Source organism: Terrabacter sp. Root181 (assembly GCF_001428505.1).
Classification (GTDB): Bacteria; Actinomycetota; Actinomycetes; order Actinomycetales; family Dermatophilaceae; genus Terrabacter.
The window spans coordinates 167,948-283,290 of record NZ_LMHU01000010.1 but is presented as its reverse complement, the minus strand read 5'-3'; the positions used below and the strand labels follow the sequence as shown (position 1 = coordinate 283,290).

General features: G+C 72.1%; 97 protein-coding genes and 1 pseudogene (2 of these 98 running past the window's edge). 55 read left to right on the top strand and 43 right to left on the bottom strand.

Translation table 11 applies throughout. From position 1 onward, the window contains the following. Positions 1–973: the 3' portion of an LCP family protein gene (locus tag ASD90_RS21285; protein WP_056760951.1), read on the top strand. 131 nt of this gene lie to the left of the window's left edge; only the last 973 of its 1,104 coding nucleotides appear in the window; its start codon lies beyond the left edge, outside the window; it ends in the stop codon at positions 971–973. Positions 974–1,018: 45 nt separating this feature from the next. On the opposite strand, the gene ASD90_RS21280 is transcribed toward ASD90_RS21285, so the two are convergent. The 5 genes from ASD90_RS21280 to ASD90_RS21260 all read right to left on the bottom strand — a co-directional run bounded on the left by ASD90_RS21280 (position 1,019) and on the right by ASD90_RS21260 (position 5,583). Further along, positions 1,019–1,957: a hypothetical protein gene (locus tag ASD90_RS21280; RefSeq protein ID WP_157623245.1), complete on the bottom strand. Its 939-nt coding sequence runs from the start codon at positions 1,955–1,957 to the stop codon at positions 1,019–1,021. Between the two features lie 95 nt (positions 1,958–2,052). Then, positions 2,053–2,676 (bottom strand): hypothetical protein, encoded by a 624-nt coding sequence (locus tag ASD90_RS21275; protein ID WP_162260233.1) that lies wholly within the window; start codon positions 2,674–2,676, stop codon positions 2,053–2,055. Beyond that, positions 2,673–3,278, bottom strand: coding sequence for a dTDP-4-dehydrorhamnose 3,5-epimerase family protein (locus tag ASD90_RS21270; RefSeq protein ID WP_056760940.1), 606 nt, complete (start codon positions 3,276–3,278; stop codon positions 2,673–2,675). Before ASD90_RS21270 ends, ASD90_RS21275 begins: the two co-directional genes overlap by 4 nt. 13 nt (positions 3,279–3,291) lie before the next feature. Further along, positions 3,292–4,170: a glucose-1-phosphate thymidylyltransferase RfbA gene (rfbA, locus tag ASD90_RS21265; RefSeq protein WP_056760937.1), complete on the bottom strand. Its 879-nt coding sequence runs from the start codon at positions 4,168–4,170 to the stop codon at positions 3,292–3,294. 69 nt (positions 4,171–4,239) lie between these two features. Next, the gene (locus ASD90_RS21260) at positions 4,240–5,583 is read right to left on the bottom strand and encodes a UDP-glucose/GDP-mannose dehydrogenase family protein (protein WP_056761187.1); all 1,344 of its coding nucleotides are present in this window, start codon (positions 5,581–5,583) and stop codon (positions 4,240–4,242) included. Between the two features lie 73 nt (positions 5,584–5,656). On the opposite strand from ASD90_RS21260, the gene rfbB reads away from it, so the two are divergent. The 8 genes from rfbB (at position 5,657) to ASD90_RS21220 (ending at position 14,094) form a co-directional block, all read left to right on the top strand. Further along, positions 5,657–6,670 (top strand): dTDP-glucose 4,6-dehydratase, encoded by a 1,014-nt coding sequence (gene rfbB / locus ASD90_RS21255; protein ID WP_056760934.1) that lies wholly within the window; start codon positions 5,657–5,659, stop codon positions 6,668–6,670. Further along, positions 6,667–7,524, top strand: coding sequence for a dTDP-4-dehydrorhamnose reductase (rfbD, locus tag ASD90_RS21250; RefSeq protein WP_056760931.1), 858 nt, complete (start codon positions 6,667–6,669; stop codon positions 7,522–7,524). Before rfbB ends, rfbD begins: the two co-directional genes overlap by 4 nt. A gap of 140 nt (positions 7,525–7,664) precedes the next feature. Beyond that, a complete protein-coding gene (locus ASD90_RS21245) occupies positions 7,665–9,401 on the top strand; it encodes a hypothetical protein (protein WP_056760929.1) in 1,737 nt (578 codons plus the stop codon). A 118-nt stretch (positions 9,402–9,519) separates the two neighbouring features. Beyond that, positions 9,520–10,362: an aquaporin Z gene (gene aqpZ, locus ASD90_RS21240; protein ID WP_056760927.1), complete on the top strand. Its 843-nt coding sequence runs from the start codon at positions 9,520–9,522 to the stop codon at positions 10,360–10,362. Positions 10,363–10,383: 21 nt separating this feature from the next. Next, on the top strand, positions 10,384–11,034 hold the full coding sequence (locus ASD90_RS21235; RefSeq protein ID WP_235506852.1) for a SatD family protein: 651 nt from the start codon (positions 10,384–10,386) through the stop codon (positions 11,032–11,034). Continuing rightward, positions 11,031–11,876: a hypothetical protein gene (locus ASD90_RS21230; RefSeq protein ID WP_056760922.1), complete on the top strand. Its 846-nt coding sequence runs from the start codon at positions 11,031–11,033 to the stop codon at positions 11,874–11,876. The genes ASD90_RS21235 and ASD90_RS21230 overlap by 4 nt, the downstream gene beginning before the upstream one ends. A gap of 33 nt (positions 11,877–11,909) precedes the next feature. Next, positions 11,910–12,932, top strand: a complete 1,023-nt coding sequence (locus ASD90_RS21225; protein WP_056760920.1) for a rhamnan synthesis F family protein — start codon at positions 11,910–11,912, stop codon at positions 12,930–12,932. 172 nt (positions 12,933–13,104) lie between these two features. Beyond that, positions 13,105–14,094 (top strand): malate dehydrogenase, encoded by a 990-nt coding sequence (locus ASD90_RS21220; protein WP_056760917.1) that lies wholly within the window; start codon positions 13,105–13,107, stop codon positions 14,092–14,094. Positions 14,095–14,164: 70 nt separating this feature from the next. On the opposite strand, the gene ASD90_RS21215 is transcribed toward ASD90_RS21220, so the two are convergent. The 8 genes from ASD90_RS21215 to ASD90_RS21180 form a co-directional block, all read right to left on the bottom strand. Next, on the bottom strand, positions 14,165–15,103 hold the full coding sequence (locus tag ASD90_RS21215; RefSeq protein WP_056760914.1) for a glycosyltransferase: 939 nt from the start codon (positions 15,101–15,103) through the stop codon (positions 14,165–14,167). Positions 15,104–15,107: 4 nt separating this feature from the next. Continuing rightward, complete coding sequence (locus ASD90_RS21210; protein WP_056760912.1) at positions 15,108–15,428, bottom strand: DUF3017 domain-containing protein; 321 nt, start codon at positions 15,426–15,428, stop codon at positions 15,108–15,110. Between the two features lie 9 nt (positions 15,429–15,437). After that, entirely contained in the window at positions 15,438–16,292 is an 855-nt protein-coding gene (locus ASD90_RS21205; RefSeq protein ID WP_056761185.1) for a bifunctional methylenetetrahydrofolate dehydrogenase/methenyltetrahydrofolate cyclohydrolase, read from the bottom strand. 34 nt (positions 16,293–16,326) lie between these two features. Then, positions 16,327–17,586 (bottom strand): NAD(P)/FAD-dependent oxidoreductase, encoded by a 1,260-nt coding sequence (locus ASD90_RS21200; protein ID WP_056761182.1) that lies wholly within the window; start codon positions 17,584–17,586, stop codon positions 16,327–16,329. A 142-nt stretch (positions 17,587–17,728) separates the two neighbouring features. Next, positions 17,729–19,738 (bottom strand): ABC transporter ATP-binding protein, encoded by a 2,010-nt coding sequence (locus tag ASD90_RS21195; RefSeq protein WP_082588939.1) that lies wholly within the window; start codon positions 19,736–19,738, stop codon positions 17,729–17,731. Beyond that, entirely contained in the window at positions 19,735–21,633 is a 1,899-nt protein-coding gene (locus tag ASD90_RS21190) for an ABC transporter ATP-binding protein (protein ID WP_056760909.1), read from the bottom strand. The genes ASD90_RS21195 and ASD90_RS21190 overlap by 4 nt, the downstream gene beginning before the upstream one ends. A 139-nt stretch (positions 21,634–21,772) precedes the next feature. Then, positions 21,773–24,757, bottom strand: a complete 2,985-nt coding sequence (locus ASD90_RS21185; RefSeq protein WP_056760906.1) for a DUF1116 domain-containing protein — start codon at positions 24,755–24,757, stop codon at positions 21,773–21,775. Next, entirely contained in the window at positions 24,750–25,679 is a 930-nt protein-coding gene (locus tag ASD90_RS21180) for a DUF2877 domain-containing protein (RefSeq protein ID WP_056760903.1), read from the bottom strand. Before ASD90_RS21180 ends, ASD90_RS21185 begins: the two co-directional genes overlap by 8 nt. 121 nt (positions 25,680–25,800) lie before the next feature. Between ASD90_RS21180 and ASD90_RS21175 the strand changes: the two genes are divergently transcribed. From ASD90_RS21175 to ASD90_RS21140, 8 genes are all read left to right on the top strand, one after another. After that, a complete protein-coding gene (locus tag ASD90_RS21175; RefSeq protein WP_235506851.1) occupies positions 25,801–27,525 on the top strand; it encodes a helix-turn-helix domain-containing protein in 1,725 nt (574 codons plus the stop codon). Positions 27,526–27,928: 403 nt separating this feature from the next. Continuing rightward, a complete protein-coding gene (locus tag ASD90_RS21170; protein ID WP_056760899.1) occupies positions 27,929–28,186 on the top strand; it encodes a hypothetical protein in 258 nt (85 codons plus the stop codon). A 199-nt stretch (positions 28,187–28,385) separates the two neighbouring features. After that, complete coding sequence (locus ASD90_RS21165; RefSeq protein ID WP_082588938.1) at positions 28,386–29,873, top strand: uracil-xanthine permease family protein; 1,488 nt, start codon at positions 28,386–28,388, stop codon at positions 29,871–29,873. A gap of 145 nt (positions 29,874–30,018) precedes the next feature. Beyond that, entirely contained in the window at positions 30,019–30,900 is an 882-nt protein-coding gene (locus ASD90_RS21160) for a xanthine dehydrogenase family protein subunit M (protein WP_056760893.1), read from the top strand. Next, positions 30,897–31,451 (top strand): (2Fe-2S)-binding protein, encoded by a 555-nt coding sequence (locus ASD90_RS21155; RefSeq protein WP_056760889.1) that lies wholly within the window; start codon positions 30,897–30,899, stop codon positions 31,449–31,451. Before ASD90_RS21160 ends, ASD90_RS21155 begins: the two co-directional genes overlap by 4 nt. Beyond that, positions 31,448–33,898 carry an aerobic carbon-monoxide dehydrogenase large subunit gene (gene cutA, locus ASD90_RS21150; RefSeq protein ID WP_056760886.1) on the top strand — a complete coding sequence of 817 codons (2,451 nt, stop codon included), beginning with the start codon at positions 31,448–31,450 and terminating at the stop codon, positions 33,896–33,898. Before ASD90_RS21155 ends, cutA begins: the two co-directional genes overlap by 4 nt. Beyond that, positions 33,895–34,551, top strand: coding sequence for a carbon monoxide dehydrogenase subunit G (locus tag ASD90_RS21145; protein ID WP_056760883.1), 657 nt, complete (start codon positions 33,895–33,897; stop codon positions 34,549–34,551). The genes cutA and ASD90_RS21145 overlap by 4 nt, the downstream gene beginning before the upstream one ends. 2 nt (positions 34,552–34,553) lie before the next feature. Further along, the gene (locus ASD90_RS21140) at positions 34,554–35,477 is read left to right on the top strand and encodes a carbon-nitrogen hydrolase family protein (protein WP_056760880.1); all 924 of its coding nucleotides are present in this window, start codon (positions 34,554–34,556) and stop codon (positions 35,475–35,477) included. 119 nt (positions 35,478–35,596) lie between these two features. Here the strand turns inward: ASD90_RS21140 and ASD90_RS21135 are convergent, their stop codons facing one another. Further along, a complete protein-coding gene (locus ASD90_RS21135) occupies positions 35,597–36,154 on the bottom strand; it encodes an RDD family protein (RefSeq protein WP_082588937.1) in 558 nt (185 codons plus the stop codon). On the opposite strand from ASD90_RS21135, the gene ASD90_RS24790 reads away from it, so the two are divergent. Then, the gene (locus ASD90_RS24790; RefSeq protein ID WP_162260235.1) at positions 36,063–37,364 is read left to right on the top strand and encodes a DUF4573 domain-containing protein; all 1,302 of its coding nucleotides are present in this window, start codon (positions 36,063–36,065) and stop codon (positions 37,362–37,364) included. The two genes, ASD90_RS21135 and ASD90_RS24790, sit on opposite strands and share 92 nt — an antisense overlap. A 35-nt stretch (positions 37,365–37,399) precedes the next feature. On the opposite strand, the gene ASD90_RS21125 is transcribed toward ASD90_RS24790, so the two are convergent. The 3 genes and pseudogenes from ASD90_RS21125 to ASD90_RS21120 all read right to left on the bottom strand — a co-directional run bounded on the left by ASD90_RS21125 (position 37,400) and on the right by ASD90_RS21120 (position 39,057). Continuing rightward, the gene (locus ASD90_RS21125) at positions 37,400–38,353 is read right to left on the bottom strand and encodes an RNA polymerase sigma factor (protein WP_369793644.1); all 954 of its coding nucleotides are present in this window, start codon (positions 38,351–38,353) and stop codon (positions 37,400–37,402) included. Between the two features lie 51 nt (positions 38,354–38,404). Then, positions 38,405–38,590 (bottom strand): annotated as a pseudogene (locus ASD90_RS24785) (sigma factor); the annotation flags it as partial. Positions 38,591–38,616: 26 nt separating this feature from the next. After that, positions 38,617–39,057, bottom strand: coding sequence for a YciI family protein (locus ASD90_RS21120; RefSeq protein ID WP_056760874.1), 441 nt, complete (start codon positions 39,055–39,057; stop codon positions 38,617–38,619). Positions 39,058–39,241: 184 nt separating this feature from the next. On the opposite strand from ASD90_RS21120, the gene ASD90_RS21115 reads away from it, so the two are divergent. The 8 genes from ASD90_RS21115 (at position 39,242) to ASD90_RS21080 (ending at position 50,643) form a co-directional block, all read left to right on the top strand. Further along, positions 39,242–41,371, top strand: a complete 2,130-nt coding sequence (locus tag ASD90_RS21115) for a hydantoinase/oxoprolinase family protein (RefSeq protein WP_056760871.1) — start codon at positions 39,242–39,244, stop codon at positions 41,369–41,371. A gap of 1 nt (position 41,372) precedes the next feature. Next, positions 41,373–43,403, top strand: a complete 2,031-nt coding sequence (locus ASD90_RS21110) for a hydantoinase B/oxoprolinase family protein (protein ID WP_200958671.1) — start codon at positions 41,373–41,375, stop codon at positions 43,401–43,403. A 2-nt stretch (positions 43,404–43,405) separates the two neighbouring features. Next, on the top strand, positions 43,406–44,239 hold the full coding sequence (locus tag ASD90_RS21105) for an NmrA family NAD(P)-binding protein (protein ID WP_056760869.1): 834 nt from the start codon (positions 43,406–43,408) through the stop codon (positions 44,237–44,239). Positions 44,240–44,492: 253 nt separating this feature from the next. After that, a complete protein-coding gene (locus ASD90_RS21100; RefSeq protein ID WP_056760866.1) occupies positions 44,493–45,512 on the top strand; it encodes a BMP family protein in 1,020 nt (339 codons plus the stop codon). Positions 45,513–45,522: 10 nt separating this feature from the next. Then, on the top strand, positions 45,523–47,115 hold the full coding sequence (locus ASD90_RS21095; RefSeq protein ID WP_056760863.1) for an ABC transporter ATP-binding protein: 1,593 nt from the start codon (positions 45,523–45,525) through the stop codon (positions 47,113–47,115). Beyond that, entirely contained in the window at positions 47,112–48,197 is a 1,086-nt protein-coding gene (locus ASD90_RS21090) for an ABC transporter permease (protein WP_082588936.1), read from the top strand. The genes ASD90_RS21095 and ASD90_RS21090 overlap by 4 nt, the downstream gene beginning before the upstream one ends. Beyond that, positions 48,194–49,126, top strand: coding sequence for an ABC transporter permease (locus ASD90_RS21085; protein WP_056760861.1), 933 nt, complete (start codon positions 48,194–48,196; stop codon positions 49,124–49,126). Before ASD90_RS21090 ends, ASD90_RS21085 begins: the two co-directional genes overlap by 4 nt. 14 nt (positions 49,127–49,140) lie before the next feature. After that, positions 49,141–50,643, top strand: coding sequence for a carboxyl transferase domain-containing protein (locus ASD90_RS21080; RefSeq protein WP_056760858.1), 1,503 nt, complete (start codon positions 49,141–49,143; stop codon positions 50,641–50,643). Positions 50,644–50,700: 57 nt separating this feature from the next. On the opposite strand, the gene ASD90_RS21075 is transcribed toward ASD90_RS21080, so the two are convergent. Then, complete coding sequence (locus ASD90_RS21075) at positions 50,701–50,946, bottom strand: hypothetical protein (RefSeq protein WP_056760856.1); 246 nt, start codon at positions 50,944–50,946, stop codon at positions 50,701–50,703. Between the two features lie 251 nt (positions 50,947–51,197). Between ASD90_RS21075 and ASD90_RS21070 the strand changes: the two genes are divergently transcribed. The 4 genes from ASD90_RS21070 to ASD90_RS21055 all read left to right on the top strand — a co-directional run bounded on the left by ASD90_RS21070 (position 51,198) and on the right by ASD90_RS21055 (position 54,438). Beyond that, entirely contained in the window at positions 51,198–52,145 is a 948-nt protein-coding gene (locus tag ASD90_RS21070; RefSeq protein WP_056760854.1) for a carbamate kinase, read from the top strand. A 5-nt stretch (positions 52,146–52,150) separates the two neighbouring features. After that, positions 52,151–53,287 carry a ring-opening amidohydrolase gene (locus ASD90_RS21065; protein ID WP_056760851.1) on the top strand — a complete coding sequence of 379 codons (1,137 nt, stop codon included), beginning with the start codon at positions 52,151–52,153 and terminating at the stop codon, positions 53,285–53,287. A gap of 183 nt (positions 53,288–53,470) precedes the next feature. Next, the gene (locus ASD90_RS21060) at positions 53,471–53,824 is read left to right on the top strand and encodes a PadR family transcriptional regulator (protein WP_056760849.1); all 354 of its coding nucleotides are present in this window, start codon (positions 53,471–53,473) and stop codon (positions 53,822–53,824) included. Then, on the top strand, positions 53,821–54,438 hold the full coding sequence (locus ASD90_RS21055; RefSeq protein ID WP_056760845.1) for a hypothetical protein: 618 nt from the start codon (positions 53,821–53,823) through the stop codon (positions 54,436–54,438). Before ASD90_RS21060 ends, ASD90_RS21055 begins: the two co-directional genes overlap by 4 nt. Before the next feature lie 150 nt (positions 54,439–54,588). On the opposite strand, the gene purH is transcribed toward ASD90_RS21055, so the two are convergent. Next, the gene (gene purH / locus ASD90_RS21050) at positions 54,589–56,220 is read right to left on the bottom strand and encodes a bifunctional phosphoribosylaminoimidazolecarboxamide formyltransferase/IMP cyclohydrolase (RefSeq protein ID WP_056760843.1); all 1,632 of its coding nucleotides are present in this window, start codon (positions 56,218–56,220) and stop codon (positions 54,589–54,591) included. A gap of 164 nt (positions 56,221–56,384) precedes the next feature. Continuing rightward, positions 56,385–57,029 carry a phosphoribosylglycinamide formyltransferase gene (gene purN, locus ASD90_RS21045; protein WP_369793641.1) on the bottom strand — a complete coding sequence of 215 codons (645 nt, stop codon included), beginning with the start codon at positions 57,027–57,029 and terminating at the stop codon, positions 56,385–56,387. Between the two features lie 65 nt (positions 57,030–57,094). On the opposite strand from purN, the gene ASD90_RS21040 reads away from it, so the two are divergent. After that, entirely contained in the window at positions 57,095–57,487 is a 393-nt protein-coding gene (locus tag ASD90_RS21040; RefSeq protein ID WP_056760840.1) for a hypothetical protein, read from the top strand. Positions 57,488–57,528: 41 nt separating this feature from the next. Here ASD90_RS21040 and ASD90_RS21035 read toward each other — a convergent pair whose 3' ends face one another. Beyond that, positions 57,529–58,650, bottom strand: coding sequence for a DUF6350 family protein (locus tag ASD90_RS21035; RefSeq protein ID WP_200958670.1), 1,122 nt, complete (start codon positions 58,648–58,650; stop codon positions 57,529–57,531). Between ASD90_RS21035 and ASD90_RS24070 the strand changes: the two genes are divergently transcribed. Continuing rightward, on the top strand, positions 58,631–59,044 hold the full coding sequence (locus tag ASD90_RS24070) for a hypothetical protein (protein ID WP_200958669.1): 414 nt from the start codon (positions 58,631–58,633) through the stop codon (positions 59,042–59,044). The two genes, ASD90_RS21035 and ASD90_RS24070, sit on opposite strands and share 20 nt — an antisense overlap. A 56-nt stretch (positions 59,045–59,100) precedes the next feature. On the opposite strand, the gene sucD is transcribed toward ASD90_RS24070, so the two are convergent. The 4 genes from sucD to ASD90_RS21015 form a co-directional block, all read right to left on the bottom strand. After that, positions 59,101–59,994: a succinate--CoA ligase subunit alpha gene (gene sucD / locus ASD90_RS21030; RefSeq protein WP_056760838.1), complete on the bottom strand. Its 894-nt coding sequence runs from the start codon at positions 59,992–59,994 to the stop codon at positions 59,101–59,103. A 30-nt stretch (positions 59,995–60,024) separates the two neighbouring features. After that, positions 60,025–61,212, bottom strand: coding sequence for an ADP-forming succinate--CoA ligase subunit beta (gene sucC / locus ASD90_RS21025; RefSeq protein WP_056760835.1), 1,188 nt, complete (start codon positions 61,210–61,212; stop codon positions 60,025–60,027). A gap of 230 nt (positions 61,213–61,442) precedes the next feature. After that, the gene (locus tag ASD90_RS21020; protein WP_056760832.1) at positions 61,443–62,000 is read right to left on the bottom strand and encodes a hypothetical protein; all 558 of its coding nucleotides are present in this window, start codon (positions 61,998–62,000) and stop codon (positions 61,443–61,445) included. Next, on the bottom strand, positions 62,000–62,536 hold the full coding sequence (locus tag ASD90_RS21015) for a superoxide dismutase family protein (RefSeq protein WP_082588935.1): 537 nt from the start codon (positions 62,534–62,536) through the stop codon (positions 62,000–62,002). Before ASD90_RS21015 ends, ASD90_RS21020 begins: the two co-directional genes overlap by 1 nt. 141 nt (positions 62,537–62,677) lie before the next feature. Between ASD90_RS21015 and ASD90_RS21010 the strand changes: the two genes are divergently transcribed. Continuing rightward, positions 62,678–63,214, top strand: a complete 537-nt coding sequence (locus tag ASD90_RS21010; protein ID WP_082588934.1) for an RNA polymerase sigma factor — start codon at positions 62,678–62,680, stop codon at positions 63,212–63,214. Next, positions 63,211–63,849, top strand: coding sequence for a hypothetical protein (locus ASD90_RS21005; protein WP_056760828.1), 639 nt, complete (start codon positions 63,211–63,213; stop codon positions 63,847–63,849). Before ASD90_RS21010 ends, ASD90_RS21005 begins: the two co-directional genes overlap by 4 nt. A gap of 2 nt (positions 63,850–63,851) precedes the next feature. On the opposite strand, the gene ASD90_RS21000 is transcribed toward ASD90_RS21005, so the two are convergent. Beyond that, positions 63,852–64,328 (bottom strand): cobalamin B12-binding domain-containing protein, encoded by a 477-nt coding sequence (locus ASD90_RS21000; RefSeq protein ID WP_369793640.1) that lies wholly within the window; start codon positions 64,326–64,328, stop codon positions 63,852–63,854. Positions 64,329–64,407: 79 nt separating this feature from the next. Between ASD90_RS21000 and ASD90_RS20995 the strand changes: the two genes are divergently transcribed. Together ASD90_RS20995 and ASD90_RS20990 are read left to right on the top strand one after the other, a co-directional pair. Next, positions 64,408–65,400, top strand: a complete 993-nt coding sequence (locus ASD90_RS20995) for a triacylglycerol lipase (protein ID WP_235506849.1) — start codon at positions 64,408–64,410, stop codon at positions 65,398–65,400. Between the two features lie 212 nt (positions 65,401–65,612). Further along, the gene (locus ASD90_RS20990; protein ID WP_056760823.1) at positions 65,613–66,449 is read left to right on the top strand and encodes a M23 family metallopeptidase; all 837 of its coding nucleotides are present in this window, start codon (positions 65,613–65,615) and stop codon (positions 66,447–66,449) included. 211 nt (positions 66,450–66,660) lie between these two features. Here the strand turns inward: ASD90_RS20990 and pcrA are convergent, their stop codons facing one another. Next, on the bottom strand, positions 66,661–69,150 hold the full coding sequence (gene pcrA, locus ASD90_RS20985) for a DNA helicase PcrA (protein ID WP_056760820.1): 2,490 nt from the start codon (positions 69,148–69,150) through the stop codon (positions 66,661–66,663). Between the two features lie 79 nt (positions 69,151–69,229). Between pcrA and ASD90_RS20980 the strand changes: the two genes are divergently transcribed. Genes ASD90_RS20980 through ASD90_RS20965 form a run of 4 tightly spaced genes read left to right on the top strand, consistent with a single transcriptional unit; the run spans position 69,230 to position 73,732 of the window. Beyond that, complete coding sequence (locus ASD90_RS20980; protein WP_056761158.1) at positions 69,230–69,718, top strand: GNAT family N-acetyltransferase; 489 nt, start codon at positions 69,230–69,232, stop codon at positions 69,716–69,718. Continuing rightward, positions 69,719–71,173: a wax ester/triacylglycerol synthase family O-acyltransferase gene (locus ASD90_RS20975; protein ID WP_157623244.1), complete on the top strand. Its 1,455-nt coding sequence runs from the start codon at positions 69,719–69,721 to the stop codon at positions 71,171–71,173. A gap of 10 nt (positions 71,174–71,183) precedes the next feature. Beyond that, positions 71,184–72,167 (top strand): quinone oxidoreductase, encoded by a 984-nt coding sequence (locus ASD90_RS20970; protein WP_056761155.1) that lies wholly within the window; start codon positions 71,184–71,186, stop codon positions 72,165–72,167. Then, positions 72,164–73,732: an amidohydrolase gene (locus ASD90_RS20965; protein WP_056760811.1), complete on the top strand. Its 1,569-nt coding sequence runs from the start codon at positions 72,164–72,166 to the stop codon at positions 73,730–73,732. Before ASD90_RS20970 ends, ASD90_RS20965 begins: the two co-directional genes overlap by 4 nt. A 107-nt stretch (positions 73,733–73,839) precedes the next feature. Here ASD90_RS20965 and ASD90_RS24065 read toward each other — a convergent pair whose 3' ends face one another. The 5 genes from ASD90_RS24065 to ASD90_RS20935 form a co-directional block, all read right to left on the bottom strand. Continuing rightward, on the bottom strand, positions 73,840–74,418 hold the full coding sequence (locus tag ASD90_RS24065; RefSeq protein ID WP_056760808.1) for a hypothetical protein: 579 nt from the start codon (positions 74,416–74,418) through the stop codon (positions 73,840–73,842). A 540-nt stretch (positions 74,419–74,958) separates the two neighbouring features. Further along, a complete protein-coding gene (locus tag ASD90_RS20950; RefSeq protein ID WP_056760803.1) occupies positions 74,959–75,168 on the bottom strand; it encodes a hypothetical protein in 210 nt (69 codons plus the stop codon). A gap of 30 nt (positions 75,169–75,198) precedes the next feature. Next, positions 75,199–75,552: a hypothetical protein gene (locus ASD90_RS20945; RefSeq protein ID WP_056760800.1), complete on the bottom strand. Its 354-nt coding sequence runs from the start codon at positions 75,550–75,552 to the stop codon at positions 75,199–75,201. 50 nt (positions 75,553–75,602) lie between these two features. After that, positions 75,603–76,313 (bottom strand): NUDIX hydrolase, encoded by a 711-nt coding sequence (locus ASD90_RS20940; protein WP_056760797.1) that lies wholly within the window; start codon positions 76,311–76,313, stop codon positions 75,603–75,605. Continuing rightward, on the bottom strand, positions 76,310–77,434 hold the full coding sequence (locus ASD90_RS20935; protein WP_056760794.1) for a glycosyltransferase family 4 protein: 1,125 nt from the start codon (positions 77,432–77,434) through the stop codon (positions 76,310–76,312). The genes ASD90_RS20940 and ASD90_RS20935 overlap by 4 nt, the downstream gene beginning before the upstream one ends. Before the next feature lie 35 nt (positions 77,435–77,469). Between ASD90_RS20935 and ASD90_RS20930 the strand changes: the two genes are divergently transcribed. From ASD90_RS20930 to ASD90_RS20920, 3 genes are all read left to right on the top strand, one after another. Beyond that, positions 77,470–78,291 (top strand): PIG-L deacetylase family protein, encoded by an 822-nt coding sequence (locus tag ASD90_RS20930; protein WP_056760791.1) that lies wholly within the window; start codon positions 77,470–77,472, stop codon positions 78,289–78,291. A gap of 141 nt (positions 78,292–78,432) precedes the next feature. Next, positions 78,433–80,772, top strand: a complete 2,340-nt coding sequence (locus tag ASD90_RS20925) for a heavy metal translocating P-type ATPase (protein WP_056760788.1) — start codon at positions 78,433–78,435, stop codon at positions 80,770–80,772. A gap of 120 nt (positions 80,773–80,892) precedes the next feature. Continuing rightward, entirely contained in the window at positions 80,893–82,569 is a 1,677-nt protein-coding gene (locus tag ASD90_RS20920) for a long-chain-fatty-acid--CoA ligase (protein ID WP_056760785.1), read from the top strand. A gap of 40 nt (positions 82,570–82,609) precedes the next feature. Here ASD90_RS20920 and ASD90_RS20915 read toward each other — a convergent pair whose 3' ends face one another. Then, entirely contained in the window at positions 82,610–85,276 is a 2,667-nt protein-coding gene (locus ASD90_RS20915; RefSeq protein WP_056760783.1) for an asparagine synthase-related protein, read from the bottom strand. 164 nt (positions 85,277–85,440) lie between these two features. Here ASD90_RS20915 and ASD90_RS20910 point away from each other — a divergent pair, with 164 nt between their 5' ends. After that, positions 85,441–85,917, top strand: coding sequence for a hypothetical protein (locus tag ASD90_RS20910; protein ID WP_056760779.1), 477 nt, complete (start codon positions 85,441–85,443; stop codon positions 85,915–85,917). Between the two features lie 128 nt (positions 85,918–86,045). Here the strand turns inward: ASD90_RS20910 and guaA are convergent, their stop codons facing one another. Genes guaA through ASD90_RS20895 form a run of 3 tightly spaced genes read right to left on the bottom strand, consistent with a single transcriptional unit; the run spans position 86,046 to position 88,804 of the window. Next, complete coding sequence (guaA, locus tag ASD90_RS20905) at positions 86,046–87,635, bottom strand: glutamine-hydrolyzing GMP synthase (RefSeq protein WP_056760775.1); 1,590 nt, start codon at positions 87,633–87,635, stop codon at positions 86,046–86,048. Between the two features lie 9 nt (positions 87,636–87,644). Then, on the bottom strand, positions 87,645–88,040 hold the full coding sequence (locus ASD90_RS20900) for a DUF3817 domain-containing protein (RefSeq protein ID WP_056760771.1): 396 nt from the start codon (positions 88,038–88,040) through the stop codon (positions 87,645–87,647). After that, entirely contained in the window at positions 88,037–88,804 is a 768-nt protein-coding gene (locus ASD90_RS20895; protein WP_235506846.1) for an SURF1 family protein, read from the bottom strand. Before ASD90_RS20895 ends, ASD90_RS20900 begins: the two co-directional genes overlap by 4 nt. Positions 88,805–88,905: 101 nt before the next feature. Here ASD90_RS20895 and ASD90_RS20890 point away from each other — a divergent pair, with 101 nt between their 5' ends. From ASD90_RS20890 to ASD90_RS20845, 10 genes are all read left to right on the top strand, one after another. After that, complete coding sequence (locus tag ASD90_RS20890) at positions 88,906–89,547, top strand: hypothetical protein (RefSeq protein WP_056760766.1); 642 nt, start codon at positions 88,906–88,908, stop codon at positions 89,545–89,547. 218 nt (positions 89,548–89,765) lie between these two features. Next, a complete protein-coding gene (locus ASD90_RS20885; protein ID WP_056760763.1) occupies positions 89,766–92,243 on the top strand; it encodes an immune inhibitor A domain-containing protein in 2,478 nt (825 codons plus the stop codon). 200 nt (positions 92,244–92,443) lie between these two features. Next, entirely contained in the window at positions 92,444–95,317 is a 2,874-nt protein-coding gene (locus ASD90_RS20880) for a Na+/H+ antiporter subunit A (protein ID WP_056760759.1), read from the top strand. Beyond that, positions 95,314–95,799, top strand: a complete 486-nt coding sequence (locus ASD90_RS20875; protein ID WP_056760756.1) for a Na(+)/H(+) antiporter subunit C — start codon at positions 95,314–95,316, stop codon at positions 95,797–95,799. Before ASD90_RS20880 ends, ASD90_RS20875 begins: the two co-directional genes overlap by 4 nt. After that, on the top strand, positions 95,796–97,433 hold the full coding sequence (locus ASD90_RS20870) for a Na+/H+ antiporter subunit D (RefSeq protein WP_056760754.1): 1,638 nt from the start codon (positions 95,796–95,798) through the stop codon (positions 97,431–97,433). The genes ASD90_RS20875 and ASD90_RS20870 overlap by 4 nt, the downstream gene beginning before the upstream one ends. Beyond that, positions 97,430–98,143 carry a Na+/H+ antiporter subunit E gene (locus tag ASD90_RS20865; protein WP_082588931.1) on the top strand — a complete coding sequence of 238 codons (714 nt, stop codon included), beginning with the start codon at positions 97,430–97,432 and terminating at the stop codon, positions 98,141–98,143. Before ASD90_RS20870 ends, ASD90_RS20865 begins: the two co-directional genes overlap by 4 nt. Beyond that, positions 98,140–98,466, top strand: a complete 327-nt coding sequence (locus tag ASD90_RS20860) for a monovalent cation/H+ antiporter complex subunit F (RefSeq protein ID WP_056760752.1) — start codon at positions 98,140–98,142, stop codon at positions 98,464–98,466. Before ASD90_RS20865 ends, ASD90_RS20860 begins: the two co-directional genes overlap by 4 nt. After that, positions 98,463–98,828: a monovalent cation/H(+) antiporter subunit G gene (gene mnhG / locus ASD90_RS20855; protein WP_056760750.1), complete on the top strand. Its 366-nt coding sequence runs from the start codon at positions 98,463–98,465 to the stop codon at positions 98,826–98,828. Before ASD90_RS20860 ends, mnhG begins: the two co-directional genes overlap by 4 nt. Before the next feature lie 86 nt (positions 98,829–98,914). Continuing rightward, entirely contained in the window at positions 98,915–100,663 is a 1,749-nt protein-coding gene (locus ASD90_RS20850) for an ABC transporter ATP-binding protein (RefSeq protein ID WP_235506844.1), read from the top strand. Continuing rightward, entirely contained in the window at positions 100,663–102,438 is a 1,776-nt protein-coding gene (locus tag ASD90_RS20845) for an ABC transporter ATP-binding protein (protein WP_056760743.1), read from the top strand. The genes ASD90_RS20850 and ASD90_RS20845 overlap by 1 nt, the downstream gene beginning before the upstream one ends. 277 nt (positions 102,439–102,715) lie before the next feature. Here the strand turns inward: ASD90_RS20845 and ASD90_RS20840 are convergent, their stop codons facing one another. Next, entirely contained in the window at positions 102,716–104,383 is a 1,668-nt protein-coding gene (locus ASD90_RS20840; protein WP_056760740.1) for a GMC oxidoreductase, read from the bottom strand. A 61-nt stretch (positions 104,384–104,444) separates the two neighbouring features. Then, positions 104,445–106,589 (bottom strand): acyltransferase family protein, encoded by a 2,145-nt coding sequence (locus ASD90_RS20835; protein WP_157610648.1) that lies wholly within the window; start codon positions 106,587–106,589, stop codon positions 104,445–104,447. A 189-nt stretch (positions 106,590–106,778) separates the two neighbouring features. Between ASD90_RS20835 and ASD90_RS20830 the strand changes: the two genes are divergently transcribed. Then, the gene (locus tag ASD90_RS20830) at positions 106,779–108,350 is read left to right on the top strand and encodes a glycosyltransferase family 2 protein (protein ID WP_056760734.1); all 1,572 of its coding nucleotides are present in this window, start codon (positions 106,779–106,781) and stop codon (positions 108,348–108,350) included. Between the two features lie 12 nt (positions 108,351–108,362). On the opposite strand, the gene ASD90_RS20825 is transcribed toward ASD90_RS20830, so the two are convergent. The 5 genes from ASD90_RS20825 to shbA all read right to left on the bottom strand — a co-directional run. Next, entirely contained in the window at positions 108,363–110,996 is a 2,634-nt protein-coding gene (locus tag ASD90_RS20825; RefSeq protein WP_056760731.1) for a CDP-glycerol glycerophosphotransferase family protein, read from the bottom strand. Positions 110,997–111,193: 197 nt separating this feature from the next. Further along, positions 111,194–112,315 carry a GuaB3 family IMP dehydrogenase-related protein gene (locus ASD90_RS20820; RefSeq protein WP_056760729.1) on the bottom strand — a complete coding sequence of 374 codons (1,122 nt, stop codon included), beginning with the start codon at positions 112,313–112,315 and terminating at the stop codon, positions 111,194–111,196. Positions 112,316–112,421: 106 nt separating this feature from the next. Then, positions 112,422–113,939 carry an IMP dehydrogenase gene (guaB, locus tag ASD90_RS20815; RefSeq protein WP_056760727.1) on the bottom strand — a complete coding sequence of 506 codons (1,518 nt, stop codon included), beginning with the start codon at positions 113,937–113,939 and terminating at the stop codon, positions 112,422–112,424. Between the two features lie 42 nt (positions 113,940–113,981). Next, the gene (locus ASD90_RS20810) at positions 113,982–115,100 is read right to left on the bottom strand and encodes a hypothetical protein (RefSeq protein WP_056760724.1); all 1,119 of its coding nucleotides are present in this window, start codon (positions 115,098–115,100) and stop codon (positions 113,982–113,984) included. Beyond that, positions 115,097–115,343: the 3' end of an RNA polymerase sigma factor ShbA gene (gene shbA / locus ASD90_RS20805; protein WP_056760721.1), read on the bottom strand. It continues 320 nt past the right edge of the window; the window shows 247 of its 567 coding nt (coding positions 321–567); the start codon falls outside the window, past its right edge; its stop codon occupies positions 115,097–115,099. Before shbA ends, ASD90_RS20810 begins: the two co-directional genes overlap by 4 nt.

The following is a 115,343-nucleotide window of genomic DNA, read 5'->3' as shown; positions in this document are numbered from 1 at the left end:
GGGCCGCCGCGAGAAGAAGCGCAACCGCAAGGTGCTCGTGGCCGCGCTCGTGCTGCTGCTCGTGCCCGTGCTCGCCGTGGGCGGCTACCTCGCGTGGCTCAACCACATCGTCACCAACAACGTGAAGCAGGAGCTGCTCCTGCCCGACGACGGGTCGGCGGGCAGCCAGCCGACCGACCAGAACGGCAACGTGGTCGTGCAGCCGGCGGGCAACGGGACCAACTACCTCGTCATCGGCAGCGATGCCGGTCCGGGCCGCGTGGGCGGTCGCTCGGACGTCATGGTCCTCGTGCACGTGCCGGCCGACCACTCCGCCGTCACCCTGATCCACTTCCCGCGCGACCTCTACGTCTCCATCCCGGGCAAGGGCAAGAACAAGCTCAACGCCGCCTACGCGTTCGGTGGTCCCCCGCTGCTCGTCGAGACGATGCAGAACATGCTCGGCGTGCGCATCGACCACGTGGCGCTCGTCGGGTTCGAGGGGTTCCAGGCGATGACCGATGCCGTCGGCGGCGTCGACGTCAACGTCGAGGAGTCGAGCAACCAGCCGCCCTACGTCTTCACCAAGGGCACCCAGCACATGGACGGTGCGATGGCCCTGGCCTTCGTCCGCGAGCGCAAGCAGCTGAGCGAGGGCGACATCTCCCGTGGTCGACGCCAGCTCGCCTTCATCAAGTCCCTCATGCTCAAGACCGTGAGCAAGGACGTGCTGACCAACCCGATCAAGCTCAAGGACTTCACCGAGGCGGCCACGAGCAACCTCACGGTCGACCAGAAGCTCGACGTCGGGACGATGCGCTCGGAGGGCCTGGCGCTCCGCGGCCTGCGCGGGGGCGACATCCGGTTCATCACGGCGCCCTTCACGGGTTTCGGCACGAGCCCGGCCGGCGCATCGATCGACATCGTCGACGAGGTCAAGATGGCCGACCTCGGCGACGCCATCCGCAACGACGAGCTCAACGCCTACCAGTAGGCCGCGGCGGGCACGGGCACACCCCGCGGAGCGGGGAGAGCGGGGTCAGACCCGCTTCCACGACGTCAGGTCGCGCTGCGAGGTCCACGTCTGGTTGCCGGCGACGATCCAGGCCGCACGCTCGGTGACCGACAGGCCGACGGTCCCGCGCTCGGGACTGGCGACGGGCACGCACGCGATGACCTCGGCGTTGCTGCCCTTGACCACCTTGACGAGCTGGACCCCCTTGCACGCGCCGACCATGCGGACGGCATACGTCGTCAGGCTGTCGTTGACGAGCAGGTTGCTGAGCGCGACCGCGCCCGGCGCGTCACCGGAGTCCGACCAGGTCGTCCCGCCGTCCTCGGTCACGACGACCGAGCCGTCGGCGCAGAGCGACTCGGCCTGCTCCGCAGACGTGCGCGAGAGGTCGAGGACGACCGCCTTGTCGCAGGGCGTCGCGGCCGGCTCCTTGGGGGTGAGCACCTGAGTGGGCTGGTCCAGCCGGCGCGCCCAGCCACCGACGACAACCGTCGGCGCCTGCCACGTCGCGCCCGCGTCACGGGAGGCGTACTGCTTGACGACGCAGTCCCCGCCCGCACCGATGACGAACGCGCGGGTCTCGTCCAGCGCCTGCACGCGGGCGAGGGCTCGGGCCGGTGACCGGCGCTTGGTCCAGGTCTGCCCGCCGTCGGCGGTGACCTCGACCGTCGCGCCACCGGTGTCGCAGGTGCCGGTCGTGGCGCGCCAGGCCGTCGCCGCGTCGAGCGCCGAGACGAGCCGGGTGACCGGGACGGCCTTGGCGGCCGGTGCCTGCGTCGTGCCTTGGGTCGGGCTCTTCGTCGCCGACGCGGGCGGACTCGTGGTCAGGGGGGCGGTCCGCGTCGTCGAGACCGGAGGCAGTGAGTGCGAGGTGTTCTGGCCCGACCGCAGGGCGAGCGCGACCAGCGCGACGTCGACCGCGAGGAAGGCGACGAGCCCTGCCGTCGCCATTCGGTTGTTCATTGCTGCAGCTCCCCCTCGACACGCCCGATGGCCCTTCCCCCGGGGGACATGCTAGAGGCGAAGCTGCCTGTCGCACGCGGCAGTCCGCGATCGAGTCAGGAGGGAGGTCGGCGAGCGGGCGGTGTGAGGGCGGCGACGACGACGGGGAGCTGCGCCTCGATCTCGGTCGACATCAGGTCATAAGCGGCAGAACCGCGCCCGTATGGGTCGGGTATGTCCGATTCGGCCGCGGTCCGGGCCTGGTGGAGCCCTCGGCGACCGCGGGCGACTTCCGCCACGACCGCCGCCCACGGCGTGTCTGGATCGGAGGCGGACGGGTCGGGGGCGTCGGTGGCGCCGACGAGATCGGCGTCGCGGACGAGGTCGGCGTCGCGGACGAGGTCGGCGAGCTCGCCGAGGGTGAAGGTCTTGCGCAGGGCTCGAGGGTGCAGGGCGACGGCTTCGGCACGGTGCTTCTGCGTCGCCGTGATGACGATGTCGGCGGCGTCGAGCAGGGCGGGAGCGAGCTGGCGCGAGGCGAAGCCCCGGGTGTCGGCGCCCACGGCCTCGAGGGCGGCCACGGAGCCGGGCTCGATGTCGGCGCCGACGAGGGCACGGGTCCCGGCGCTCTCGACGAGCACGTCCTGGCCCTCGAGCAGCTGCCGCAGGCGCCGCTCGAGGTAGGGCGAGCGGCACACGTTGCCCGTGCAGATGACGAGGACCCGGCCCACCGACCTCACCGGCGCACCCCGGCGAGCAACGAGGTGTAGGCCAGGCACGCCTCGAGCGTCGGCAGCAGCCCGGCGTCCGCGGCCGCGGCCAGCGTCGGGGCGGCGGCGTCCTTCGGCGAGATCACCGGCTGGAACCCGTCGGGCAGGACCAGCCCCACCTCCGGGTCGAGCGGGTTGATGCCGTGCTCGATCGAGGGTGTGAACACCTCGGAGCAGAGGTAGACGGCCGTGCCGTCCTCGACGCAGGCGAGCGCGTGCCCGAGGCCCTCGGCGAGGTAGACGGCCCGGCGGTCGAGGGTGTCGAGCACGACGGAGTCCCACTGCCCGAAGGTCGGGGACCCGACCCGGACGTCGACGACGAAGTCGACGAAGACACCGCCGGTCGCCGTGACGTACTTCGCCTGCGAGGGCGGCACGTCGGCGAAGTGGATCCCGCGGAGAGCTCCGGCCGACGAGACCGAGATGTTGGTCTGGCGCACCTGCAGCTCGTGGCCGATGGCCTCGGCGAGGCGGTCGGCGCGGAAGCCCTCCGCGAAGACCCCGCGGTCGTCGGGGAACTGGCGGGGCGTGATCTCGAAGGCTCCATCGATGCGGAGCGGGCGGATGTCCATCAGGTCCTCGCCTTCACGGGGTGTCCCTGCCCTCGGCGAGCAGGGCATGCAGGTAGAGACCGTAGCCGCTCTTGGCCTGGTCGTCGGCGTGCCGGCGCATGCCCTCGTCGTCGAGCCACCCGTTGCGCCAGGCGATCTCCTCGACGCAGCCGATCTTCTGACCCTGGCGTACCTCGACCACGTGGACGTACTGGCTCGCCTCGATGAGTCCCTCGAACGTGCCGGTGTCGAACCACGCCGTGCCCCGGGGCAGGACGCTGACCGACAGGGTGCCGCGACGGAGGTACTCGTCGTTGACCGCCGTGATCTCGAGCTCGCCACGGGCGCTGGGCGTCAGGTCGCGGGCGATGGCGACGACGTCGTTGTCGTAGAAGTAGAGGCCGGGCACGGCGTAGCTCGACTTCGGGTGCTCGGGCTTCTCCTCGATGGAGATGACGTGGCCCTCGGGGTCGAACTCGACGACGCCGTAGGCCGTCGGGTCGGCGACGCGGTACGCGAAGACGTGGCCGCCCTCGACGTCGGCGTGGTCGGCGAGGCGGGTGCCGAGCCCCGGGCCGAAGAAGATGTTGTCGCCGAGGACGAGCGCCACCCGGTCGTCGCCGATGAAGTCGGCACCCAGCACGAACGCCTGGGCGAGGCCCTCGGGGCGCGGCTGGACGGCATACGTGATCGACATGCCCCACTGCGAGCCGTCGCCGAGGAGGCGCTGGAACTGCTCGACGTCGACGGGGGTCGTGATGACGAGGACCTCGCGGATGCCGGCCATCATGAGGGTCGACAGGGGGTAGTAGACCATCGGCTTGTCGTAGACGGGCATGAGCTGCTTGCTGATGCCGCGCGTGATCGGGTGCAGCCGGCTGCCCGTGCCCCCCGCGAGGATGATCCCCTTCATGGTCGGCCAGCGTATGCCGTGTGCGACGGCGGCGTCGTGGGCAGGTCGTCACGCCACCGCGACGAGTCCTCACCAGATCGAGCTGGATCTGCGTCCCATGCCGCGGTAGTCCCACCCGGCGTCGGTCCACGCGCGCGGGTCGAGCACGTTGCGTCCGTCGATGATCCGCGGCGTCGCGACGAGCGACTTGGCCTGGGACGGGTCGAGCTCGACGTAGTCCTTCCACGCCGTGAGGAGCATGACGAGGTCGGCGCCGGTCAGGGCGTCCTCGACCGAGTCGACGATCTGGAGGTCGGGGCGGGCCAGGCGCACGGCGTCCGCGCCCGCCGGGTCGGTCGCGACGACGTTGGCGCCGCGCCCCCAGAGGCGGCCGGCGATGTCGAGGGCCGGCGAGTCTCGCACGTCGTCGCTGTCGGGCTTGAACGTCAGGCCGAGCACGGCGACCTTGACGCCGACGAGGCGACCGCCGGCCATCTCCGAGGCGAGGTCGACGGCGTGGTCGCGACGGCGCATGTTGATCGAGTCGACCTCGCGCAGGAAGGTCAGCGACTGGTCGACGCCGAGCTCACCGGCGCGGGCCATGAAGGCGCGGATGTCCTTCGGCAGGCACCCTCCCCCGAACCCGATGCCGGCCTGGAGGAACTTGGGCCCGATCCGGTCGTCGTGGCCGATGGCCTCGGCGAGACGTGAGACGTCGGCACCGGACGCGTCGCAGAGCTCGGCCATCGAGTTGATGAAGGAGATCTTCGTGGCGAGGAACGAGTTGGCGGCGACCTTGACGAGCTCGGCGGTCGGGTAGTTGACGAGCAGGCGCGGGATGCCCGCCTCGATGATCGGGGCGTAGACCTCGTCGACGACGGCCCGGCCGATCTCGCCGCGCTCACGGTCGTCAGGGAGCCCGTAGACGACGCGGTCGGGGCGCTGGGTGTCCTGGACGGCATACCCCTCGCGGAGGAACTCCGGGTTCCACACCACGACGGCGTCCAGGCCCGCCTCGGCGAGGCGGTCGGCCACGGCCTGAGCCGTCCCGACGGGGACGGTGGACTTGCCGACGACGACGATCGGGCCCTCCTGCTCCGAGGACGCGTTGGCGATGATGTCCTCGACGGCGGTCCACACGTAGCTCATGTCGGCGGCGTAGCTGCCCCCGCGCTGCGGGGTGCCCACGGCGATGAAGTGGACGCGTGCGTCGGCGAGGGCGGTCTTGTCGGTCGTGAAGCGCAGCGACCCGGCGGCGACGCCCTGGCGCAGGAGCGGCTCGAGCCCGGGCTCGTGGAAGGACGGCACGCCGGCGGCGAGCTTGGCCACCTTGCGCTCGTCGATGTCGACGCCGACGACGTCGTGGCCGAAGTCGGCCATGCACGCGGCGTGCACCGCTCCGAGATAACCGCATCCGATGACCGAGATCTTCACGCCGGGCAGCATATCGAGGGCAGGAGAACGTCCGGTGGCCGTGGAGCTGCCGAGGCTTCGTTACCCTCGCCTCATGCGCGTCCTGGTCACCGGCGGAGCCGGGTTCATCGGCTCGAACTTCGTCCTGCGCGCCCGCGCGGTGCGGCCCGACTGGACGCTGACCGTCATCGACTCGATGACGTATGCCGCCAACCGCCGCTCGCTCGCGCCGGTCCTCGCCGACCTCGGTGGGGACGGCTCGGTCGAGCTCGTCGAGGGCTCCGTCGCCGACGCACCGCTCGTCGACCGGCTCGTCGCCGACCACGACGTCGTCGTGCACTTCGCGGCCGAGTCGCACAACGACAACAGCCTCGACTCGCCGTGGCCCTTCGTGGAGAGCAACCTCGTCGGCACCTTCACGCTCCTCGAGGCGATCCGCCGGCACGAGAAGCGGCTGCACCACATCTCGACCGACGAGGTCTACGGCGACCTCAAGCTCGACGACCACGAGCGGTTCACCGAGAAGACCCCGGTCAACCCGTCGTCCCCCTACTCCGCCACCAAGGCCGGCGCCGACCTGCTCGTCCGCGCCTGGATCCGCTCCTTCGGCATCCGTGCCACCGTGTCGAACTGCTCCAACAACTACGGCCCCCGCCAGCACGTCGAGAAGTTCATCCCGCGTCAGGTCACGAACGTCCTCGACGGCATCCGGCCCAAGGTCTACGGGTCCGGGCTCAACGTGCGCGACTGGATCCACGTCGACGACCACAACGACGCCGTCATCGCGATCCTCGAGCAGGGCCGCCTCGGCGAGACCTACCTCATCGGCGCCGACGGCGAGCGCAACAACCTCGAGATCGTCGGGATGGTCCTCGAGCTCATGGGCAAGCCGGACGACTGGTTCGAGCACGTCGACGACCGGCCGGGTCACGACCTGCGCTACGCCATCGACGCGACGAAGCTGCGCCTGGAGACCGACTGGAAGCCGCGCTACGGCGACGTGCGCGCGGGACTCGAGGCGACGATCGAGTGGTACACCGCGCACCGCGACTGGTGGGAGGCCGCCAAGGTCGAGTCCGAGCGCACCTACGCGAGGCTCGGGCGATGACCGCATCGGCCGGCGCCGGGCGTGCGCTCGTCGCCGGGGCGGGCGGCATGCTCGGGCACGACCTCGTCCCCGCACTGCGCCGGGCCGGCTGGGTCGTGACGGCACTCGGCCGTGACGACCTCGACGTCACCGACGCCTCCCAGTGCGTGGCCGCGGTCGACGGGCACGATCTCGTCGTCAACGCCGCCGCCTACACAGCCGTCGACGCCGCCGAGACCGACGAGCCGGCTGCCTTCGCCGTCAACGCGGTCGGCGCCGCCAACGTGGCGCGGGCGTGCTCGCGAGCGGGGGCGCGCCTCGTGCAGGTGTCGACCGACTACGTCTTCGACGGCACGGCCACCGAGCCGTATGCCGTCGACCACCCCGTCGCGCCGGGCTCGGCCTACGGCCGCACCAAGGCCGCGGGCGAGTGGGCGGTGCGCGCCCTGTGCCGGGAGTCGTGGGTCGTGCGCACGGCGTGGCTCTACGGGGCCGGCGGGCCCAGCTTCGTGTCCACGATGTTGCGCCTCGCCGGTGAGCGCGAGACCGTCTCGGTCGTCGACGACCAGGTGGGCCAGCCGACGTGGACGCTCGACCTCGCCGACCTCATCGTGCGTCTGGTCGCCGGCGACACGGCATACGGGATCCACCACGGCACAGCTACCGGGCAGACGACGTGGTTCGGGCTGGCGCGGGCCGTCTTCGAGCTGAGCGGGCTCGACCCCGAGCGCGTCCTCCCGACGACGACGGACGCCTTCCCGCGGCCGGCTCCCCGGCCGGCGTGGAGCGTGCTCTCGCACCACAGCCTCGAGATGGCGGGCATCGCGGCGATCGGCGACTGGCGCGAGGGCCTGAGGACGCACCTGGACGCTTGAGCGCACCAGGGGTCGAACCCCCAGCACGTGCGTCGGACTGGGCCGGTCGTGCGGGAGCCGTCGGGCACTCCTGGCCCGGGACGTCGAGGACACGACACGGCTTGGGCTCCCTGGGCACTCCGACCCGTCATCATGGGCCAGTGTCCACGCGCACCCAGACCGACGACGAGGCCGTCGGCGCGCCCCGGCGCCCCGGCCGCGTGTTGGTGGTGGCCGGCACCATCGTCCTGGCGCTCGTGCTCGCGTGGCGGCTGACGCTCGGGGCGAGCGCGGAGGACGACGGCCACGTCGTCGCGCTGGCCCTGCGCCTCTCCCGCGGCGACTCGGCCCTGGGCGACGAGATGAACCTGCAGGCGACGGGCGCGTTCCTCGCCGTGCCCTTCGTCTGGGCGTGGGACCACGCGGTCGGGACGACGGGCATCGTGCTCGCGTCCCGCGTCTGGTTCGTCGCGCTCGCCGCGGTCGTCGCAGTGGTGACGGCACGCGCGCTGCGCACGAGGTATGCCGCGGGTCCCGCCGCCGTCGCCACCGTCGCGGCGCTCCTCGGCCTGCCGTACCAGCTGCCGCTCATCAGCTACAGCTCCGTGCCGGTGCTCGCCCTCGTCCTCGCGGCGGCCGCCGGAATCGCCCTCCGGGAGAGGCGATCGTCCGCGTGGGCGGCCGTCCTCGGGGTGGCGACCGCCATGGGCGTCGTCTCGAGCCCTCAGCTGGCACCGGCGTTCGCCCTTGCCCTCACCGTCGGAGTCGTACGGGTGCAGGGCACCCGTCCCCGGGTCGTGGCCCTGGCGACGAGCGGAGGCCTCGTCGCGGTGGCCGCCGCGTGGGTGCTGCTCGTGGCCGGACCCACGCCGGTCGCGGACACGGTGCGCTACCTGCTGGAGGTCCGCGGTGACGGGCTGTCGCCGCTCGGGCGGCTGGGGCGGGCGGTCGGGACGTACGAGATGGTGCGGTTCCCGCTCTACTGGCCGCTGCTCGCCTGCCTCGGGCTGACCGCGGCCGGGTGCGTCCGCCGGGAGTGGCGCGCGGTCCGGGTCGGTGCCAGCGCGGGCGGCGTCGCGTGGGCCACCGCGGTGACCGTCGCGGCCGCGCTCGGTTACCTGCCGCAGCTGTGGTTCGGCAACACCGTGGCCGCCCTCGAGTCCCTCCTCGTCGTCATCCTCCTACTGCCCGTCCTGGCCGAGCTGCACTGGTCGCGTCGCCGCGGGGACATCGGCGACCTCGTCGCTGCCGCCCTGCCCGCGCTTGTGGCCGCGACCGTCGTCGCCGCCACCACCAACTCCGGCCCGCGGTACTCCGTGCACGGCGCGGCCCTCGGCGGGCTCCTGCTCGTCCTCGTCGTCCAGTGGTCGACGGTGGCCGGTCTGCTCGTCACGGAGCCCCGGTCGCGAGCGATCCGCGCACTGGCCGCGCTCCCCGCGGTCGCGATGGCTCTCGGGCTGCTCTCCCTCCCGTTCGACGAGCCCGGCTCGCTCCGGGTGGACACCCGGATCGCGACGGGACCGTGGGCGGGGCTGGTCACCACCGCCGACCGGGCCTCCGGGATCACCGCCCTGTCGACCACGGTCGCCGACCTGACCCGGGGAGGGCGTCCCGTGCTGCTGCTCGGCGCCTCCGGCGGCTACCTGGCGGCGAACGGCCCGATGGCGACCCCGTCGGTGTGGCTCGAGGACCACGGGGCAGCCAACCGGTGGGTCCTCGACTGGTTCGCGCGGACCGGACGCACCCCGGACGTCGTGGTCGTCACGGCGGCGGCGGACGCGCGGGCCGGGGGCGCCGCCGCGTGGGCGGGACGCGACCCGCTGCGCGCGTGGCTCGCGACGGCATACCCCGTCCAGCGGGTGGTCCCGGGCGTGGGCACGGTGCTCGAGCGGCGCTGACGGCGTACGCGCCGGGCGCCCGTCGCATCCCCCGGTGGGACCGGGAGGGTCCACTACGCTGCGAGCACCGGGAGCGTCCCGTGTGGTTCGGCCTCGACGTCCCTGCTGGAGGAGCCCGATGTACACCCCCAAGATGAGCTCACGCCTCGCGGTCGAGGCGCTCGGGACCTTCTGGCTCGTCTTCATCGGCTGCGGCTCGGCCATCTTCGACGCGAAGTTCGTCGCCCGGACCCTCGACGGACAGGTCATCGACTACGGCATCGGCCACCTCGGTGTCGCCATCGCCTTCGGCCTGGCGGTCACGACGATGGCGTATGCCGTGGGGCACGTCTCCGGGGCGCACTTCAACCCGGCCGTGACGATCGGCATCGCCGTCGCGAAGCGCTTCGAGTGGCGAGAGGTGCCGGCCTACGTCGGCGCCCAGCTCGTCGGCGGCCTGCTGGCCGGCGGGGCGCTCGCCGGGCTGCTGTCCTCGACGGGCCGTCCCGTCACGGGCAACCTCGCGGCCAACGGCTTCGGCGTCCACTCCCCCGGCGGGTTCGCGCTCGGCGGCGTGCTCATCGTCGAGGCTCTCGTCACCGCCTTCTTCGTCTACATCATCCTCGGCGCGACCAAGGACGACGCCCCCAAGGGCTTCGCCCCGCTCGCGATCGGCTTCGGCCTGCTCCTCGCGCACCTCGTCGCCATCCCGATCAGCAACGCGTCGATCAACCCGGCCCGCTCGACGGCCGTCGCCTTCTTCAACGGCAACGGGGCCCCGGGGCAGCTGTGGGCCTTCTGGGTCGCGCCGATCGTGGGCGGCCTCATCGCGGGCAGCACCTTCGCGTGGATCACCGGCGAGCGCCGCGACGACATGGACATCAGCGGCTCGACCGACCTGGCCGAGAACGCCGCCGTCGACGACGAGGGCCGTCCGGTGCTCGACGTGGACTCCGATGAAGGTCAGCGCTCTATTTCCTGAATATGAAGATATGATCTTCACATGTCAGATCTGAAGGACACACCTTCACCCGTGGCGCTCATCGGGGACATCGTCGAGTCGCGCACGCACCGCGAGCGCCAGGCCCTGCACGACACCTTCGAGGCCGCCGTCGCCCGGGCCAACACCGAGGTGCCGATCGAGGAGCCTGCCGTCATCACGGTCGGCGACGAGTTCCAGGGCGTCTACCCCACCCTGGGAGCGGCCCTGCGGGCCAGCTTCGTCGTCCGCACCGAGCTCTTCCCCCGGGCCGACGTCCGCTTCGGACTGGGGCGCGGGGCGGTCTCGACGCTCGACCCCGTCCGCGGCATCCACGACGGGCCCGCGTACTGGGCCGCCCGCGAGGCCATCACCCTGGCGGAGGACCGTGCGCAGCGAGCGCAGACGCGCACGTCGCGCACGGCATACCTCGCACCAGACGAGCCGCCGGCCACCGTCGCTGCGGTGCGGGCCGCGCTCGACTGTCTGGACTTCATGGTTGGCTCCATGTCGACCACCTCACGCGAGATCCTCGGAGGACTCATGCACGGCCATGCGCAGCAGGACGTCGCCGACCAGGTCGGCATCAGCCCGTCCGCCGTGTCGCAGCGCGTCCGGCGCGACGGTATCGGCGTCGCGCTCGAGGCCATGACGGCCCTGGGCGAGCTCCCGTGACGTGGCTCTCGATCGCCCTCGCCGGCATCGGCGTCGGCGACGTCGTCCGGTCGACGTCGTGGCGACCGGGCCGCGTCGTCGGGCACGTGGCCGCACCGGTCGTCATCCTCGCCCTGGCCCTGCTGGCCGGGATGCACGGCTGGGCCGACCTGGTCGCGCTCGTCCTCGCCGCAGCCGCCGGCGCCGGGTGGGCCGAGCTCTCACGTCGCACCCAGATGACGGGCCGCACCTCGCTCGCGCCGCTCGCCGTCTTCGCCGGCATCGTCGTCGGTCTGGTCGCCTTCTCGGGAGCGGCGTCACCGGCGGGTGGAGTGCTCGCCACCTGGCTCGGCTGGGCCGACCTGCCCGGCAGCGGCCCGCTGCCGGTGGGCCGGGTGCTGCTGCTCACCGGGCTCGTCCTCTTCAACATCGCGACAGCCAACGTCATCGTGCGGCTCGTGCTGCTGACCATCGGCGCCCTGCGTCCGTCCGACGTCACCGACGCCCACGCCGCTGCCGCGGCTGCCGCCTCCCTCGCGGGGCGCGCGGCTCCCCCGACCGGCGGGCAGCCCGCCGACCGGCTCAAGGGCGGCCGACTGCTCGGGCCCATGGAGCGCCTCGTCATCCTCGGCCTCGGCGTGGCCGGAGAGTTCGGCGCGGCCGGTCTCGTCATCGCCGCCAAGGGCCTCCTCCGCTTCCCCGAGATCCAGGCCGCCGCCCGCTCGGCCGGCGGCGGGGCCACCGGCGCGAACGGCTCCTACCCGGGCGGCCCCGCCGGCATCGACGACGTCACCGAGTACTTCCTCGTCGGCAGCTTCGTCAGCTGGCTCATCGCGCTCGGCTCCCTCGCCCTCACCGTCTGAGCCCCTCCCACACCGGCAACACGCAGGAGACCCATGCCCCACCCGACGTCGCTCGTCCGTCGGGTCCACCGACGCCTCCGCCCCGTGCGGCGCCACCTCCGTGCGCGGGGCGTCGACCTCCGGGACGTGCTGACGATGCGACGCGCCCGGCATCAGCTCGCCCGCCACGACCGCCACGACCGCCGCCGTGGCGTGCCGACCGGCGAGACGGCAGCCGTCCTGCACCTCTACTACGCCGACGTGTGGCCCGCCCTCGTGCCCTCCCTCGAGCGCCTCGCATCCGCCGGGGTCGACCTCTACGTCACCCTCCCCCGCCAGCACGCCCACCTCGCCCCCGACATCGAGGCGGAGCTGCCGGGCACCCGGTGCGTGACGGTGCCCAACCGAGGGCGTGATGTCCTCCCCTTCCTCGTCGTCGCCGAGCACCTGGCCGACCGCGGCTACGTCGCCACCCTCAAGATCCACGCCAAGCGGTCGCTCCACTTCGGTGCCGGCGACGTCTGGCGCGACCAGATGGTCGAGGAGCTCGTCCCCACCGACCCCGTCGTCCTCGCGCAGCTCGTCGAGGTCCTGCACCGTCCCGACACCGGGGTCATCGGGCCGCGCGGCAGCTACTTCGCCCTCTCCACCTACTGGGCCGGCAACGCCGAGACCGTGCGGCGTCTCGTGGAGCCCGCGGTGTCGTCCGAGGCGCTCGCCCTGCTCGACGACCCGAGGGAGCTGGGCTTCTTCGCCGGGACGATGTTCTGGGCCCGCCTCGACGCCATCCGCCCGCTCCTGCACCCCGACACCCTCGGCTTCGTCCGTGAGCCGACCCCGAAGGACGGCACGCTCGCCCACGCCCTCGAGCGCGCGATGACCGTGCTGCCCGAGCTGCTCGGACGACAGCAGTACGACTGCGACGGCGGCGAGGTCGCGGTTCGGGCGCGCCGGGCCGAGCCGCTGCCGCAGTGGTACCGGGAAGCCACCCAGGCCGCCAAGGACGCGGAAGCCGACAAGGCGACCGCGAGGGCCCGCCGCGGTCGCGACCGCGCTCCCGGCGCCGACCCGGCGTGACGGCATACGCCCGCCTGTAGTCCGTCAGTAGGCCTGCGGGGTGATCGTCGTCACGCCACTCGCGTACGCGTGCCGGCGGGTCGCTCGTGAGCGCGGGCGCCCGTCCGGCTGAGCACGGACGCACTGATAGCGTCGGAGCGTCCAGCGCCACACCGATGTGAAGGGCCTTCCTGTGAGCACTACCCCTGTCAAGGTCGCCGTCACCGGCGCCGCCGGCCAGATCGGCTACAGCCTCCTGTTCCGCATCGCGAGCGGTGCCCTGCTCGGGCCCGACACCCCGGTGGAGCTGCGCCTGCTCGAGATCACCCCCGCGCTCAAGGCGCTCGAGGGTGTCGTCATGGAGCTCGACGACTGCGCCTTCCCGACCCTCGCCGGCGTCCAGATCGGCGACGACGCGACGAAGGTCTTCGACGACGTCAACCACGCCCTCCTCGTCGGCGCCCGTCCCCGCGGCCCGGGCATGGAGCGCGGTGACCTCCTCGAGGCCAACGGCGGCATCTTCGCCCCGCAGGGCAAGGCGCTCAACGCGGTCGCGGCCGACGACATCCGCATCACGGTCACCGGCAACCCGGCCAACACCAACGCCCTCATCGCGATGAGCAACGCCCCCGACATCCCGACCGAGCGCTTCTCGGCCCTGACGCGCCTCGACCACAACCGCGCGATCAGCCAGCTCGCCGCCAAGCTCGGCGTGCCGGTCACCGAGATCACGAAGATGACGATCTGGGGCAACCACTCGGCAACGCAGTACCCCGACCTCTTCCACGCCGAGGTCGGTGGCCGCAACGCCGCCGAGGCCGTCGGTGACCAGGACTGGCTGGCCGGCACCTTCATCCCGACCGTCGCCAAGCGCGGCGCGGCGATCATCGAGGCCCGCGGCGCGAGCTCGGCCGCGTCGGCCGCCTCCGCAACCATCGACCACGCCCGCACCTGGGTGCAGGGCACGCCCGACGGCGACTGGGTCTCGATGGCCGTCCGCTCCGACGGCTCCTACGGCGTGCAGGAGGGTCTCATCTCCTCCTTCCCCGTCACGGTCGAGGACGGCCGGTGGAGCATCGTCCAGGGCCTCGACATCGACGACTTCTCGCGCGGCAAGATCGACGCCTCGGTCGCCGAGCTCGCCGAGGAGCGCGACGCGGTCAAGGGTCTCGGCCTCATCTGAGCCACCCCCGACAGAGGGCGCCGTCCACCACGAGGTGGGCGGCGCCCTTCGCGTATGCCGTGTGCCCGGGTCAGCGACGCCAGCCGAGCCGGGCGACCCCGGCCTTGACCAGCTCGGTCAGCGGGGGCGTCGTGCCTTGCGGCCGCACGTGCGTGCCCCGCAGCCGCCAGTACTTCGCCTCGGCCCACTTCGTCGCCTCGCCCGGGTGCTGCACCCACAGGCGCATGAGCCCCGCGCGGTGGACAGCCTTCTGCCGCAACAGGTTCAGGCCCGGCACGTCGCGGTCGTAGACGAGCTCGAGGTCGAAGCGCTCGTTGACGACGCGCGGCGAGACGCGTGCACCGACGGTCATGTTGAGCAGGTTGGTGCCGTGGATGACCTGCACCCACATGGGCGGCGCGCTCACCTCCCGCACGGGCCCCCACTGGCGCGCGCGGGCGTGCCGGGCGGCATACACGGTGCTCGGTCGTGACCCCGGCTGGCGTTGCTCGACGAGCGTCAGGAAGGGACTCGAGAGCTGGTCGTAGAGGTAGGTCGCGCCGCTCCGGTCGATCTGGATGCCACGCGGGAAGTCGACGAAGAGTCCGTGCGTGGGCGTGAACTCGCGCTGGGCTGCCGCCATGAAGCCCCGGGCGATCGCGTCGTCGCTGTCGAGTCGGGTCGTCAGCAACCAGGGGGGTGCCGACGCGGCCGGGCTGCGCTCCGCGATCGCGCGGCCGAAGATCGACGGACTCCAGCGCTCGTGGCTCCACACCGGGGTGAAGGTGCCCTCGGCGAGGGCCTCGACGTCGGCGCGGAAGTCGTCGCTGCAGCGGTCGTCGAAGAGGACGAGCCACGTGAACTCCGCGCCCTGCTGGCCGCGCACCGACGACCAGCAGGCATCGACGAAGAAGCCGAGGCGGTAGCGCAGCCACTCCTCCTGCGCCGGGACCCCGGGCGAGAAGGCCGCGCTGAAGCGCGTCAGGAGGTAGTGCTCGAACTCCTGCGGCTGGGCGCTCGGCACGGACATGCGCTCAGCGGGCGCTGCGGCCGACGGACGTGCGGTCGGGGACGTCGGCCCGGACGTTGACGGTGGCCGAGGCGATGAGCACCCCGATCCCGAGGGTCAGCAGGATGACGACGTCGAGGGTGCGGGAGCGGACGTTGAGGCCGCCCGCCTTGCGCGAGGGCCTCGCCACGACCCGGATCAGGGCGCCGATGAAGAACGCCCCGGCCATGATGCGCCCGCCCCAGCGGACGTCGAGGAAGGCCATGACGAGGACCCCGACGGCGGCCAGGCCTGCGACGAGGTACCACCAGCTGAGGACGACGAAGCCGCTACCCCGCCACTGCATCAGGGCCGCTCAGGCGCCGGACGCGACCGAGGACTCGGCCGCCTCCACGATGTTGGTGAGCAGCAGGGCCCGGGTCATGGGGCCGACGCCACCCGGGTTGGGGCTGACCCAGCCGGCGACCTCGGCGACGTCGAGCGCGACGTCGCCGGCGATCTTGCCGTCGACGCGGCTGACACCGACGTCGAGCACCGCGGCGCCGGGCTTGACCATGGCCTTGGTGACGATGCCCGGCACGCCGGCCGCGGCGATGACGATGTCGGCCTGGCGCACCTCGGCGGCGAGGTCCTTCGTGCCGGTGTGGCAGAGCGTCACGGTGGCGTTCTCGCTCTTGCGGGTGAGGATCAGTCCGAGCGGGCGTCCCACGGTGAGGCCGCGGCCGATGATGACGACCTTGGCACCGGCGATCGGCACGTCGTGGCGCCGGAGCAGCTCGATGCAGCCCATCGGCGTGCACGGGAGCGGGGCCGGCTTGCCGAGGGCGAGCCAGCCGAGGTTCATCGGGTGCAGTCCGTCGACGTCCTTGGTGGGGTCGACGCGCGAGAGCAGCGCCATCTCGTCGAGGCCGGTCGGCTGCTGGACGAGGAAGCCGGTGCAGCTGGGGTCGGCGTTGAGCTCGTCGATGACGGCCTCGACCTCGGCCTGGGTCGCGGTGGCCGGCAGGTCGCGGCGCAGGCTCGTGATGCCGATCTCGGCGCAGTCCTTGTGCTTGGCGTTGACGTACCAGTGGCTCCCCGGGTCGTCGCCGACGAGGACGGTGCCGAGTCCGGGCACGACCCCCTGCTCGCGGAGGCGAGCGACCCGCTGGGTCAGCTCGACCTTGATCGCCTTGAGGGTGGCCTTGCCGTCGAGGATCTGTGCCGTCACGGTGGACATCCTGCCACCCCGACCCGCGGGTCGGTCACGTCAGGTCGGCAAGGGCGACGCCCGGGTCGGCCAGGCGGTCGCGGTCGACGACCGTGCGGTCGCGCACGAGGCGCTGGACGTCGTCGATGGTGTCCCAGACGTTGACGTGCATGCCCGCGAGCACGCGCACGCCGTCGCCCTCGGGCACGACCCAGAAGGCCATGAACTCGTTGCTCGACGGCTCGCCGCGCAGGAGCACCTCGGCGTCGGACCCACGGGGGACGTAGCCGGCGTACTCGAGTCCGATGTCGTACTGGTCGGAGAAGAAGAACGGGATGGGGTCGTAGGTGACGTCCTGGCCGGCCATCGACCGGCCGGCCGCGAGGCCGCCGTCGAGGGCGTTGGCCCAGTGCTCGACCCGGACGAAGGCATCGAGCGCCGTCGAGCGCCAGCTGGCGACGTCGCCGGCCGCCCAGACGCCCTCCGCCGACGTGCGGAGGGCCTCGTCGGTCGTGATGCCGTTGGCGGTGTCGATGCCGGCGCCCTCGGCGAGACCGGTGTTCGGGGTGATGCCGACCCCGACGACGACGGCGTCGGCGGGCACCGTGTCACCGGACTTCGTGACGACGCCGGTCACCGAGGTCTCGCCCTCGATGCGCTCGACGCCTTCGCCGAACCGGAACTCGACCCCGTGGCCCCGGTGCAGCTGCGCGAACCAGCCACCGACCTGCTCGCCCATGACGCCGAGGAGTGGCGCGGCCTGCGGCTCGATGACGGTGACCGTGCAGCCCGCCTCGCGCGCTGCTGCGGCGACCTCGAGGCCGATCCACCCGGCACCGACGATGACGATGTGCGCCCCGTCGGTGAGGCGGGCCTTGAGCGCCTCCGACTCCTGCATCTCGCGGAGGTAGAGCACGCCGTCGAGGTCCGCACCCGGCGCGTCGAGGGCGCGCGCCGAGGAGCCGGTCGCGATGAGGAGGCGCTCGTAGGAGAGCCGGTCGCCGTCGGCGAGGGTCAGGGCATGCTGCTCGGCGTCGAGCGACGTGGCCGGGTTGCCGAGGCGCAGCTCGACGCCCTGCTCGGTGTACCAGTCGCGGTCGTGCGTGAACGCCGTGTCCATCTCGTCCTCGCCCTTGAGCACGGCCTTCGACAGCGGCGGTCGCTCGTAGGGCAACCGGTCCTCCTCTGTCACGAGGACGATCGCCCCGTCGGTGTCGCTCTCGCGGATGCCCTCGATCGCCTTCGCCGCGGCGAGCCCGCCACCGACGATGACGTATGCCGTGCGCCCCTGCTGTCCGGTCGTGTCAGTGGTCATGACCACACCCTCACACGCGAGTCCGTGCCCGTCGAGACCCGTGGCGTTCCCCACTCGAGTGAGCGCGCCGCCCCGCTCGAGTGAGCGCTCCGTCCCACTCGAGATGGGGCGGAGCGCTCACGCCCCGCGAGGCGGAACGGAGTCAGGAGGTCCACGCGCGCCAGAGGGCGGCGTACTCACCGTCCTGATCGACGAGCTCGTCGTGGCTGCCGAGCTCGGCGACGCGACCGCCGATGACGACCGCGATGCGGTCGGCATCGTGCGCCGTGTGCAGACGGTGCGCGATCGCGACGACGGTGCGCCCCGTCAGCAGGGCGTTCATCGAGCCCTCGAGGTGACGGGCCGTGCGCGGGTCGATGAGCGAGGTCGCCTCGTCGAGGACGATCGTGTGCGGGTCGGCGAGGATGAGCCGGGCCAGGGCGATCTGCTGCGCCCGTCCGGGCGTCAGCACTTGGTGGCCCGATCCGAGCTTCGTGTCGAGCCCCTCGGGCAGCCGCTCGACCCAGTCGAGGGCGTCGACCGCCCGCAGCGCTTCGCGGACCTCGTCGTCGGTCGAGCCCTCGCGCGCCAGCACGACGTTGTCGCGCACGGACCCGATGAAGACGTGGTGCTCCTGCGTCACGAGGGCGACCTCGGTGCGCAGCTGGTCGAGGGGTAGCGAGGTGAGCTCGACGCCGCCGACCGTGACCGATCCCGTGCGCGGCCCGTGGATGCCGGACAGCAGCCGGCCCAGGGTCGACTTGCCGGAGCCGCTGGGGCCGACGATGGCGAGGCGCTCCCCCGTGCTCAGGTCGAGGTCGATGCCGTGCAGCACGTCGTGGCCGGTGCGGTAGGCGTAGCGCAGGTCGGTGCCGACGAGCTCGGGTCCGGCCGGTCGGCCGTCTCCGGCCTCGCGGTCGGGTGGCACGGTCGCGATGCCGAGCAGGCGGGTCGTCGACGCGATGCCGACCTGCACGCGGTCGACGGTGTGGACGAGCATGTCGAACGGCCCCCACAGCGCCTCCGTGTAGAGGATCGCCGTGGTGATCTGTCCGAGCGTGGCCCAGCCCTGGGCGTACCCGATGGCGCCGAGCAGCAGCACGAGCACGCGCGGCAGGCTGAAGGCGACGTCCATGACCGCGAAGAGCAGGTTGCGCAGGGTCATCGTGTAGCGCTCGGCCTGGCCGGACACCTCGATGTCGTCGTCGCCGCGGTGCAGACGGTGACCCGTGAGACCCAGCGCCTCGACGGTGCGAGCGCCCTCGACCGTCTCGGTGAGCGTGGTGTTGATGCGCGAGTAGGTGCCGCCCTCGGTGAGGTAGCCCTTCGGGGCGCGGCCGAGGTAGCGGCGCACCTGGAAGAGGGCGAGCGCCATGAGGACGATCGAGGGCAGCGACAGGATCGGCGAGTTGCTCACCATGGCCACGAGCGTCAGGACGACGGTGATGCTCGCGATGATGGCCTCGGGCAGCGCCCAGCGCACGCTCTCGCTCATCGTGCCGACGTCGCGGGTGACGCGCGTGACGAGGTCGCCGGAGCTCGCGCTCTCGACGCGGGAGAGCGGCAGCCGCAGGATGGCGCGCACGACGTACTCGCGCGCCGTCGCGAGGACGCTCTGGCCGAGCACCGTCGAGGACATCTTGGCCGCGAACGTGAACGCGCTCTGCACGACGACGAGCCCGGCGACGACGAGGGCCGCGGAGTTGGCCCCGGCCAGGGCGGCGTCGACCCGGCCCGCCTCGACGTCGGCGACCGTCGAGTCGACGAGCTCTCCGAGCAGGCGCGGGACGAGCAGGCCGGCGGTCGCGGCCAGGGCGTTGGCGAGGATGACGGCGACGACGAGGACGCGCTCCTGCGACAGGAGCCCGCCGATGAAGCGCACGACGCGCGCGTTGTCGGCGATGGGCAGGCCGGTGCGGGCGTTCATCGTGTCGGCGACGAACTCCTGGGCCCGCCGCTCGCGCAGCAGATGGCGTCGGTGCAGCGCGCTGATGCGCTCACCCGGCGAGGCGGACTCGGACGGGCGCAGCTCCTCGGGCACCGCGGGCGCGTGGCTGCCGGACTCCCACGTGCGGGCGGACTCGGCCGCGAGCTGCTCGGGCAGCGGCGAGACCCACTCGGCGCGCGTGACGCCAGCGGCGTCCGTCGCGACCGTGCTGTCGGCGCGGCTCATCGGGACTCCTCGGCGAGGTGGGAGAGGACGGACGGGCCGGCGTCGCCGCCGCGCACGACGACGGAGCGGTATGCCGGCGAGTCGGCCAGCAGGTCGGCGTGCCGTCCGTGGGCGGTCGCCACACCCCCCTCGAGGAGGATGACCTCGTCGGCGTGGTGGAGCAGCAGCGGTGACGCCGTCATGACGACGGTGGTGCGACCGGCCCGGTGGGCGCCGAGGCGGCCGGCGATGCGGGCCTCGGTGTGGGCGTCGACGGCCGAGGTGGGCTCGACGAGCACGAGGACGTCAGGGTCGGCGGCGAGGGCGCGCATGAGCACGAGTCGCTGGCGCTGCCCGCCGGACAGTCCGCGGCCGCGCTCCTCGAGCTCGCCCTGCCACCCGCCCGGGAGGGCGTCGAAGACGTCGTCGGCAGCGGCGGTGTGCAGTGCCAGCTCGGCCTGCTCGCGCGTCAGCCGGCCGAGCGGGTCGACGGCAGAGCGCAGGCTCCCCGCGAACACCTGGGGCGAGGTGTCGCTGACGAGGATGTGTCGGCGTACGTCGTCGAGCTCCACGCGCGACAGGTCGATGCCACCGACGGTCACGCCCCACGGCTGGCGAGCACGCTCCTCGTCGCGCCGGGCCTGCTCCTCGCGGGCCCGGGTGCGTGCGGAGCGCTCGCGTCGGGCCGCCCGGCCCTTGAGCTCCTCGGGGATCTCGTCACTGACGAGGGCGCCCTCGTCGCTGTGCAGGTAGCGGCCGATCCGGTCGGCGAGCGCCGCGGAGTCGTCGGGCACGGCCGAGACGACCATGGTGAGGATGCCCGGGCGGATGGTCGCCCCGGACTCGCCGTCGACGATCTCGGCACTCGTGTCGAGGACGGCCGGCTCGTCGGGATGCACCCACGGTGGGCGTTGCGACAGCACGGCGACGGCCTTGCGCGCCGAGACGACCGAACGGGTCCACTTCTGGGCGAACTCGACGAAGGTGCGCATGGGCTGGATGAGGAAGAGGCCGTAGCCGAGGAAGCTGACGAGCTGGCCCACGGTGAGCTGACCCTGGGCGACCTCGCGCGTGCCGAGCCACATCAAGGCGACGACGAAACCACCCGAGAGCAGCACGCCGACGGACTCGACCGCCGCGAGCCAGCGACCGGCGGAGACGCCGGACTGGCGCACGCGCTGGGACTGGCCGGCGTAGTTGCCGCCGAAGGTCTCCTCGCCGCCGATGCCACGCAGGATGCGCAGCCCGCCGACGATGTCGGTCGCCATCGACGTGAGCTCGGAGTTGCGCGAGCGCTCGACGCCCTGCCAGCGCTGCATCGGTCGCAGCAGCGGCGTGCCGAGGACCACGAGCAGAGGGGCGGAGACGAGCACGAGGACGCCCATGCGCACCGAGGTGCCGAGCACGATCGCGGCCACGACGAGGTAGGCCGCGAGCTGCGAGATGGCGCGCGTGCTGATCTCCATGAGGGCGCCGAACTGGTCGCCGTCGCTGCCCGAGACGGAGAGCACCTCACCCGTCGGCGTGCGCCGCGTCAGGACGTGCCCGAGCTGGAGCGCCTTGCGCGTGACGAGCTTCGTCGTGCCGTAGAGCGCGATGAGCCACTCGCGGACGATGATCGTGTGAAAGATGATGCCGCTGCACGCCCCGAAGAGCGTCACGACGGCCAGCGCCAGCACCCACTGCATCGTGGCGGCCGGGTCGCCGGCGACGATGCCGGTGTCGATGGCCTTGCCCACCATCCACGGGCCCACGGTCTGCGGCACCATCCAGACGAGGGCGGCGAGCAGCCCGGCCCAGAACAGCACGCCGTTCTGCCGCACCATCCACCAGAGGAAGGCCCGCGGCGAGCGGGTGTCGGGCGCCTCGGCGCCTCGGTCGGTGTAGGCCCGGATCTGGGGCGGAAAGTCTCGCATGGCCTGTCCACCCTAGGTCGGCGCACCGACACCGACCCACTTCTTTTCTCCCTCGGCAGATGCCTGCCCGATCCGGAGCGAGGGCCGGGCCGCGCGGCCGACGACGACCGCGCGACCCGAGTTCGGGAGGGTGCGCCGGTCAGCCCCGACCGGCAGCCGACGCGAGCGCGGCGAGGGCCTGCGTGAAGCACTGCTCGGGCGGGGTCACGAGACCCGCACCGACCTGGCCCGTGCCCGCGACCCGGCCGGCCATGCCGGTGTTGATCTGGGGCAGGATTCCGGTCCGCGCCACGGCGGCGACGTCGATGCCCGTGGGCGTGCCGCGGAACTCGAGGATCGGCACCTGGTAGGCCGTGTGCTCCCCCACCGTGATCTCGTACATCGTCTGCGTCGCCCGCAGCGCGAACGGCACGTCGCCGCCGACGAACTTCACGATCGCGGGTGCGGCGGCCATCGCGAAGCCGCCGATGCCGGCCGTCTCGGTGATCGCCGAGTCTCCGATGTCGGGGTTCGCGTCGTCCGGGCCGTAGGACCCCAGGAAGAGCCCCTCGGGCGTGTTGGCCGGACCGGTGAACCATGCATCGCCGGTCCCCGACACGCGGATGCCGAAGTCGGTGCCGTTGCGCGCCATCGTCGTCACGACCGACGACCCCGGGATGCCATGCGCGGCAAGGGTGCTCAGCTTGCAGGCCGGCATGCCGAGGTTGAGGAAGAAGTGCTCGTTGGCCCCAGAGAAGCGCACGGCCTCGGCGATGTCGGCGGACGACGCGTCGGCCGTGATCATCGTCGGGAGCAGCTCGCGCAGCAGCATGAGCGAGCCGGCGCGGTTGCGGTTGTGGCCCTCGTCGCCCATCTGGAGCATCTGGGCGATGATCCCCTTGACGTCGATGGAGCCCTGCTGGTCGACGCGCGCCCGGACGGCCTGCTGGAGGATCGGCCCGAGCACGGTGTTCATCCACCGGAGGCGCTCGATGACCTCGGGACCGTAGGCGCCGTAGCGCAGCACCTTCCCGAGCCCTTCGTTGAGCGAGCACCACGACGTGTTGTCGTGCACCTCGTCGCGCAGCTCGTAGACCCACATCGACGGGCTGATGACGCCGGCCATGGGTCCGACGGCGTCGCGGTGGTGGCACGGCTCGAGGGTGATGCCGTCGCCCTGCTCGAGCTTCGCCTCGGCCTCCTCGGCCGTGTCGGCGAGGCCCTCGAAGAGCATGGCGCCGATGAGTGCGCCCTTGAGCGGCCCCGACGCCCGGTCGAAGGTGATCGGCGGTCCGGCGTGCAGGAAGGTGCCGCGCTCGAGCCCCAGCGCCTCGTGGGCGGGGCGGACGTCGACGAGGTCGGCGCCCGCGGCGGTCATGCGACGCAGCGCCTCGGCGTTGGCTTCGTCACGACGCGAGTCGGCAAGGACGCGACCGAGGTCGGCCGTCGTGCCTGCCATCGGCGGCTGCCACGAGGCCTCCGTCACCGAGACCGCCTGTGCGCGAAGGGCGTCCGAGAAGAGCGAGACACCCGCGGCCGCGACCGAGACCTCGCTCGTGAGAAGTCCGTGGAGCGGCTCGGCTGCCGCATCCGAGGCCGGCCCGGCCAGGGTGGCGTATGCCGTGTCGCCCGTCGCGCTCTCGGGCGCGGGGACGTCGTGGCCGAGCAGGTGCAAGGCCCGGCGTGTGGCGGCGGCGTTGGACAGCAGGACGTCGGCACCGGCCTCGGCGAGGGCCTGCGCCGACCGCTCGAGCCCCTGCGGGTCCGAGGTCGTGCCGGTGACCGAGACGACGACGTGCAGGTCGCGGCCTGCTGCCGCCGCGGTCTCGCGGGCGTTGCGCACGGCTGCGGCGAGCTCGGGCGCCGGGTCGGCGTGGGCCCCGTGGCCGAGGACGAGGTCGAGGAGGAGCACGCCGCACGTGGGGTCGGCCGCCTCGAGGGCGATCCGGTCGAGGCGCAGCGACGGGTCGATCATCGGGTGCGCACGTCCGCGGGTCATCGTGTCGTCCCCGAAGTCGACGACGACGTGGCCGGGGTCGCGCAGGTCGGCGCCCAGGGCGAGGTCGGGTCGCAGCGGGATGTTGGAGCGGATGTCGCCGAGCGCCTCGCCTGCGACGAGCATCGCCTCGTCGGCGAGCGTGCCGCCGCAGAAGAGCCCGCGCAGCGACCCGGTCGACGCGGCCGCGTCGTGGTCGGACCCGACCGCGGACCACGTCGGCCACTCCGGCACCGCAGCGCCGACGGCGGACAGCACCGACTCGACGGCTGCGGTGAGGTCGGGTCGACCCGCCCCGAGCGTGGCCCAGTGCACCGACTTGCCCAGCCCGGCGGCATACGCCTCGAGGTCGGCGAGCACCTCGGGTGCCGGAGGCTTGGAGACGACGACGACCGACGTCGTCTCCGGGTCGGCGGCGAGGGCGGCGAGCGCCTGCTTCGTCGAGCGGGCGGCGACCTCGGACGACAGGTCACGGCCGCCGACGCCGAGGCAGTGGCTGATCCCGACCCCGGCGGCGTCGAGCAGGCACATGACCTGCTGGGCGCCCGTGCCGGAGGCCGCGACGAGGCCGACCGACCCCGACCGCACGACGTTGGCGAAGCCGAGCGCGACGCCGCCGACGACGGCCGTGCCGCAGTCGGGGCCCATGACGAGCACATCGGCGGCAGCGGCAGCGTTCTTGAGGCGCACCTCGTCCTCGACCGGGACGTTGTCCGAGAAGACCATGACGGACACCCCGGCGCGGACGGCGTCGAGCGCCTCCGTGACGGCGTGCTCGCCGGGCACCGAGACGAGGGCGAGGTCGGCGCCCGACAGGCGGATCGCACCGCCGAGCGTCCGTGCAGCGGGGGCTTCGCCGAAGCCAGCCGAAGCGCCTGCGGCAGAACGACTCTGGGCGAGCGCTGCCTCCAGCGCCGACTGCCCGGCGGCGATGCCGGCCTCGTCACCGCGGATCGCGACCACGAGGTCGTTCGGCGCCGACGCGGGCACGTCGAAGCCCATGCCGCGGATGACCTCGAGGTTGAGCTCGGTGGCCATCGCGACCTGTGCGGCCTCGACCCCGGGGGCTGCGGCGACGGTGCGTGAGACCTGCATGAGGGTCACGGAGTCGAGGTAGGCGCCGGTTCTCAGCTCGACGTGGTCAGCCACGGTGGGCTCCTTCGTGGGGTTCGGGTCGTGGGGCGGTGTGCTGGGCGTCGACGGCACGGAGGGCGCCGCTGACACCGGACAGGAGGTCGCGACCGGACGTGTGCCCGATGCCGAGCACGCGGTCGACGAGCGCGGTGATGTCGGCGTGGCCGGGCGATGGTCCGACGGGCCGGACCGAACCACCGGAACCTGCTGTGGCGGCCGTTTCCGGCCCGTCGTTCCGGCCGGTCGACCCGGCCCCGGCGACGAGGGTCACGAGACATGCGACGTCCGGGACGGCATACCCGGCCCCCGCCGCGACGAGGAGCGCGGCCGAGAGGCTCGTCGTCCGGGGCAGCGCACCGCGGACGGCGGTCCGCACGGCCGACAGGGCGCGGCGCGACGACGGCGCGTCGACCGCGGCCAGGGTGAGCAGGACGCCGCAGAGCGCGTCGTCGCCGCTCGGGGTGAGCCCCCGCCCGACGCCGACCAGGCCACGCACGCCGGGCCCGGCCGAACGCCCCGCGAGCGCCGCTGCGGTGAGGTCGTGGGCGAGGTCACCGAGCACTCCGGGCTCGGGCAGGGCCTCGGAGGAGGTGGATCCGCGAGGGGCGGGACGCACCCGCGCCGGTCGCAGCAGCCGAGCCGCGACGACGTCGGCGCGAGGCAGGCGGACGCGTCCCTCCCCGACGACGACCTGGGTGCCGGGCTCGACGCCCCAACGGACCTCGGTCGACGGCAGCGCCAGTCGGATGCCGATGGGCAGCGCGACGGCATCGGAGGCGAGGACGGCGAGCACCCGCTCGTGCGCACCGAGGTCGAGATAGAGGCACGTCGGGAAGGCTGCGAGCACCCGGCAGCGCCGCGGGGCACCGGCCACCTCGCCGGCCACGAGCGGGGACACGGCGGCCGGCAGCAGCGTCAGGTCGAGACCGTCGTCCATGCCCGCGCGCACCTCCAGCCGTCAGACCGCCGCCGTGCCGTCCCGGCCGGACGGGCTCCGTCGCGGACCGCCCGCCGCGGACCGCTGACGCGACGCTATCGACGGTGGGTAGGGTGCGCTCATGGTGAAAGTTGCCAACGATCCGGCCCTCCCCGAGGGTGACTTGACAGCCGCGGGGCGCTCCGGCGAGGCCGAGCCCGAGGTGTCCGGCATCTCGCTGCGGCTCATCGCCGGCCTCGCCGCGACGGCCCACGGGGTCGTCCGCGCCGACGCAGCCCGCCTCGACGTCAGCGTCGACAGCACGACGCCGCTCCGGTCCGCCCTGCGCGACGGCGGTGCGGTGCGGCTGACCCATCGGCTCGTGCTCGCCGACGCCGCGGCCCTCGCGGAGCAGGACGGAGACACCCGCTCGCTCGGCCGCACCGTGGCGGCCCTCGACGCGGCCGGTGCCGCGGGGCTCGTCGTGTCCGGGCTGTCGGGCAAGCCCCTGGCGGCCCTCGTCAAGGCCGCCGAGTCCACCGGTCTGCCGCTCATCGAGGTCCCGCTCGACCACATCGCGACCTTCACCACCGACGTGCTGAGCGCGATGCTCGAGCACCAGACCGCGATCCTGCGCCGGCTCGAGGACGCCGACCGTGCCCTCGTGCAGATCGTCCTCGCCGGCGGCTCGCTCGACGACCTCTGCGAGCAGGTCGTCGGCTTCCTCGACGGCGCGGCGATGGTGACGACGACCGACGGCCGCGTCATCGCGCGCGCCGGGTCGCCGCGCGAGCTCGACCACGCCCTGTCGCTCGAGTGCTTCGACCGGACGGGGCGCCTGCTCACCGAGGCCGAGCCGATGGGGCCACGCCCCGACGGCCCGACCGCCAACCGCTCGGCCGTACGCATCGTCGCCGGGCACCTCGACCACGGCGTGCTCATGGCCTTCTGCAGCCACCGCCACCTGACCGTCGACGACGTGCGCCTGCTCGAGCGCGCCGCGACGGTCGCCGCGCTCGCCATCACCAAGGACCAGGCCGTCTCGGCCGTCGAGAGCAAGTACCGCGCCGAGTTCCTCCGCGACGCCCTGGCCGGACGCGCCGGCTCCCCGGTCGACGCCGTCGCCCACGCGAGCTCGCTCGGCTGGGACATCGACCGGCCCATGGTCGTCGTCGTGGCCGAGACCGACGAGGACGACGACCGCTCGACCCGCGACGCCGACGAGGTGCGCTTCCTCCAGCAGCGGTTCGCCCGTGCCTGGACGCACGCCGTGGCCGTGCGCGACTCGCGGTCGCCCGTCATGGGGTTCAGCCGGGAGGTCGTGGCGCTCATCGGCGTGCCGTCCGGCGCTGAGACCGAGCAGGTGATGCGGATCGTCGGCGAGTACGTCCGCGTCGTCCGGGGCGACGGCGGGGGTGGTCGACGCAGCTTCTCGGCCGGCGTCTCACGACCCATCACCTCGGTCGCCGGCCTGCCCCAGGCGTACGACGAGGCCCTCTCGGCCGTCACCGTGGGCCGCCAGATGCACGGCGACGGCGCCACCACCCATGTCGACGGCCTCGGCATCTACCGCCTGCTGGCCCTCATCCCCGACGGTGCGGACCTGCGGCGCTTCGTCACCGAGTCGCTGCGCGAGCTGGCCACTGACGACTCACCGGAGTACGCCGGCCTCCGCCAGACCCTGAGCATCCTCATCGACACCAACATGAACGTCGCCGAGACAGCTCGCCTGCTCTTCTTCCACTACAACACCCTGCGTTACCGCATCGGAAAGCTCGAGAAGATCCTCGGCCCGTTCACGACCGACCCCGACCTGCGCCTGACCCTCGCCCTCGCGCTCAAGATCCACCAGATGCGCGGCATCTGACGCCGACCGCCTCCGTATGCCGTGTCGCGCGGTCCGTGGAAACTCGCACCCCCGCCCAGGGGTGTGACCTTTCACGCGCCTCGACCCTGTGGACGCGCGCCGCGGCGGCCGCAGCGATCCCGTGACGATCGGAGGGTGGATGCACTGCTCCGGGCCAGGGCCGCAGGTCAGGCCGGCCTGCTGACCCGGGCCCAGGCGCTGACCGGCGGCCTCAGCCCGAAGGCGATCGAGTGGCGGCTGGACCGGGGGCGATGGCAGGTCGTGCACCCGGGGGTGCGAGAGCCCGGCCGAGCGGCGCTATGTCCGCGACGTCGAGCGGGCCCATGGCCTCCCCCGCGGGCGTTCGCAGTCGCCGTTCGGGCGCGCCGGCCGGCGGGACCGCGAGTACGAATGGGGAGTCGTCGTGGAGGTCGACGGCCGCCTCGGGCACGCGTCGTGGACCGACGTGCAGCGCGACGGCCGGCGGGACCGCTCCGCTCTCGTGGCCGGACGCATCACGCTCCGGTGCTACTGGACCGATCTCGTGCCGACCGGATGCGCCCTGGCGGGTGAGGTGGGCCAGGTGCTGCGTGCCCGGGGCTGGACCGGCGCGCCACGCCCGTGCGGCCCCGGCTGCCCCGTCGGCTCGACGTCCCGAGCGTGGGACATCGCACCCCGCTGAGGGGTGTGACGCTCCACGCGCTCGGCCGGGCGGAACGCCGGGAACGGGGGTGACGGCATACGTCATGACGTGCCAGAGGGTCACCCTCGGCGTGTATCAACGTTTGACGAACGCAATCCCATGCGGTGGGAGTAGTTTTCGCCCATCCCGGAGTGGGACGTGACCCACATCACCGCATGTGGCAACCATAGGAGTCGGAATGGCTTTGGGCTGGAAACTGCACGGGGACGGCAAGACGATGGGCCCCGACGACGTCGTCGCACCTGACGAACGACTCGCGTGGGGCAGGACGATCGGTCTCGGTGCGCAGCACGTCGTCGCGATGTTCGGGGCGACCTTCGTCTTCCCGCTGGTCATGGGTCTCAACGCCCAGCTCGCGATCATGATGAGCGGGATCGCGACGATCTGCTTCCTGCTGATCGTCAACGGGAAGGTCCCGAGCTACCTCGGCACGTCGGCGAGCTTCGTCGGCGCCGTCGCGGCCATCCGGGCCCAGGGCGGCACGTCCGCCGACGTGACAGGCGCGATCCTCGTCGCCGGTGTCGTGCTCGCACTCGTCGGTGTGGCGATCCACTTCGCCGGGTCCGCGGTGCTGCACAAGGTGCTGCCGCCGGTCGTGACGGGCGCCGTCGTCATGCTCATCGGCTTCAACCTCGCGCCGGTCGTCGCCAGCATCTACTGGCCTCAGGACCAGTGGGTCGCGTTGCTCGTCATGGCGTTCACGATCATCTGCGCGGTCGCCTTCAAGGGCTTCGCGTCGCGCATCGCGGTCTTCCTCGCCCTGATCTTCGGCTACGTCATCTCGTGGCTCTTCGACAGGATGTTCGGCCAGATCACGTCCTTCGACGCCGGCGCCGGCAAGGTCACGACGCACTTCCGCACGAACTTCGACAACCTCGCGAGCCAGCCCTGGTTCGGCCTCCCGCCGACGTCGACGACCGGCGCTGACGGCAAGGAGATCGTCGGCATCCACGCGCCGTCGTTCTCGGTCGCCGCGATCCTGCTCGTCCTGCCGGCCGTCATCGCGCTCATCGCCGAGAACACCGGCCACGTCAAGGCCGTCGCCGAGATGACGAAGTCGAACCTCGACCCCTACATGGGGCGCGCCATCGCGGCCGACGGCATCGGCACCGTCATCGCCAGCTCGGTCGGCGGCTCGCCGACGACGACGTATGCCGAGAACATCGGCGTCATGGCGGCCACCCGCGTCTACTCGACGGCCGCCTACTACGTCGCGGCGATCGTCGCGATCGTCTTCGGCCTCTCGCCGAAGTTCGGTGCGCTCGTCGCGTCGGTCCCGGGCGGCGTGCTCGGCGGCATCACGGTCGTGCTCTACGGCATGATCGGCCTGCTCGGCGCGAAGATCTGGAAGGAGAACGGGGTCGACTTCGGCAACCCGATCAACCTCGTGCCCATCGCGGCCGGCATCATCATCGGCATCGGCGGCGTCTCGCTCGTCTTCACGTCGGACTTCACGCTCGGTGGCATCGCGCTCGGCACGATCGTGACCATCGTGGCCTACCACGCGGCCCGCGCCCTCGCCCCGACAGACCTGCGTGAGCGGGCCGACGCCGCGAGCGGCACGATGATCTCGCTCGGCGAACGGGAAGGGGACTACGGCGACGCCGACGGCATCGACGACCTCTACCAGGACCGCCCCGGCGGTCCGGACCTGCGGCGACGCTGACCCATCACGCAGCACCGGCCGTGGGCTCCCGATCTCGGATCGGGGGCCCACGGCCCGTTCAGGGCAGAAGTTGCCAAAAGCCCACGAGCAGCGATGCACAACCATCACTAGTCCCCACCGGGGGTCGGAAGGCAGGATCAGTTCGGTGAAGCCCGCCCCCTTCGAGCACCACGCACCGCTCACCGTCGAGCAGGCCGTCTCCGTCCTCAGCGAGGTCGGGCACGAAGGCAAGGTCCTCGCGGGCGGCCAGAGCCTCATCCCGATCCTCAACATGCGACTGGCGTCGCCGGCGCACCTCGTCGACATCAACCGCGTCGCCGGCCTCGACTCGGTCGAGGTGACGCCCGAGGCCGTACGCGTCGGCGCCCTCGTGCGCCACGCCGGCCTCGAGCGCTCCGAGGAGGCGTTTGCCGCCCTCCCCCTCCTGCGCCAGGCGCTCGTCAACGTCGCCCACCCGGCCATCCGCAACCGCGGCACGACGGTCGGCTCGATCGCGCACGCCGACGCGGCGGGGGAGATGCCGGCGATCCTCGCCCTGACCGACGGCGTCGTCGAGGTGGCGGGGCCCTCCGGGTCGCGCGAGATCGAGTGGCCCGACTTCTTCCTCGGCGCCCTCGAGACGTCGCTCGCGGCGGAGGAGCTCGCGGTCGCGGTGCGCTTCGGCCGCTTCCCCGTCGGCACCGGCACGGCGTTCACCGAGGCGGCCCGTCGTCACGGTGACTACGCGATGGCCGGCGTCGGTGTCGCGGTGACGGTCACCGACGGGGTCGTCTCGGCGGCGAGGGCCTCGTTCGTCTCCGTCACCGACGTGCCGTCGGTCCTCGACCTCGGCCCCGCGCTCGGTGGCGTCGAGCCGGGCACGGCCGCCTGGGACGAGGCGGTCGAGGACGCCGCCGAGGCGGTGCGCGAGCACGTCGACCCCGAGGGCGACATCCACGCGAGCGCCGACTACCGCCGCATGCTCGTCACCGAGCTGACCCGCCGGGTCCTCCCACAGGCCGCCGACCGCGCAGGAGCAACCGCATGACCGACACGACCCAAGGCACCGAGACCCTTCACGACGTGACGGTCACGGTCAACGGCGTACGCCACTCGGCCTCCGTCCCGGCGCGCCGTCTGCTCTCGGACTTCCTCCGCCACGACCTCGAGCTCACCGGCACGCACGTGGGCTGCGAGCACGGGGTGTGCGGCGCCTGCACGGTCCTCGTGGACGGCAGCCCGATGCGCTCGTGCCTCATGTTCGCCGTGACGGCCCAGGCCCACGAGATCACGACGGTCGAGGGCCTGGGCACGGCTCCCGATGCCCGCGTCGCGCCGACCGGTGAGTCGATGAACCCCGTGCAGCAGGCCTTCGCCGAGTGCCACGGGCTCCAGTGCGGCTTCTGCACCCCGGGCTTCCTCACCACGGTGACGGCCTACCTCGACGAGAACCCCGCACCGACGAGCGAGGAGGCACGCGAGGCGATCTCGGGCAACCTCTGCCGCTGCACGGGCTACCAGAACATCGTCAAGAGCGTCCTGCGCGCCGCCGAGATCAAGGCCGAGCGGGCGAGCGAGACGGCCGAGGTGCAGTCGTGACCACGCAGATGTTCGGCGCTCCGATCAGACGCAAGGAGGACCCGCGCCTCCTCACCGGCGGTGGCCGCTACCTCGACGACCTCGGCCACGACGCCCTCGCGGCCGCCTTCGTCCGCAGCCCGCACGCGCACGCCCGCATCGTCGACATCGACGCGTCCGACGCCGTCGACGTCGAGGGGGTCGTCGGCATCTACGTCCACGAGGACCTCCCCGGGCGGGTCGGCGAGCCGCTGCCCCTGCTCATCCCGCACCCGACGCTGACCCACGGCCGCACCGGCTACGCGCTCGCCAAGGACGAGGTCAACCACGTCGGCGAGCCGATCGTCATGGTCGTCGCGTCCGACCGCTACGTCGCCGAGGACGCGTGCCAGCGCATCCGCGTCACCTACGAGCAGCTGCCCGTCGTCGTCGGCATCGAGGCCGCCCGCGCGGGCGAGCTGCTCGTCCACGACGACGTGCCCGACAACGTCGCGGCCCACATGCTGCAGGAGGTCGGCGACGTCGAGGCCGCGATGGCCGCGGCGCCGCGCACCCTGACCCTCGACCTCGACATCGAGCGCAGCGCCTGCATGCCGATGGAGGGCAAGGGCGTCTACGCCCGCTGGGACCGCGACCGCGGCGAGCTGCGGATGTACTCCTCGACGCAGACGTCGACCGGTGTCCGCGCGGCCGTCGCGGCGAAGCTCGACCTCCCGCTCGCGAAGGTCGAGTGCATCGCCCCCGACGTGGGTGGCGGCTTCGGCGTCAAGATCGTGCACCCCTGGCCCGAGGAGGTCCTCGTCCCCTGGGCCGCGATCCGGCTCGGCCGCCCGGTCAAGTGGGCCGAGGACCGGCGCGAGCACTTCATCAGCGCCGCGCACGAGCGCGGTCAGCTCCAGCAGGTCACCGTCGGCTTCGACGACGAGGGCCACCTGCTCGCGCTCGACGTCAAGCTGTGGCACGACAACGGCGCCTACACCCCCTACGGGATCATCGTCCCGATCATCACCTCGACCCAGCTGCTCGGCCCCTACAAGCCGGGGACCTACCGCTGCGAGTTCTGGTCGCTCTACACGAACACCGTTCTCGTGACGCCCTATCGGGGCGCCGGCCGGCCGCAGGGCTGCTTCGCGATGGAGCGCACGATGGACGCCATCGCCGACGAGCTCGGTCTCGACCGCGCCGAGGTGCGGTCGCGCAACTTCATCCTCCCGACCGAGATGCCCTGGGACCACGGCCTGCTCTTCCAGGACGGCCGCCCGCTCAAGTACGACTCGGGCGACTTCCCGGCGAGCCTCGCCAAGCTCAAGTCCCTCGTCGGCTGGGACGACTTCGCCGACTACCGCCGCCAGGCCGAGGCCGAGGGACGCAAGGTCGGGCTCGGCATCGGCTGCTACGTCGAGGGCACGGGAGTGGGCCCCTACGAGGGCGGCCACATCCAGATCGAGACGAGCGGCCGCGTCAACGTGTCGACGGGACTCACGTCGCAGGGCCAGGGGCACGAGACCGTCTTCGCCCAGATCGTCGCCCAGGAGCTCGGCGTCCGCATGGAGGACGTCTTCGTCACCACCGGAGACACCCGCAAGATGGCGTATGCCGTGGGCACCTTCGCGTCGCGCGCCGCGGTCATGAGCGGCAGCGCGATCGCGCTCGCCGCCCGCAACGTCCGGGCCAAGGCGCTGCGCATCGCGGCCGATGCCCTCGAGGTGTCACCCGACGACCTCGAGATCGTCGAGGGGACGGTGCGCGTCAAGGGCGCCCCTGCCACATCGATGAGCCTCGGCACCGTCTCGGTGCTGTCCAACCCGCTCCGCTACGCGTTCGACGAGGCGGCACAGGCCGCGACGCAGTTCGCCGGGACCTTCGACCCCGACAAGCCGCCAGTGGCCGACGACGAGGAGCCGGGCCTCGAGGGCAAGGACTTCTACTCCCCCACCCAGGCGACCTTCGCCAACGGCATGCACGCGGCGATCGTCGAGACCGACCCGGTCACGGCCGAGATCAAGATCCTGCGCTACTGCGTCATCCACGACTGCGGCACGATGATCAACCCGATGATCGTCGAGGGCCAGGTCCACGGTGGGGTGGCCCAGGGTGTCGGCGGCGCGCTCTACGAGCGGATGGCCTACGACGAGTCCGGGCAGCTGCTCAACGCGTCGTTCATGGACTTCCTCATGCCCTACGCGTCCGAGGTGCCGACGATCGAGGCCGACCACCTCGAGACCCCGTCGCCGCTGAACCCCTTGGGCATCAAGGGCGCCGGTGAGGCGGGCTGCATTCCCGTCTCGGCCGTCATCGCGTCGGCCATCGAGGACGCCGAGGGCTTCCCGATCACCCGGATGCCGATCTCCCCCTACGACCTCTGGGAGCTGCGTCGCCGCCACGCCGACGGCGAGATCCCGTCCCTGCACCGCACATCCAGCACGACACGCACGTCCGGCACGTCATCGAAGGAGCCGACCGCATGAAGATCACCGGATCCGCCACCCTCGCTGCCGACCCGCAGCAGGTGTGGGACGCCTTCCACGACCCGGCCGTGCTCGCGCGCTGCCTGCCGGGCTGCGAGCGCCTCACCGAGGTCGGTCCCGACCACTACGCGATGACCGTGACCGCGGGTGTCGCCGCGATCAAGGGCACGTACGACGGCGAGGTGTCGCTGCGCGACCCGCAGCACCCGGGCTCCTTCACGATGAAGGCCTCCGGGGCGGGCGCGCCCGGCACCGTCGACGCCGACGTCGTCGTGCGGCTCAGCCCGTCGACCACCGGCGGCACCGACCTGACCTACGACGCCGACGCCTCCGTCGGTGGGGTCATCGGCGGCGTCGGCCAGCGCATGCTCGCCGGCGTGACGAAGAAGATGGCCGGCCAGTTCTTCTCGGCGGTCGACGCCGACATCTCCGGCGTGCGCCCGGCCGGCCCGAGCGCTCCCGAGGCGCTCCCACAGACCGCGGCAGGCGGCCTACCCGCCGGCGCGGCAGCGACCGGCACCCCCGTGTCGTATGCCGGCCGGCCGGCTCCGGCGGGGCCGTTCGCCGGGCGCGAGTACGCCCTCGGCGTCGTCACCGGCGGCGTCGTCGCCCTCGTCGGCGTCGTCGTCGGCTGGGCGATCGGGAGGCGCTGACGATGCGGGCCTTCACCGCCGCGGCCGTGCAGGTCGCCCCCGTCCCGGCACCGTTGAGCCCCGAGACGATCCGCGCGAACCTCGACGCGTGCGTCGAGATGACCCGTCGCTGCGTCGCGGCCACCGGCGCCGAGCTCGTCGTCCTGCCCGAGACGGCGACGACCGGCTTCACTCCCGGCTGCTCCAAGGAGGAGCTCTGGGACCTCATGACCGACCTGCCCGGGCCGATGGTCGAGCCGATCCAGGCGGTCGCCCGCGAGCTGGGCGTGCACGTCTGCATCGGCACCTACGAGCGCGGCCCGGAGCGCGGTGTCGTCTACAACTCCTCGGTGCTCGTCGGCCCCTCGGGTGACGTGCTCGGCATCTACCGGAAGACCCACCCCTTCTGCTCCGAGATCGTGAGCGGCGGAGGCTGGGTCACGCCGGGCGACACCGTGACGGTGTGCGACACCGAGCTCGGCCGCATCGGCATGATCATCTGCTTCGACGGCGACTACCCCGAGCTCTCACGCATCCAGGCCGTGCAGGGTGCCGAGGTCATCTGCCGCCCGTCCGCGCTGCTGCGCTCGGCCGACATCTGGGACCTCACCTCGAGGGCCCGCGCCTACGACAACCACGTCTACGTCATCGGGGCCAACGCCGTCGGCGCCGACCCCGCCGGCGTGCTCTACTTCGGCAACTCCCACATCGTCACCCCCATCGGGCACATCGTCGCCAAGGCCGCGACGCACCCCGGCTGGGTCTCGGCCCGGCTCGACCCGGCCGAGGCACTCTCGTCGCTGACCCCGGGCTCCAACGTCGGCCAGGCGTTCGACCACCTGCGCGACCGCAACCTCGACCTCATCCGCAACCACCGTGCCGAGCTTGAGGGCGCCGCCGAGACGCCCTTCCCGCACGCGCCGATCCACCGCGGCGACGCCGGCTGACCGGCGGCCGCAGCCGACCGACGACCGTTGGTCGGGACCACCTCGCCGAGTCGGCGTGTCGTGCCGCGTGTCGCCACGCACGGACGACCAACGGTCGTCCGTCGGCGGGGCGCCGTCGCTCAGTCGTCCTGGGGCAGCACGATCGCGCGCGGCGTCGCCGTCGGCTCCGCCCCCCGACCCCCGTTGGACGTCCAGTCGTAGACCACCGAGGTGCGCAGCAGCACGTCCGGTAGCGACCGGTTCTCACGACTGACGACGACCCAGAACAGCACGATGGGGAACATGACGCACGCAGCGGCGCGCAGGAACGCCCGCGCGAGCCCGATCGTGCCTCCGCCGTCGTCGACGACCCGCAGACCGAGCAGACGGTTGCCGAAGGTCCGCCCGGTCGTGGCCCACGCCACCGTGAGGTATGCCGTGAGCAGCCCGAGCACGAGCAGCAGCAGTCGCAGCCCGCCCGGGTCCGGGAAGTGGAACGACTGCGGACCGAGCAGGAAGATCGTGCCCGCCCACGCGGAGTACATCAGGGCGACGCCGAGGAGGGCGACGACGAGGTCGACGGCCCCGGCGGCCACGCGGGTGACGATGCCCGCGCGGTGGCCCTGGACCGACCGTGCCGGGCCGGGTAGGACGATGCGTGACACCGGGCCGCGGCCGGGTCGGGAGGGTGTCGTCATGACGGCCCGCCGATCATCCGGGCGTCCCGGGCAGCACCGGAGCGCCGGCGATCTCGTTCGCCGGGAGCGCCGGGCCCGGCGTGCGGGGACGACGCCGGAGCATCCGGTCGACGACGTGTGCGACCCGCTCGTCGGCTCCGACGCCCTGCCAGCGCACCTCGCGCATCCCTTCGGAGGCCATCGCGCCCGACGAGCTCTGGATGATGCCGGGCAGGTCGATCTCCTCGACGACGTACTCGGCCAGGCCGATGAGGTCGAGCCGGGCGACGACGGCGTCGAGGTCGAGCCGCTGGGCGATGGCATTCACGTCGACCCGGTCCAATATCGCGTCGATGTCCACGCGCCCGACGATGGCGTCGATGTCCACACCCGAGACGGTGCGGTCGAGGTCCACCCGTGCGACGATCGCGTCGATGTCCACACCCGAGACCGCGCGGTCGAGGTCCACCCCTGCGACGATCGCGTCGATGTCGAGCCGCTCGATGACCGCCCCGATGTCGACCCTGGACACCGCCCGGTCGAGATCCACCCGGGCGACGATCGCGTCGATGTCGAGCCGCTCGACGATCGCGTCGATGTCCACGCGCTCGACGATCGCGTCGATGTCGACCCGGTCGATGACCGCCCCGATGTCCACCCGGGCGACCGCGCGGTCGAGGTCCACCGCATGCACCACGGCGTCGAGGTCGACGTGGTCGACGACGATGTCGGTGAGGTCGACGAGGTCGAGAACGGCCTCGACCACCACCGCAGCCACCCGTTGGGCCGTCACCTCGGCGGCCCGACCGAGCTCACCGCGTCGCGAGCGACCGCGCTGGAGCAGCTCCTGAGCCCAGTCGGCGCGCCGCAGCCGGGAACCCAGCTCGGTCAGGGTCGCCGTCACCGGCGCCGTCACGACGCCCGTCACGACGCCCGTGACCAGGCTCGGCGGCCGGACCCGCTCGACGACCCGACCGACGGTCTCGACCCCGACCGCGGCCAGACCGAGGGCCAGCTCGGCGAGGTCCAGGGCGGTCAGCGGCTCGAACCGCGTCTCCGGCGTCTCCGGCGTCTCCGGCACGTCCGGCCCCGCCGCCTCGGCTCCCGTGGTCTCGTCCATGCCTCGTCCTCACCGCCCCGGGCGCCGTGGCCCACGCGGGCGGCGCCTCTGACTCGTTCCAGCTCCAGCATGCGTCCGAACGCGTGGGCCTGCATCACCCCCGACGAGTGAAGGCGGGCCCGGTCGGCCGGACCACGACCCCCGGGTCACGCCCGCGACGCCCTCAGGCGTGCGGCTCGCGTCGCGAGGTGCCGGCGCTCCGCCTCGTTCGTCGCGGTCGCGGCCGCGCGGTCGAGCAGGTCTGCCGCCGCGTCGCGTTCACCCGCCATCTCGAGCAGCTGGCCGCGCACCGCGAGCCACCGGTGCGTGGTGCCGAGCCGGTCCTCGACCTCGTCGACGACCTCGAGAGCGGCGCGGGGCCCGTGTGCCATCGCCACGGCCACGGCCCGGTTGAGGGTGACGACAGGGTTGCCCGTCACGTCCTCGAGCAGCCCGTAGAGCGTCAGGATCTCGTCCCAGTCGGTGTCGGCGGCGGTCGGCGCCCGGTCGTGCACCGCGGCGATGGCCGCCTGCAGCTGGTACTCCCCGACCGCCCCGAAGGACATCGCCCGGCCGAGCAGGCCGAGGCCCTCCGCGACGAGCCCGGCGTCCCACCGCGACCGGTCCTGCTCGGGCAGCGGCACGAGCGCCCCCGAGGCGTCGCTGCGCGCCGGGGCGCGCGCCTCGAGCAGGAGCATGAGGGCGAGCAGTCCGACTGCCTCCGCATGGTCGGGCACGCCGTCGACGAGCAGCCGCGTCAGGCGAATCGCCTCGCGGGAGAGCTCGATCCGCTGCACCGTCGCTCCGTGCGTGCTCGCATAGCCCTCGTTGAAGAGCAGGTACAGCACGTGCAGGGCCGAGCGGAGGCGGACGTCGTGGTCGTCACCGGACGGCATACGAAAGGCTGCGCCGGAGGCGCGGATCGTGGCCTTGGCACGGCTGATCCGCTGCGCCATGGTGGCTTCCGGCACGAGGAAGGCCTGCGCGATCTCGGCTGTCGTGAGACCACCCACCGCCCGCAGTGTGAGCGCGATCGCCGACGCCGGGGTCAGCGACGGATGGCAGCACAGGAGGAGCAGCGTGAGGCTGTCGTCGTGGCCGACGGGGTCGTGCGCCGGCACCTCCCAGGCGATGACGCGCGCCTCGCGCTCGCGCCGGGCCGCGTCACTGCGCCACAGGTCGACGAGCCGCCGCGAGGCGGTCGTGACGAGCCAGGCACGCGGCTCGTCGGGAAGCCCGTCGACGGGCCAGCGGCGCGCCGCGGCGAGGAGAGCCTCCTGGACGGCGTCCTCGGCCGAGTCGAAGTCGCCGAAGCGGCGGCTGACGATGCCGACGACCTGCGGCGCGAGCGTGCGCAGCAGGTCGTCGACGGCGGGGGCGTCGCTCAGCGTTCGGCCCCCGCGGTGCGCAGGAACGCGTCCATCTCCTCGGTGTTCGCCGGCGCCTGCTCCATGACCTGGCGCACGTGGATGGGCTGTCGTGTCGGCACGCCGCCCCGCCCGGGCACGGCCGACATGAGCGACGCGATCTCGAGGGCGCGCTCCTCCGAGTCGACCTCGACGACCTGGAAGCCGGCGAGCCACTCCTTGAACTCCTGGAACGGCCCGTCGGTGACGACCGGCGCCGCACCGTCGGACCGGACGATCTTGGCGAGGTCGGGACCGGTGAGGATCGTCGAGGAGACGAGCTCGCCGTTGGCCTCGAGCTCGCCGACCAGCTTCTCGTAGTAGTCGAGGTGGGCCTGGACCTCCTCCGGGGTCCAGTCGGTCATCGGGGCCGGGTCGTCGCCGGCCTGGAAGTCCACGCCGATGAGGTACTGCGCCATGGGTCTCTCCTTCGTCACGTCGTGCCAGCGTGGCACGCTCACCCCGGGGACGGAGCGGAGGACGCGCCCTCGACATCGATTGGGTGCCCTGGTCGGCGACTGGCGAGGATTGGCCCGAATGCGGGCAGGTGTTGGCACGATGTGCCAACGCCCCGACGGGCGTCCCGCGGGTTGAATCCTCACCATGACAGCAGGCACCTCCGCACGCCGCCGGATCCGCATCGGCATCGACACCGGTGGCACGTTCACCGACGTCGTCGCGCTCGACGAGGACTCGGGCGAGCTCGTCACGACGAAGACGCCCTCGACCCCGAGCAACCCCGCGGACGGCTTCCTCGCCGGCGTCCGCAAGGTGCTCGACCTCATGGGCGCGAGCGGCGACGACATCAGTGCCGTCTCCCACGGCACGACCGTCGCGACGAACAAGCTCCTCGAGGGCAAGGTCGAGGCGCTCGGCTTCGTCACGACCGAGGGCTACGAGTTCATCCTCGAGATCGCCCGCCAGGCCGTGCCCGACGGCTACGGCAACTCCTACTTCTGGGTCAAGCCCGCGCGCATCGTCCCCGCCGACTACGTCAAGACGGTCGGCGGCCGGGTCGACTTCGAGGGCAACGAGATCCGCCCGTTCGACGAGGAGCGCGCCGTCGCCGTCGCCCGCTGGTTCAAGGATCGCGGCATCACGACGATCGGCGTGTGCTTCCTGCACTCCTACGCCGACGACAGCCACGAGCTCGCGATGCGCGAGGTGCTCCGCCGCGAGCACCCGGACGCCGTCGTCTCGATCAGCTCGGAGGTGCTGCGCGAGTACCGCGAGTACGAGCGCTCGATGACCACCCTCGTCGACGCCGCGGTCAAGCCCAACGTGTCGCGCTACGTCGCGAACATCCACCAGCGACTCGACGAGTTCGTCGGCAGCAGCGAGAAGCTGCCCTTCTACATCATGAAGTCCAACGGGGGTGTGCTGTCGGCCGACGAGGTCGTGCACCAGCCGATCACGACGGTCCTCTCGGGTCCTGCTGCCGGCGCACTGGGTGCCGGGCTCATCGCGAGCCGCGCCGGCTTCGACCGGGTCCTCACGTGCGACGGTGGCGGCACCTCGACCGACGTGTCCGTCGTGCTCGCCGGAGAGCCGACCCTGACGACCGAGGGCACGGTCGGGGCCTACCCGAGCAAGATCCCGATGATCGACGTCGTCACCGTCGGTGCGGGTGGCGGCTCGATCGCCTGGATCTCGCCCGAGGGATCGCTCAAGGTCGGCCCGCAGTCGGCAGGTGCCGACCCCGGCCCGCTCTGCTACGCCAAGGGCGGCACCGAGCCGACGATCACCGACGCCCACGTGACCCTCGGGCGCATCCCCCCGCACCTGCTCGGTGGCGAGATCCCCCTCGACGTGGAGGCCGCACGCGCCGGTGTCTCGACCCTGGCCGACCGCCTCGGGCTCGACTTCGAGCGCTGCGCGACCGGCATCCTCGAGATCTCTGCGTGGAACCAGGCCAACGCGCTGCGCCAGGTGTCGGTCAAGCGCGGCCTAGACGTGCGCGACTTCATGCTCGCGACCTTCGGCGGCTCGGGCTCGCTGCTCGCCTGCCGACTCGTGGACATCCTCGGCCTCGCCGGCGTCGTCGTGCCGCAGAACCCCGGCAACGTCTCCGCCTTCGGCCTGCTCACCGTCGACGTCAAGAACGACTACGTCCAGACGTCCGTCGCGCGCCACCACGCGCTCGACCACGCCGCCGTGCAGAAGACCTTCGACGACCTCACCGCCAAGGCGGCGAGCGCCCTCGACGGCGAGGGCTTCGCGCGCGAGAGCCACCGCTACACGCGCACCGTCGACCTGCGCTACTTCGGCCAGGCCTACGAGGTCCGCGTCGCCGCGCCCGAGGGCGAGATCGACGAGGCGTATGCCGCTGACGTCGCCTCGCGCTTCCACGACGAGCACCGCGCGCTCTACGGCTACGACTTCCGGAACGACCCGACCCAGCAGGTCGAGTGGGTCAACCTCCGTGTCACCGGAGTCGGCCCCATCACGCGGCCCGAGCTGCGCGACCTCGCGCCGTCCGACGGCACTGCGTACGTCCGCGAGCGCGCCCACCGCAGCGTCCGCCCGGTCTGCTTCGACGCCGACGCGGGCTACGTCGACACCGACGTCTGGTGGAGGCCCGACCTCCTCGCCGGCGACACGATCGAGGGCCCGGCGGTCATCGAGGAGTTCGGCTCGACGGTCCCGGTCCACCCCGGCTTCGTCGTGCGCGTCGACACGCTCGGCAACCTCGTCATCACCCGGTCCCCCTCGACCACCACCCCGGAGGCCTGACATGTGCTTCTCCTGCCAGACCGCGGCCACCCGGCTCGCCCCCGTCGACGCCGCCACCGGGTCGCAGCACGCTGACGTCTCTGCCGGCCACGACGCGGCCCCGGTGAACCCCGCGGGCCTCCCGACGGCATACGAGCACGGCAACCGGCTGACGGCCGAGGGCACGACGGTTGACCCGATCCTCGTCGAGATCGTCGAGGGGACGCTCGCGAGCGTCGAGATGGAGGTCGAGACGGCCATCGCCCGCACGTCGCGCTCCCCCATGATCCGCGACGCCCACGACTTCCGCGCCGGCATCCACGACCGCCAGCTGCGCAAGCTGACCGGGCGCTCGTACAGCGCGCTCGTGCACCCGATCGCCCGCGACTTCCCGCTCGCCGAAATGAGCGAGGGAGACGTCTTCTTCCACAACGACGTCTACGAGTCCGAGGGCGGCATCGGCCACCTCCCCGACCTGTGCGTCACCGTCCCGGTCTTCTCCGGCGGCGAGGTGGTCGCCTTCGTGCAGGCCTTCGGGCACCACGACGACATCGGTGGTGCCGTGCCAGGCTCGATGCCGAGCAACGCGCAGACCGTCTTCGAAGAGGGACTCTCGGTCCCGCCGATCAAGCTGTGGGACAAGGGAGTTCCCAACCAGGCAGCCCTGCGCATCATGACGCGCAACAGTCGTATGCCTGACAGCCTCGCCGCCGACCTCGACGCCGAGTGCTCGGCCTGCCTCATGGGCGCCCGCCGCCTCGGCGAGCTCTTCGAGCGCTACGGCCGCGACACCATCGAGGCCGCGTTCGACGCCATCCTCGACAAGACGACCGAGACCTACCGCCGCGAGATCCTCAGCAAGATCCCCGACGGCACGTACGTCTGGGAGGACTATGCGGAGCACGACGGCGTCGACGAGCCGAAGCTGCACACGCAGCGCATCACGCTGACGAAGCTGTCGACCGGCGGGCCCGGCCCGGGTGACGGCGGCCCCAAGCTCGTCATCGACTTCACCGGCACGGCGCCGCAGGCGAAGGGCCCGATCAACCACTGCGGCGACTACGTCGGCGGCAACTTCCTCAAGAAGTGGCTCGCGCCCATCCTGCGCAACCTCGCCGAAACCCCGGAGCGGATGGCCGAGCTCGACGTCAACGAGGGCATCGTCCCCCTCATCGAGATGAAGTTCCCCGAGAAGGGGACGCTGCTGACGCCGATCTACCCCGCGCCGACGAACGCTCGCACCTTCGTGATCCTGCGCCTGCTCGGCGTCCTCGCCGGCGTCGTCGCCAAGGCCGTCGACGGGAAGATGCCCGCCGACCAGGAGACGATCCGCTACACCGGCGTCTACGGCAAGGACCGCGACGGCAACGACTACCTCATGCGCGAGGTGCTCGGTGGCGGTTCGGGCGGTCGCTACTACGCCGACGGCGAGGACACGATCCACGTCGTGCCCGACAGTCGCAACCTGCCGACCGAGTTCACCGAGAGCCGGTTCCCGTTCATCGTCGAGCGCCTCGGCCTCGCCGTCGACTCGGGCGGTGCGGGACGCCACCGCGGTGGCCTCGGCTACGAGAAGCACATCCGGATGCTCAAGGACGCGCACTTCATGTCCATCGCCGACCGGTCGATCCTCGCCTGCTGGGGCGTCAAGGGCGGCAGGGCGGGTCGTCCGTTCCAGGTGACGGTCGACGTCGGCGGCCCCGAGGAGCGCACCGTCGACGCCCTGGCAGACGCCGAGGTCGTCAAGGCCGGGCAGGTCATCCGCATCCGCACCACCGGCGGTGGCGGCTGGGGCGACCCGCTCGACCGGCCCTACGACGAGGTCGAGCGCGACCTGCGCTGGGGCAAGGTCTCGTTCGAGGGCGCGCGCCGCGACTACGGCGTCGTCGCCACCGGAGACCTCGACCAGCCCGTCATCGACACCACCGCGTCGGACGCCCTGCGTGAGCAGCTGCGGGGCGACCGCGCGGACGAGCAGCCGTTCTTCGACCGGGGCCCCGGCTACGCGACGCTCGCCGCGGGACGGTCGGCGGCGGATGTCGACTGGGTCTGAGCATGACGACGGTCCTCGTGATCGGCGCGGCCGGCAAGACCGGCCGCGCCGTCACGCGCGCCCTCACGTCACGGGGTGTCAGCGTGCGCGCTGCCGTGCGATCGCCGGAACGGTCCGAGAGAGCGTATGCCGCTGGGGCCCGGTCGATCTCGGTCGTTGACCTCGAGACGGGCCAGGGGCTCGTCGAGGCCGTGACCGACGTCGACGGCGTCTACCACCTCGCGCCCAACGTGCACCCGGACGAGGTCGCCATCGCCGAGCGGGTCGCCCGTGCCGCCGCGCGGGCCGACCTGGCCCGCTTCGTGTTCCACTCGGTGCTTCACCCCCACGACGCCTCGATGCCGCACCACGTCCGCAAGGCCGAGGCCGAGGAGGTCGTGCGCACCTACCTGCCGGGAGCCACGGTGCTGCGCCCGGCGGCATACCACCAGAACCTTGTGGGCGCGGCTGTCGCCGGCCGTCTCGCCGTGCCCTACTCGCTCGACGCGCCGTTCACGAACGTCGACCTCGACGACGTGGCCGAGGCGGCGGCGACGGTGCTGACCCGGCCCGGCCACGCGGGCCTGACCTACGACGTCGCCGGCCCCGAGGTGCTCTCGGTGCGCGAGCAGGCGCACGTCGCGACGGAGGTGCTCGGGCACCCGGTCGAGGCCGTACGCATGGAGCTCTCGGAGTGGGTCGCCGGAGCCGGCGCCTCGCTCACGCCACAGGCGCGGGTCGACTTGCTGGCGATGTTCGGGGCCTACGACCGGAGCGGCCTCGTCGGAGACCCGACGACGCTCCGACGCCTTTTGGGCCGCGAGCCCGGTACCTGGGCGCAGGCCCTCGTCGGCTGAACAGGATTCAACGACAAGGGAATTCACGGTGCCGAGACCGGAAGAGCCTCAGCGCGCCCCTTCGGGCACCGCTACGGCGCCGTCCATGGCGGGCCGCCGCTGAGGGCGCATCCGACCGACAACCCGCGCCCCCTTCCCCTGTCAGGTATTGACGAAGAGTCGCGTTTATGACGGCTGGCACAGTCCTCCGCAACGGCACAGGCCGCACTCACACACCGACCCCAGCCGGGTCGGAGCACCCCTTGGAGGGCTCATGGCACGCCTCACGTTCTTCCGGATCGCCGCTCCCGCTCTCACCGTCGCACTGCTCACGGCCGCCTGCGGCTCGGCAGACCCGAGCACCGGCCAGAGCGGGGGCGCCGGCGGCGACAGCCCCCGGATCGCGGCGATCTTCTCCGGTTCGGCGACCGACGCCGACTACAACGCCCTCGGTCTGCTCGCCCTGCAGTCGGCCGAGAAGTCGCAGGGCGCCGAGACCGCGCACTCCGAGAGCGTCCCGGTCCCCGACGCCGAGCGCGTCATGAAGGAGTACCTCGCCGACGGCTACACCGTCATCTGGAGCCACGGCAGCCAGTACTTCGAGGCGACGAGCAAGCTCGCGAAGCAGAACCCCGACGTCACGTTCATCGGCGAGTTCGACGACAAGCCCAAGGAGTCGATCCCCAACCTCTGGGTCCTCGACCGGAACTTCCACACGGCCTTCTACCCGCTGGGCGTGCTCGCCGCCGCCCAGACGAAGTCGGGCAAGATCGGCTACGTCGGTGGGCTGTCCCTGCCGTTCTCCTACTCCGAGGTCCACGCCGTCAACCAGGCCCTCAAGGACAGCGGCTCGAACGCCACCGTGACCCCCGTGTGGACGGGTGACTTCAACGACCCGACCAAGGCGCAGCAGATCACCTCGCAGCTCGTCGGCCAGGGCAACGACGTCATCGTCGGATCACTCAACCTCGGCATGGTCGGGGCGTTCCAGGCCGTGAAGGGCAAGACCGACGACGTCGTCGTCACCGCGAAGTACACCGACAAGTCGCAGTTCGACCCCGAGCACTACGCCACGGCGGCGATCTACGACTTCACCAAGCCGCTCGGCGACATGCTCACCAAGATCAAGGCCGGCGAGCGCAGTGGCTACTACCCGCTCGGGTTCGACACGGGGGTCTCGATCCAGACGCCGAAGAACGTCGATCCTGCCGTCGTGGCCAAGGTGGAGCAGGCCGTCGCCGACATCACGTCGGGCAAGATCACGGTCGAGAAGAACCTCACCCCGATCAAGTGACGACCCAGTCATGACCGAGAACTCCTCACCAGGCCCCCGCCCCCTCCTGCACATGGACGGGATCCGCAAGACGTTCGGGCCGGTCGTGGCCCTCGACGGGGTCGACCTCACGGTCGGCCGCAACGAGGTGCACGGCCTGCTCGGCGGCAACGGCGCGGGCAAGACGACCCTCATGAACGTCCTCTACGGCCTCTACCGCGCCGACGAGGGCATCGTGACCCTCGACGGCCAGGAGGTCGTCATCCGCGACCCGCGCGACGCGATCTCGCACGGCATCGGCATGGTCCACCAGAACTTCCTGCAGGTGGACACCTACTCCGTGACCGAGAACATCGTCCTCGGCACCGAGCTGCCGTCGTGGCCGTCGATGGACCTCAAGGGCCAGGCCGAGCGCATCGCGGAGCTGTCGACGCGTTTCGGTCTGTCCGTCGACCCGCTCGCCACGGTCGCCGACCTCTCCGTGGGTCTGCGCCAGCGCGTCGAGATCCTCAAGGCGCTCTACCGCGGGGCCAAGGTCCTCGTGCTCGACGAGCCGACGACGAACCTCACTCCGCAGGAGGTCGACTCGCTCTTCGGCTCGCTTCGGGCCATCGTCGACGAGGGGATGAGCGTCGTCTTCATCACCCACAAGATCCGCGAGACCATGGCGGTCTGCGACACGCTCACCGTGATGCGCGACGGACGTCGCGTCGGCACGGTGGCACGGCGTGGGACCACACCCACCGAGCTGGCCGGGCTGATGGTCGGTGACGATGCGATGGTCAGGAGGGTCACCGAGGTCGTGACTGCCGGCATGGCCGCCCCGGTCGGGCGGGGACCGACGGTCGACGCGTATGCCGCGGGCGACGCCCCGGAGCGCGTGGTCGTCTCGGGCCTCCTCGCCCACAACGACCACGGCGTGCCCGCCGCCGACGTCAGCCTCTCGGTCCGCGGTGGCGAGATCGTCGGCATCGCCGGTGTCGCGGGCAACGGCCAGGTAGAGCTCGCCGAGGCCCTCGCCGGGGTCCGCCCCACCGCGGCAGGATCGATGTCGCTCGACGGGCGCGACCTCGCCGGCTCGCCGACCGCGACGTGGCTCGACGGCGGAGTGGCTTACGTCCCCGAGGACCGTCACCGCGACGGCATCCTGCCCTCGGAGAGCATCGTCGAGAACCTCGTGCTCGGCGCGCAGCGCGGTCGACGCTTCCGGTCCGGTCCGTTCCTCGACTGGCGTCGGGCGCGTCAGCACGCGGAGAGCTCGATCCGGGCGTTCTCGATCAAGGCCCCGTCCGCGAGCACGCCCGCCGCGCAGCTGTCGGGGGGCAACATCCAGCGGATCATCCTGGCGCGCGCCTTCTCCCACGAGCCCGGGTTCCTCATCCTGCACAACCCCACCCGAGGCCTCGACATCCCTTCGACCCAGTTCGTCTACGACCGCACGCGCGCCGCCGCGGCGAGTGGGACCGCTGTGCTCCTCATCTCCGAGGACCTCGACGAGCTGACCAACCTCTGCGACCGCATCCTCGTCGTCTACTCCGGTCGCATCGTCGGCGAACGCCGCCGCGGGGAGTACGACCAGTACGAGCTCGGCCACCTCATGGCCGGGCTGGAGGAGTCGGCATGACGACGACCACCGCTCCGGTCCAGACCCCACCGCGCACCGAGACCCGGGCCGGCCGGGGCAACGCCCTCGCCCGTCAGGTGCTCGCCTACGTCGTGGCCGTCCTCATGGCCTTCGTCGTCGCCGGGATCATCATCGCCGCCCTCGGGCACAACCCGTTCGACGCCTACCGGGCCATCGTCACGACCTCGTTCAAGTCGGGCTTCGGACTCGTCGAGACCGTGCACAAGTGGGTGCCGCTCGTGCTCCTCGCGCTGGCCTTCACCATCCCGCTCGCAGCCGGCAAGTACAACATCGGCGGCGAGGGACAGCTGCTCGTCGGTGCCACGGCGAGCGCCGCGGCCGGCATCCTGCTCGCGGACCTGCCGATCTACGTCCTACTCCCCCTCGTCCTCGTGTGCGGCGTCCTCGCCGGCGCCGTCTTCGCCTGGGTCGCGGCCTGGCTCATGGACCGTTTCGGCATCAACGAGATCCTCAGCACCGTCCTGCTCAACTTCGTCAGCTTCGGGATCGTCGACTACGTCGCGTCCGAGGTGTGGAGCGACCCGGCCGCTGGACACCCGACGACCATCCCGATCGGCGAGGGCGGACTGCTTCCGCTCGTGGGTCGGCCGCCGATGCACCTCGGCGTGCTGCTGGCCGTGCTCGTCGCCGCGGCGGTCGTCGTCGTCATGCGACGCAGCGTGCCCGGCTTCGAGCTGCGGGCCGTGGGCGCCAACGCCCGGGCCGCCCAGGTCCACGGCATCCGGGTCGGCCGCGTCGCGGTCGGGTCGCTCGTCGTGGGCGGCGCCCTCGCCGGCCTCGCCGGGGCCATCGAGGTCGCCGGCGTGCACGGAAAGCTCATCGAGGGCATGCAGTCGAACTACCTGCTGCTCGGCATCATCATCGGCCTCATCGCCCGCGGCAACGCGCTGGCCGTGCCGTTCGTCGCGTTCGGCATCGCCGTGCTCGAGGTCGGGTCCAGCGCGATGCAGCGCAGCGCCGGGGTGCCCAGCGAGATGGTGCTCATCGTCGAAGCCCTGATCCTGCTCTTCCTGCTCTTCTCCGACGTCGTCGGAGCCCGTCTGAGGAGGTCCTCGCGATGAACGAGGTCACATCGTTCCTGCAGCTCGTCGTCACCGCCATGGTGCCGTTCATCCTCGCCGCCCAGGGCACGATGATCGCCGGACGCGCCGGCGTCTTCAACGTCGCCCAGGAAGGTCTGATGATGCTCGGCGCGAGCGTCGGCTTCCTCGTCTCGCTGACGTTCGGGGGCAACCTCGTCGGCCTCGTCGTCGCCGGCCTCGGCGGCGGCCTCTTCGGTTGGTTCCTCGGCTGGGTCACCACCCGCTTCCGGCTCGACCAGTTCGTCATCGGCCTGGCCCTCTTCTTCGCCGCGGCCGGACTTGCCTCCCTGCTCTACAAGGTCGTCATCGGGGTGACGCTGCAGCCGCCGCTCATCCCGACGCTCGACGACCTGAGCGTCCCCGGCCTGTCCGCCATCCCGTTGGTCGGCCCGGTCCTCTTCCAGCAGTCGGCGATGGTCTACTTCGCGTTTCTCCTCTCCGGCGGGCTCTACTGGTTGCTCTACAAGACCAACCACGGCCTCAAGCTGCGGTCCGTCGGTGAGAACCCCAAGGCCGCGGACAGCCTCGGCGTCAACGTGGCCCGCACGCGCATCTGGTGCAGTGCCGCAGGGGGCGCCCTCATGGCGCTGGCCGGTGCCTACCTGCCGATGACCTACACGGGCACGTACACCGAGGGCATGGTCGCCGGACGCGGCTGGCTCGCCATCGCCCTGGCGTTCTTCGGGGGCTGGCGCCCCCAGTACATCCTGGCGGGGTCGGCCTTCTTCGCCGGCATGGAGGTGCTCGCCCTGCGCGTGCAGGTCGGCGGGCTCGACGTCCCGCACCAGTTCATCTCGATGCTGCCGTACGTGGCGACCCTGCTCGTCATGATGTTCGCGCTGCGGTGGGCCAGGATCCCGGCCTTCCTCGGGCGCAACTACGACCGCGAGAGCCGGACGTCACACTGAGACGGGAGGTCCGCATGGCACACACCCGGCGTCTCGGCGCCCGAGAGCTGCTCGACACGGTGCTCGACGACGGCACGTGGCTGGGCTGGGACTCCATCCCGGTCCAGCCCGCCGAGCCCGGCAGCCCGTATGCCGCCGAGCTGGCTGCCGCTGCCGAGCGCAGCGGGTGCGACGAGGCGATCATCACGGGCGAGGGGCGCATCCGCGGGCGCCGCGTGGCCGTCATCGCGGGCGAGTTCCGCTTCCTCGCCGGCTCGATCGGGGCGGTGGCCGCCGAGCGCATCGTGCTCGCCTTCGAGCGGGCCAGGCGCGAGGAGCTGCCGGTCTTCGCCGCGCCGAGCTCGGGTGGCACCCGGATGCAGGAGGGCACGCCGGCCTTCGTCGGCATGGTCAAGATCAGTGCGGCCTGCGCGCAGCTCAAGGCGGCGGGGCTGCCCTACCTCGTCTACCTCCGGCACCCGACGACCGGTGGCGTCTTCGCCTCGTGGGGCTCCCTCGGGCAGGTCACGGTCGCCGAGCCCGGCGCCATGATCGGCTTCCTCGGGGCTCGCGTGTACGAGGCGCTCTACGGCAGGCCCTTCCCTGACGGCGTGCAGACCGCCGAGAACCTCTTCGAGCACGGCCTCATCGACGCGATCCTGCCCGTCGAGGCCCTTGCCGAGACGGCAGACAGGGCACTCAACGTGCTCATGGGCCCACGGGAGGACCTCCCGGACGTGCCCGAGCTCGTCAAGGAGCCCCTCGCCGACATCCCCGCCTGGGACTCGATCGTGCGCTCGAGGCGGGACGACCGACCCGGTGTGCGGGCGCTGCTCAAGCTCGGGGCGACGGACGTGCTGCCGCTCCACGGGACCGGCCAGGGCGAGTACGACCCCGGGCTGCTCATGGCGCTCGCCCGGTTCGGCGGCGCACCCTGCATCGTGCTGGGCCAGGACCGCCGCGGCCAGACGCTCGACGCCCCCCTCTCGCCGAAGGGACTGCGCGTCGCCCGTCGCGGCATGGCGCTCGCGCTCGAGCTCGGCCTGCCGCTCGTGAGCATCGTCGACACGGCTGGTGCCGCACTGTCGAAGGAGGCGGAGGAGGGCGGCATGGCGGGCGAGATCGCCCGATGCCTCGCCGAGCTCGTCACGCTCGAGGCGCCCACCCTGTGCGTGCTGCTCGGCCAGGGCACCGGCGGCGGTGCCTTGGCGGTCATGCCCGCCGACCGGGTCATCTGCGCACAGCACTCGTGGCTGTCGCCGCTGCCACCGGAAGGGGCGTCGGCGATCCTGCACCGCGACACCGAGCACGCCCCCGAGCTCGCGACGGCCCAGCGGGTCCGCTCGCTCGACCTCCTCGCTGACGGCATCGTCGACCGGATCGTCGCCGAACACCCCGATGCCGCCGACGAGCCGGAGGACTTCTGCCGGCGGATGAGCCAAGCCATCCAGCACGAGCTCGCCGTCCTGGCCCGCGAGGAGCCGCGAGCTCGGCTCGCCTCACGACTCGCCCGCTACCGCATGCTCGGTCAGCGCTGAGCGACCGTCGCGCGCCTGTCGGCACAGCTGGGTGGCACCCACCGCACCGATGTCGACCTAGTCGACGTCGCGCTCCTCGATGGTCTGGCGCACGGTGCTCGTCGGGGTCGTCGCGCCGCTCGGGCGCTCCTCGCGGGTGATGATGCGCTTGCGCCGGGTGCCCTTGCTCCCGTGCCAGATGAGCGCGGCGCCCGCGACCATGAGGATGACACCGACGACGGGCAGGCTGATGACGGACGTGTTGGCCCGCACCGCGAAGGTCAGGATGGCCCCCACGACAGCGAGCAGGACTCCGACTCCCACGGTCCCCCACCTCTCGGCTCGATCGAGGACGCACCGGACGGCGCCCCTTGCACATTATGTCTCTCGTACCCGCCTGACCGGTATGCCGTGCAGCCTCCCGACGGCGCGCCGACCCGGGTGGCGGGCAGGGGCGCTCGGGGGACCCGACGGCATACATCTGCCAATGTCGGGGGCCGCGTTGGGCAGGAGGTGACAACGCGCACGCTCCGCCGGTCTCCCTAGGCTCACGCCATGACGACCGAGGACGCGCCGTGAGGGTGCTCGTGGCGCTGGGCGGCAACGCCATGACCGGGCCTGACGGCAGCGCGGCTCCCCAGGCCCAGCGCGAGGCCATCGCCACCGCGAGCCACCACCTCGCCGAGCTCGTCGCCGCCGGGCACGAGGTCGTCATCACCCACGGCAACGGACCCCAGGTCGGCAACCTCCTCGTCAAGAACGAGCTCGCCGCGAGCGTCGTGCCGCCGGTGCCGCTCGACTGGTGCGGCGCGCAGACGCAGGGGACGATCGGCTTCACGCTGCTCGACACCCTCGAGGCCGCCCTCGCGCAGCGCGGCGTCGAGCGCCCTGTCGCCGCCATCATCACCCGAACGCTCGTCGACGCCGACGACCCCGGCTTCACGCACCCGACGAAGCCGATCGGGCGTTTCCTCCCCCGTGAGCAGGCGCAGACGCTCATCGACCACGGCGAGCGCTGGGAGGACCGCGGCGAGAAGGGCTGGCGGCGCGTCGTCGCGTCACCTGAGCCGGTCGAGGTCCTCGAGACGCACACGCTCCACACGCTCCTCGCCGCCGGATACGTCGTCGTCACGGCCGGCGGCGGGGGCATCCCCGTCGTGCGTGGCGCCGACGGCAGCGTCCACGGCGTCGAGGCGGTCATCGACAAGGACCTCACCGCGGCCCTGCTGGCGCGCGCCGTCGACGCCGACGTCCTCGTCATCGCGACCGACGTCGCCCACGCCGTCGCCGCCTGGGGCACGCCCCGTGCCCACGACATCGGCCGGGTCACGCTCGGCGAGATGGAGGCGTATGCCGCCGAGGGCCACTTCGCGTCGGGCTCGATGGGCCCGAAGGTCGAGGCCGCCCTTCGCTTCGTCCGCTCCGGCGGCTCCCGATCGATCATCACGGCCCTCGACCAGCTCTCCGCCGCCATCGACGGCCATGTCGGAACCGTCATCGAAAACCCTGAAAGAGAAAGGTGATTCACGTGCCCGAAGCCATTGAGGTGCGCAAGGTCCCCATCCACTCGGTCGCCGACGCGTCGGAGCTCGCGACGCTCATCGACGACGGCGTCATGGAGGCGAGCCGCGTCGTCGCCATCATCGGCAAGACCGAGGGCAACGGCGGTGTCAACGACTACACGCGGATCATCGCCGACCGCGCCTTCCGCGAGGTCCTCGTCGAGAAGGGCGCGCCCGCCGACCAGGTCAAGCAGGTCCCGATCGTGTGGTCCGGTGGCACCGACGGCATCATCAGCCCGCACGCCACGATCTTCGCCACGGTGCCGGCCGAGAAGGCCGAGCAGTCCGACGAGCCGCGGCTCACGGTCGGCTTCGCGATGAGCGAGCCGATCAAGCCCGAGGAGATCGGCTACGTCGCCATGGTGCAGAAGGTCGCCGACGCCGTGAAGGTCGCCATGGAGCGGGCCGGCATCACCGACCCGGCCGACGTGCACTACGTGCAGACCAAGACGCCGCTGCTGACGATCCACACCATCCGCGACGCGAAGTCGCGCGGGCACCAGGTCTGGACCGAGCACACGCACGAGTCGATGGACCTCTCCAACGGCACGACCGGCCTCGGCATCGCCGTCGCCCTCGGCGAGATCGAGATGCCGACGGACGCCGACATCATGCACGACCGCTCGCTCTTCTCGTCGGTGGCGTCGTGCAGCTCGGGTGTCGAGCTCGACCAGGCGCAGGTCGTCGTCGTCGGCAACACGACGGGCATCGGCGGCCGCTACCGCATCGGCCACTCGGTCATGGAGGACGCGCTCGACGCCGACGGCGTGTGGGGCGCGATCAAGGACGCCGGACTGGACCTGCCGGAGCGTCCGCACAGCAGCGACATCCAGGGCCGGCTCGTCAACGTCTTCCTCAAGTGCGAGGTGAGCCAGGACGGCACCGTGCACGGTCGGCGCAACGCGATGCTCGACGACTCCGACGTGCACTGGCACCGCCAGATCAAGTCCGCGGTGGGTGGCGTGACGGCATCGGTGACGGGCGACCCGGCGGTCTTCGTGTCCGTGTCGGCAGCGCACCAGGGCCCCGACGGCGGCGGGCCCGTCGCCGCGATCGTCGACCTCGGCGAGGGCGAGCCCACCGGCTACCGCTGGACCCGCTGACCGCTCGGGTCCACCAACCCTTCACCGTCGAAAGGCCACGTGTGGCCCCCCTCGGTCGGTCGAGAGGCCAGTTCTCGGTGACGAGGGCTGGCCTCTCGTCATGGTGGAGGCGGCCCGACGTGGCCTCTCGACGGTGGCGGGATGTCCTTGCCGACCGGCGTCTGCGCCACTACCTTGTGTCGCATGGTACCGGGCGACGAACGCATCCTGACGCACCTCCGTCGCGGTGCGGTCGAGTACTGCGTGCTCGCGATGGTCGCCGACGAGCCCACCTACGGGCTCGACATCGCGCGCCGGCTCGCCCGCGACGGCATCCTCATGACCGGCGAGGGCACCCTCTACCCCCTGCTGTCGCGGCTGCGGACCGCCGGGTTCGTCGAGACGAGGTGGGAGGAGTCGACCGAGGGCCCGCCACGCCGCTACTACGCGATCACCGCCTCGGGACGGGGGACGCTCGACGCCTTCCGCCGCACGTGGGCACCATTCCGCGACGCCGTGGACGCGGCCGTCGACCCGCAGACAGGGAGCAGACCGTGAACCAGACCCACCCCCGCGTCGACGCCTATCTCCAGCGCCTCGACACCCTCCTCGAGGGCGCGCCGCCGGCGACCCGGACCGAGGTCGTCGCCGGCGTGCGCGAGCACCTCCACGACAGCCTCCCGGCCGACGCCGACGACGAGCAGGTGCGCAGCGCGCTCGCCGGGCTGGGCACGCCCGAGCAGATCGCCGACGAGGCGTATGCCGTGGGGCCGGGCTCCCGCGCCGGCGCAGCGACGCTCGCCCAGGACCGGCGTTGGCTGCCGGTGGTCGTCATGGTGCTCGGCTTCCTCGTCCTGCTCCTGCTGACGTTCTTCGCCGTCACCGGCCCCCACCCCGTCGAGCTGCTCTTCGCCCTCTTCTACCCGCCGCTGTGGCCGGTGCTCGCCGTCCTCGTCGTGATCGCCCGCGGATGGACGACGCGCGAGAAGGTCGTGCTCATCGGCGTCTTCCCGGCGGCCTGCGCCCTGGTCGCGATCGTCGCCGCGGTCGCCTGGAGCGTCAACGAGGCGGTCGGGGTAGCGGCTTCGGTCACGGCCCTGCTCCTGTCCGTGGTGGTCGCCGCCACCGTGGTCGTCGTCCTCGGTCGGAGAGGGCTGCGCCGCGCCCGCTGAGCCGCCCACCACACAGCCCACCCCCGACCAGACCGCCCACTCCGCTCGACGGAGAGGGCGCGGGGGCTCTCGCTGCGGCACACGGCATACGCCCCCCTGAGACGACGGCCACGCCCCGGAGTGGGGCGTGGCCGTCGGCCTGACGTCGACTCAGTGCGCGAAGTGGCGCGTCCCGGTGAAGTACATCGTGACCCCGGCGGCCTTGGCCGCCTCGATGATCTCCTCGTCGCGGATCGAGCCGCCGGGTGCGACGACGGCGCGGACGCCGGCGTCGAGCAGGATCTGCAGGCCGTCGGCGAACGGGAAGAACGCATCCGACGCGGCGACCGAGCCGCGGGCTCGCTCCTCCCCCGCGCGACGCACGGCGAGGTAGCACGAGTCGACGCGGTTGACCTGGCCCATGCCGACGCCGACCGCGGCGCCGTCCTTGGCGAGCAGGATCGCGTTGGACTTCACGGCGCGGATCGCGCGCCAGGCGAACTGCAGGTCGGCCAGGGTCGCGTCGTCCGCGGCGTCGCCGGAGACGAGCCGCCAGTCCGCGGCGTCGTCGCCCCCGGTCACGGCGTCACCCTCGCCGCGCACGACGGCGTCGACCTTGTCGACGGTCTGCACGAGCAGGCCACCGCTGATGGCACGCGTCTCGATCGGGTCCGCCGCCTCGGCCATGCCGGCGGGTAGGCGCAGGACGCGGAGGTTCTTCTTGGCCGTGAGGATCTCGAGGGCCTCCGGCTCGTAGTCGGGGGCGATGACGACCTCGGTGAAGACCGGCTTGGCCGCCGCCGCCATGGCCGCCGTGACGGTCCGGTTGGCCGCGATGATGCCACCGTAGGCGCTCACCGGGTCGGTGGCGTGGGCGCGCTCGTAGGCCTCCTCGATGGTCCCGCCGACGGCGATGCCGCACGGGTTGGCGTGCTTGATGATCGCGACGGTCGGCTGGTCGCCGTGGTCGTGCGCGGCACGCACGGCGGCGTCGGTGTCGACGTAGTTGTTGTAGGACATCTCCTTGCCGTGCAGCTGCTCCGCACTGGCCACGCCCGGGCGCCAGTGGCGGTAGAGGGCCGCGCTCTGGTGCGGGTTCTCGCCGTAGCGCAGGGCCGCCGCGCGGTCGAAGGTCGCGCCCGTCCACGCCGGGAAGCCGGTGCCGTCGCTCGTGTCGGCGACGACGTTGCCCATCCAGTTCGCGACCGCGTTGTCGTAGCTCGCCGTGTGGACGAACGCCTCGGCCGCGAGGCGGCGACGCTCGGTCACCGTGAAGCCGCCGGCCCCGAGGGCCTCGGTGACGTGGGCGTATGCCGCCGGGCTCGTCACGATGGCGACGCTCGCGTGGTTCTTGGCGGAGGCACGCACCATCGACGGGCCGCCGATGTCGATCTGCTCGACGCACTCGTCCTCGCTCGCGCCGGACGCGACGGTCTCGCGGAAGGGGTAGAGGTTGACGACGACGAGGTCGAAGGCCTCGACGCCGAGGTCGGCGAGCTGCCGGACGTGGTCGGGGTTCCGCGTGTCGGCGAGGATGCCGGCGTGCACCTTCGGGTGCAGGGTCTTGACCCGGCCGTCGAGGCACTCGGGGAAGCCGGTGAGCTCCTCGACCTGCGTGACGGGCACCCCTGCGGCGGCGATGGTCTTCGCCGTCGATCCCGTCGAGACGATGGCGACACCGGCGGCGTCGAGGGCGCGGGCCAGCTCGTCGAGGCCTGACTTGTCGTAGACGGAGACGAGGGCCCGCTTGATCGAGCGGCGGCCGTCGGTGAGGTCGGACGCGTGGGACAGAGCGGCGGTCATGGGTGCACTCCTGGTTCGGTGACATCGGTCGCGGCGTGCCCGGGTCGTGTCGTCAGGGGACCCGATGGCTTCCGTTCTCGCGAGGCACCCAGGCGGTCGATGCTCCCGACGTCACTCCCCGGTGGTGTCCCACCCGCGCCAGTCGTGTGCGACCAGCGTAGCGGTCAGTCCTGCCCGATCCGAACTCGTCGCCCCTCGACCACGAAGCCCTCGCGGGCGAGCCGGCTCACGACGTCGACGAGCAGGTCGCGCTCCTGGACCTTGATCCGCTCGTGCAGGCTCTCCTCGGTGTCGTCGTCCTCCACGGCGACGACCCGCTGCTCGATGATCGGCCCGGTGTCGACGCCGGCATCGACGACGTGGCACGTCGTGCCGGTCACCTTGACGCCGTAGGCGAGGGCGTCGCGCACGCCGTGCGCCCCGGGGAAGCTCGGCAGCAGGGCGGGGTGGGTGTTGACGACGGGCTGGGCGCCCAGCGTCGCCGGACCGAGGATCCGCATGAAGCCGGCCGTGACGACGAAGCGCGGGTCCGCGGCAGCCACCTGCTCGGCCAGGGCGACGTCCCACGCCGCGCGGTCCGCGAAGTCCGCGGGTCGCACGACGAACGTCGGTATGCCGGCCCGTTCGGCCCGGTCGAGCCCGGTGCACGGCCGGTCGGCCCCCACCGCGGCGATGCGGACGCCGTAGACCGGGTCGGCCGCGGCGTCGAGCAGCGCCTGGAGCAACGTGCCGGACCCGGACACCAGCACGACGACCGGCACCTGACGATCGGTCGGCTCGGACGTGCTGGCGAGGGCGTCGGTCGTCACGAGCCGGAGTTTAGCGCCGCCGCCCGATGCGGGCCCGGCCCCATCCATGGGCGAGGATGGACCGCATGACCGAGCCCCAGCTGGAGCAGGAGATCGCGTTCGCCCGCGAGAAGGCCAAGCGCACCCTGCCCGTCGCGCTCCTCGTGCTGCTCGGTCTGGTCGCCATGTACCTCCCGCTGCCGAAGCGCTTCGTCGCCTTCCTGCCGCTCGTGCTCGCGGTCGTCCTCACCGTGCGCCTGCTCCGCTTTCTGTCGATGCGGACCGGCAAGGAGAAGATCTGGCCGGTCATCACCCTCGTCATCTCCGGGATGCTGCTGTCGAGCCTGGCCCTCCAGGTCGCGTTCTACGACTCCGTCAGCGCCTACGAGAAGTGTGTCGCCGGGGCCCAGACCAGCATCGCCGAGGGCGACTGCGCGAAGCTGCGCGACGCCGGGATGGTCGGCGTCGTCGTGCGCTGACCCGGTGACACGGACCGAGGGTCGAGCGGCGTCCGAGGACCTCAGTCCTCGTCGGTGACCGGAGTCTCCTGGTCCTGGTCCTGGTCCTCGTCCTGGTCCTCGTCCGGCGTCGGGTCGAGGGCCTCGCCCTCCCGGCGACGCTCGAGCAGCACGAGCACGCCGGTGAGGAGCAGCGCGCCACCGACGACCTCGGCGGTCAGGGCCGCGGCGAACGACCAGAGGTGCGGTCCGACGGCCGAGAGCCGGTCGACACCGACCGCGCCGTTGCCGAGCGCCGTGAGGGCGATGACGACCACGACCGCGATGAGGGCCGCGACGGCCGTCGCCGAGAGCCGGGCCCGCACGTTGCCGAAGAACTCGAGCTCGGCGTCGACCCGGCGACCGAGCCAGACGCCGACGAGCACGGGGGCCAGCACGACGGCATACATCATCGCCGGGTAGTCGCTGGCCTCGGGCAGCGCGCCGAGGACGGGCACGAGCGGCAGCAGGCCGGGCTGGGCGGCGCCGGCGGAGACCGTCGAGCCGAGCGCGACCTGGAAGCCCGGGCCGGCGAGGAACGACAGCGCCCACGTGGCCGCGTTGCCGAGGAGGGCGAGCTGGGCGAGCGCGATGATGACGACCGCGCCGACGTTGGCGCCGTACTGGTCCTGGATGTCGGCGACGGCCGACCACGACACGACGAGCCGCAGGACGACGACGACGAGACCGAGGGCGAGCAGCATCCCCGCCCCGCGCCAGCCGGTGCGCCACACCGTCGGCAGCCACGTCGGGCCGCGCCGGAACCACGTGCGCACGAACGCCGGCGCCGTCTCGTCGTCGGGGCGGAGCATGACGAAGCCGAGCGCCGCGAGGGGCACGAGCAGGGACCCGACGACCGCGGCGACCCCGGGTGTCGCGGGGCCCCCGAGGGTGAAGAGCGCGAAGACCGACGACACGAGCCCGTAGCCGATGACGAAGCCCGGCACGACGCCCCACTGGGCGACCCGGCTCCAGTCGGCCGCACCGACGCGCAGCCGCTCGGTCGCGGCGAGACGGCGGGCCCAGCGGTAGGCGATGTGGACGAAGACGAGCAGGAGCAGCAGCGGCGTCATCGAGATGGCCACGTTGCCGGCACCGACGGACTGGCCGTGGCCGAGGAACCAGATGGCGCTGGCGACCGACACCGCCGAGAACCACCCGACGGAGCTCTCGGGCGCGGCCACCCAGCCGATGAGCGCCGGCAGCACGACGACCGACCACGTGCCGACGGCAGCGAGCGCGCCGGCGCGCAGGGCGGCCGGCATCGCCGTCGAGGGGCTGGTCGACGAGGTCGCCGGCGTGGTCGTCGACGTCGTGGTCGTGCTCGACGGTGCCAGTGGTCTCACTCCTGCGCTGCGGGTCGAAGGGGTCGCCCCCATGGTCACAAGATCCCCGCCACGGAGCGAGCGCCCACGCCGATGGGACCTCAGGGCGTATGCCGTCCGGCCCGGGGCTGCCGCGGGGTTGGCCGGGGCACGCTGGGGCGCCGCGCTCGGGGACGGACCCGGTGACACGGCATACGCCCTCGGTGGGTCATAGCGAAGCGGACGGCCACCCGGAGGTGACCGTCCGCTCGGAACTGCTTGTGGCGCAGACTACTTCGCGATGCCCTGCATGATCTCGCGCATGAGGTCGGCGGTCTCGGACGGCGTCTTGCCGACCTTGACGCCGGCGGCCTCGAGGGCCTCCTTCTTGGCCTGCGCGGTGCCGGAGGAGCCCGAGACGATGGCGCCGGCGTGGCCCATCGTCTTGCCCTCGGGGGCGGTGAAGCCGGCGACGTAGCCGACGACGGGCTTCGTCACGTGCTCCTTGATGTAGGCGGCCGCGCGCTCCTCGGCGTCGCCACCGATCTCGCCGATCATGACGATGGCGTCGGTGTCGGGGTCGTTCTGGAACGCCTCGAGGCAGTCGATGTGGGTCGTGCCGATGATCGGGTCGCCACCGATCCCGACGGCCGAGCTGAAGCCGAAGTCACGCAGCTCGTACATCATCTGGTAGGTCAGCGTGCCCGACTTGGAGACGAGGCCGATGCGACCCGTGCCCGAGATGTCGGCCGGGATGATGCCGGCGTTGCTGACACCCGGCGTGATGAGTCCGGGGCAGTTCGGGCCGACGATGCGGGTCGTGCCCTTGTCCTTGGCGTAGTTGTAGAGCTCGGCGGTGTCCTTGACCGCGACGCCCTCGGTGATGACCACCGCGAGCGGGATCCCGGCGTCGATCGCCTCGACCGCGGCGGCCTTGGTGAACTGCGCGGGCACGAAGATCACGGACACGTTGGCGCCGGTGGCCTCGATGGCCTCCTTGACCGTGCCGTAGACGGGGACGGAGACGCCGCCCTCGAAGTCGACCGTGGTGCCGGCCTTGCGCGGGTTGACGCCGCCGACGATGTCGGTGCCCGACTTGAGCATGCGCTGCGTGTGCTTCATGCCCTCGGACCCGGTCATGCCCTGGACGATGACCTTCGAGTCGGCGTTGAGGAAGATAGCCATGGTTCGTCGTTCTCTCTTCTTGGCTCGGGGTCAGTTGGCGGCGGGACCGGCGGCGAGCTCGGCGGCGCGGCGCGCGGCGCCGTCCATCGTCGGCTCGATCGTCACCAGCGGGTGGTTGCGCTCCTGGAGGATGCGGCGACCCTCTTCGACGTTGTTGCCGTCGAGGCGCACGACGAGCGGTCGGTCCTCCTCGTCGCCGAGCGCGTCGAGCGCGCCCACGATGCCGTTGGCGACGGCGTCGCAGGAGGTGATGCCACCGAAGACGTTGACGAAGACGCTCTTGACCTGCGGGTCCGACAGGATGATGTGCAGGCCGTTGGCCATGACCTCGGCGCTGGCGCCGCCACCGATGTCGAGGAAGTTGGCCGGCTTCTGGCCGCCGAACTCCTCGCCGGCGTACGCGACGACGTCGAGGGTGCTCATGACGAGCCCCGCGCCGTTGCCGATGATGCCGACGGACCCGTCGAGCTTGACGTAGTTGAGGTCCTTCTCCTTGGCCGCTGCCTCGAGCGGGTCCGCGTGGGCCGTGTCCTCGAGCGCCTCGTGGTCGGCGTGGCGGAAGCCGGCGTTCTCGTCGAGCGTCACCTTGCCGTCGAGGGCGATGATCTCGCCGTCCTCGGTCTTGACGAGGGGGTTGACCTCGACGAGCGTGGCGTCCTCCTCGCGGTAGACCGTCCACAGCTTCTGGATGACGTCGGTGATGGCGGCCTTGTCGGCCTCGTCGAAGCCCGCGGCGTCGACGATCTCCTGCGCCTTCGCGGCGTCGATGCCCGTGTTGGGGTCGACCGCGACGCGAGCGAGGGCCTCGGGGCGCTCGACGGCGAGCTGCTCGATCTCCATGCCGCCCTCCTTGGAGCACATGGCGAGGTAGGTGCGGTTCGCACGGTCGAGCAGCACCGAGAAGTAGTACTCCTCGGCGATGCGGGCGCCCTGGGCGATCATCACGGTGCCCACGGTGTGGCCCTTGATGTCCATCCCGAGAATCGCCTCGGCGGCGGCCTGCGCCTCGTCGGGGCTCTTGGTGACCTTGACGCCACCGGCCTTGCCGCGGCCGCCGGTCTTCACCTGCGCCTTGACGACGGTGACACCGCCCGACTTCGGCCCGATCTGCTCAGCGGCCGCTCGGGCCTCCTCCGGGGTGGTGGCGATGGCGCCGGCCAGCACGGGCACTCCGTGCTTCTCGAACATGTCGCGGGCTTGGTACTCGAAGAGATCCACGGGTGGGGTCCGTCCTCGTCGTCGATTCGTATCGTCGTCGATCGCGTCGCTGCGGCGTCCCGGGGCTCTCGTGCTCGCGCTCTCGCGCTCGGACGGGCCCTGCGCCGAGGCGCAACCGAATCAGGCTGTCCCTCGGACTCTAGTGGCTCTGACCTGTGGCGACGCCATCGGGTCCGCCCGACCGGACGAAGATCACATCCGGCCGGGCGGAGCCCGACGCCTCCCACCGCTCACCCCATGTCGTATGCCGCGTGGCGCGGCGCAGCGCGCCTCCGGCCCCTCGTCGGGGTGGCACCTCCCGGCACGGCCCATCGGCGCCACCACGCGTGGAGGCCGAACCCGAGCCAGATCATCGCCACCACGACGAGCGCGAGACCCAGCCACGCGCCGGGAGCGACCTCCCCGGCCCCCTCGCTGTCGGGGCCGAGGACGGGGTACAGCGTGACCGCCAGCCCGAGGAGCAGGGGCAGCACCCGGATCACCACCGACCGGCCGTGGAGCGCGAGCGCCACGGCCGTCCCGACGGCACCGGGCACGAGGAGCGACCCCGGGCCGGCGAACAGGACGAGCCCGGCGACCGGCGCCAGACGCCACCACCGCGACCTCTGCGCCCGGCGCGCGCCGGTCACCAGACCGATCCCGCCCCAGAGGACGGCGCTCATCGCGAGGATCGCCGAGGTCCCGACCCAGGTGAACTCGGGGCTCGTCGAGAGCAGGCGCATGAAGACGCGGGCCAGTCCGCCCCACGCCAGTCCGACGAGTACCCCACGACCAGCGGCCCGCAGCATCACCACTCCACCGGCAGGCAGGCCAGGCGAGCTCCGGCGAGGCCGGTCGCGGGGTCGGTCGGCGCAGCGTGCACGACGACGGAGTGGGCGCCTGCCTGGACGGGGAAGCGCACGGCCGTGCTGGAGTCGCCCGCCCCCGTCGCGTCGACCGTGAAGTCGAGCCAGACCTCCGTCTGCGGCGAGACCACGACGGGGACGTGGCCCGCGTGCGCGTCGGCGTTGTAGTGGCCGAGGGCGGCGGCCGGCGCGTCGGTGCCGCACGCACCGTTGTGCACGTGAGCCCCGAACGTCCGGCCGGCAGCAGACGCGTCGATCCCCCGCACGTGCAGGACGGCCGTCGTACCGTCCGGACGCTCCACGAGCTGCAGCCGGGCGGTCGCGTGGTCGAACGGTCCTGCCGCCGCCGTGTCGTAGTCCCGCAGCCCGTCGGCGAACCGCAGGACGGCCGCCCCCGCGACCGCCGTGGCGGCGAGCGCCACCGTTGCCGACAGACCGACCACGGCTGCCGCTCCCCCACGAAGTCCCTTGCGTTCCATGGCTTCTGCCCCTTCCAGAGTCGAGTGAACCTACACTTGGGAGACGCTCGCCATCGGGGGCGCGGGCGACACGGTCCGCCAAAAAAGATTCGTTGAATCTGCTTGTCACCCAGACGCATTCATCGCTCGTCTGTCCTAGTGATGGACGGGCTGACGGCAGGGGTCTCGGCCACGCGAGATCAGGTCCCTGACTTCGAGAGACAGGCCGCCGCACTCTTCAACGCGGAGGCTCCCTCGTTGCTGCACCTCGCGCGGTTCTACGTGGAGGACAAGACGGCAGCGGAGGATCTCGTGCAGGAGGCGTTCATCCGGCTCAGCCGCAACATGGCGCGGGTGCGGGACCCTGCTCGAGGCGCCGCGTACCTCCGGTCGATCGTCATCAACCTGGCGCGCGACCACAACCGCCGGGGGCTCGTGTCGCTGCACCACCGCCCACCCCCGGCGGACGACGAGCCGTCGGCCGAGGAGGCGGTCCTGGGCCGCAGCGCCCGCCAGGAGGTCGTCGACGCACTCCGCGGCCTGCCCGGGCGGCAGCGCGAGTGCCTCACGCTCCGCTACTACTACGACATGTCGCCGGCGGACATCGCCGACGGGCTGGGGATGTCGGTCAACTCCGTCAAGACGCACCTGCAGCGCGGCCTGCGCGCCCTGTCCCTCGCCCTCAGGGAGAACCCATGAGCGACCTCGAGCACCTCATCGAGGAGGCCCTGCGCCCGATCGGCTCCGGACCGCCGCCGCCGTCACGCGACCTCTTCGCGCGCGTGCTCGACTCGGTCGCCGACGACCGCGCCCGACGACGTCGTGCACGTCGCACCGTGGCCCTCTGGGTCGCGGCCGTGGCGCTCGTCGCCACCCTCGTCCTCACCCTGACCCCGCAGTCGAACGGAGACCTGCTCATGCCCTGGTGGATCCTCGAGCTCGCGACGAACCTCGTCCTCGTCGCCATGGCCGTCTGGCTCGGCCCGTTCATCAAGCGGTTCGGCCGGGCCTATGCGGCCGACGTCTTCCACGACAACCCGATGACCGGCAAGAGCTACATCGTGCTCACCGACATCGTCTACTACCTGATCTTCACCGCGTACATCTGCTTCACGGTGACGTTCGCCCCCACCCCGGAGTGGGACAACGACATCAGCGCCCTCGTGACGCCGCAGCAGCTCCAGTCGGAGGTCTTCCGCATCGGTGGGATCCTCCTCGTCATCGGCATCCTGCACGGCCTCAACATCGTGCTCATGCCCGTCCTCGGCCGGCTCTTCTCGCTCAACCGACGGGTGACCAACACCCACGGGACGGCGCCTGGGCCGCCGGCCTGAGCTCAGGCGGCGTGGACGTGCTCGCGGACCCAGCCGACGATCTCCATCGTCGTGGCACCCGGGGTGAAGACCTTGGCCACCCCGAGCTTCTCGAGCTCGGTGATGTCGTCCTCGGGGATGATGCCGCCGCCGAAGACGACGATGTCGCTGGCGTCGCGCTCGGCGAGGAGCTCGACGACGCGGGCGAAGAGCGTCATGTGGGCCCCCGAGAGGACCGAGAGCCCGACGACGTCGGCATCCTCCTGGATGGCCGCCTCGACGATCTGCTCGGGCGTCTGGTGCAACCCGGTGTAGATGACCTCCATGCCGGCGTCGCGCAGCGCCCGCGCGACCACCTTGGCGCCGCGGTCGTGCCCGTCGAGGCCCGGCTTGGCCACGACCACACGGATGACGTCGGTCGACAGGGGGCCGGTGCCGGCTGCGCCTGCGGTCTCGTCGTCGGTCACGGCAACGGCGTCGGCGCCCAGGGACTCGCTCATGCCGGGCACTCTAGCCAGCCCGGTGAGACGCGACGCGCAATAGTGATCCATCGCCCACCCGTCGGGGTACGTTCGACGCGTGGCAGTGGCAGCACGTGCGGCGATGACGCCGCGACAGTCCGGCACCCCGAGGGGTCGCGCGAAGGGCCCTCGAGGCTTCCTCGCGGCCGTCGGGGAGGTGGCCGGTGCGCTGCTGACGCCCACCGGGATCGCCGGTGCGGCCCTCGAGGCGTCGTGGATGGGCCTGCACCTCGGGCTCTACCCGCTCGGGCTGCTCGGATCGCGCGCCAGCGACCGCCGCCAGGGCTACCGCCTCGGGCACCTCCCGCCGAGCCAGCGTGGGCTCGCGATCCAGAACGTCGAGGCCGCCGAGACCCCGATCCTGCTCGTGCACGGCATGGTCGACAACCGCTCGATCTTCACCGTCCTCCGACGGGGTCTCGTCCGGCGCGGCTTCGGGCGCATCGAGACGATCAACTACTCGATCTTCACGGGCGACGTGCGGTCCGCTGCGGCCGCCCTCGGCGCCGAGGTCGAGCGCATCGTCGAGGAGACCGGCTACGAGCGGATCCACGTCATCGGCCACTCGATGGGCGGCCTCATCGCGCGCTACTACGTGACCCGCCTCGGTGGCGACCAGCACGTGCACACGCTCGTGACCCTCGGCACGCCCCACCAGGGCAGCTACCTCGCCTACACGTGGAACAACGGACTGACCCGTCAGCTGCGACCCGGCAGCGCCCTGATGGACGAGCTCGCCGGACCGGTCAAGGAGTGCCAGACCCGGTTCCTCGTCTACTGGTCCGACCTCGACCAGGTCGTCGTCCCCCAGCGCAACGCCGCCCTGCACCACGACGACCTCAACGTCCACAACATCGCCTTGCGCGGGGTCGGCCACATGAGCCTGCCCATCACGAGCAGCGTCGTGCACGGCATCTCGACGGCCCTGGCCCACCTCGACACCTCGGGCGCGACGGTCACCCCCGGCGTCAGCGCGCTGGGCAGCCGGCGCACTAGCACGTCGACGGCCCGCCGTGGTGGCGCCACGGGGCGTGTCGCCCCCACCCGCTGACCGCGCCACACCCGGGTCACGCCGTTCTGACAATGTGCGCAGATCGGCCTGTGCAAATCCTCCTCCAGGCCCTCTGGATGCCCTAGTGTCGACCGGAGTCGCGACCCTCCACCGCGACGCCGGGACGTCCAGAAACGTGGCGTGATTTTGGATAACGAAATGGTCACGTTAGGCTGGCGGCTCGCAATCTGTGACCGATAGGTATCTCTTTCGTGCCCAAAACCAGCTACACCGGCCGGCACAGGCCGGCAGCCAAGCCTTCACGGGGTCGACAGTTCGTCGTCCCCGTTGCTCTGCTCTCCTCGACCGTCGCCGGTGGCCTCGTCATCCGCGACGCCGGCGCGAGCGCGCTCAGTCCCGAAGCGGCTGCCATGAAGAACGTCTCCAACTCGGTCGCCGGTCTCGGGCTCGCCGCAGACCCGGACGCCGTGGCCGCGGCCGCCGCCAACCGGTCCGGCGCACGCTCGTCCCGCGACATGGCCCGCGACGCCAAGACGCTCATCATCAGCGCGACCACGTCCGCCGAGGAGACCGCGGCCCAGGCCCGGGCCGCCGCGGAGAAGGCGGCTGCCGACAAGGCCGCCGCGGCCAAGGCGAAGGCCGCGGCCGCCGCCAAGGCCAAGGCAGCGGCCCGCGAGCGCGCCATCGCCAAGGCGCACCGCTGGGTCTCCCCCGTCTCCGGCTACACGCTCACGTCCGGCTTCGGCTTCCGCTGGGGCAAGATGCACCCCGCCCAGGACCTCGCGTGCCCCACGGGCAGCGCGGTCCACGCCCTCTCGAGCGGCACCGTCGTCTTCGCCGGCTGGTCCAACGAGGGCTACGGCAACATGGTCAAGATCCGCTACTGGGACGGCACCGTCTCGTGGATGGCGCACAACAGCCGCCTGCTCGTCTCCGTCGGTGAAGAGGTCTCGCCCGGCCAGCTCGTCGCCTACAGCGGCAGCACCGGCAACTCGACCGGCCCCCACGTGCACCTCGAGATCCACCCCGACGACGGCGCCGCCGTCGCCCCTCGCACCTGGCTCGCCAAGCGCGGCGTCTACCTCTGACCGAGGTCCCCTCGCGACACGACGCCCGTCCCTCCCGGGACGGGCGTCGTCGCATCTGCGGGTCCGACCAGCGTGGTCGAGCCGTCGGCCTTGGTGCGCGTATGCCGTTGCGCCACAACGGCGCTCACGCGGGCACGCCACCGCGCCACACGGCATACGCCATCGGCGGGCAGACCGGGAGGCCGACCGGGAGCGACCGGACGGCGCCGCGTCAGAGCTTGACGAGGGGGGCGTAGCGCAGCAGCAGGCGCTTCGTGCCGGTGTCGGCGCCGAAGTCGACGTGGGCCATCGACTTGTCGCCGTCGCCCTCGACCCGCACGACCGTGCCGAGACCGAAGGAGTCGTGGCTGACCCGGTCGCCCGACTGGAGGGCGATGACGGGTCGCTTGCCGGCGCTGCGGACGCCGGGCCGGGCCGCGAGCGTGGCCACTGCCGGCCGGTCGGAGCCGCGGGCACCGCTGAACGACGGGCCGAGCCGCTGCCAGTCGAGCAGGTCGCCCGGGATCTCGTCGAGGAAGCGCGACGGAGGGTTGTACTGCGGCGCACCCCAGGCCGACCGGACGGCCGCGCGCGAGAGGTAGAGACGCTCGCGGGCCCGGGTGATGCCGACGTAGGCGAGGCGGCGCTCCTCCTCGAGCTCCTTGGGATCACCGAGGGCGCGCAGGTGCGGGAAGGTGCCGTCCTCCATGCCGGTGAGGAAGACGACGGGGAACTCGAGTCCCTTGGCCGTGTGGAGCGTCATCAGGGTGACGACGCCCTGCGCCTTGGCCTCGGGCTCGTCGGGGATCTCGTCGGCGTCGGCGACGAGCGAGACCTGCTCGAGGAACTCCTCGAGCGCCCCCGCCGGGCCGACGTCCTCGGGCTCGACACCGGGCGCCAGCTCGCCGCCGGACTCCTGGAGCTCGGTGGCGCGGCGGTCGTCGTACTCCTGCGCGACCGCGACGAGCTCGGCGAGGTTCTCGACGCGGGTCTCGTCCTGCGGGTCGTGGCTCGCGCGGAGCTCGGCGAGGTAGCCGCTCTCCTCGAGCGTCATCTCGAGCAGGGCCGCGATGCTGTCGTCGGCCTCGTATGAGGTCCGGAGCTTCTCGAGCAGTGCCGTGAAGCCGTGGATCGCCGCGACCGACCGGGTGGCGATGCCCGGGGCGTCCTCGGCGCGACCGAGCGCCGCGACGAACGGGATGCGCTCGCGCTCCGCGAGGGCCGCGACGCACGCCTCGGCACGGTCGCCGATGCCCCGCTTGGGGGTGTTGAGGATGCGGCGGAGGTTGACCGTGTCGGTCGGGTTGGAGACGACCCGCAGGTAGGCCAGCGCGTCCTTGACCTCGCGCCGCTCGTAGAAGCGCGTGCCGCCGACCACCTTGTAGGGCAGGCCGACCCGCACGAGCACCTCCTCGATGGCGCGGCTCTGGGCGTTGGTGCGGTAGAAGACGGCGACGTCGCCGGGCTTGACCCCGTGGTCGGCGAGGTCGTCGATCTCCTTGGCGACGAAGGCGGCCTCGTCGTGCTCGTTGTCGCCGACGTAGCCGGTGATCATCGCCCCGTCGCCGGAGTCGGTCCAGAGGTTCTTGGCCCGACGCCCCTCGTTGCGGGCGATGACGGCGTTGGCGGCCCGGAGGATGCGCGAGGTCGAGCGGTAGTTCTGCTCGAGCAGGATGGTGCGCGCGTCGGGGTAGTCGTTCTCGAACTCGAGGATGTTGCGGATCGTCGCGCCGCGGAAGGCGTAGATCGACTGGTCGGAGTCGCCGACGACGCACAGCTCGGCCGGCGGCACGGCGTAGGCGCCCTCGGGGCCCCTGACCTCGCCGACGAGCTCCTTGATGAGCTGGTACTGCGCCTGGTTGGTGTCCTGGTACTCGTCGACGAGCACGTGGCGGAAGCGGCGGCGGTAGTACTCGGCGACGTCGGGGAAGGCCTGCAGGACGTTGACCGTCATCATGATGATGTCGTCGAAGTCGAGGGCGTTGGCCTGGCGCAGCCGCCGTTGGTACTGGGTGTAGGCGTCGGAGACGGTGCGCTCGTAGTGGTTGCCCTCGGTGACCTGCGAGGCGTAGGTCTCCTCGTCGATGAGCTCGTTCTTGAGGTTGCTGACCTGGGCCGAGAAGCCGCGCGGCGGGTAGCGCTTCGGGTCGAGGTCGAGGTCGCGCAGCACGAGGCTCATGAGTCGCTGGCTGTCGGCGGCGTCGTAGATCGAGAAGGTCGACTTCATGCCGACCTTGGCTGCCTCGCGGCGCAGGATGCGCACGCACGCCGAGTGGAAGGTCATGACCCACATGGCCCGGGCCCGGGGGCCGACGAGCGCCTCGACGCGCTCGCGCATCTCGGCCGCGGCCTTGTTGGTGAAGGTGATGGCGAGGATCTGGCCCGGCTGCGCGCCGCGTTCGCCGAGCAGCCACGCGATGCGGTGGGTCAGCACGCGGGTCTTGCCGGAACCGGCGCCGGCGACGATGAGCAGGGGCGTGCCCTCGTGGACGACCGCCTCGCGCTGCTCGGGGTTGAGGCCCTCGAGCAGGACCGCGGGGTCGAGGTCGGCGCGACCCTGCTGGGCGGTCTCGACGCCGCCGCGGGCTGCGGCCTCGGCCCACGTGGGGACGCCCTGCTCGGTGACGTCTGCGCCACGCCCGGGGCGCCCGGACCCGCCGGAGGGCGCGCCCTGACCGTGCTCGAAACCGGGGATGGGGAGGTCGTCGAAGAGCGTGCTCATGATCGACCAAGCCTACGTCGAACCACCCACAGCACCCGACCACGACGCACAGCCCCGCGCGCCGGGAGAGGATGGCGGCGTGAGCGACTTCCAGATCCGTGAGGCGTCGGCTGCCGACGTCCCCGACCTCATCCGCCTCGTCCGGGGGCTCGCCGCCTACGAGAAGGAGCCGGAGTCGGCGACGGCGACGCCCGAGCAGTTCCGCGAGGCGCTCTTCCCCGACCGGGGCGACCCCACGGCATACGCCCTCGTGGGGGTGCGGGAGGGCGCGGTCGTCGCCATGGCGATCTGGTTCCGGAGCTTCTCGACGTGGACCGGCCGGGCCGGCATCTGGCTCGAGGACCTCTTCGTCGACCCCGAGCAGCGCGGCCACGGCCTCGGCAAGGCGTTGCTGGCCCGGCTCGCCGCGACGTGCGTCGAGCGCGGCTGGACCCGGCTCGAGTGGTCGGTGCTCGACTGGAACACACCCTCGATCGACTTCTACCGCGCCCACGGCGCCCGCTCCCTCGACGACTGGACGACCTTCCGCCTCGACGGCGACGCGCTCTCGCGACTGGCGGGCCCGTAGGTGACGCGCCCTCCGCGGCGGATGGGTCCGGCCGACGTCCTCTGGCTCAACATGGACCGCCCGACCAACCTCATGGTCATCGTGTCGGTCGTCCTGCTCGAGTCGGTGCCGGACTGGGACCGCGTGCTCGACGTGGTCCGGGAGCGGATCATCGAGCCCTACCCCGTCTTCAGCCAGCGTGCGCGACTCCCTCGGGGCCTCACGGGGCACCGGTGGGAGGACGACCCGGACTTCGACCTCGAACGCCACGTGCGCCGGGCGACACTCTCGGGGGCGGCGACCACCGCTGCCGCGGACGCCGAGCTGCAGGCCTACGTCGAGGACCACCTGCCGCGCCCCTTCGACCGCTCGCGGCCGCTCTGGGAGGTCCACCTCGTCGACGGCCACGGGTCCGGTGCCGCCCTCGTCTTCCGCATCCACCACGCCCTCGCCGACGGCATCGCCCTGACCCGGGTGCTGCTCGGACTGACCGAGGACGCCGACGGGCTCCCCGGTGACCTCGTCGGGCCCCAGGCCACCACCGACCTCGCGACCTCGCCCCTCGCGACGGCCGCCTCGTCCGACGCCGTCGCCTCGGGCCTCCGACTGGCTGGGAATGCCACGCGCGCGGGATGGGATCGCCTGCGCTCCAAGGGCGCCCGAGCCGCGCTGACGGAGGCCGCAGGACTCACGCTGCGCACCGGCCAGGTCGTCTCCGACCTCCTGCTGACCACGAACCCGACCAGTGCCGTCGGAGGCGTCCCCGGCCACCGCAAGCGTCTCGTGTGGACCGAACCGCTGCCGCTCCCGGGGCTCAAGCAGGCGGGACGGCTCGTCGGGGCGACGCTCAACGACGTGCTCCTGAGTGCCGTGGCCGGCGCTCTGCACGACTACCAGGACGAGCGGGGCCGCGAGCCCGTCGACCTCGTGACCATGGTCCCGGTCAACGTCCGCCCCCTCGACCAGCCGCTGCCCCGAGAGCTCGGCAACCGCTTCGCCCTCGTGTTCCTGCGCTTCCCGAGCCGCGACGCGACGCCCCTCGGGCGCCTCGCGCTGTCGAAGGCGCGGATGGACTGGCTCAAGGCGTCGCCCGAGGCAGCCCTCACCTTCGCCCTCATCTCCGTCATCGGCCGTGTCCCCGCGGCGGTGGAGCGCCGGGTCGTGGACTTCTTCGCGGACAAGGCGATCGGCGTGACGACCAACGTCGCCGGCCCGCGGGACGTCCGCTACCTCGCCGGAGTCGCGGTCACCGGCGTGCTCGGCTGGGTGCCCGGCTCCGGCCGGCACACGCTCGGCTTCTGCATCGTCACCTACGACGACGCCGTGCGGATCGGCATCATGGCCGACGAGTCCGTCGTCCCCGACCCCGAGTCGCTGCTCGCGGCGCTCGAGGACGAGGTGGCGCTCCTCGTGCGCATCGGTGATGCCGGGTCCGGTGGGCCGACCGCCCCGAGACGGAGACGACCACGGTCGTAGGGTGGCGAGCATGAACCGAGCGACCAGCGTCTTCGTCTCCGAGCCCGGCGACCGCAGCGTCCTGCAGGTCCGCGACCACGACCTCCCCGACCCCGCCGAGGGCGAGGTCCAGGTCGAGGTGGCCGCCGCCGGCGTCAACTTCATCGACGTCTACAAGCGCCAGGGCGTCTACCCCGTGACGACGCCGTTCGTCCTCGGGGAGGAGGGCGCCGGCACCGTCACCGCCGTCGGCGCGGGCGTCACCGACGTCTCCGTCGGTGACCGGGTCGCGTGGTGCCAGTCGAGCGGCAGCGAGTCCACGCTCGTCAACAAGCCTGCGCACCTCGTCGTCCCCGTCCCCGACGGCGTCGACCTCGAGGTCGCGGCCGCCGCCATGCTCCAAGGCCTCACGGCCCACTACCTCGTCACGAGCACGTATGCCGTGGGCCCCGGTGACATCGCCCTCGTGCACGCCGCGGCGGGCGGGGTGGGGCAGCTCCTCGTGCAGATGGTGACGGCCCGCGGCGGGACCGTCGTCGCGACGGCCGGGTCCGACGAGAAGCTCGAGATCGCCAGGGCGCTCGGTGCCCAGCACCTCGTCAACTACTCGACCGTCGACGACCTGGCGGGGGCGGTCCGGGACGCCGCCGGACGCGGCGTCGACGTCGCCTATGACGGCGTCGGGAGGTCGACGTTCGACGCGTCCCTCGCCTCGCTGCGGCCGCGCGGCATGATGGTCCTCTTCGGCGGCGCGAGCGGCCAGGTGCCCCCCTTCGACATCCAGCGACTCAACAGCAGCGGGTCACTCTTCCTCACGCGGCCGACGCTCGCGCACTACGTCGCCGAGCGCGCGGAGTACGAGTGGCGCGCCGGCGAGGTGCTCGGGGCCGTGGCGGACGGGTCGCTCGCGATCGCAATCGGCGGACGCTACCCGCTGACCGAGGCGGCCACGGCCTACGACGCGCTCGAGGGCCGCCGCACGACGGGCAAGCTCATCCTGGTGCCCGGCGCATGAGCCGCACGCTCTTCCGGCACGACCGCATCTGGACCGGCGCCAGTGAGAACCCTTGGACCGAGGCGCTGCTCGTCGAGGACGGCCGCGTCGTGGCGATGGGTGCCGAGGCCGTCGGGACGGCGTCCGGGGCCGAGACCGTCGACCTGCCGGGCGCCCTCGTCATGCCGGGACTGCACGACGCCCACATCCACACCGAGTGGCTCTCGCGCGACCTGTCCTCCGTCGACCTGCGCGAGGCGCGGTCGCTCGAGGAGACGCTCGAGCTGGTGCGTGCGCACGCCGAGGGGCTCCCCGATGGCGAGCTGCTGCACAGCGGTCGCTGGAACCACAACCGCTGGGCCGTCCCCGAGCAGCCCGACCGGCATGCCCTCGACACCGTCTCGGGCGACCGGGTGGCCGCACTGTCGAGCGTCGACGGCCACACCATCTGGGCCAACTCCCTTGCGCTGCAACAGGCCGGGATCACCCGCGACACTCCCGACCCGGTCGGCGGCGAGATCGTGCGCGACGCCTCGGGCGAGCCGACGGGCATCCTCCGCGAGTCGGCCCAGCGGCTGCTCGACGTCATCCCGCGCGAGGAGTCACCGCTGCGGCCGTGGCTCGAGCGCTGCCAGGACTGGCTGCTCTCCGTCGGCCTCACGAGCATCACCGACATCGACGGCGAGGACGCTCGCGCGGCCTACGCCGAGCTGCACGCTGACGGAGCGCTCCGGCTGCGCGTCACGAAGTGCACGCGCGACCCCGACCTCGAACTCGCGATCTCGGAGGGACGCCGCTCGGGACAGGGTGACGACGTCTTCCGTGTCGGCCCGGTCAAGTTCTTCAGCGACGGCGCCCTCGGCTCGCACACGGCCCACATGACCGAGCCGTTCATCGGACACGAGGGCTGCGGCATCGCAGCGATGCCCTACGACGTGCTCCTCGAGCGCACCATGCTGGCGGCCCGCAACGGCCTCGACGTCGTGACCCACGCCATCGGCGACGAGGCCAACCGGCTCGTCCTCGGCACGTTCGAGGCCGTCCGCGCGGACGGCCTCGACACGCTGCTGCGCATCGAGCACGCCCAGCACGTGCTGCCGGTCGACGTCCCCCGCTTCCGGGCCCTCGACGTCGTCGCCTCGATGCAGCCGACCCACTGCACGGCCGATCTCGACCTCGCCGACGAGATCATCGGCCCGCGCCGGCTCGCGTCGTACGCGTGGCGCACCTTCCTCGACGCCGGCGTGCGCGTGGCGTTCGGCTCGGACGCGCCGGTCGAGGACCCGAACCCCTTCTACGGCCTCCACGCCGCGGTCACGCGGCAGCGGGCCGACGGCCAGCCGCTGGGCGGTTGGCGCCCGGAGGAGCGGGTCACGCTCACCGAGGCCGTGCACGCCTTCACGGTCGCCGCGCACGAGTCGGTCGGACGCACCGACGTGGGGCGCCTCGTGCCCGGCCAGCTCGCCGACCTCGTCGCGGTCGACCGCGACCTGTGGGCGCTCGAGGAGTCGTCACCGTCCGACATCCGCGACACCGTGGTGCTCCAGACCTGGGTCGGCGGCGAGATCGCCTACCAGCGCTCCTGACGACACGGCATACGCCCGGCTCCTTCCGAGGGCCACCAGGGGGCCGACCGACGACCGTTGGTCTCCGACACCCCGCGACACGCCGGCACGACACGCGGCTGGCGCGGTCAGGCACGACCAACGGTCGTCGGTCGGCGGAGGGCACCTCGGCGGCGCACCAGGTCGCCGCCCGACCTCAGGTCCTGCCGAGAGGCCGCGCGGCGCAGGACGGACGCGACCCACTCCTGCTGGAACATCGCCTGCACCCACGAGACCCGGATGACGAGCCAGTCGTCGAGGACCAGCTCGTCGTAGCGCCAGCAGTCCGCGTCGATGGCCCGTTGGCTCGTGTGGAACTCGTGGCTGTCGCCCTCGACGACGAGGCGCAGCTCGCGGTCGACGAGGTCAGGGCGGATCCGACGACCCCCGACGCGCAGGCGCACCTGCGGTGCGAGACGCAGCCCCGGGACCTCGAGCGAGATGGCCCGGATGACCGACTCGAACGCGTTGGCCGGACGGTCGCTCGCGAACCACGCCACGTCCAGCGCCGCATCGCGGCCGCGGCCGGGTAAAGCGTCAGCGGCCCGCATCAGGTCAGCCTGGGTCACCAGCCGCGACCTCAGGGCCGAGTCCGCGACGGCGAGGGCCTCGTCGAAGGGCAGCGTCGTGGCACAGTCCGTCACCGTGCGGAGCGGGGTCGTGCGCACTGGTCGACCTCGGCAGGCGAGAGTCGCTGCCATCGGATCCGAGCGCGAGCCTGGTCATCGGGGCTGACGTTGCGGCCTCGGGGCACGACGAGCTCGGGACGGTCCGGCGACGTCTTGATCGACCAACCATAGGAGGCCGCAGCGCTCCGAAGCCCTACGACGGCGGTGAGCCGATGCGCCTCCGCCCAGGCGCCGTCCACCGCGCTCGGGAGCAGGTAGCGTCCCCGGGACACCCGACGGATCAGACCGGTGCGGAGTGCTTGGTCGAGGGCTTGCCGTCCTGCAGCGGCCTTGAGCTGACCGTGGCTGGCCACTCCCCCGAGACGGTCCATCGCCGTGAGGATCTCCATCTGGGCAGAGTGGCCGACGCCGAGCCGCCTGCGCCGTCGTCATCCACAGCCGACCGACCACCATTGGACTCCGATACCCGCGACACGCCGGCACGACACGCGGCTGGTGCGGTCAGGCACGACCAACGGTCGTCGGTCGTCGGTCGTCGGTCGGCGGCGTCGGCGTCGGCGTCGGCGGCCGACCGCTCGATCAGCCGGGGACGACGGCGAGCAGGAGCGTGGCGAACCACGTGAGCCCGCCGACGACGAGCAGGAAGACACCGATCACCGCCATGTTGCCGGCGCCGTCGGCGCGCGACATCCGGCCCCGACGCCGACCGGCCACGACGAGCGCAAGCCCGACGACGACCCAGACAAGACCGATCAGCAGACCGGCGAGAACGCCTGCGTTCCAGCGCATCTCAGCGTCTCCGGGCCCGGTCGAAGACGTTCACCAGAGGACGGCGACGAGCACGTTGACCACCGCGGCACCACCGGCGATGTCGAGCAGGTTGCCGGTGTCCTGCCCCTTGCGACCGCGCGCGGCACCGATCTCTGCGGCGACGAGGACGACGAGCGCGATGACGAGCTTGACCGCGATCTTCGTGTTGTCGACCGTGTGGTCGTCGTCCTTGATCGCCGACGCGATGCCGACGAGGGCGAGACCCGTGACGAGCTGTGCCCGGGCGCCCCAGACGATCGGCGCGATGACGGTGCGGCCGCTGCGGACGGCGATCCAGCCTCCTACGACCGCGGCCATGCCGAGCAGGTGGAGGGCGACGAGGAGGTTGTAGACGAGGTCCATGGCCGACATCCTACGGAGCGTCGTACTTCACGCGACCCGGCCCCTCCCCCTCACGACCCGGGCGGGACCGCGAGCTCCTGGAGGGCGGCCAGGCGCCGCCATGACGACGTCAGCGGGTAGTCGCCGATCCGGTCGAACGGCACCCAGCGCGCGTCGGACGTCGTGCCGCCGACGTCGTGGATGACGACCGCCCCGGGCTCGGGACACGTTGCGGCATAGACGATCCGGACCGCATGGAAGTCCTCGAGCCCTCCGGACGGGGCACGCCCCACCCAGTGCTGCGACTGGACCGTGAGCAGCTCGCCGAGCTCGATGCGCTGGCCCGTCTCCTCCCACACCTCGCGATGGACGCCGTCGACGGGCGACTCGCCGTCGTCGAGGCCGCCGCCGGGGAGCCCCCAGTCCCCCGGCACGTGGGTCCGGGCGTTGAACTGCGTCAGGAGCACCCCGCGCTCGCTCGTCACCACCGCGTAGGCAGCGACCCGCTGGAAGGGGTCGCCCACCTCGTCGTCGCCGACGCCGGCGTCGCGACGCACCGCCTCGGCCCGAGGGCGTATGCCGTCCAGCTCGCGCACGCGGTAGCCGAGCTCGAGCGCCCCGTCGGCCACCACGGTCGCGAAGACCGGCGTCTCGACGAGCCAGCCCGCGGCGCCGAGGACGACGTCCGGGTGCTCGCCGTGCCCCAGCCGCGACTCGGCCACACGGGAGCCGTCCGGCCGGACGGCGACGACACGGAGCCCACCGGGCACGTTCGTCCTCATCGCCGAACCAGCCCGACGGCCCGTTCGTACTCCGCCACGGTGAGCGCCGCGACACGCGACCACTCCTGGTCGGGCGGGTGCTCGACGTTGAACCGGCGGAGCCGGGCGACCTCCCCGGGGTCCGCGGCAAGGCGTGCAATCGCGTCGGTCATCTCCGAGTCGCTCGACACGACAAGGCCGTTCACACCATCGGTGACGAACTCCCCGACGCCGGAGCCAGACCGGCCGATGACCGGGAGCCCAACGGTCCGGGCCTCGAGGGCTGCGATCCCGAACGACTCGAGGCGGGCAGGTGACAGGTAGACGTCGGCGACGGCATACCGCTCGCGCAGCTCGTCGCGCGACACGCGTCCCGGGAGGGACACCCAGTCGAGGCCGTGCTCGCGCACGAGGGTCTCCACCTTGCGCCGGTCGGGCCCCTCGCCCAGCACCGTCAGCGAGACCGACCCCGGCCCGGCCCTGCGCTCGGCCTCGGCGACGAGCCCGACGAGAGCAGCCGGCCTCTTGCGGGCCGCGAGCCGCATGGCGGTCACGAGTCGCAGCCGCCCGGGCTCGCGCACGAGAGGACCGACGGCCCAGCGCGCGACGTCGATGCCGTTGGGCAGGACGCCCACGGATGCGTCCGGCCCGACGAGCCGACGCAGCGGTTCGGCGGCGACGTCGGAGACGGCCGACATCGCGACGCCCCGCGACGCCCAGCGCCGGACGAAGCGGGCCGCGTCGAACACCGGCGCCATCCCGGCGAGCATGCAGTGCCACGTCATGGCGGTCGGCAGACCGAGGCCCACCGTGACCCGCGTGGCGTCCCACGCGAACGGCGAGACGACACCGGTCTGCACGTGGGCGACCTCGAAGCCACCGGCGGTCAGCCGTCGACGCAGCTCGGCCGGGGCGAACGGGTTGATCGGCAGCTCCCACGGCATCCGGGCCGCCATCCGGTGCACGGGCACGCCGTCGACGACCGTGACCGCACCGTGCATCTCACCGTTGGCGCCTCGGGTGGCGGTGAACACCTCGACCTCGTGGCCGGCCGCCTGCAGGTGCTGCGCGAGGTCGTGCGTCTGGACCTCGATCCCGCCCAGTCGGGGCAGGTAACAGTCGGAGAGGAGCGCCACCTTCACGGAAGACACTGTGCCATGGGCCAAGATGGGTGACTGTGCCGCACACCCTCCTGGCCTTCCACGCGCACCCCGACGACGAGGCCCTGCTGACCTCGGGGACGATGGCGCGCGCCGCCGCCGAAGGCCACCGGGTCGTCGTCGTCGTCGCGACGGACGGTGAGCTCGGTCTCGCCGCCACGGAGTTCACGGGCGACGGAGCCCTCGCAGCGACCCGCATGGACGAGCTCCGGGCGAGCGCAAAGGCCCTCGGCGTCGCCCGCGTCGAGCACCTCGGCTACGCCGACAGCGGCCTCGGTCCCGAGGTGGCCCCCGACCCGCCCGGAACGACGCGCTTCGTCCGCGCCGACGTCGAGGAGGCCGCCCGGCGACTCGCCGCGATCCTGCGCGAGGAGCACGTCGACGTGCTCCTCCACTACGAGCCCAACGGCGGCTACGGGCACCCTGACCACAAGCAGGTCCATCTCGTCGGCAGCCGTGCCGCAGAGCTCGCGGGCACGCCGAAGGTGCTCGAGGCGACGGTCCCGCGGGACACCATCTGCCGGGCCATCGACCTGGCCGCCAAGGTGTACCGCTTCCCGCCCGAGTTCGACCGCTCGAGCTTCGACCGCGCGTTCTCGGCCCGCAGCGAGATCACCCACCGCATCAGCGTCCGCCGCCACATCGCCGCCAAGCGCGCCTCGATGCGCGCCCATGCCTCGCAGGCCAGCGCCGACGGCGGCGCCGACCGCACCCTGGCGGCCTTCCTGCGGATCCCCCGCCCGCTCTACGACCTCGTCTTCGGCCGGGAGTGGTTCGTCGACCGGTCGGCCCGACCGGGGGACCCCATCCGTCGCGACGTCTTCGACGGGCTCGACTGACGCGACACGTGGCCTCTCGACGGTGGGAGGCGGCGCGACGTGGCCTCTCGACGGTGGGAGGCGGCGACACGTGGCCTCTCGAGGGTGTGACGCCCGTCCCCAACGCGTTCCGCGCCCTCACGAGCGGCGGATCATGGAGGGGTGACCTGGTGGCGCGGCCGCTCACCTGCGGTCTTCTTCGTCACGTCGGCCATGCTGCTGGCCGGCGGTGGGATCGCCGCCGTGGTCGGGTCCGACGAGGTGGCACGGGCCCTGTGGGTCGCCGCCACCGTGCTCGGGCTCGCACTCTCCCTGGTCTGGACGGTGCGCTCGGTCGCCGAGCGACGCCCCACGGTCGACGTCATCGCCGTCCTGGCGCTGGCGGGCGCGCTCTGGGTGGGTGAGGAGTTCGCGGGCGCCATGGTCACCCTCATGCTCGCGAGCGGTCGCCTGCTCGAGGCCCGTGCTGCGGCGCGCGCGGACCGGGAGCTGCGCCTGCTCGTCGAGCGGACGCCGCGGACAGCCCGGCGGCGCACCGGCGACCGCGTGGACGGCATACCGGTGGAGGAGGTCGTCCCGGGTGACGTGCTCGTCGTCGGCACGGGCGAGGTCGTGCCGGTCGACGCTCGACTGCTCTCGAGTGGCACGTTCGACGAGTCGGCCCTGACGGGCGAGCCGATGCCTGTCGAGCGCCCGAACGGCGACGACGTCCGCAGCGGGGTGGTCGCCGTCGGTCCTCCGGTCGACGTCGTGGCCACGTCGTCGGCCTCGGACTCGACCTACGCCAACGTCGTCCGGCTCGTCGAGCAGGCGCAGGCGACGTCGGCCCCCTTCGTGCGCACGGCCGACCGTTTCGCCGTCCTCTTCGTCCCGCTGACGCTGGCGCTCGCCGGGGCCGCTTGGGCCGTCTCCGGCTCCCCGCTGCGCGCCGTCGCCGTCCTCGTCGTCGCGACCCCGTGCCCGCTCCTGCTCGCCGCCCCGGTGGCGATCATGTCGGGCCTGTCCCGTGCATCGCGCATCGGCGTCGTCGTCAAGGGTGGCGCGGCGCTGGAGGCCCTCGCGGCCGGCGAGGTCGTGCTCTTCGACAAGACGGGCACGCTCACCCACGGCCGGCCGGAGCTGGCATCCGTCGTCGTCGCCCCCGGCGCCCCGCCCGCCCCGGAGGTCCTGCGCCTCGCGGCCTCCCTCGACCAGGTCTCCCCCCACCCGCTCGCGAGCGCCCTCGTCGGGGCCGCCCGCGGCCGCGGGCTCGACCTCGTGCTCCCCACGGACGTCCAGGAGGTGCACGGCTACGGCCTCGAGGGCGTCGTCGGTGGGACACGGGTCCGGCTCGGCAAGGCTCGGTGGATCGTCGGCGACAGCGACCCGGCGTGGCTGCGGCAGGTGCGCCGCCGGGCCGCCCTCGACGGGTGCCTCACGGTCTTCGTCGCCGTCGACGGCACTCCGGCCGGCGCCTTCCTGCTCGAGGACCCGGTGCGCGCGGACGCACCGCGCATGGTGTCGGCCCTTCGCGAGGTGGGGATCCGCCGGACCGTCCTGCTCACCGGCGACCGCGCCGACATCGCCGAGACCGTCGGCCGGATCGTCGGAGTCGACGCCGTCCTCGCCGACCGCGACCCTGCCGACAAGCTGGCCGCCATCCGCGACGAGTCGGCAGCGGCGCGGACCGTCATGGTCGGCGACGGCGTCAACGACGCACCCGCCCTGGCCGCAGCCGGAGTGGGCGTCGCCCTCGCCGCCCGTGGCGCCACCGCGTCGTCCGAGGCCGCCGACGTCGTGCTGACGGTGGACCGGGTCGACGCCGTCGCCGACGCGATCCTCATCGCCCGGCGGTCCCACCGGATCGCGATGGAGGCGGTGGTCGTCGGGATGGGTCTCTCGCTCGTGGCGATGGTCGCGGCCGCGGCCGGCCTCCTTCCGCCGGCAGCGGGTGCCGTGCTCCAGGAGGGCATCGACGTGCTCGCGATCGGCATCGCCCTGCGCGCGCTGCTCCCGAGCCGCCTGCACACCGTGCCGATGTCGGCCGAGGACGTGGCGACGGCCCGCCGTCTGCGCGTCGGGCACGACGCCGCGATCGCGGCCGTCGAGCAGGTCCGCGCCGTCGCCGACGGGCTGCACACGCGTGACTGCGACCTCCGCCCGGCGCGCGCGCTCCTCGACCGCCTGGAGGTCGAGCTGATCCCGCACGAGCGCGCCGACGAGGCGGAGCTCATGCCACTCGTGGCCCGGGCGCTCGGCGGGCCGGCGACGACGACCATGCGTCGGACGCACGCCGAGATCGAGCACCAGGTCTCGCGGCTGCGGCGCCTGCTCGACGAGCTCGAGCCCGGGGCCGTCGCACCTGAGGACGTCACCGAGCTGCGCCGGCTGCTCTACGGCCTCTATGCCGTGTGCCGCCTGCACAACAGCCAGGAGGAGGAGGGTGCCTTCGCGCTCGTCCCCGCGGGTCCGGTCACGACCGCTCCTGCCCGCCGCGGCGGTCGGCACCGTGCGCCGCGCTGATGCCTCGCGAGCACGGTGGGCGTATGCCGTGTGGCTCGGGCGCGCGCCCACCCGCCCGCCCGCTCCCGCCATACTGGTCGTGCCGCGCCGCGCGGCGGCAGGCGTGGAGCGGAGGCTCGGATGACGGCGGGACTGGAGCACACGTGGGTGGCCCACTACGCCGAAGGGGTTCCTGCCGAGATCGACCCACCCGTCTCCTCGCTCGTCGACCTGCTCGCCGACGCCGTGGCGACGTACGCCGACCGACCGGCGCTGGAGTTCTTCGGCGCCGAGCTGACCTACACCGAGCTCGGGCGCCGAGTCGACCTGGCGGCCGAGGGTCTGCGGCGACTCGGGGTCGACGCGGGCGACCGGGTGGCACTCGTGCTGCCGAACTGCCCCGAGCACATCGTCGCGTTCTACGGGGTGCTCCGGCTCGGCGCCGTCGTCGTCGAGCACAACCCGCTCTACACCCCGACCGAGATGGCCCACCAGTTCGCCGACCACGGCGCGACCGTCGCGATCGCCTGGGACCGGATGGCTGCGTCCATCACCTCGCTCCCCGGTGTCCCGCACGTCGTCGCCGTCGACATCACGGCGTCCATGCCCTGGACGAAGCGGATCGCCCTGCGACTGCCCGTCGCCCGGGCCCGGGCCCTGCGCGCCCAGCTCACCGGACCCGCGCCGGGCACCACACCGTGGTCCGACCTCGTCGGCCACGGCCCCGTCGACCCCTCGACTCCGCTGCCGTCCGTGGGAGACCTCGCCGCGATCCAGTACACGAGCGGCACGACCGGTGTCCCCAAGGGCGCGATGCTCAGTCATCGCAACCTCATGGCCAACGCCGCCCAGGGCCGCGCGTGGGTGCCCGGCCTGACGCCGGGGCAGGAGGTGGTCTACGCCGTGCTGCCGATGTTCCACGCCTACGGCCTCACGCTGTGCCTGACCTTCGCGATGAGCATGGGTGCACGCCTCGTCCTCTTCCCGCGGTTCGACGTCGAGCTCGTGCTCGAAGCAGCGAAGAGACACCCACCGACGTTCCTGCCCGCCGTGCCGCCGATCTACGAGCGCCTCGCGACCGCCGCACGCGAGCGCGGGATCGACCTGACGGCAACGCGGTTCGCGATCTCCGGCGCCATGGCGCTACCGCGGGAGACGCTCGAGCTCTGGGAGGACGTGACGGGCGGCCTGCTCGTCGAGGGCTACGGCCTCACCGAGACGTCGCCCGTGGCGATCGGCAACCCCATCGGCAGCGAGCGTCGGCCGGGCGCGGTCGGCGTTCCCTTCCCGAGCACCGACATCCGCGTCGTCGACCCCGAGGACCCGACCCGGGACCGCGCCCCCGGCGAGCGGGGCGAGCTGCTCATCCGCGGACCGCAGGTCTTCGGCGGCTACTGGGGCAGGCCCGACGAGACCGCCGCCGCCCTGCTCGACGGTGGCTGGTTCCGCACCTGCGACATCGTCGTCGTCGACCCCGAGGGCTTCGTCTCGATCGTCGACCGCATCAAGGAGATCATCATCACCGGCGGCTTCAACGTCATGCCGTCGGAGGTCGAGGCCGTGCTGCGCACCGTGCCGGGCATCACCGACGCCGCGGTCGTCGGCCTGCCCAGGCACGACGGCAGCGAGGACGTCGTGGCGGCGGTGACGACCGAGCCGGGGGTCGAGCTCGACGTCGAGGCCGTCCGGGCCCGCTGCCGGTCGGACCTCGCCGCCTACAAGGTGCCGCGACGTGTCGTCGTCGTCGACGAGCTGCCGCGCTCGCAGATCGGCAAGGTCCTGCGCAAGCAGGTGCGCGACTCCCTCATCGAGAGCTGACGCGCCGCCGCCTCGACGCCGGACGGCATACGAAAAGCCTTCAGGCAGAAGGTGTCTCGAAGACGATCGCCATGGGCGTCTGCTCGGACCCCTGGCCGAGCGGGTTGTCCGCGAACATCGCCTCGTAACGCTCCTTGGGACCCGGCGCGTCCTTGCCGAGGACGTTGCGACCGATGTCGTTGGCGTCCATGACGACCGTGCCACCGAACGTGTCTCGGTAGGCCTCGGGCACCCGCGCACGGATCGCCGCCGAGAGGTGCGCGGCGACGTCGTCGGGATCCTTGGGACCGAGCTTCGCCGACACGTTGGCCGGGTAGACGGAGTACTCGGTGGGGCCGTCGATGGCACGGATGTCGCCGCCGACGAGGTCGTAGAAGAGGCCTCGCCTGCCGAGCACCTTGCCGACCGCACCGCCGGCCGAGGCGAAGAGCACGCGCGGCAGGCCGGCCTCCTCGATGGCGAGCTGCATCGTGAAGGGTGACCCGAGACCGATGCCGGCGGGGGTGCGCGTGACGTAACGGCTCAGCAGCCGCGCCGGGCGACCGACCTTGATGTCCCAGATGAAGTAGGACCGGCCCTGCGTGATGGCGACGATCTTCTCGGAGATGAAGAAGTACCAGCGGCCCCCCGTCGCGGCGGCATGGTCGGGGACCGCCGTGGGCAGGCCTGCGAAGAAGCGCTCGATGTAGCCGAGCGTCCTGGCCTCGAGGTCGTCCTCGCGGGAGTAGAGGTCGGTGCGCAACGGGTAGCGGCGCACGGCCGTGCCGTCGGCGGTCACGAGGTCGAGCTGCTTGCGGGCGTTCGGCTCGTAGTCGGTCTTGACGTGCGGGGTCTGCCCGGCGTGCTCGGGCTCGCGCTCGTCGAAGAACTCCTGGAGCCACAGCTCGAGGTTGAGCATGCGCCAGACCGTCATCGAGTCGATCGAGTTCGTGCCCTTGATCCAGCCCTCGAAGGCGTGCAGCACGGCCGTCTGGTCGAAGTAGGGCCGGTTGGCGAACGACTCGGAGAGGAACTCTCCGTAGATGTGGTTCTTGAGGCGCATGAACCACTCGCCCTGCGGGGTCGTCGCGCCGACCTTGTCGCGGCGGTCGACGACGGAGGCGGGCAGCAGCCCACGCATCGCGTCACGGAGCACCCGCTTGCCGACGCCGTCCTTGACGAGGGCGTCGTCGCTCAGACCGAAGACGAAGCGCACGAGGTCACGGTCGACGAACGGCATGCGCACGGCGACGCCGAAGCGGCGGGCGTTCTTGTCGGTGTAGCGAAGACGCGCCGGCAGCGAGCCGGCGAAGACGTCGTCTGCGAGTCGGGCCCGGAGGTCGGCCCGCTCGACGTCGTAGCCCTCGGAGGCGTGGGTGCGCGCGAAGTCGGCGTCGAGCAGCGACGTCACCGGCACGTCCTTGCGACCGTGCAGCCGGTCGCCGATGAGCGGTCGCCCACGTCGGTAGAGCACGTCGATCGAGTGGCCGAGCTCGGTCGCGGCGCTCGCCACACTGTGGCTGCGCAGCCCGCGAAGGTGGATGAGGTGGTGTGGGCCGAAGCCCGCCAGCGTCTCGTCGCCGCCATGACCGTCGAGCACGACCGTGTCGCGCTGAGCCGCGTCCCGCAGCACGCGGTACTGCGTGTAGGCGCCGGTCGAGACGAGCGGCTCCTCCTGGGTGCGCACGAGGTCGCGCAGGTCCTTCTTGAACTCCGTCGGTGTCGGCTCGATGCGGTGCTCCTGCACGCGGTCGCCGAGGACAGCCACGACGGCGTCGATGTGTGCGCGCTCGTCGTTGCGCGACCCCGGGTAGATCGCGGACCACGTGTCCTGCGCCTCATGGGCCGACCGACCCGGCTCGTGCTCGACGACGTCGAGGAGTGCCGCGATGGCAGCCGAGTCGAGCCCGCCGGACAGGGAGGTGCCGACGCGCCCCGAAGAGGTCGCGCGACGGCGTACGGCCGCGGTCAGGAGCGTGCGGAACTCGTCGGCGACCGCCGGGGAGTAGGCCCGGGGCGAGCGCGAGAGGGCCGTCAGCTCCTCCCGCAGCCTCGTATAGGGACGTCGCTCGAGACCGCCCGGCACGTCGGCGCCGAGAGTCACGACCTCGCCTGCGCCGACGCGCTCGATGCCGGCGAAGAAGGTCGACCGGCCGTCGTCGTGCACGCGGAAGCGTAGGTAGCGGTAGATGGTCCGGTCGTCCGGCTGCCGCTCGTGCAGGCCGCTGTCGAGGATGCCGCCGATCTCGCTCGCGACGAGCCAGCCCTCACCGGCCCGTGCCACGTAGAGGGGGCGCACGCCGAAGTGGTCGCGCGCGAGCGTCATCCGCCGCGTGTCGCGGTCCCAGACCGCGAGGGCGAACGCACCGTCGAGCCGGTCGAGGCCGTCGGTGCCCCATTCGGTGAAGGCGGCCAGGACGACCTCGGCGTCGCTGCCAACCCCGAAGTCGTGGCCGAGGGTCTCGAGGTCGGCGCGCAGCTCGGCGCGGTTGTAGAGCTCGCCGTCGAGGGCGAGCGTGAACCGCCCACCGCGGGCCACGGCGAGCCGGGCGACTCCGTCGGTCTCGGAGTCCCCGACGGCCCGGAGCGGACGCGCCTGCCGGACCCCGAGGCCTGCGTCACCGTCCCGTGCGGTCGCCGCGGCGCCCGAGCCCGGGTGCGTGGCAAGCAGTCGGTCGAGCAGGGCCTCGTCGGCGTGGACACCAAGGTGTCCGGCGATTCCGCACATGAGTTCCACCCTAGTTGGACCCGCGGGGAGACCCGACCCCGCTCCGGTCGGCGGACCCCACCCCACCCACCTGACCAACCGTCGCCGCCGGTGAACCGATCGACGGCCGACCGTCGTCCTCGCAAGGGGGTTCTCTCTCCCGTCCACCCAGCCAGGAGTCCGACATGCACGCGATCTCTCGTACCGCAGCCTTCCTCGCCGGTGCCGTCATCGGCGTCTCAGCCCTTGCCGCCACCTCGAGCGCCTCGGCCGACGCCGGCGGCGTCCCGCGCAGCGACATCCTCCGGGCCCCGCTCCAGGGCAGCCAGCTCACCGACCCGCCGCTCTTCGGGCTCGTCCGGGGTGGCGCACCATGGGTCATCTCGGAGGGCACGGCCCGCCTGCGCGCCGACGGCGACCTCTCGGTGGACGTCGAGGGCCTCATCATCCCGACCCGGGGTGACAACCCGCTCGCGACCCTGTCGGCCACCGTCGTGTGCAACGGCAAGGACCTGCGCATGACGGATCCAGTGCCCTTCAGCAGCGCGGGTGACGCCGTCATCGAGACCCATGTGACCCTCCCGACACGGTGCCTGGCCCCCGCCGTCCTGCTCAACCCGCTGAGCAACGGCGGGACGTACATCGCTGCCACCGGCCGCTGACCGTCGAGAGGCCACTACGGCCCGCCCCACTTCAGTCGAAAGGTCACCCCTCGCGGCGAGACGTGACCTTTCGACGGTGCCGAGGCGGCCAGACGTGGCCCCTCGACGGTTGAGCGTGGGTCAGGCGGTCACTCCCACTCGATGGTGCCCGGCGGCTTGCTCGTGACGTCGAGGACGACGCGGTTGACCTCTTCGACCTCGTTGGTGATGCGGGTCGAGATCGTCGCGAGCACGTCGTAGGGCACCCGGGCCCAGTCGGCGGTCATGGCGTCCTCGGACGCCACGGGCCGCAGCACGACGGGGTGACCGTAGGTGCGGCCGTCGCCCTGGACACCGACCGAGCGGACGTCGGCGAGCAGCACCACGGGGCACTGCCAGATGTCGCGGTCGAGGGCCGCCCTCGTCAGCTCCTCGCGGGCGATCGCGTCGGCGCGACGCAGGATCGCGAGGCGCTCGGCGTCGACGGCACCGATGATGCGGATGCCGAGGCCGGGGCCCGGGAACGGCTGGCGCCACACGATGACCTCGGGCACGCCGAGCTCGAGACCGACCTGGCGCACCTCGTCCTTGAAGAGGGTGCGCAGCGGCTCGATGAGGGAGAACTGGAGGTCGTCGGGCAGGCCACCGACGTTGTGGTGGCTCTTGATGTTGGCCGCGCCCTCGCCGCCGCCGGACTCGACGACGTCGGGGTAGAGCGTGCCCTGCACGAGCCACTTGACGGGGTGCTCCTCGTCGCCGCGGTCGTGGACGACGTCACGGGCCGCCTGCTCGAAGACGCGGATGAACTGCTCGCCGATGATCTTGCGCTTGGACTCGGGGTCGGTGACGCCGGCGAGCGCGTCGAGGAAGCGCTCGCGTGCGTCGACGACGACGAGGTCGACACCGGTGGCGTGCACGAAGTCCTGCTCGACCTGCTCGGCCTCACCCTCGCGGAGCAGTCCGTGGTCGACGAACACACAGGTCAGCTGGTCGCCGACCGCCTTCTGCACCAAGGCGGCTGCGACGGACGAGTCGACGCCGCCGGAGAGGGCGCAGAGGACGCGGTCCTCGCCCACCTGCTCGCGGATCGTCGTCACGAGGTCGTCGACGACGTGCCCGGGGGTCCAGTCCGGCGTAATGCCCGCGCCCTTCCAGAGGAAGTTCTCGAGGACGCGCTGGCCCTGCTCGGAGTGGAGCACCTCGGGGTGCCACTGGACGCCGTACAGGCGTCGGCCGTCGTCCTCGAAGGCCGCGACCGGCGTGCCGGCCGTCGTGGCCGTGACGGCGAAGCCCTCAGGCGCCGCGCTCACGGAGTCGCCGTGCGACATCCAGACGGTCTGGCTGGGAGGCTGGCCGTCGAAGAGGGTCGACGCGACGTCGCTGATGGCGGCGTCGGTCTTGCCGTACTCGCGGGCGCCGGTGCGGGCGACGGTGCCACCGAGGGCCTGCGCCATCGACTGGAAGCCGTAGCACATGCCGAAGACGGGGACGCCCGCCTCGAGCAGCGCCGGGTCGAGCCGCGGGGCGCCGTCCTCGTAGACGGAGCTGGGCCCACCGGACAGGATGATCGCGGCCGGCTCCTTGGCGAGCAAGTCGGCCACGGCCATCGAGTGGGGCACGACCTCGCTGTAGACCTGCGCCTCACGCACCCGCCGGGCGATCAGCTGGGCGTACTGGGCGCCGAAGTCGACGACGAGGACGGGGTGGCTCTGCAGGTCGGTCGGCTGCGCGTCGGTCACGCGCCAAGCCTAACGGCCCTGCGAGGGCCCCTCCGACGCCGTCCCGTCGCCGGCGACGTAGGCGCGGGAGAGCAGCGCCTCCGTCTGGACGGTGTTGCGCCGCTCGGCGATCCACGGGAGGACGGGCACGAAGCCGGCCAGGAGGTTCTTGACGATCCGCACCGGACCCCATGCGGCCTTGAGGCCCAGGTTGGCGACGGACACGGCATACGCGAAGTAGATGAGCCCGTGGATCGGGCTCCAGTACTCCGTGAGGACGTTGGTCTGCTTGAAGACGTACTTCATGACCATCTCGAGGATGAGCACGAACAGGGCGATGCCCGCGACGGTCGCGAGGACGCGGTAGATCGCCAGCGCCGACCGGATCTGCTGCGGCTTGGCCAGGGTCTGGGGGTACGTGCTCACGTCGTGGCGCCTTCTCTCGGTGCAGCGACGGGCTCGTCCGCCTGCTGCTCTGCTCGGAACATCTTCCACCACATCCAGATCGCGAAGATCCCGAAGACCCACCACTGGACGGCGTACGCCGCGTTGCGCAGGTTGAGCGGGGCGTCGAGCGGGGGTGGTGGCACACGGGTGAGGCCGGCGGCGGCGAGCGGGGTGCCGTCGGCGGGCCCTGCGGACTCGGCCGAGGCCAGGACGACGACGTTGTAGAGGTCACCGGGCCACTCGTTGACGAGGGAGGCGAGGTCGACCGAGCGCACCTGCGGCGCGGCCAGCGGGGCACCGTCGCGGGGCGACTCCCCCGGCCCGAGGGTGCCCGTCACCGTGACCACGCCGGTCGGCGGCGCCGGGACGGCCGCCGGCGTGCCGTCGACGAAGCCGCGCAGCACCGGCACCGTGCCACCCTCGGTCTCGAGCGGTGTCACGACCCAGGAGCCCACCCGACCGTCGAGCCGACGGTCGACGACGAGCAGGCTGCGCCCGGCGGCATACGTCCCCGTGACGGTGACGGCCCGGTTGGAGTAGTCGCCCTTGAAGTCGCTGTGCGGCGCGGTCACCTGCTGGAGCGGCGCGCGCTCGAGTGTCGACGCAGCGGCCACGGCGTCCTTGCGGCCCGAGTCGCGCGCCACGCCCAGCTGCCACATCCCGAGCAGGACGCAGGCGGCGACGACCACGGCGAGGGCGGCGAGCAGGCCGACCCAGCGAGGGGTGAGCAGGCGCCGGAACACGACCCAAGGGTAGGTCACCGTCCCGGCACCGACCTGACCCGGGGCGGCCATCCGTGCCAGACTCCTGCGCCATGTCCACGTTGCGCCGACACCGAGCACGTATGCCGGGTCGCATCGTCGTAGTCCTGGCCTCCCTCGCCGTGTCGTCCCTCCTCGCCTCGTGCGGCGCGATGGACATCCCGCCGCCCCGCCGCACCGTGACGGTCACGGTCGACGCGCCGAGCACGGCGCCGGCCGACACGCCCGAGCCCACGCAGACCGAGGTCCCGACCAGTGCGCCGACGGCCACCTCGGTGCCGACGGCCCTGGCCGCCGGCCGGCTGCGCGGCGCCCCGAGGTCGTTCGCGGAGGCCCAGGGGCGCATCGACGCCGCCCCACCGGCGGCATCGGTGACCGACCGCTTCCGGAGCCCGAGCGGCAACATCGTGTGCCGGCGGAGCACCGACGCAGGAACGGCCGCGTGCGAGGTCGCGAAGGGGCGCGTCGACCCGCCCCTGCCGTCGATCTGCCCGGCCGGCGGCCCCCAGGACATCGGTCGCATCGAGCTCGGCCCGGGCGGAGCCCTGCCCGTCTGCAACTCCGACACGATCCGCACCGGCGGCGAGCCGGAGCTCGGCTACGGCAAGCGCACGCAGCCCTCAGGCACCACGGCGTGCCTGAGCGAGAGCTTCGGCGTGACGTGCATCGACACGGCGAGCCGCCACGGCTTCTTCCTCGCGCGGGACACCTTCGTCACCTTCTGACCCCAGAGGGCTCAACCGGGCGCAGATGCGGACAAACGCAGGCCGACCCGACGAAGCGGGAGAACCGTCAGATCTCGAATTGGTAACGACGATGGATCGAAACGGCCACAACCCTCCCCGGCAGTCTTGACTGCGAAAGTCGCGCTTCGGGGGCGAAGCGGAAGATCAGCGGCGGGCACGACATCCCACAGGAAACTCACACTTCAGGGACGGTCCTCGTGAGGCAATCACAGCACACCGGGCGTCGCAGGCTCATCGGCCTGCTCGCCACGGGAGCTCTCGTCACCGGCGCCATCGCGGCGTCTCCGGTGCAGGCAGCTCCCAACGTCGGCACGACCAAGGCCGGCGACGCGGCATCGGGCAAGGCCCGCAACGACAACCTGCGCCCGCCCCAGGCGGTGAAGCAGGACGCGATGCGCCAGAAGGCGCTCGAGAAGCGGCTCAAGGGCGACCCGAGCGCCCAGGGCAAGGTCGCCAAGGTGGGCAAGGGACAGTACGTCCAGCTCGAGCGCGAGGGAACCGACAAGATCTTCGTCGTCATCGTCGAGTTCGGCGACCAGCAGTACCCCGGGGGAACGGGTTCGTACCCGCCCGGCACGTTCACCGGCCTCCCGAAGGACGGCAGCGCCACCGACGTGACCGGTCCGCGCCACAACGAGATCCCCGCGCCCAACCGCGCCGTCGACAACTCGACCCTCTGGCAGACCGACTACAACCGTGCCCACTACCAGGACATGTACTTCAACCGGATGGCGAAGTACTACGAGACGCAGTCCTCGGGCCGCTACTCGGTCGAGGGCGACGTCACCGAGTGGGTCAAGGTCCCGTTCAACGAGGCGCTCTACGGCCGCAACTACTGCGGCAGCATCGTCTGCAACACGTCGACGGCACTCGTGCGTGACGCCCTCGCGGTCTGGGTCAAGAGCCAGCTCGACGCCGGCAAGAAGATGCCCGAGATCCAGGCGTACCTCAAGACGTTCGACCAGCAGGACCGCTACGACATCGACGGCGACGGCAACTTCAACGAGCCCGACGGCGTCATCGACCACTTCCAGATCGTCCACGCAGGTGGCGACGAGGCGTCGGGCGACCCCAACCAGGGCACCGACGCCATCTGGAGCCACCGCTCCTTCGCCGCCGTCCAGGGCGGCGGCCCTCTCGGGGCCGGCGTCAACGTCGGCAGCAACAAGGGCCTCGTCTCGAGCGCCCTCGTGCCCGACAACCCCACGGGAATCTGGGTCGGCGACTACACCATGCAGCCCGAGAACGGCGGCCTCGGCGTCTTCGCGCACGAGTTCGGCCACGACCTCGGCCTGCCCGACCTCTACGACACCTCCGGCAACACCGGTGGCGCCGAGAACAACACCGCCTTCTGGACCCTCATGAGCTCCGGTGCCAACATCGGCGACGGCGGCCCCGACGGCATCGGCGACGACCCGACCGACCTGGGCGCCTACGAGCTCTTCCAGCTCGGCTGGCTCCAGCCGCAGGGCAAGCAGGGGCCGTTCTACGACGTCGCGTACGCCGGCAAGCGCTCCTCGCACACCATCGGCTCCAACGTGCCGGCGACGAAGCAGGCCCAGGCCCTCTTCACCGTCCTGCCGGACAAGATGGTCCCGCTCGAGCTCGGCGACCCCTACGAGGGCACGAAGATGTACTACAGCGGCGCCGCCGACGACCTCGACACGACGATGACGAAGTCGGTGACCCTGCCGGCCGGCACGGTCGGACTCGCGGCCAAGGCGCGCTACAACATCGAGGAGGACTGGGACTACACGTACCTCCGCGTCTCGGCCGACAACGGCGCCACGTGGACCAACGTCGCGACGAGCCTGTCGCGGACGACCGACCCGAACGGCAACAACCTCGGGCAGGGCATCACCGGCGTCAAGGCGTCGTGGACCGACCTCACGGCCGACCTCACGCCCTGGGCCGGCAAGACGGTGCAGCTGCAGTTCCGCTACAAGGCGGACGGCGCGCAGGTCGGGCAGCCCGGTGTGGACACCCCGCCGCCGGGCTTCCAGGTCGACGCGATCGCCGTCACGGGTCAGCCCCTCGACGGCGCCGAGTCCGACGCCGGCTGGACGTTCAGCCCGGCTGACGGCAGCGGCTTCCGGGCCACGGCCGGCTCGGTCGAGCGGGCCTTCTTCAACGCGTACATCGCCGAGAACCGTCAGTACGACGGCTACGACACCTCGCTGAAGACGGCCTACAACTTCGGGTTCCCGACGAAGCCGGACATGGTCGAGAGCTACCCGTACCAGAACGGGCTGCTCGTCAACTACTGGGACGGCTCGCAGAACGACAACAACGTCGGCGAGCACCCGGGGTCCGGTCTCGTCCTCCCGGTCGACGCGCACCCGGAGTTCACCCACTGGGCGGACAACACGCTGATGCGCAACCGGATCCTGTCCTACGACTCGACCTTCGGACTCGAGAAGACCGACGCGATCACGCTGCACAACCCCGCCACCGGCGTCGCCGGTACGGTTGCCTCGAAGCCGGCCCAGCCGGTCTTCGACGACACGAAGACGTGGTGGGTGAACGCCGACCAGCACGGTGCGACCGGTGCCCACCCGGGCCGTTACCAGCCCGGCTGGTACGGCGTCGACGTGCCGAAGACTGGCACGACGATCCGCGTCGTGGGCTCGTCGAAGCAGGGCAGCTCGCTCAACGTCCTCGTCGCCCCGAAGTGACCGGACGGCACGACACGCACCACACGCACGACACGTACGAAGCGTACGACGCAGCGCCTTCCGGAGCCGTCCGGCACCGGCGCTGACGAGGAGGGCCCCGCCGACCCGTGGTCGGCGGGGCCCTTCGCTGCACCTAGGATTGGGGCACGACCTGAACCCGATGTGACCGAGCCCGTACACCCGACGACCGAGGGGCCGCCGTGGCGCAACTGTTGCTCCTGCACCTGCTCGCCGCCGCCCTCGCGCCGTGGCTGGCGAAGGTCCTGCGCACGAAGGTCTTCCCGGTCCTGGCCGTCGCTCCGGCCGTCTCGTTCGGCTGGCTCCTCTCCGTCTCGGACGACGTTCGCGCCGGGAACCTTCCGACACAACGGATCTCGTGGGTACCCGGTCTCGGCATCGACCTCGACTTCCGCGTCACGACACTCTCGTGGGTGCTCGGTCTGCTCGTCACCGGCGTCGGCGCGCTCGTCCTGCTCTACTGCACGTGGTACTTCACCGACAGCGACCCGACGCTGTGGCGCTTCACGTCGGTGTTCACGGCGTTCGCCGGCGCCATGCTCGGCCTCGTCCTGACCGACAACCTCCTCGTCCTCTACGTCTTCTGGGAGCTGACGACGGTCTTTTCCTACCTGCTCATCGGGCACAACCCGGCGAGCTCGACGAACCGCCGCGCGGCGATGCAGGCGCTCATCGTCACGACGTTCGGTGGCCTGGCGATGCTCGTCGGCATCATCACCCTCGGGGTCCACCACACGTACTCCATCTCCGCGCTGCTCGCCGATCCGCCACCGCTCGACACCCTGACCGTGGTCGCGGTCGTGCTGCTGCTCGTCGGCGCCCTGTCGAAGTCGGCGCTCGTGCCCTTCCACTTCTGGCTGCCGGGTGCCATGGCCGCCCCGACGCCGGTCAGCGCCTACCTCCATGCGGCCGCGATGGTGAAGGCCGGCATCTACCTCGTCGCACTGCTCGCCCCGGCGTTCGCGGGCGCTCCGGCCTGGTACGCCCTGACGGTGGGCCTCGGACTCCTCACGATGCTCGTGGGCGGGTGGCGCGCCCTGCGCCAGCACGACATCAAGCTGCTCCTCGCGTACGGCACCGTCAGCCAGCTCGGCTTCATCGTCGCCATCGCCGGCCTCGGGACCAAGGCGTCGGCGCTCTCGGCGCTGGCCCTCGTCATCGCGCACGCGCTCTTCAAGTCGACGCTCTTCCTCACCGTCGGCGTCGTCGACAAGTGCACCGGCACCCGCGACCTGCGCGAGCTGTCCGGCGTCGGTCGACGCCTGCTCCCGGTCGCGGTGCCGGCGACCCTCGCCGGTCTCTCGATGGCCGGGATCGTGCCACTCGCGGGGTTCGTGTCCAAGGAGAGCGCCCTCGAGTCGCTGTGGGAGGACGTCCAGACCTCGGCGCCGCTGCCCGCGCCGTGGAGCTGGCTCGCGATCACGGCAGTCGTGGCCGGCTCGGCCCTCACGGTCGCCTACACGGCGCGCTTCCTCTGGGGTGCCTTCGCCACCAAGCCCGGCGTCGCCCCCACGCCGGTCAAGGCCGCCCACCCCGGCTTCGTGCTCGCCCCGCTGCTGCTCGGCGTGGCCTGCCTGCTCGTCGGCCTGCTGTCGCCGCTCGAGTCCCCGTGGCTGCTGCCGTACGCCGAGACCTTCCCCATCGGTGGCGAGCCGCAGACCCTGGCCCTCTGGCACGGGGTCACCGTGCCGCTGGTGCTGTCGCTCGTGTCGGTCGCCGTCGGGCTCGTCCTCTTCGTCCAGCGTGACCTCGTCGCCCGCGTCCAGTCCGGGGTGCCGTCGCTCGTCGACGGCGAGCGCGGGTTCGCCCGCACGCTGCGGTGGGTCGACCGCGGGGCGGTCGAGACGACCGCCGTCACGCAGCGCGGCTCGCTCCCGATCTACCTCGCGGGCATCCTCATCGTCTTCGTCGCCCTCCCGGGCCTCGCCGCCGTCACGCGCGGCACGATCCCGGAGGTGCGGCTCTGGGACAACCCCGGGCAGGCGGTCGTGGGCGTCGTCGTCGTCGCGGCGGCGGTCCTCGTGCTCGTCACCCGACGCCGGCTCACGGCGGTCATGCTCGTCGGCGCGACGGGCTACGGCGTCTCGCTGCTCTTCATCCTGCACGGCGCGCCCGACCTCGCGATCACCCAGATGCTCGTCGAGACGGTGTCGCTCGTCGTCTTCGTCCTCGCGCTGCGTCGGCTGCCGACGAAGTTCACCCGTCACCCGCACTCGCCGTCGCGCACCTGGCGCCTCGTCCTCGGCGTCGCCGTCGGTGCGTCCGTCGGGGCCATCGCCCTCGTCGCCTCGGGCGGCCGCACGGCCGAGCCGGTGTCGGCCGGGTTCCCCACGGAGGCCTACGCCTTCGGCCACGGCAAGAACATCGTCAACGTCACGCTCGTCGACATCCGCGCGTGGGACACCCTCGGTGAGGTGTCGGTGCTCGTGGCCGCAGCCACGGGCATCGCGAGCCTCATCTTCGTCCGCACCCGCAACACCCGGCTCTCGCGCGCGACCTCGAAGTCGCTGCCGTCGAGCAGTCCCGGCCGTGGTACCTGGCTGCACGGTGGCCGGACGATGCGCAAGGAGAAGCGCTCGGTCATCTTCGAGGTCGTGACGCGGCTCGTCTTCCACATCATGCTCGCCGCCTCGCTCTTCCTCCTCTTCGCCGGTCACAACCAACCCGGCGGCGGCTTCGCCGGCGGGCTCGTCGCCGGTCTCGCGCTGGTCGTGCGCTACCTCGCCGGTGGCCGCTACGAGCTCGACGAGGCGGCGCCCTTCGACGCGGGCCTGCTCGTCGGCCTCGGCCTCCTCGTCGCCGTCGGCTCGGCGCTCGCACCGCTCGCCTTCGGGGGGACGATCCTCGAGACGACGGCCATCGACTTCACCCTGCCGCCGTGGGGCGAGGTGCACCTCGTGACGTCGCTCGTCTTCGACATCGGCGTCTACCTCATCGTCGTCGGCATGATGCTCGACATCGTCCGCAGCCTCGGCACCGGCATCGACCGGCAGATCGCCGAGGAGGAGGCCGACGCCTCCGACGCGGCCGGCGAGCCGGAGGTGGCCCGCCCATGACGGCCATGGCCCCCACCCTCATCGAGTCGACGCTGCAGCCGAACATCACCCTCGTGCTGGTCACCGTGGGCCTGGTCGCCGCCGGCACCGCCCTGGCCCTCGACCGCAGCCTCGTGCGCGTCCTGCTCGGCATGGTGCTCATCGGCAACGGCATCGCGGTGCTCTACCTCGTCATCAGCGGCCGCGCCGGACGCGCCCCGTTCGTCGGTGAGGACCCGGCAGCGATCAGCGACCCACTCCCCCAGGCCATGGTGCTCACTGCCATCGTCATCTCGCTCGCGACCATCGGCTTCCTGCTCGCCCTGTCCTACCGGCTCTGGCAGATCTCCGGCACCGACGACGTCCCCGACGACACCGAGGACGCGCACATCCAGCGCCTCGCCCTCGAGGACCAGACGTCCTCGACGTACGACCCGTCCGAGGAGTCGACGACGACGTCCGACGAGCTCGCGGCAGACGACGGGAGCCCACGACGCCCATGAGCCCGACCGACTTCCCGGTGCCCGACCTCGTGCCGATGCCGGTGCTGCTCCCGCTCCTCGGGGCGGCTCTGACACTCGCCTTCCGCCGGTCGCCCCGTCTGCAGCGCGGCGTCAGCATCGCCGTGCTCGCCGCGGTGGTCGCCGTCGCGGGCGTCCTCGTCTGGCAGACGGACGTCAACGGTCCTCAGGTGCTGTGGCTCGGGGCCTGGCAGGAGCCCCTCGGCATCTCCCTCGTCGCCGACCGCCTCAGCGCCCTCATGCTGCTAGTGTCCGGCATCGTCACGCTGCTCGTCCTGGTCTTCGCGATCGGCCAGGGCCAGGCCGACAGCGACGACGAGACCGAGAGCGAGACGCCGCTCACGATCTTCCACCCGACCTACCTCGTGCTGTCGGCCGGCGTCGCCAACGCCTTCCTCGCCGGCGACCTCTTCAACCTCTTCGTCGGTTTCGAGATCCTCCTCTTCAGCTCCTACGTCCTCATCACGCTCGGCGGGTCGGCTGCACGCATCCATGCCGGCACGACGTACGTCGTCGTCAGCCTGCTCAGCTCGGCGCTCTTCCTCGTCGCCATCGCCGCCGCGTATGCCGCCACGGGCACCGTCAACCTCGCCCAGCTGGCGATCCGGATCGGGGACCTCGCGCCCGGAGTCGCGCTCGTCCTGCAGCTCTCGCTGCTCACCGCCTTCGCGATCAAGGCCGCCGTCTTCCCGATGTCGGCGTGGCTGCCCGACAGCTACCCGACCGCCCCGGCGCCGGTGACGGCGGTCTTCGCCGGACTGCTGACGAAGGTCGGGGTCTACGCGATCATCCGCACCCAGACGCTGCTCTTCCCCGACTCGCCCCTGCAGGGCCTGCTCATGTGGGCCGCCCTGCTGACGATGGTGATCGGCATCCTCGGCGCCGTCTCGCAGTCCGGCCTCAAGAGGATCCTGTCGTTCACGCTCGTCAGCCACATCGGCTACATGATCTTCGGCATCGCGCTCGCCACGCCCGAGGGCACCGCCGGCGCCATCTTCTACGTCGCCCACCACATCACGATCCAGACCGCGCTCTTCCTCATCACCGGCCTCGTCGAACGCCTCGCGGGCACGACGTCGCTCGACCGGCTCGGTGGGCTCGCCGTCGCCTCCCCCGTGCTCGCGACCCTCTTCTTCGTCTCGGCGATGAACCTCTCGGGCATCCCGCCGCTCTCGGGCTTCCTCGCCAAGGTCGGGCTGCTCGACGCCGGCATCGAGCTCGGCACCCCGCTGGCGTGGCTGCTCGTCGTCGGCGGCATCGTGACGAGCCTGCTCACGCTCTATGCCCTGACCAAGGTGTGGAGCCAGGCCTTCTGGCGCACCCTGGCCGACGCCCCACGCTCGACCGGGTCGGCAGACGCACCCCGTGACCACACCCGCGACGGCGAACCGGACACCGACCCCGCCACCGAGTCGGCCGGCGCCCTGCTGCTCGACACGCGCCCCCGGGCGCTGCCCCGCACGATGCTCGGCGCCACGGCCGCGATGACGCTCGTCGGGCTGCTCATCACCGCCGTCGCCGGACCGCTCTTCGCCTACACCCAGCGTGCGGCCACCGACCTCATGAGCCGCGACCCCTACGTCACGAGCGTCCTGCCCGTGGAGGTGCGCCGATGACCGACCTCCGCATGGCGACCGCCCCGCGCGGACCCGAGACACCCCGACGTCGGCGCCGGGTGCTCCAGCCTCGCGCCGTCGCGACGATCGCCCTCGCGTGGGTGCTGCTCTGGGACCGCCTGTCATGGGGCAACGTCGTCAACGGCGTCCTCGTCGGGCTCCTCGTCACCTACGCCTTCCCGCTGCCGTCGATCGAGTTCCACGGGCGTCTGCGACCGCACCGCGTGCTGCTCCTCATCGGCCAGTTCCTCGTCGACCTCGTCGGCGCGTCGTGGCAGGTCATGCGGCTCGCCTTCGGCCGGCGCAGCCCGCGCAACGCCGTCATCGAGGTGCAGCTGCGCTCGCGCTCCGACTTCTACCTCACCCTGACCGCCGAGCTCGTGGCGCTCGTGCCCGGATCCGTCGTCGTCGACGCGCGGCGCTCTACGTCGGTCCTCTACCTGCACCTGCTCGACGTCGAGCGCGAGGGCGCCATCGAGGCGCAGCGTGCCCGCGTCCTCGCCGTCGAGCGGCGCGTCGTGCGCGCCCTCGGCTCGCGCCAGGAGATCGCCGCCCTCGAGACCGACGGGCCGTGGCCCACGGCTTCGGGTGACACCGGCGACGCCCCCGACGCCCCCGACGCCCCCGACGCCCCCGACGCCCCCGACGCCCCCGACGCCCCCGAGCACCCGGAGCCGACCGATCCCACCGACGGGAAGGACCTCCCGTGACCGTCGTCCTCGGCATCTCGCTCGCCATGCTCGGCGCCGCGGCGGCGCTCGTCCTCGTGCGTCTCTTCCGCGGGCCGAGCAACCTCGACCGCATCGTCGCCGCCGAGATCCTCCTCGTCGTCGTCATCGCCGGGGTCGCCCTCGAGTCGGCGCGCCAGCGCACGACGACCTACCTCCCCCTGCTCATGATCCTCGGGCTCGTGGGCTTCGTCGGCGGAGTGGCCGTCACCCGCTTCCTCTCCCGGGACTCCGACGAGCCGGACGAGCCGGAGGGCGTCGTGCGCGAGCACCCCGAGCCGCGAGAGGAGCGTGAGCAGTCATGACGTGGTCATCGGTGCTCGATGTCGCCGGGGCCGTGTGCCTCCTGCTCGGGTCGTTCCTCTGCCTCGCCGGCGCCGTCGGCCTGATCCGCTTCCCCGACACGCTGTCGCGGCTGCACGCGGCCACGAAGCCGCAGACCCTCGGGCTCATCCTCATCCTGACCGGTCTCGCCCTGACCCTGCGCACGTGGGCCGCCGTCACGACCCTCGTCCTGCTCGCGGCGACCCAGTTCTTCACCTCGCCCGTCTCGGCGCACCTCGTCGGGCGTGCGGCCTACCGCAACCGCTGCGTCGACACCGACACCCTCGAGGTCGACGAGCTCTCCGACGCGCTCGACCGCTCCGGCTGGGACCCGACGCGCTGACGCCGGCCCAGCGGCATACGCCCTCGGTTTGACCTCAAGCCTGCTTGAGTTCCTACGGTCGGGCGGTGAGCCCGACGGAAAATGGCATGAGGCACACCCTCGCCGAACGTAAAATGAACCAAGTGATCTCGCTGCCCCATGCCGACCCAGGCACTCCAGACCTGACCAGCCCGACGGCATACCTCCGGTGGGTCGGCAAGGGCCAGTGGCGCACCCTCGTGGTCGCCATCGCCTTCGGCATCGTGTGGCTCGTCAGCCAGGCCCTCTTCCCCGCCGCGATGGGCAAGGCCATCGACGAGGGCATCATCGGCGGCGACGCCGGGTCGCTCGTCCTCTGGTGCGGCATCCTCTTGGGCCTCGTGACCATCAGCGCCCTGTCCGGCGCCATGCGGCACAAGTACGCCGTGGCCAACTGGATGCAGGGCGCCTTCCGCTCGGCCCAGCTCATCGGCCACAAGGCCGCCGACACCGGTGAGGCCCTGACGCGCTCGGTCCCGACCGGCGACGTCGTCGCGACCGTCAGCTCCGACGCGATGCGCATCGGCGGGCTCTACGACGTGTCAGCGCGATTCGCCGGTGCGGTCGTGTCCTACGTCGTCGTCGCGCTCATCCTCCTCGGCGCCTCGACGCCGCTCGGCCTCGTCGTGCTCATCGGGGTGCCGGTGCTCGTCGCGTGCCTCACCTTCATCGTCCGCCCGCTCCAGGCCCGCCAGCTCGCCCAGCGCGAGGAGTCCGGCAAGCTCATCGGGCTCGGCGCCGACACCGTCGCCGGCCTGCGCGTGCTGCGCGGCATCGGCGGCGAGCACACGTTCCTGCGCAGGTATGCCGTCCAGTCGCAGTCCGTGCGCCAGGTGGGCAACCGGGTGGCCGGCTACCAGGCGGCCCTCGACGCGGCCCAGGTGCTGCTCCCGGGCCTCTTCGTCCTCGTCGTCGTGTGGCTGGGCGCGCGCTTCGCCATCGACGGCGAGATCACGGCGGGCCAGCTCGTCGCGTTCTACGGCTACACGGCCTTCCTCGTCATCCCCCTGCGCACGGCGACGGAGATGGTCGACCGGGCCACGCGGGCCCACATCGGCGCCCGCAAGCTGACGAAGATCCTGCGTGTCGAGCCCGACGACGTCGAGACGCCGGACGCCCAGCCGCTGCCGAGCGGACCCGCCCGCCTCTACGACCCCCGCAGTGGCGTCACCATCGAGCCGGGCCGGTTCACCGTCGTGGTGTCGGCACGTCCGGAGGAGTCCGCGGCCCTCGCCGACCGGCTCGGCCGCTTCGGCGCCGCCGAGACCGACGTGCGGCTCGACGGCACGCGCCTGGCCGACGCCTCCCTGGCCGAGGTGCGGCGGCGCGTCGTCGTCTCGGAGACCGACCCGCGCCTCTTCACCGGCACGCTGCGCGACGAGCTCGACCCGTGGGGCGACCACGACGACGCCTCCATCCTCGATGCCCTCTCCGTCGCGAGCGGCGACGACGTGCTCGAGGCCCTGCCGGGTGGCCTCGACAACGAGGTCGAGGAGCGCGGCCGCGCCTTCTCCGGCGGCCAGCGCCAGCGCCTCGCGCTGACCCGCGCGCTGCTGACCGGCGCCGACACCCTCGTGCTCGTCGAGCCGACGAGCGCCGTCGACGCCCACACCGAGGCCCGCATCGCCGGGCGCCTCACCGCGGCTCGGGCCGGCCGCACGACGGTCGTCATGTCCGCGAGCCCGCTCATCCTCGACCAGGCCGACCACGTCGTCTTCCTGCGCGGGGGCACGGTCGCCGCGACCGGCACCCACAGTCGGCTCATGGCCGACGAACCCGACTACCGACGCACCGTCGTCCGAGGAGAGGAGGACTGATGTCGCTGACACCAGCGCCGACCACGCGCACCCTTCCCGTGGCCGACATGGTCTCGGTCAAGGACCACACCCGTGGGCTGCTCCGCCGGCACCGGGGCAGCCTGCTCATGGTCATCGGCCTGCACGCCGTCGCCGCCTGCGCGGCGCTCGTGGCCCCCCGCGTCATCGGCCTGCTCGTCGACGAGATCAGCCACGGGCGGTCGCTCGACGTCGTCAACCGGCTCGCGCTGTGGATCGCGGGTGCCGTGGTCGTGCAGACGGTCGTCACGTGGTTCGCCCGCCGGGCCTCGTTCGTCATGGGCGAGACGATCTTCGCCGAGCTGCGCGAGCAGTTCATGGGTCGGGTCGTCGAGCTTCCCCTGTCGACCGTCGAGCGCGCCGGCACCGGCGACCTCGTCTCGCGGACGACGAACGACGTCGAGGCCCTCTCGCACGTCATCCGCTTCGGCATCCCGTCGATCTTCGTCGGCGCCGTCACGACGGCGATCACCGTCGTCGCCGCCTTCCTCACCGGCTGGCAGGTGGCGCTGGCGATCGTCGTCGGCGTGCCGATCCTCGTGATCTCCACGCGGCGCTACCTGCGGTACGCGCCCGACGGCTACCTGCGCGAGCGGGCGACGTACGCCGTCCTCAACGGCGTCGTCACCGAGTCGGCCGACGGTGCCCGCACCGTCGACGCCCTCGGCCTGCGGGGCCGCCGCCGACGCCGCATGGACGACGCCCTGCACGACTGCTACGACGCCGAGCTTTACACGCTGAAGCTGCGCATGCGGTGGTTCCCGTCCGTCGAGTTCGCCTTCTTCGCGCCTGTCGCGGTGACCCTGCTCTGGGGCGGCTTCCTCATCTCCAAGGACGTCGCGACGGCCGGGACGGTCACGGCCGTGGCGCTCTACGTCCAGCAGATGGCCGGTCCGCTCGACGAGCTCATCTCGTGGCTCGACGAGATCCAGGTCGGTGCGACGTCGCTCGCCCGCGTCATCGGGATCGCCGACGTCCCGGCCGACCGCGCAGCGACCGGCGAGGTGCCCGAGGACGACCACCTCGAGGTCGAGGACGTCCACTACTCCTACCGCGCGGGCCGCGACGTGCTGCGCGGCGTCTCGCTCGACCTCCGACCCGGTGAGCGGCTCGCCATCGTCGGGCCGTCCGGAGCCGGCAAGTCGACGCTCGGGCGGCTCATGGCCGGCATCGACGGTCCCCGCGAGGGACGCGTCGACGTCGGCGGCGTGCGCCTCGTCGACCTCGAGCTCGCCCAGCTGCGCGGTCAGGTCGCCCTCGTGACGCAGGAGCACCACGTCTTCGTCGGGTCGCTCGAGGACAACCTGCGCCTCGCCCGGCCGGAGGCCTCGCGCGAGCAGCTGCTCGACGCACTGGCCGCCGTCGACGCCCGCGGCTGGGCGCTCGAGCTGCCCGAGGGTCTCGACACCGTCGTCGGCTCGGGTGGCCACCGCCTCACCGAGCCGCAGGCCCAGCAGCTCGCCCTGGCGCGGCTCGTCCTCGCCGACCCGCACACGCTGGTGCTCGACGAGGCGACCTCGCTGCTCGACCCGCGCGCGGCCCGGCACCTCGAGCGCTCGCTCGCCGCGGTCGTCGAGGGGCGCACGGTCGTCGCCATCGCGCACCGCCTCATGACGGCGCACGACGCCGACCGCGTCTGCGTCGTCGAGGACGGTCGGATCAGCGAGATCGGCTCGCACGAGGAGCTGCTCGAGGCCGACGGCGCGTATGCCGCACTGTGGCGCTCGTGGCGCGACGAGCCCCAGCCCGCCCGCTGACCGCCGCCCCGGCTCCAGCCGGGACACCTGTGACGACGGGGCCACTCGACCCACTGGTCGAGTGGCCCCGTCGTCACGCCGCTCGACACGGCTTCCGAGGATCTCGGCTAATTAATGACAGATGCCGTAACCCCCTTGTGGCTGGGTCGTTGTCAGCGCGGTGCCGGGCTGTTTCTCGACCGGTTGCTAGCCCGCACCGCCGGGTGGGGCCGTCTCTGAGGGGTGACGGCCTCACCCTCCCTCAGCTCCGGCGCCCTGCGGGGCTCCACGCGCGCCCTCAGGCGTCGACGAGGCGGTAGGCCTCGCCCTGTGCGGGGCGCCGGTCGGCCTCACCGCGCGCCGGCCACAGGGACACGGCCCGCTCGGCCTGGGCCGTGATCGTCAGGCTCGGGTTGACCCCGAGGTTCGCCGAGACGGCCGCCCCGTCCAGCACGTGCAGGCCGGGATAGCCCCACACCCGCTGGTACGGGTCGACGACCCCGCGCTCCGGCGAGTCGGAGATGACCGCGCCGCCGAGGAAGTGCGCCGTCATCGGGATGTCGAGGACCTCGCCGACCGACGACCCGGGCCAGGCCCGCTCCCCCGTCGTGCGCTCGAGGCGGGCCGCCATCGCACGCACCGCCTCGTTGCCCTCGGGGATGTAGGTCGGGTTGGGCTCGCCGTGGCCCTGCGTCGACGTCAGGTGCCACCCGAGGAGGCCACGCCGACGCCGCACCTTGATCGAGTTGTCGCTGCTCTGCATGACGAGCGCGATGACGGTGCGCTCGCTCCAGCGCCGGGTCGACAGGGACCGGGCGAAGACCCCTGGATGCCGCGTGACGGTCCCGGCGAACCGCACCCAGCGGGGTACGCGTCCACCACCGTCGACCTGCATCACCGCGAGCGCTCCCATGAGGTTGGAACCCTTGCCGTAGCGGCAGTTCTCGACGTGCGTCGTGTCGTTGACGTGGAAGCTCGACGTGATCGCGACCCCACGTGTCAGGTCGACACCCTCGGGCACACGGGCGGTCATCGCCCCACCCAGGGCCTCGGAGTTCGTGCGGGTCAGCTCGCCGAGCGCCTCGGACAGGCGCGGCAGCCCCCGCCCCTCCGGCTCGGCCTTCATCGCCTGGAGCAGCTGGGCCGTGCCCCACGCCCCTGCAGCCACGACGACCTGCCCGGCCGTCACGGTGTGCTCGCCGGCCCGCCGCCGACCCCACGACCCGCTGCGGACGGTCGTGACGGCATACCCCTGGTCCGGCGCAGCCGGGTCGAGCGGCCGCACACGAGTCACCGTGCGCAGCGGCTCGATGGTGACCCCGCGCCGCTCGGCGAGCGCGAGGTAGTTCTTGACGAGGGTGTTCTTGGCGCCGACGCGGCAGCCGACCATGCAGTTGCCGCACTCGGTGCACCCGGTGCGAGACGGTCCCTCTCCGCCGAAGTAGGGATCGGGGACCCGCTTGCCGGGCTCGCCGAAGAAGACTCCGACCGGCGTCTTGCGGAAGGTGTCGCCGACGCCGAGGTCGGTGGCCGTGTCACGCATCAGCTGCTCGACCGGGCCGTCGCACGGGTTGACGGTCACTCCGAGCATGCGCTGCGCGGTCGCGTAGTGCGGCGCGAGCTCGGCCTGCCAGTCGGTGATGTGACCCCACTGGCGGTCGCGGAAGAACGGCGCCGGCGGCACGTAGAGCGTGTTGGCGTAGTTGAGCGACCCACCACCGACGCCGGCGCCCGCGAGGACGAGGCAGTCGGGCAGCCGGTGGATGCGTTGGACGCCGAAGAGCCCGAGCTTCGGCGCCCAGAGGTAGCGGCGCACGTCCCAGCTCGTGCGGGCGAAGTCGTCGTCCTCGAAGCGGCGGCCCGCCTCGTAGACGTGGACGCGGTAGCCCTTCTCGGCGAGGCGCAGCGCGGCGACGGAGCCGCCGAAGCCGGACCCGATGACGACGACGTCGTGGTCGAACTCCATGCCCTCACCCTAGGCAGCGGACGAGCCCGAGGCTACTGCGAGTAACCAGCGCCACAGGCGCTCACGCCCCGGGTATGCCGTCCAGCGCCTTTCGCATGGCCCGCGAGACCTCGGGCAGGAGCGTCATCGAGAACGTCTTCGTCATGTGACCGTGGTCGAAGTAGGTGATGAGACCGCCGAGCACCGCCGGGCACGAGCCGTCGCGGCACAGCAGGTCGGTGACCTCGAGGCGGGTCACGTCGCGGCCGGCTCGACCGGCCGCCGCGTCGGCCAGCGGGTCGGGCTCGAGACCGGAGGTGCCCGCGAACTTCACGTTGGTCGCGCAGCGGCCCACGTCGTCGAGGTAGCGCGACACGCAGTCGGGCACGCTCTCGGCCGAGCCGGGGGTGTCGCGGATGGCGAGGACGCGGGAGCCCGCCTCGATGAACGTATCCATGACGCGGTTGTACGCGGCCTCGGCCGCCGTCGTCTTCTGGGCCGCGGGCACCCCGGCGAGCGGCTGCAACGTGCGGTCGGACATGACGACGAGGTCGTAGCCACCCTTGGTGATCCGGTCGCGGGCCCAGGTGTTGAGCGCGACGCAGTTGTCCTCGAGGGCCTTCGTGCCGAACTGCACCGGGACGTCGACGGAGTAGCACTCCGACGCGATGTAGGTGTCGACGCGCCAGCCCCTCGCCTTCGCCGTCTGGAGGATCGGCGGCGCCCACTGGCCGGCGTGCGAGTTGCCGTAGAGCGCGACCTTGACCGGCGCGTTCTTCGGACCGTAGCTGCACACCTTGCGACGGGTGAAGGGACGGTTGTTCCAGCAGTCGTCGGCGTAGACCTGCGGCTTGTCCTTGGCCGCCTGGATCGGGTTGCTCAGCATCGCCATCTCGCGGCCGGCGCACGAGGCGGTGCGGTAGTAGTCGGCGCCGACGCACGGCGCGCTCGAGTCGATGACGACCGACTCGGCCGCGTCGGTCGCGCGCTGCGCCTGCCAGAGGGCCAGCCCGGCCAGGGACAGCGAGATGCCGAGGCACGCCGCGAGGAGCACGAAGGACCGCTTCGTGCTGCGCGCGATCCGCGGCGTGAAGCGCATGAGGTCCTCGATCCAGCGCTTCGAGGCTGCCGAGAGACCGAGGACGACGACGATGATGACGAGCTTCTGCCACCAGGAGACGGAGTCGACGTCGAGCACGAACGGTGCGATGACGATCGCGGGCCAGTGCCAGAGGTAGACCGAGTAGGACACGTCACCGAGCCACTGGACCGGGCGACCCGACCAGAGGCGGTGGGGACCTGCCCGGAGGTCGTCGGAGCGGGCGGCGATGACGGCCGCGGCACCGAGCGTCGGCAGCAGGGCGGCGACCCCGGGGAACGGCGTGGCACCGGTGAAGGTGAGCGACGCCCAGAGGATGGCGGCGAGGCCGCCCCAGACGAGAGCGGCCCGGACCGCCGTGGCGCGGAAGCGCAGCCCGGCGTGGACGGCGGCGGCCAGCGCGGCACCGACGCCGAGCTCCCAGACGCGCGTCGTCGAGACGAAGTACGCCTGGGCGGCGTCCTCGCCGGTGAACCAGGCCGAGTAGGCAAGGGACGCCAGGCTGACGGCGCCGATCACGATGAGCGGCGGGAAGCGGAACGAGCGCCCGAGCCGACGGGTGACGAGGAAGGCGAGGCCGATGAGCACCGGCCACACGATGTAGAACTGCTCCTCGACCGACAGCGACCAGTAGTGCTGGGTCGGCGAGTGCAGCTGGTCCGTCGCGAGGTAGTCGGTCGACGTCAGGGCCAGCAGCCAGTTCTCGACGTAGAGGGCCGAGGCGATGACCTCCTGCGCCACGCGCGCGTGCACCGTCTGCGGCAGCCAGACGAGGCTCGCCCCGAGGGTGGCGACCAGAACGACGGTGGCGGCCGGGATGAGTCGGCGGACGCGCCGCGCCCAGAAGGAGAAGAGGTCCTTGGCGTTGCGGATCGGCCGCTGGAGAAGGTGCAGCGTGATGAGGAAGCCGGAGATGACGAAGAAGACGTCGACGCCGACGTAGCCGCCGGTGAGGCGGGCCGGCCAGAAGTGGTAGAGCACGACGAGCGTGACCGCGATCGCACGAAGGGCCTGGATGTCCTTGCGCGGGCCGGCCTTGGCGGGCCTGACGGGGGTCTCCTGCGGGTGGGTCGCGACGTCCGTGGGGTCGCCGACGACCACTGCACTCGTTCCGTCGGGTGCTGCCAAGGGATCTGCTCCGAACTACTGGTACTCGTGCACGGCGCACCGGGCCACGCGAATCGACCCCGACAAACTAACGCACGAACCTGCCGAAGACCGATTCGCCACGGTCGTCGGGCGTCCCCTGAGCACAGCCTCCACTCAGGCACTGGCCCATAGGATGGGCCGTCCCTCCTCGACCGGAAGAGAACCTGCGTGCCCTCCGCCGCTCCCCAGCTGACCGTCATCTGCAACGTCCACAACGACGCCGGACGGCTCCCACGGGCCGTCGGGTCCGCCCTCGCCGCGTGGGACGGGCCGGACGTCGAGGTCCTCGTCGTCGACGACGGCTCGACCGACGACACCGGGGCGGTGGCCGACCGGCTGGCCGCCCAGGACGATCGCGTACGCGTGGTGCACCGAGGCGTGAACGACGGCGCCCCGGGCGCGCCACGCAACCTCGGCCTCGACGCGGCCCGCGGGGACTGGGTGGCCTTCGTCGACAGCGACGACACGTACGTCCCCGGCTCGCTGCGCCGGCTCGTCGAGGCCGCGGTCGCCCGCGACGCCGACGTCGCGGCCGGAGCGGTCGCCCGCTACAACGAGCGCACCGACCGGGTCACGCCGCTCCCTGCGACCGAATACACCGCAGGTCCTGTCGAGCCGCTGGCGCCCGGCTCACCGCTCTGGCAGGACACCATCGCGGTCGCGAAGGTCATGCGCCGACGCCTCCTCGACGAGCACGCGATCCGCTTTCCGGAGCGCATCCTCTACGAGGACCAGCCCTTCACCGTGGCGCTGTGGTCGACCGCGCGACGGATCGCGACGCTCGACGAGGTCGTCTACCACTGGTTCGTCAACAACGTCGCGGGGCAGGAGTCGATCACGGCGAGGCGCCACGAGATCGCGAACTTCCACGACCGCCTCGCGGCCAACCGGGCCATCGACCTCCAGCTCGCCGGACGCCCGGACCTCACTGCTGCCAAGCTCGACAAGTTCGTGCGCCACGACCTGGCGCTCTACGGCAAGGACCTCGACGCCCGCGACGACGACTACCGCGCCGCCTTCCTCACGGCGGCGCGCGACTACCTGGCCGACCAGCCCGCGGACCTGCGGGGGTCCCTGGCCCAGCCCTACCGCCTCGTCGTGCGCGAGCTCGTCGACGGCAGCGCCGAGAGCTCGGTCGCCGCCTGCCTCTTCGCCTACCGTCGGCGTCACGTGGAGCGCCCGCTCGTGCACCGCGCCGAGCGGTGGTGGTGGCCCTACCGGCCCGACGACGAGATGTCGGACGACCACGACCTGACGACGGTCGTCGCCAAGGAGCACGCCAAGCGACGTGCTATCTGGACGACGACCTGCCGAGAGGTCGCGGTCGCGCCGGGCGCGATGCGACTGGTCGGCACGGTCGTCGACGGCGACGACGGGATCGGCGCGCGCGCGCGCCTCGTCCTCATGCTCGTCGACCGGGACCAGGGCGTCGTCCTCTCCTCGACCACCGCACGCATACGCCCGGAGGGAGCCTTCGACGCGACCCTCGAGCTGCCGTCACCCGATCCGGCGGCCCCGCCCGCGAAGGCGTGGGACGTCAAGGTCGACGTCGGGGGCGCACTGCGCGGCCGACTCCCGGGTCGGACCCGGCGCGCCCGTCCCGTCGAGGTCCCCGCCTCCGTCGCGCTTCCCGCCCTCGACGGTCTCGAGCCCTACCGCACGCGCAACGGCAACCTGTCGCTCCGGCCCGCCACGGAGGCGGACGACGACGATGCGGGCCCGGCCGGCGACGACGACTGAGCCCGCACGACGTCAGCGGCCCGCGGCCGCGGTCTGGGTCTGGTCCTGGGCCTTCTTCGCCCGCCCGGGCTCACCCTGGCGGGTCTTGTCCAGCTCCTCGATGGCCGCGGTGACGCGGGCGCAGCACTGGCCGTCACGCATCGGGAAGGTCGCGTCGATGCGGCCCTGGAACTCGGGGCGGGCGGCATAGCCGTTCTCGGCGATGTCGACGACGGCCCCCACAGCCGCGTCGACGTCCTCGACGACCGGCCCGAAGCCGTCACGGGGGTACTGGAAGTAGCCCGCACGACCGACGTGGCCACCTGCCATGACGCGCTCGGCGTCGAACTGGAAGTAGACGACCGGACGGTCCATGTAGGCCGCGTTGAACGCCATCGACGAGTAGTCGGTGACGAGCACGGCGGACCGGGCGAAGTACTCCTGCACGTCGGCACCGTCGAACGACAGGCGCAGCACGGAGTCGGGCAGGTCCATCTTGGCGAGGACGGGCTGGATGTTCGGGTGCGGCAGGAAGGCCACGGTGCGCCCGGTGCGGGCGGCGAGCTCGGTCAGCTCCGGACTGCGCAGGAACGCCGTCCACGCCTTGGCGTACTCGGTCTCGAAGAAGTGCGAGTCGATGACGCGGCGCTGGCTGCCGGGCTTGAGCGGGGGCACGAGCCAGTTGCGCCACGTCGGCGCGACGAGGATGAGGTCGCACGCGTCACCCTGGATGCGCTGCGCCTTGGCGTGCAGCCGGTCGAAGCGCGGCAGCCCGGTCAGGGCCACCTCCTTGGCCGTGAAGACGTAGGGCGAGCCGTCGCCCGCGATCGACTCGTACTCCCCCGGCGTCGACGTCACGAAGAGGTCCATCTGCTTGGGGTTGAGCCAGCGCGACAGGTCGTCCTTGATGACGCCGTGCTGGAGGAAGGTGAACTTCCAGCGTGGGTCGATGTGCTTGAGGATGGCCGGCGGCTTCTGGACGGGCGCGTCGATGTGCGAGGAGATGAGGTGCGCGGCGTTGATCATCAGCAGCTTCCAGCGCAGCGTGCCGTGCGCCACGAGACGCGACCCGTAGCCCTCGGCCTTGAGCCGCTTCCAGTCCGGGGTGTCCTTCTCGAGGACGAACCACGCGTTGACGTCGGCCCGGTTGTCGCGCAGCCAGCGGAAGAGGATCTCACCGGAGTCGTTGGCGTCGTGGATGCGGTCCATGAGCACCCAGGCGCCGTCGAACTGCTTGCCCACCTGCGCGCGGGACGCGAGCACGCGCACCGGGTCGACCTTGAGGCGGTCGATGGCCTCGCGACGACGGCGCCCCGGACGACGGAACCGGTTGGCGATGGCGCGGGCTCCGAGGGCTCGCGTGCGCACGCCCTCCCACCCGCCGAGCAGCTCGACGCGGGAGCCGTCGAGACGCAGCTCGAGGGTGCCGCGCGCGTCGACCCAGAGAATGCGCTCCCACATGAGGGTGTCGCCGAAGAACTCGATGGCGCGGGTCTTCGCGTAGCGCGGCGCCTTGAGCTCGCCGCGCGAGTAGACCGACTCCTCGGGGGCCTCGCCGATGTAGCGGTAGAGCACCCGGACCATGCGCTTGGTGCGGTCGTACTTGTCCGTCACGGCGTAGGACGTGTGCCAGTCCTGGCCCCGGAGGCCGTGCAGCAGGATGTCGCGCCAGTGCGGCTGGAGCTTGCGGATCGTGAACGAGTCGACGACGTCGGGCGAGAGCAGCTCGGCGATCTCGCCGAGGGTCTCGCGGAAGGTCGCGGCGAGATCCCCGCTGATGGCGGACGCCGAGTTGGCCATCGCGTCCTCGGACGAGAAGTACCACGACAGCTCATAGAGGATGACGTGCTGGACCCACATCGGTACGGCGCCGTGACGCTGCCGCGCCTCGCGGAGCAGGCCGAGGTAGCCGTCGCGCGGCACAGTCGAGTAGCGACCCACGGCGGAGATGCCCGTCTGCAGCGTCGAGCTCTGGTCCGCACGCTTGCGGTAGTAGTAGCGCGCCGACCCGATGAAGCCGGTCTGGCGGCTGGGCGCGGCGAGCAGGTAGCGCACGGCGAAGTCGCCGTCCTCGAAGTTCGGCCGCAGGCCGGCGTTGAAGCGCAGGTCGCCGATGACGTCGCGGCGCATCAGCGAGGTCGTCGAGCTGCCCGGGATGTAGGAGGTTGCGACGTCGAGGTCGACGAGGCGGTCCTCGGCGTACATCTTCGAGCGCGGGTGCTTGCCGAGCTCACCGGTGCCCTCGTGGCGCAGCACGACGTTGGCCGAGAGGAACTGGACCTCGGGGTTGTCGGCGGCGAAGGCAGCCATCGAGGCGAAGAACTTCGCGTTGACCGTGTCGTCGGGGTCGATGAAGGTGACCCACTCGCCCGTGGCGCGCTCGAGGCCGGCGTTGCGGGCCGCGGCCTGTCCGGCGTTCTCCTGGTGCAGGACGACGACCTCGCAGCGCGCCCGGGTGGCCCACTCCTCGAGGACGGCACGCGAGTCGTCGGTCGAGCCGTCGTCGACGAGCACGACCTGCAGCCGCGTCAGGTCGAAGGTCTGCGCCTCGATCGCGGCGATGTACTCGTCGAGGTAGCGCGAGACGTTGTAGACCGCCGAGACGACTGAGAAGAGTGGCCTGCCCGGACTCCGCAGGGTCACGTGCTCGGGAGTCGCCTCGGTCATGTCTGGTGCCTTTCCCGCACGGGGCAGCCACGTGGCTCCCGTGCTCTGGTGGATCTGGTCTCGCGGTGGACGTCCCCTGACACCATCCCGACCGCGCCACCCCGCTCAGGGGCGATTGCCGCACAAATACTATCTGTCCCGAACCGGAGCCGTCGGGGGCGCCGTCGGCCGCACCCCCACGAGCGCCGCCCGCCGGCTCAGTTGCCGAGGTAGGGCGACACGACGACCTCGACGCGCTGGAACTCCTTGACGTCGGAGTAGCCGGTCGTGGCCATCGCCCGCTTGAGGGCGCCGATGACGTTGGTGGCCCCGTCGGCCTGGCGTCCCGGCCCGAAGAGGATCTCCTCGAGCGAGGCCTGCGTGCCGAGGGCGATGCGCTCGCCACGCGGCAGCTGCTGGTGGTGGGCCTCCGGGCCCCAGTGGTAGCCGCCACCGGGGGCGTCGGTGGCGCGGGCGAGCGCCGCCCCGAGCATCACGGCGTCGGCGCCGCACGCGACCGCCTTGACGATGTCGCCGGACGTGCCGACCCCACCGTCGGCGATGACGTGCACGTAGCGGCCGCCGGACTCGTCGAGGTAGTCGCGCCGCGCGGCTGCGACGTCGGCGACGGCCGAGGCCATCGGGGCGTGGATGCCGAGGGCCGTGCGGGTCGTGTGCGCCGCGCCGCCGCCGAAGCCGACGAGGACGCCGGCCGCGCCGGTGCGCATGAGGTGCAGGGCCGCCGTGTAGGACGCGGCGCCGCCGACGATGACGGGCACGTCGAGCTCGTAGATGAAGCGCTTGAGGTTGAGCGGCTCGGCGCGACCGGAGACGTGCTCGGCCGAGACCGTCGTGCCGCGGATGACGAAGAGGTCGACGCCGGCGTCGACGACGGTCTTCCAGTGCTGCTGGGTGCGCTGCGGCGAGAGGGCACCGGCGACGGTGACCCCGGCCTCACGCAGCTGGCGCAGCCGCTCGGTGATGAGCTCGGGCTTGATCGGCTCGGCGTAGATCTGCTGCATCCGCGCCGTGGCGGCCTCGGGCTCGATCTCGGCGATCTCGCGCAGCGCCGCGGTCGGGTCCTCGTACCGGGTCCAGAGGCCCTCGAGGTCGAGCACCGGCAGTGCGCCGAGCTTGCCCAGGACGATGGCGCTCTCGGGCGAGACGACGGAGTCCATCGGCGCGGCCATGACCGGGATGTCGAAGTGGTAGGCGTCGATCTGCCACGACACCGAGACCTCCTCGGGGTCGCGCGTGCGCCGGGAGGGCACGACGGCGATGTCGTCGAAGGAGTAGGCGCGCCGTCCGCGCTTGCCTCGGCCAATCTCGATCTCGGTCACCGGCCGATCCTACCGACCTGGCCACCCACGGACGTATGCCGTCCCGCGGGCTCGGCGGGACGGCATACGTCATCGTGTGGTCGGTGGGGCGGCGGCCCGGCGGCGGTCAGCCGATCGAGTAGTTGGGCGCCTCGACGATGCCCTGGATGTCGTGCGGGTGGCTCTCCTTGAGCGACGCCGACGTGATGCGCACGAACTGGCCCTTGTCCTGCAGCTCGGGGATGGTGCGGGCGCCGACGTAGAACATCGACTGGCGCAGGCCGCCGAGCATCTGGTGGGCGACGGCCGCGAGCGGGCCGCGGTAGGCGACGCGCCCCTCGATGCCCTCGGGCACGATCTTGTCGTCCGAGTCGACCTCGGCCTGGAAGTAGCGGTCCTTGGAGTAGGACTTCTTGCCGCGCGAGCTCATCGCCCCGAGCGAGCCCATGCCGCGGTAGCTCTTGAACTGCTTGCCGTTGACGAAGATCAGCTCACCCGGGCTCTCCTCGCAGCCGGCGAGGAGGGAGCCGACCATGACGGAGTCGGCGCCCGCGACGATCGCCTTGGCGATGTCGCCGGAGTACTGCAGACCACCGTCGGCGATGACCGGGACGCCGGCCGCCTTGCAGGCCTGTGCCGCCGCGTGGACGGCCGTGACCTGCGGGGCACCGACACCCGTGACGATGCGGGTCGTGCAGATGGAGCCCGGCCCGACACCGACCTTGACGGCGTCGGCGCCGGCGTCGACGAACGCCTGGGCGCCCTCGCGCGTCGCGACGTTCCCGCCGATGACCTGGACGTGACGCGTCGCCGGGTCGGTCTTGAGCCGCTGGACCATCTCGATGAGCAGGCGCACGTGGCCGTGGGCGGTGTCGGCGACGAGCACGTCGACGCCGGCCTCGATGAGGGTCGTCGCGCGCTCCCACGCGTCGCCGAAGTAGCCGATCGCCGCGCCCACCATGAGGCGACCGTCGGCGTCGTTGCTCGCGTCGGGGAACTGCTCACCCTTGACGAAGTCCTTGACGGTGATGAGACCCGCGAGGTGGCCCTCGGCGTCGACGATCGGCAGGCGCTCGCGCTTGTGCTGACGCAGCAGCGCCGTCGCGTCGTCGCGGCCGATGCCGACGGGACCGGTGATCAGCGGCATCGGCGTCATGACGTCGCTGACGAGCGTCGTGGCCCACTCGGCGACCGGCGTGAAGCGCAGGTCGCGGTTGGTCACCATGCCGATGAGCTTCTTGTCGTCGCCGATGACCGGCAGGCCCGAGACGCGGTACTCGCCGCAGATCGTGTCGAGCTCCTCGAGGGTGCGGTCCGGACCGATGGTGATCGGGTTGGAGATCATCCCGGTCTGGGTCCGCTTGACGAGGTCGACCTGGTAGGCCTGGTCCTGGATCGAGAGGTTGCGGTGCAGGACCCCGAGACCGCCCTGGCGGGCCATCGCGATCGCCATGCGCGCCTCGGTGACGGTGTCCATGGCCGCGGAGATGAGCGGCGACCGGATCGACAGCTCGCGCGTGAGGCGCGTCGTCGTGTCGATGTCGCTGGGGGCGAGGTCGCTGTAGCCCGGCAGGAGCAGGACGTCGTCGTACGTCAGCCCCATCGTGGCGAAAGCAGCGGGCACGTCAGACGATCCGAGGCTCATTGCCCGATTCTACGGGCTGCCGGGGGCGCGGCCGAACGCGCCTCAGGGCGTGGGCACCACGGGATCGGTGAGGTCGTCGACGAGGCCCGACGCGCTCGAGGTGGCGTCGTCGACAGCGCTCCCGACCGAGTCGGTGAGGCCGTCCGTGCCACTCGAGTCAGTGTTGTCGATGCTGCCGCTGGGGTCGCTGCTGCCGCTCGTGCCGTCGGAGGTGGAGGATCCCGAGCTCCCGGAGCCGTCCGAGCTCCCTGAGCTGTCCGTGCTGTCCGTGCTGTCCGTGCTGCCCGTCGGACGGGGCTTGGCGGGACCGGTGGTCCGCGCCCTCGACGTCGGGGTCGTCGGGACGAGCGTCGTCTGGGGGACGAGGGCGTCAGACGTCGCCGTCGGGGTGGAGGTCGGCGTCGGCGTGGGCGTCACGGTGGGCTTCTTGCCACCCTTGGTGCCCACCACGGGCCCCTTGCCGTTGTTCGGAGCCGGCGGGGTCCCGGTCTGGCTGCCGCCGGCCACCGTGCCGCCCTGGTCGGAGGTCGTCCCGCCGGACCCCACCGTGCCTCCGGTACCGCCCGGGCCGTTGCCCGCCTGCCCGTTGCCCGCCTGCCCGTTGCCCGCCTGCCCGTTGCCTGCCGGACCGTTGGCGCCGGGGCCACCGCCCTGAGCACCGGCCACGGCTCCGGGCATCCCGTGGGTGCCTGCCGCAGCCGCCCGCATCTGGGCGGCGACGACCCCGGCGGGCAGCAGCACGATGCTGCCGTCGTCGGCGCGAGCGAGCACGAGACCCTTGGCGTAGGTGGTGCCGGACGTCTGGGGCAGGCCGAGCCGGGAGAGCAGGGCGCTCGGGGCGTCGCTCCGGGCGCTCTCGTCCATCTTCTGGACGATGCGCGCGCGGTCGGCCTGGCTCGGACCGTTGGAGGGAAGCGTGACGGCCGCCGCGACGCCGGCGCCGGAGGCTGCCACCGCGAGGGCTGCGAACGCCCCGAGGTAGCGGTGCTTGTTGGCGATGCGCCGACGTCCGGAGCGCGACGGGAGCGGGGTGTCGGCGTGCGCGGCGAGGGCGCCGAGCAGGCCGGCGACGGGCTCGGACCCGGCGTGGACACGTCCGCCGAGCCGGTCGAGCAGGAGGTCGTCGGCGATGAGGTCGCTCATGGGGGACAGGTCGTTCATGCGACGTCACCCTCCCCGGCCTGGGCGATCATCGCGCGGAGCTTGGTCAGGGCCCGGTGCTGCGCGACGCGGATGGCGCCCGCGGACATGCCCAGGGCGGCGGCCGTCTCGTCGGTGCTCATCCCGACCGCCACGCGGAGCGTCAGGATCTCGCGCTGCTGGGTCGGGAGCTGCTGCATGAGGGCCATCGCGGTCGCGGCGTCGTCGCGCATGACGGCGACGGACTCGGGCGAGGGACCGTCG

What these genes read in the sequence shown, in the direction of transcription:
- ASD90_RS21090 (WP_082588936.1), top strand. Translation starts at nt 47,112, where the DNA reads ATGACGACGACCACCGCTCCGGTCCAGACCCCACCGCGCACCGAGACC.
- ASD90_RS21015 (WP_082588935.1), bottom strand. Translation starts at nt 62,536, where the DNA reads ATGGAACGCAAGGGACTTCGTGGGGGAGCGGCAGCCGTGGTCGGTCTG.
- ASD90_RS20865 (WP_082588931.1), top strand. Translation starts at nt 97,430, where the DNA reads ATGACCGACCTCCGCATGGCGACCGCCCCGCGCGGACCCGAGACACCC.
- ASD90_RS20950 (WP_056760803.1), bottom strand. Translation starts at nt 75,168, where the DNA reads ATGCGCTGGAACGCAGGCGTTCTCGCCGGTCTGCTGATCGGTCTTGTC.
- ASD90_RS20850 (WP_235506844.1), top strand. Translation starts at nt 98,915, where the DNA reads ATGAGGCACACCCTCGCCGAACGTAAAATGAACCAAGTGATCTCGCTG.
- rfbA (WP_056760937.1), bottom strand. Translation starts at nt 4,170, where the DNA reads ATGAAGGGGATCATCCTCGCGGGGGGCACGGGCAGCCGGCTGCACCCG.
- ASD90_RS20940 (WP_056760797.1), bottom strand. Translation starts at nt 76,313, where the DNA reads ATGAGGACGAACGTGCCCGGTGGGCTCCGTGTCGTCGCCGTCCGGCCG.
- ASD90_RS21210 (WP_056760912.1), bottom strand. Translation starts at nt 15,428, where the DNA reads ATGCAGTGGCGGGGTAGCGGCTTCGTCGTCCTCAGCTGGTGGTACCTC.
- pcrA (WP_056760820.1), bottom strand. Translation starts at nt 69,150, where the DNA reads ATGAGCACGCTCTTCGACGACCTCCCCATCCCCGGTTTCGAGCACGGT.
- guaB (WP_056760727.1), bottom strand. Translation starts at nt 113,939, where the DNA reads ATGAGCCTCGGATCGTCTGACGTGCCCGCTGCTTTCGCCACGATGGGG.
- ASD90_RS21110 (WP_200958671.1), top strand. Translation starts at nt 41,373, where the DNA reads ATGTGCTTCTCCTGCCAGACCGCGGCCACCCGGCTCGCCCCCGTCGAC.
- ASD90_RS21115 (WP_056760871.1), top strand. Translation starts at nt 39,242, where the DNA reads ATGACAGCAGGCACCTCCGCACGCCGCCGGATCCGCATCGGCATCGAC.
- rfbB (WP_056760934.1), top strand. Translation starts at nt 5,657, where the DNA reads ATGCGCGTCCTGGTCACCGGCGGAGCCGGGTTCATCGGCTCGAACTTC.
- sucD (WP_056760838.1), bottom strand. Translation starts at nt 59,994, where the DNA reads ATGGCTATCTTCCTCAACGCCGACTCGAAGGTCATCGTCCAGGGCATG.
- ASD90_RS20845 (WP_056760743.1), top strand. Translation starts at nt 100,663, where the DNA reads ATGTCGCTGACACCAGCGCCGACCACGCGCACCCTTCCCGTGGCCGAC.
- ASD90_RS24070 (WP_200958669.1), top strand. Translation starts at nt 58,631, where the DNA reads ATGGCGCTGGCGACCGACACCGCCGAGAACCACCCGACGGAGCTCTCG.
- ASD90_RS21190 (WP_056760909.1), bottom strand. Translation starts at nt 21,633, where the DNA reads ATGCGAGACTTTCCGCCCCAGATCCGGGCCTACACCGACCGAGGCGCC.
- ASD90_RS21020 (WP_056760832.1), bottom strand. Translation starts at nt 62,000, where the DNA reads ATGCTGCGGGCCGCTGGTCGTGGGGTACTCGTCGGACTGGCGTGGGGC.
- ASD90_RS21100 (WP_056760866.1), top strand. Translation starts at nt 44,493, where the DNA reads ATGGCACGCCTCACGTTCTTCCGGATCGCCGCTCCCGCTCTCACCGTC.
- ASD90_RS21235 (WP_235506852.1), top strand. Translation starts at nt 10,384, where the DNA reads ATGTCAGATCTGAAGGACACACCTTCACCCGTGGCGCTCATCGGGGAC.
- ASD90_RS20870 (WP_056760754.1), top strand. Translation starts at nt 95,796, where the DNA reads ATGAGCCCGACCGACTTCCCGGTGCCCGACCTCGTGCCGATGCCGGTG.
- ASD90_RS21010 (WP_082588934.1), top strand. Translation starts at nt 62,678, where the DNA reads ATGGACGGGCTGACGGCAGGGGTCTCGGCCACGCGAGATCAGGTCCCT.
- ASD90_RS20875 (WP_056760756.1), top strand. Translation starts at nt 95,314, where the DNA reads ATGACGGCCATGGCCCCCACCCTCATCGAGTCGACGCTGCAGCCGAAC.
- ASD90_RS20965 (WP_056760811.1), top strand. Translation starts at nt 72,164, where the DNA reads ATGAGCCGCACGCTCTTCCGGCACGACCGCATCTGGACCGGCGCCAGT.
- ASD90_RS24790 (WP_162260235.1), top strand. Translation starts at nt 36,063, where the DNA reads ATGCCCGCGCGGTGGCCCTGGACCGACCGTGCCGGGCCGGGTAGGACG.
- ASD90_RS21165 (WP_082588938.1), top strand. Translation starts at nt 28,386, where the DNA reads ATGGCTTTGGGCTGGAAACTGCACGGGGACGGCAAGACGATGGGCCCC.
- ASD90_RS21270 (WP_056760940.1), bottom strand. Translation starts at nt 3,278, where the DNA reads ATGGACATCCGCCCGCTCCGCATCGATGGAGCCTTCGAGATCACGCCC.
- ASD90_RS20825 (WP_056760731.1), bottom strand. Translation starts at nt 110,996, where the DNA reads ATGACCGAGGCGACTCCCGAGCACGTGACCCTGCGGAGTCCGGGCAGG.
- ASD90_RS20910 (WP_056760779.1), top strand. Translation starts at nt 85,441, where the DNA reads ATGCACGCGATCTCTCGTACCGCAGCCTTCCTCGCCGGTGCCGTCATC.
- ASD90_RS21095 (WP_056760863.1), top strand. Translation starts at nt 45,523, where the DNA reads ATGACCGAGAACTCCTCACCAGGCCCCCGCCCCCTCCTGCACATGGAC.
- ASD90_RS21135 (WP_082588937.1), bottom strand. Translation starts at nt 36,154, where the DNA reads ATGACGACACCCTCCCGACCCGGCCGCGGCCCGGTGTCACGCATCGTC.
- ASD90_RS21040 (WP_056760840.1), top strand. Translation starts at nt 57,095, where the DNA reads ATGACCGAGCCCCAGCTGGAGCAGGAGATCGCGTTCGCCCGCGAGAAG.
- ASD90_RS20915 (WP_056760783.1), bottom strand. Translation starts at nt 85,276, where the DNA reads ATGTGCGGAATCGCCGGACACCTTGGTGTCCACGCCGACGAGGCCCTG.
- ASD90_RS21105 (WP_056760869.1), top strand. Translation starts at nt 43,406, where the DNA reads ATGACGACGGTCCTCGTGATCGGCGCGGCCGGCAAGACCGGCCGCGCC.
- ASD90_RS21005 (WP_056760828.1), top strand. Translation starts at nt 63,211, where the DNA reads ATGAGCGACCTCGAGCACCTCATCGAGGAGGCCCTGCGCCCGATCGGC.
- mnhG (WP_056760750.1), top strand. Translation starts at nt 98,463, where the DNA reads ATGACGTGGTCATCGGTGCTCGATGTCGCCGGGGCCGTGTGCCTCCTG.
- purH (WP_056760843.1), bottom strand. Translation starts at nt 56,220, where the DNA reads ATGACCGCCGCTCTGTCCCACGCGTCCGACCTCACCGACGGCCGCCGC.
- ASD90_RS21120 (WP_056760874.1), bottom strand. Translation starts at nt 39,057, where the DNA reads ATGGCGCAGTACCTCATCGGCGTGGACTTCCAGGCCGGCGACGACCCG.
- ASD90_RS21060 (WP_056760849.1), top strand. Translation starts at nt 53,471, where the DNA reads ATGGTACCGGGCGACGAACGCATCCTGACGCACCTCCGTCGCGGTGCG.
- ASD90_RS21200 (WP_056761182.1), bottom strand. Translation starts at nt 17,586, where the DNA reads ATGACCACTGACACGACCGGACAGCAGGGGCGCACGGCATACGTCATC.
- aqpZ (WP_056760927.1), top strand. Translation starts at nt 9,520, where the DNA reads ATGTACACCCCCAAGATGAGCTCACGCCTCGCGGTCGAGGCGCTCGGG.
- rfbD (WP_056760931.1), top strand. Translation starts at nt 6,667, where the DNA reads ATGACCGCATCGGCCGGCGCCGGGCGTGCGCTCGTCGCCGGGGCGGGC.
- ASD90_RS21000 (WP_369793640.1), bottom strand. Translation starts at nt 64,328, where the DNA reads ATGAGCGAGTCCCTGGGCGCCGACGCCGTTGCCGTGACCGACGACGAG.
- ASD90_RS20945 (WP_056760800.1), bottom strand. Translation starts at nt 75,552, where the DNA reads ATGGACCTCGTCTACAACCTCCTCGTCGCCCTCCACCTGCTCGGCATG.
- ASD90_RS21195 (WP_082588939.1), bottom strand. Translation starts at nt 19,738, where the DNA reads ATGAGCCGCGCCGACAGCACGGTCGCGACGGACGCCGCTGGCGTCACG.
- ASD90_RS21085 (WP_056760861.1), top strand. Translation starts at nt 48,194, where the DNA reads ATGAACGAGGTCACATCGTTCCTGCAGCTCGTCGTCACCGCCATGGTG.
- ASD90_RS21180 (WP_056760903.1), bottom strand. Translation starts at nt 25,679, where the DNA reads ATGGACGACGGTCTCGACCTGACGCTGCTGCCGGCCGCCGTGTCCCCG.
- ASD90_RS21080 (WP_056760858.1), top strand. Translation starts at nt 49,141, where the DNA reads ATGGCACACACCCGGCGTCTCGGCGCCCGAGAGCTGCTCGACACGGTG.
- ASD90_RS21140 (WP_056760880.1), top strand. Translation starts at nt 34,554, where the DNA reads ATGCGGGCCTTCACCGCCGCGGCCGTGCAGGTCGCCCCCGTCCCGGCA.
- ASD90_RS20970 (WP_056761155.1), top strand. Translation starts at nt 71,184, where the DNA reads ATGAACCGAGCGACCAGCGTCTTCGTCTCCGAGCCCGGCGACCGCAGC.
- ASD90_RS21215 (WP_056760914.1), bottom strand. Translation starts at nt 15,103, where the DNA reads ATGTCCGTGCCGAGCGCCCAGCCGCAGGAGTTCGAGCACTACCTCCTG.
- ASD90_RS20810 (WP_056760724.1), bottom strand. Translation starts at nt 115,100, where the DNA reads ATGAACGACCTGTCCCCCATGAGCGACCTCATCGCCGACGACCTCCTG.
- ASD90_RS21155 (WP_056760889.1), top strand. Translation starts at nt 30,897, where the DNA reads ATGACCGACACGACCCAAGGCACCGAGACCCTTCACGACGTGACGGTC.
- ASD90_RS20840 (WP_056760740.1), bottom strand. Translation starts at nt 104,383, where the DNA reads ATGGAGTTCGACCACGACGTCGTCGTCATCGGGTCCGGCTTCGGCGGC.
- ASD90_RS21225 (WP_056760920.1), top strand. Translation starts at nt 11,910, where the DNA reads ATGCCCCACCCGACGTCGCTCGTCCGTCGGGTCCACCGACGCCTCCGC.
- ASD90_RS21280 (WP_157623245.1), bottom strand. Translation starts at nt 1,957, where the DNA reads ATGAACAACCGAATGGCGACGGCAGGGCTCGTCGCCTTCCTCGCGGTC.
- ASD90_RS21175 (WP_235506851.1), top strand. Translation starts at nt 25,801, where the DNA reads ATGGTGAAAGTTGCCAACGATCCGGCCCTCCCCGAGGGTGACTTGACA.
- ASD90_RS20920 (WP_056760785.1), top strand. Translation starts at nt 80,893, where the DNA reads ATGACGGCGGGACTGGAGCACACGTGGGTGGCCCACTACGCCGAAGGG.
- ASD90_RS21145 (WP_056760883.1), top strand. Translation starts at nt 33,895, where the DNA reads ATGAAGATCACCGGATCCGCCACCCTCGCTGCCGACCCGCAGCAGGTG.
- ASD90_RS20890 (WP_056760766.1), top strand. Translation starts at nt 88,906, where the DNA reads ATGCCGGGTCGCATCGTCGTAGTCCTGGCCTCCCTCGCCGTGTCGTCC.